80 protein-coding genes are annotated in these 92,870 nt (G+C 63.1%); 20 read left to right on the forward strand and 60 right to left on the reverse strand.

Going from position 1 to position 92,870, the window contains the following annotated elements:
• Nucleotides 1-76: 76 nt before the first annotated feature.
• The 6 genes from AS93_RS0103840 to AS93_RS0103865 form a co-directional block, all read right to left on the reverse strand.
• The gene (locus AS93_RS0103840; protein WP_027589369.1) at nt 77-913 is read right to left on the reverse strand and encodes a CsgG/HfaB family protein; all 837 of its coding nucleotides are present in this window, start codon (nt 911-913) and stop codon (nt 77-79) included.
• A gap of 21 nt (nt 914-934) precedes the next feature.
• Nucleotides 935-1,363 (reverse strand): curli assembly protein CsgF, encoded by a 429-nt coding sequence (locus AS93_RS0103845; RefSeq protein ID WP_027589370.1) that lies wholly within the window; start codon nt 1,361-1,363, stop codon nt 935-937.
• Nucleotides 1,360-1,794 carry a curli production assembly/transport protein CsgE gene (gene csgE / locus AS93_RS0103850; protein ID WP_256214682.1) on the reverse strand — a complete coding sequence of 145 codons (435 nt, stop codon included), beginning with the start codon at nt 1,792-1,794 and terminating at the stop codon, nt 1,360-1,362. The genes AS93_RS0103845 and csgE overlap by 4 nt, the downstream gene beginning before the upstream one ends.
• 181 nt (nt 1,795-1,975) lie before the next feature.
• Entirely contained in the window at nt 1,976-3,112 is a 1,137-nt protein-coding gene (locus AS93_RS0103855; protein ID WP_027589372.1) for a sodium ion-translocating decarboxylase subunit beta, read from the reverse strand.
• Between the two features lie 10 nt (nt 3,113-3,122).
• A complete protein-coding gene (oadA, locus tag AS93_RS0103860; RefSeq protein ID WP_027589373.1) occupies nt 3,123-4,904 on the reverse strand; it encodes a sodium-extruding oxaloacetate decarboxylase subunit alpha in 1,782 nt (593 codons plus the stop codon).
• Between the two features lie 20 nt (nt 4,905-4,924).
• Nucleotides 4,925-5,167 (reverse strand): OadG family transporter subunit, encoded by a 243-nt coding sequence (locus tag AS93_RS0103865; protein ID WP_027589374.1) that lies wholly within the window; start codon nt 5,165-5,167, stop codon nt 4,925-4,927.
• A gap of 345 nt (nt 5,168-5,512) precedes the next feature.
• Between AS93_RS0103865 and AS93_RS0103870 the strand changes: the two genes are divergently transcribed.
• Nucleotides 5,513-6,313 carry a class I SAM-dependent methyltransferase gene (locus tag AS93_RS0103870; RefSeq protein ID WP_027589375.1) on the forward strand — a complete coding sequence of 267 codons (801 nt, stop codon included), beginning with the start codon at nt 5,513-5,515 and terminating at the stop codon, nt 6,311-6,313.
• 383 nt (nt 6,314-6,696) lie between these two features.
• Here the strand turns inward: AS93_RS0103870 and hrpA are convergent, their stop codons facing one another.
• Complete coding sequence (gene hrpA / locus AS93_RS0103875; protein ID WP_027589376.1) at nt 6,697-10,728, reverse strand: ATP-dependent RNA helicase HrpA; 4,032 nt, start codon at nt 10,726-10,728, stop codon at nt 6,697-6,699.
• A 120-nt stretch (nt 10,729-10,848) separates the two neighbouring features.
• On the opposite strand from hrpA, the gene AS93_RS0103880 reads away from it, so the two are divergent.
• Nucleotides 10,849-11,694: an ion transporter gene (locus AS93_RS0103880; RefSeq protein ID WP_027589377.1), complete on the forward strand. Its 846-nt coding sequence runs from the start codon at nt 10,849-10,851 to the stop codon at nt 11,692-11,694.
• A 123-nt stretch (nt 11,695-11,817) separates the two neighbouring features.
• Here the strand turns inward: AS93_RS0103880 and recQ are convergent, their stop codons facing one another.
• On the reverse strand, nt 11,818-13,953 hold the full coding sequence (gene recQ / locus AS93_RS0103885; RefSeq protein ID WP_027589378.1) for a DNA helicase RecQ: 2,136 nt from the start codon (nt 13,951-13,953) through the stop codon (nt 11,818-11,820).
• A gap of 155 nt (nt 13,954-14,108) precedes the next feature.
• On the opposite strand from recQ, the gene AS93_RS0103890 reads away from it, so the two are divergent.
• Nucleotides 14,109-14,693: a YecA family protein gene (locus AS93_RS0103890; RefSeq protein ID WP_027589379.1), complete on the forward strand. Its 585-nt coding sequence runs from the start codon at nt 14,109-14,111 to the stop codon at nt 14,691-14,693.
• Nucleotides 14,694-14,697: 4 nt separating this feature from the next.
• The gene (locus AS93_RS0103895; protein ID WP_051587326.1) at nt 14,698-15,105 is read left to right on the forward strand and encodes a YbaN family protein; all 408 of its coding nucleotides are present in this window, start codon (nt 14,698-14,700) and stop codon (nt 15,103-15,105) included.
• A 362-nt stretch (nt 15,106-15,467) separates the two neighbouring features.
• On the opposite strand, the gene AS93_RS0103900 is transcribed toward AS93_RS0103895, so the two are convergent.
• Nucleotides 15,468-17,519, reverse strand: a complete 2,052-nt coding sequence (locus AS93_RS0103900) for a TonB-dependent copper receptor (RefSeq protein WP_256214688.1) — start codon at nt 17,517-17,519, stop codon at nt 15,468-15,470.
• Nucleotides 17,520-17,645: 126 nt separating this feature from the next.
• Nucleotides 17,646-18,098 carry a DUF2946 domain-containing protein gene (locus AS93_RS0103905; RefSeq protein ID WP_027589382.1) on the reverse strand — a complete coding sequence of 151 codons (453 nt, stop codon included), beginning with the start codon at nt 18,096-18,098 and terminating at the stop codon, nt 17,646-17,648.
• Between the two features lie 263 nt (nt 18,099-18,361).
• On the opposite strand from AS93_RS0103905, the gene leuA reads away from it, so the two are divergent.
• Nucleotides 18,362-20,029, forward strand: a complete 1,668-nt coding sequence (gene leuA, locus AS93_RS0103910) for a 2-isopropylmalate synthase (RefSeq protein ID WP_027589383.1) — start codon at nt 18,362-18,364, stop codon at nt 20,027-20,029.
• Nucleotides 20,030-20,087: 58 nt separating this feature from the next.
• Here the strand turns inward: leuA and uvrB are convergent, their stop codons facing one another.
• Entirely contained in the window at nt 20,088-22,106 is a 2,019-nt protein-coding gene (gene uvrB, locus AS93_RS0103915; RefSeq protein WP_027589384.1) for an excinuclease ABC subunit UvrB, read from the reverse strand.
• A 185-nt stretch (nt 22,107-22,291) separates the two neighbouring features.
• Between uvrB and AS93_RS0103920 the strand changes: the two genes are divergently transcribed.
• Nucleotides 22,292-23,482, forward strand: coding sequence for an amino acid aminotransferase (locus AS93_RS0103920; protein ID WP_027589385.1), 1,191 nt, complete (start codon nt 22,292-22,294; stop codon nt 23,480-23,482).
• Nucleotides 23,483-23,784: 302 nt separating this feature from the next.
• Complete coding sequence (locus tag AS93_RS0103925; protein WP_027589386.1) at nt 23,785-24,156, forward strand: DUF6746 family protein; 372 nt, start codon at nt 23,785-23,787, stop codon at nt 24,154-24,156.
• On the opposite strand, the gene AS93_RS0103930 is transcribed toward AS93_RS0103925, so the two are convergent.
• Nucleotides 24,123-24,881 carry a Mut7-C RNAse domain-containing protein gene (locus AS93_RS0103930; RefSeq protein WP_027589447.1) on the reverse strand — a complete coding sequence of 253 codons (759 nt, stop codon included), beginning with the start codon at nt 24,879-24,881 and terminating at the stop codon, nt 24,123-24,125. The genes AS93_RS0103925 and AS93_RS0103930 overlap by 34 nt on opposite strands.
• 78 nt (nt 24,882-24,959) lie before the next feature.
• Here AS93_RS0103930 and AS93_RS18650 point away from each other — a divergent pair, with 78 nt between their 5' ends.
• On the forward strand, nt 24,960-25,790 hold the full coding sequence (locus AS93_RS18650; RefSeq protein WP_037008473.1) for an AraC family transcriptional regulator: 831 nt from the start codon (nt 24,960-24,962) through the stop codon (nt 25,788-25,790).
• Here AS93_RS18650 and AS93_RS0103945 read toward each other — a convergent pair.
• Nucleotides 25,772-26,359, reverse strand: a complete 588-nt coding sequence (locus tag AS93_RS0103945; protein WP_027589388.1) for a LysE family translocator — start codon at nt 26,357-26,359, stop codon at nt 25,772-25,774. The two genes, AS93_RS18650 and AS93_RS0103945, sit on opposite strands and share 19 nt — an antisense overlap.
• A 140-nt stretch (nt 26,360-26,499) precedes the next feature.
• On the opposite strand from AS93_RS0103945, the gene AS93_RS0103950 reads away from it, so the two are divergent.
• Together AS93_RS0103950 and AS93_RS0103955 are read left to right on the forward strand one after the other, a co-directional pair.
• Nucleotides 26,500-27,135: an FMN-binding negative transcriptional regulator gene (locus AS93_RS0103950; RefSeq protein WP_027589389.1), complete on the forward strand. Its 636-nt coding sequence runs from the start codon at nt 26,500-26,502 to the stop codon at nt 27,133-27,135.
• A 111-nt stretch (nt 27,136-27,246) separates the two neighbouring features.
• Nucleotides 27,247-28,686: a SulP family inorganic anion transporter gene (locus AS93_RS0103955; protein WP_027589390.1), complete on the forward strand. Its 1,440-nt coding sequence runs from the start codon at nt 27,247-27,249 to the stop codon at nt 28,684-28,686.
• A 159-nt stretch (nt 28,687-28,845) separates the two neighbouring features.
• On the opposite strand, the gene AS93_RS0103960 is transcribed toward AS93_RS0103955, so the two are convergent.
• Nucleotides 28,846-29,283 carry an HIT family protein gene (locus AS93_RS0103960; RefSeq protein WP_027589391.1) on the reverse strand — a complete coding sequence of 146 codons (438 nt, stop codon included), beginning with the start codon at nt 29,281-29,283 and terminating at the stop codon, nt 28,846-28,848.
• Between the two features lie 130 nt (nt 29,284-29,413).
• On the opposite strand from AS93_RS0103960, the gene AS93_RS0103965 reads away from it, so the two are divergent.
• Both AS93_RS0103965 and AS93_RS0103970 read left to right on the forward strand, forming a co-directional pair.
• A complete protein-coding gene (locus AS93_RS0103965) occupies nt 29,414-29,998 on the forward strand; it encodes a nitroreductase family protein (protein WP_027589392.1) in 585 nt (194 codons plus the stop codon).
• 3 nt (nt 29,999-30,001) lie between these two features.
• Nucleotides 30,002-30,964: a ribonuclease Z gene (locus AS93_RS0103970; protein ID WP_027589393.1), complete on the forward strand. Its 963-nt coding sequence runs from the start codon at nt 30,002-30,004 to the stop codon at nt 30,962-30,964.
• A 14-nt stretch (nt 30,965-30,978) separates the two neighbouring features.
• On the opposite strand, the gene AS93_RS0103975 is transcribed toward AS93_RS0103970, so the two are convergent.
• The 8 genes from AS93_RS0103975 to dinG form a co-directional block, all read right to left on the reverse strand.
• Nucleotides 30,979-31,539 carry a lipid-binding SYLF domain-containing protein gene (locus AS93_RS0103975; RefSeq protein ID WP_027589394.1) on the reverse strand — a complete coding sequence of 187 codons (561 nt, stop codon included), beginning with the start codon at nt 31,537-31,539 and terminating at the stop codon, nt 30,979-30,981.
• Between the two features lie 142 nt (nt 31,540-31,681).
• Nucleotides 31,682-32,206 carry a DUF3087 domain-containing protein gene (locus tag AS93_RS0103980; protein WP_027589395.1) on the reverse strand — a complete coding sequence of 175 codons (525 nt, stop codon included), beginning with the start codon at nt 32,204-32,206 and terminating at the stop codon, nt 31,682-31,684.
• 75 nt (nt 32,207-32,281) lie between these two features.
• A complete protein-coding gene (gltX, locus tag AS93_RS0103985; RefSeq protein WP_027589396.1) occupies nt 32,282-33,763 on the reverse strand; it encodes a glutamate--tRNA ligase in 1,482 nt (493 codons plus the stop codon).
• Between the two features lie 213 nt (nt 33,764-33,976).
• The gene (locus AS93_RS18655; protein ID WP_256214683.1) at nt 33,977-35,287 is read right to left on the reverse strand and encodes a Wzz/FepE/Etk N-terminal domain-containing protein; all 1,311 of its coding nucleotides are present in this window, start codon (nt 35,285-35,287) and stop codon (nt 33,977-33,979) included.
• Between the two features lie 261 nt (nt 35,288-35,548).
• A complete protein-coding gene (locus AS93_RS0103995; RefSeq protein ID WP_027589397.1) occupies nt 35,549-36,811 on the reverse strand; it encodes a Wzz/FepE/Etk N-terminal domain-containing protein in 1,263 nt (420 codons plus the stop codon).
• Nucleotides 36,812-37,090: 279 nt separating this feature from the next.
• On the reverse strand, nt 37,091-37,354 hold the full coding sequence (locus AS93_RS0104000) for a LapA family protein (RefSeq protein WP_027589398.1): 264 nt from the start codon (nt 37,352-37,354) through the stop codon (nt 37,091-37,093).
• A complete protein-coding gene (gene ihfB, locus AS93_RS0104005; RefSeq protein ID WP_027589399.1) occupies nt 37,351-37,656 on the reverse strand; it encodes an integration host factor subunit beta in 306 nt (101 codons plus the stop codon). The genes AS93_RS0104000 and ihfB overlap by 4 nt, the downstream gene beginning before the upstream one ends.
• A 120-nt stretch (nt 37,657-37,776) precedes the next feature.
• Complete coding sequence (gene dinG / locus AS93_RS0104010; protein ID WP_027589400.1) at nt 37,777-39,912, reverse strand: ATP-dependent DNA helicase DinG; 2,136 nt, start codon at nt 39,910-39,912, stop codon at nt 37,777-37,779.
• Nucleotides 39,913-40,003: 91 nt separating this feature from the next.
• On the opposite strand from dinG, the gene AS93_RS0104015 reads away from it, so the two are divergent.
• Nucleotides 40,004-40,465 carry a DUF2269 family protein gene (locus tag AS93_RS0104015; protein WP_027589401.1) on the forward strand — a complete coding sequence of 154 codons (462 nt, stop codon included), beginning with the start codon at nt 40,004-40,006 and terminating at the stop codon, nt 40,463-40,465.
• 134 nt (nt 40,466-40,599) lie between these two features.
• On the opposite strand, the gene AS93_RS0104020 is transcribed toward AS93_RS0104015, so the two are convergent.
• Nucleotides 40,600-41,232 carry an OmpA family protein gene (locus tag AS93_RS0104020; protein ID WP_081798200.1) on the reverse strand — a complete coding sequence of 211 codons (633 nt, stop codon included), beginning with the start codon at nt 41,230-41,232 and terminating at the stop codon, nt 40,600-40,602.
• Between the two features lie 220 nt (nt 41,233-41,452).
• Here AS93_RS0104020 and AS93_RS0104025 point away from each other — a divergent pair, with 220 nt between their 5' ends.
• The 5 genes from AS93_RS0104025 to AS93_RS0104045 all read left to right on the forward strand — a co-directional run bounded on the left by AS93_RS0104025 (nt 41,453) and on the right by AS93_RS0104045 (nt 45,743).
• On the forward strand, nt 41,453-41,920 hold the full coding sequence (locus tag AS93_RS0104025; protein WP_027589403.1) for a YchJ family protein: 468 nt from the start codon (nt 41,453-41,455) through the stop codon (nt 41,918-41,920).
• A 71-nt stretch (nt 41,921-41,991) separates the two neighbouring features.
• A complete protein-coding gene (locus AS93_RS0104030; protein WP_051587329.1) occupies nt 41,992-42,483 on the forward strand; it encodes an LEA type 2 family protein in 492 nt (163 codons plus the stop codon).
• A 4-nt stretch (nt 42,484-42,487) separates the two neighbouring features.
• A complete protein-coding gene (locus tag AS93_RS0104035; protein WP_027589405.1) occupies nt 42,488-42,703 on the forward strand; it encodes an SEC-C metal-binding domain-containing protein in 216 nt (71 codons plus the stop codon).
• The gene (locus tag AS93_RS0104040) at nt 42,696-43,142 is read left to right on the forward strand and encodes a DUF2489 domain-containing protein (RefSeq protein WP_177324718.1); all 447 of its coding nucleotides are present in this window, start codon (nt 42,696-42,698) and stop codon (nt 43,140-43,142) included. Before AS93_RS0104035 ends, AS93_RS0104040 begins: the two co-directional genes overlap by 8 nt.
• Nucleotides 43,143-43,229: 87 nt before the next feature.
• Nucleotides 43,230-45,743, forward strand: coding sequence for a penicillin acylase family protein (locus AS93_RS0104045; protein WP_256214684.1), 2,514 nt, complete (start codon nt 43,230-43,232; stop codon nt 45,741-45,743).
• A gap of 22 nt (nt 45,744-45,765) precedes the next feature.
• Here the strand turns inward: AS93_RS0104045 and AS93_RS0104050 are convergent, their stop codons facing one another.
• On the reverse strand, nt 45,766-46,320 hold the full coding sequence (locus AS93_RS0104050; protein ID WP_027589408.1) for a hypoxanthine-guanine phosphoribosyltransferase: 555 nt from the start codon (nt 46,318-46,320) through the stop codon (nt 45,766-45,768).
• A 235-nt stretch (nt 46,321-46,555) separates the two neighbouring features.
• Here AS93_RS0104050 and upp point away from each other — a divergent pair, with 235 nt between their 5' ends.
• Nucleotides 46,556-47,194, forward strand: coding sequence for a uracil phosphoribosyltransferase (gene upp / locus AS93_RS0104055; protein WP_027589409.1), 639 nt, complete (start codon nt 46,556-46,558; stop codon nt 47,192-47,194).
• Nucleotides 47,195-47,196: 2 nt separating this feature from the next.
• A complete protein-coding gene (locus AS93_RS0104060; RefSeq protein ID WP_027589410.1) occupies nt 47,197-48,453 on the forward strand; it encodes a uracil-xanthine permease family protein in 1,257 nt (418 codons plus the stop codon).
• 150 nt (nt 48,454-48,603) lie between these two features.
• Here the strand turns inward: AS93_RS0104060 and AS93_RS0104065 are convergent, their stop codons facing one another.
• The 36 genes from AS93_RS0104065 to AS93_RS0104240 all read right to left on the reverse strand — a co-directional run bounded on the left by AS93_RS0104065 (nt 48,604) and on the right by AS93_RS0104240 (nt 92,557).
• The gene (locus tag AS93_RS0104065) at nt 48,604-50,073 is read right to left on the reverse strand and encodes a sigma-54 dependent transcriptional regulator (protein WP_027589411.1); all 1,470 of its coding nucleotides are present in this window, start codon (nt 50,071-50,073) and stop codon (nt 48,604-48,606) included.
• 263 nt (nt 50,074-50,336) lie between these two features.
• On the reverse strand, nt 50,337-50,729 hold the full coding sequence (gene fliS, locus AS93_RS0104070) for a flagellar export chaperone FliS (RefSeq protein WP_027589412.1): 393 nt from the start codon (nt 50,727-50,729) through the stop codon (nt 50,337-50,339).
• 164 nt (nt 50,730-50,893) lie between these two features.
• Nucleotides 50,894-51,190: a flagellar protein FliT gene (gene fliT, locus AS93_RS0104075; protein WP_027589413.1), complete on the reverse strand. Its 297-nt coding sequence runs from the start codon at nt 51,188-51,190 to the stop codon at nt 50,894-50,896.
• Nucleotides 51,191-51,238: 48 nt separating this feature from the next.
• On the reverse strand, nt 51,239-52,636 hold the full coding sequence (gene fliD, locus AS93_RS0104080; RefSeq protein WP_027589414.1) for a flagellar filament capping protein FliD: 1,398 nt from the start codon (nt 52,634-52,636) through the stop codon (nt 51,239-51,241).
• Nucleotides 52,637-52,744: 108 nt separating this feature from the next.
• The gene (locus AS93_RS0104085; protein ID WP_027589415.1) at nt 52,745-53,086 is read right to left on the reverse strand and encodes a flagellar protein FlaG; all 342 of its coding nucleotides are present in this window, start codon (nt 53,084-53,086) and stop codon (nt 52,745-52,747) included.
• Between the two features lie 62 nt (nt 53,087-53,148).
• The gene (locus tag AS93_RS0104090) at nt 53,149-54,576 is read right to left on the reverse strand and encodes a flagellin (protein WP_027589416.1); all 1,428 of its coding nucleotides are present in this window, start codon (nt 54,574-54,576) and stop codon (nt 53,149-53,151) included.
• Nucleotides 54,577-54,944: 368 nt separating this feature from the next.
• Nucleotides 54,945-59,960, reverse strand: coding sequence for a glycosyltransferase (locus AS93_RS0104095; RefSeq protein ID WP_081798201.1), 5,016 nt, complete (start codon nt 59,958-59,960; stop codon nt 54,945-54,947).
• A gap of 172 nt (nt 59,961-60,132) precedes the next feature.
• A complete protein-coding gene (locus AS93_RS20105) occupies nt 60,133-61,194 on the reverse strand; it encodes an NAD(P)-dependent oxidoreductase (protein ID WP_081798202.1) in 1,062 nt (353 codons plus the stop codon).
• Nucleotides 61,195-61,241: 47 nt separating this feature from the next.
• On the reverse strand, nt 61,242-62,564 hold the full coding sequence (locus AS93_RS0104105; protein ID WP_027589419.1) for an FkbM family methyltransferase: 1,323 nt from the start codon (nt 62,562-62,564) through the stop codon (nt 61,242-61,244).
• A 72-nt stretch (nt 62,565-62,636) separates the two neighbouring features.
• The gene (locus AS93_RS0104110; RefSeq protein ID WP_256214685.1) at nt 62,637-63,551 is read right to left on the reverse strand and encodes a nucleotidyltransferase domain-containing protein; all 915 of its coding nucleotides are present in this window, start codon (nt 63,549-63,551) and stop codon (nt 62,637-62,639) included.
• A complete protein-coding gene (locus tag AS93_RS0104115; RefSeq protein WP_027589421.1) occupies nt 63,548-64,828 on the reverse strand; it encodes a hypothetical protein in 1,281 nt (426 codons plus the stop codon). The genes AS93_RS0104110 and AS93_RS0104115 overlap by 4 nt, the downstream gene beginning before the upstream one ends.
• The gene (locus AS93_RS0104120) at nt 64,825-65,814 is read right to left on the reverse strand and encodes a hypothetical protein (protein WP_177324719.1); all 990 of its coding nucleotides are present in this window, start codon (nt 65,812-65,814) and stop codon (nt 64,825-64,827) included. The genes AS93_RS0104115 and AS93_RS0104120 overlap by 4 nt, the downstream gene beginning before the upstream one ends.
• 83 nt (nt 65,815-65,897) lie before the next feature.
• Nucleotides 65,898-66,947: an FkbM family methyltransferase gene (locus tag AS93_RS0104125; RefSeq protein ID WP_027589423.1), complete on the reverse strand. Its 1,050-nt coding sequence runs from the start codon at nt 66,945-66,947 to the stop codon at nt 65,898-65,900.
• Nucleotides 66,937-67,581, reverse strand: a complete 645-nt coding sequence (locus tag AS93_RS0104130; RefSeq protein ID WP_177324720.1) for a TylF/MycF/NovP-related O-methyltransferase — start codon at nt 67,579-67,581, stop codon at nt 66,937-66,939. The genes AS93_RS0104125 and AS93_RS0104130 overlap by 11 nt, the downstream gene beginning before the upstream one ends.
• 110 nt (nt 67,582-67,691) lie before the next feature.
• Nucleotides 67,692-69,497: a thiamine pyrophosphate-binding protein gene (locus AS93_RS0104135; protein ID WP_256214686.1), complete on the reverse strand. Its 1,806-nt coding sequence runs from the start codon at nt 69,495-69,497 to the stop codon at nt 67,692-67,694.
• Nucleotides 69,498-69,522: 25 nt separating this feature from the next.
• Entirely contained in the window at nt 69,523-71,427 is a 1,905-nt protein-coding gene (locus AS93_RS0104140; protein ID WP_027589426.1) for an N-acetylneuraminate synthase family protein, read from the reverse strand.
• Nucleotides 71,424-72,791: a CBS domain-containing protein gene (locus AS93_RS0104145; protein WP_027589427.1), complete on the reverse strand. Its 1,368-nt coding sequence runs from the start codon at nt 72,789-72,791 to the stop codon at nt 71,424-71,426. Before AS93_RS0104145 ends, AS93_RS0104140 begins: the two co-directional genes overlap by 4 nt.
• A gap of 2 nt (nt 72,792-72,793) precedes the next feature.
• Complete coding sequence (locus AS93_RS0104150) at nt 72,794-73,483, reverse strand: sugar phosphate nucleotidyltransferase (RefSeq protein WP_027589428.1); 690 nt, start codon at nt 73,481-73,483, stop codon at nt 72,794-72,796.
• Nucleotides 73,483-74,802, reverse strand: coding sequence for a lipopolysaccharide biosynthesis protein RfbH (rfbH, locus tag AS93_RS0104155; RefSeq protein WP_027589429.1), 1,320 nt, complete (start codon nt 74,800-74,802; stop codon nt 73,483-73,485). Before rfbH ends, AS93_RS0104150 begins: the two co-directional genes overlap by 1 nt.
• On the reverse strand, nt 74,795-75,862 hold the full coding sequence (rfbG, locus tag AS93_RS0104160) for a CDP-glucose 4,6-dehydratase (protein WP_027589430.1): 1,068 nt from the start codon (nt 75,860-75,862) through the stop codon (nt 74,795-74,797). The genes rfbH and rfbG overlap by 8 nt, the downstream gene beginning before the upstream one ends.
• Nucleotides 75,853-76,623: a glucose-1-phosphate cytidylyltransferase gene (gene rfbF, locus AS93_RS0104165; RefSeq protein WP_027589431.1), complete on the reverse strand. Its 771-nt coding sequence runs from the start codon at nt 76,621-76,623 to the stop codon at nt 75,853-75,855. The genes rfbG and rfbF overlap by 10 nt, the downstream gene beginning before the upstream one ends.
• Before the next feature lie 148 nt (nt 76,624-76,771).
• A complete protein-coding gene (locus tag AS93_RS0104170; protein ID WP_027589432.1) occupies nt 76,772-78,337 on the reverse strand; it encodes a flagellar hook-associated protein 3 in 1,566 nt (521 codons plus the stop codon).
• A 16-nt stretch (nt 78,338-78,353) separates the two neighbouring features.
• Nucleotides 78,354-80,381, reverse strand: a complete 2,028-nt coding sequence (gene flgK / locus AS93_RS0104175; protein ID WP_027589433.1) for a flagellar hook-associated protein FlgK — start codon at nt 80,379-80,381, stop codon at nt 78,354-78,356.
• Between the two features lie 11 nt (nt 80,382-80,392).
• A complete protein-coding gene (flgJ, locus tag AS93_RS0104180) occupies nt 80,393-81,490 on the reverse strand; it encodes a flagellar assembly peptidoglycan hydrolase FlgJ (protein ID WP_027589434.1) in 1,098 nt (365 codons plus the stop codon).
• 10 nt (nt 81,491-81,500) lie between these two features.
• Nucleotides 81,501-82,601, reverse strand: coding sequence for a flagellar basal body P-ring protein FlgI (locus tag AS93_RS0104185; RefSeq protein WP_027589435.1), 1,101 nt, complete (start codon nt 82,599-82,601; stop codon nt 81,501-81,503).
• Between the two features lie 197 nt (nt 82,602-82,798).
• Nucleotides 82,799-83,488, reverse strand: coding sequence for a flagellar basal body L-ring protein FlgH (flgH, locus tag AS93_RS0104190; RefSeq protein WP_027589436.1), 690 nt, complete (start codon nt 83,486-83,488; stop codon nt 82,799-82,801).
• Between the two features lie 37 nt (nt 83,489-83,525).
• Entirely contained in the window at nt 83,526-84,311 is a 786-nt protein-coding gene (gene flgG / locus AS93_RS0104195; RefSeq protein ID WP_027589437.1) for a flagellar basal-body rod protein FlgG, read from the reverse strand.
• Nucleotides 84,312-84,353: 42 nt separating this feature from the next.
• A complete protein-coding gene (locus AS93_RS0104200) occupies nt 84,354-85,091 on the reverse strand; it encodes a flagellar basal body rod protein FlgF (protein WP_027589438.1) in 738 nt (245 codons plus the stop codon).
• 279 nt (nt 85,092-85,370) lie between these two features.
• On the reverse strand, nt 85,371-86,666 hold the full coding sequence (gene flgE / locus AS93_RS0104205; protein WP_027589439.1) for a flagellar hook protein FlgE: 1,296 nt from the start codon (nt 86,664-86,666) through the stop codon (nt 85,371-85,373).
• A gap of 24 nt (nt 86,667-86,690) precedes the next feature.
• The gene (locus tag AS93_RS0104210; RefSeq protein WP_027589440.1) at nt 86,691-87,368 is read right to left on the reverse strand and encodes a flagellar hook assembly protein FlgD; all 678 of its coding nucleotides are present in this window, start codon (nt 87,366-87,368) and stop codon (nt 86,691-86,693) included.
• Between the two features lie 11 nt (nt 87,369-87,379).
• Nucleotides 87,380-87,823 (reverse strand): flagellar basal body rod protein FlgC, encoded by a 444-nt coding sequence (gene flgC, locus AS93_RS0104215; RefSeq protein ID WP_027589441.1) that lies wholly within the window; start codon nt 87,821-87,823, stop codon nt 87,380-87,382.
• A gap of 3 nt (nt 87,824-87,826) precedes the next feature.
• Nucleotides 87,827-88,228 (reverse strand): flagellar basal body rod protein FlgB, encoded by a 402-nt coding sequence (gene flgB / locus AS93_RS0104220; protein WP_027589442.1) that lies wholly within the window; start codon nt 88,226-88,228, stop codon nt 87,827-87,829.
• A 295-nt stretch (nt 88,229-88,523) separates the two neighbouring features.
• On the reverse strand, nt 88,524-90,188 hold the full coding sequence (locus AS93_RS0104225; protein WP_027589443.1) for a sulfatase-like hydrolase/transferase: 1,665 nt from the start codon (nt 90,186-90,188) through the stop codon (nt 88,524-88,526).
• 179 nt (nt 90,189-90,367) lie between these two features.
• A complete protein-coding gene (locus AS93_RS0104230; protein WP_027589444.1) occupies nt 90,368-91,339 on the reverse strand; it encodes a tRNA-dihydrouridine synthase in 972 nt (323 codons plus the stop codon).
• A 130-nt stretch (nt 91,340-91,469) separates the two neighbouring features.
• On the reverse strand, nt 91,470-91,910 hold the full coding sequence (locus tag AS93_RS0104235) for a thioesterase family protein (protein ID WP_027589445.1): 441 nt from the start codon (nt 91,908-91,910) through the stop codon (nt 91,470-91,472).
• Complete coding sequence (locus tag AS93_RS0104240; protein ID WP_027589446.1) at nt 91,907-92,557, reverse strand: bifunctional 4-hydroxy-2-oxoglutarate aldolase/2-dehydro-3-deoxy-phosphogluconate aldolase; 651 nt, start codon at nt 92,555-92,557, stop codon at nt 91,907-91,909. Before AS93_RS0104240 ends, AS93_RS0104235 begins: the two co-directional genes overlap by 4 nt.
• Nucleotides 92,558-92,870 lie beyond the last annotated feature (313 nt).

The following is a 92,870-nucleotide window of genomic DNA, read 5'->3' on the forward strand; positions in this document are numbered from 1 at the left end:
TCCCGCGCCTTCGCAACACGCAGAACAAAGGGGGGGACGGATTTCCGTCCCCCCCTTTGTTTTGTCCTTGATCACCTCAACGGGCGTTGGCCAGGTACTTGCCCAGCGTCGAATCGGCCAGTGCGGCCGGATTGGCGGCCTGCCACAGCTTGCGCTCGATGCCTTGAGCGATCAGGTGGGCGACCGCCGCTTCGATGGCCGACAGCACACAGAGCTGCGCAGGCTCGTTGATGGTGTAACCGGCCTCTGCTTCGAGCAGCTCCTTCAGTTCGATGAACTTGAACACGCCAGCGCTGCGCGCCACCGAGTAGATCGTCTTGCTGGTCATGACATTGGCCAACACTTGTCCGCTGCGCACATCCACCGCCCGCAGGCTCACAGATACCTGGTCCACCCGGTACTCGTTCGACACGCCGATGCCCAGGTAACGGGCGCCCTCGCCGCCCGTGCGCACATTGCTGTCGAAGGCGACGATGCCGCCCTCCAGCACGATGTTGGCTGCCTGCAGCGGCGGCAACTCGGCGAGGATGTTGGCCGGCGTGCCATCCTTCTGCTGCGAGGCGCGGATGATCTTGCGCTCGGTCAGCAGGTTCTGCAGACCCTCGCGCTCCAGCACCATGAACCAGCCGCTGGCCTGCAAAGCATCCATCAGCATGCTGGCCGCGCCCTGGGTGACGCTGGTGGAAAAGGAACTGGCCGGAGACGGCTTGTATTGCCCGGTCTGGTCACGGAACCCGTAGACCGCCGTGACGACCAATCCCCTCGGCTTGGGCATGTTGACCAGGTCATGGTAGGTCGATGCTCGGGGGGTCAGTGTGGGTATTTCCGCATCGTGCTCGGCCGGCATCGGCTCACGCAACGAACAGCCCTGCAACAGCGCGCCGGCCAATGCCACCGCTAGTAAGGTTCTCATGCCACATCCCTGTTTCATGGATCAGTTCGGCGTCCAGCCGCTGAGTACGATCTCCGACACCTCGCCGGTGACGCGGTCGGTCACCAGAATGCTGAGGATTCCGGAGTTCGCGTTGTCCTGGATCTCGATGATGAAGGCACTGGTGGTCAGGGTGCCGGTCTGGCCGCTCTCGATGTTGGTCATCAGCTGCGACAGCAGCCGCGATTCCAGCTGGCTGGTGAAACGTTCCAGCGCAGTGGTACCGGTATAGCCCGCGCCCAGCCCGGACCCCGGGGCGGAGTGGTCGTTCTGTGCCTGGGCATTGCCCAGCAGCCAGCCGCCATTCAGCGGGTTGCCCCCGAACGACGGGTTGATCGGCGTATAGACCAGCTCACTGGCCTGAACGCTTGCGAGCAGGCCGCTACAGGCCAGCCCCAGCGCGGCGAACCGCGCGCTCCACTGCCCTCTCATAACTCGTCTCGCTCCATGTCCGTGGTGTCCTGCAGGAGGATTTCCAGTCGTCTTCGGATGACCGTTTCCTTGACCTGATCGGCTGCCGCGTAGGCCACCGTTTGCAGCTGCGCGGTGTTGGGCGCCAGGAAGCTACGGTAGACGGTGCGCTGCTCGTACTCCACCCAGATCAGGCTGCCCCAGCGCGCCGAAGGTCGTTCGCGCACCACCAGATTGAAGTCCAGGCGGCTGGTATCTCGCAGCCGCTCGGTGAAATACCGGTAGAACTGGTGGCCGATGTGGCTGATCGTGTGGTCGACGATGAAACCATTGAGCTCGTCGTCCAGGTTGCCGGGCCGGACCGGGCTCGCGGGCAGCAGCAGCAACAGGCACAGAAGGGTTCGGGCAAATAAGGGCGATACGCGGGCGAAGTCCATGTCGGCGATCAGCATCCTGCTGCGCGGCGGCGGCCGTGGGGAAGGCAGTGCGAACTTTAGTCGATGCCGTTGCGGCCTGCGCCTCCGCACAGAAAAGCGTGACGCGCGTCACGCCCCGCTCTGTGGACCGATTCTGGCGGCCGCAAAAAAGAACCCCGCCGGCGGCGGGGTTCTTATCTCGGAGCTCGAAGGCGGGTCAGCCAACGAAGCTGAGCAGCACCCCTGCGGCCACGGCGGAGCCGATGACACCGGCCACGTTGGGCCCCATGGCGTGCATGAGCAGGAAGTTCTGCGAGTTGGCCTCAAGCCCGACCTTGTTCGACACCCGGGCCGCCATTGGCACCGCCGAGACACCCGCCGAACCGATCAGCGGGTTGATCTGGTTGGTGCTGAAGCGGTTCATGATCTTGGCCATGATGATCCCCGCGGCGGTACCGGCCGAGAACGCCACCATGCCCAGCGCCAGGATGCCCAGGGTCTTCATCTGCAGGAAGGCCTCGGCGGACAGCTTGGAGCCGACGGTCAAGCCCAGCGCGATGGTGATGATGTTGATCAGCGCGTTACGCGAGGTATCGGCCAGGCGATCCACCACACCGCATTCGCGCAGCAGGTTGCCGAAGGCAAACATGCCGATCAGCGGCGCGGCATCCGGCAGCAGCATGCCGACCAGCAGGCACAGCAGCAGCGGGAAGACGATCTTCTCCACCTGGCTGACATGCCGCAGCTGGGTCATGACGATGGCGCGCTCTTCCGGTGTGGTCAGCGCACGCATGATCGGCGGCTGGATCAGCGGCACCAGGGCCATGTAGGAGTATGCAGCCACGGCGATCGGACCGAGCAGGTCCGGCGCCAGCTTGGAGGTGACGAAGATCGAGGTCGGACCATCGGCGCCACCAATGATGGCGATCGACGCGGCTTCCTTGAGGGTGAACTCCAGGCCGGGGATGCCGCTGGCGGTCAGCGCCAGGGCGCCCAGCAGCGTGCCGAAGATGCCGAACTGCGCGGCGGCGCCGAGCAGCAGCGTCTTGGGGTTGGCCAGCATCGGACCGAAATCGGTCATGGCGCCGACGCCCATGAAGATCAGCAGCGGGAACACGCTGGTCGGCAGACCCACCTCGTAGAACAGGTGCAGGATGCCGGCGCCCTCGGCCATGTTGGCCACCGGGATGTTGGCCAGGATGCCGCCGAAGCCGATGGGAATCAGCAGCAAGGGTTCGAAACCCTTGCGGATCGCCAGGTAGATCAGACCGATGCAGACCAGCATCATCAGCGCCTGACCGGCCTCCAGATGATACAGGCCGGTGCTCTGCCAGAGCGTGAGCAACTTTTCCATGGAACGCTCCTTAGGCGATGCTCAGCAGGGGATGGCCAACCGCGACCGCGTCGCCGACCTTCACCTCGACGGTGGAGACGGTGCCGGCCTTGAAGGCGCGGATCTCGGTTTCCATCTTCATGGCCTCGAGGATCACCACCAGGTCGCCTTCCTGTACCAATTGGCCGGGCTGTACCAGGACCTTGAAGATGTTGCCGGCCAGCGGCGCGGGCTGCGGCTCGCCGGACGCCGGCACGGCGGCGGACGCGGCGGCCGTCGGCGAAGCGGCGCCATTGAGCGGCTTGATACCCTCGATGTCACCGCCATCGCTGACCTGCACCACGAACGACTTGCCATTGACGTCCACGGTGTAGACCTCCGGCTTGCCCGCCTCGCGGGGCGCCGCTTCCCGGCCGTTCGGCGCCGGCTCGAAGGCCGCCGGGTTGCCACGGTTCTCCAGGAACTTCAGGCCGATCTGCGGGAACAGCGCATAGGTCAGCACGTCATCGATCTCGTCGGCGGCCAGGCGAATGCCCTTCTCGCGGGCGATGCCCTTGAGCTCGGCGGTCAGCTTGTCCATCTCGGCCTCGAGCAGGTCGGCCGGGCGGCAGGTGATCGCTTCACCACCATCCAGCACCCGGGCCTGCAGTTCGGCGTTGAACGGCGCCGGCGCCGCGCCGTACTCGCCCTTGAGCACGCCGGCGGTTTCCTTGGTGATCGACTTGTAGCGCTCGCCGGTGAGCACGTTGATCACCGCCTGGGTACCGACGATCTGCGAGGTGGGGGTGACCAGCGGGATGAAGCCCAGGTCCTCGCGCACGCGCGGGATCTCGTCCAGCACCTGGTCGAACTTGTCCAGCGCGCCCTGCTCCTTGAGCTGGCTTTCCATGTTGGTCAGCATGCCGCCGGGCACCTGGGCGACCAGGATGCGCGAGTCGACGCCGCGCAGGGTGCCTTCGAACTTCGCGTACTTCTTGCGCACCTCGCGGAAGTAGGCGGCCACTTCTTCGAGCAGTTCCAGGTTCAGGCCGGTGTCGCGCTCGGTGCCCTGGAAGATCGCCACCACCGACTCGGTCGGCGAATGGCCGTAGGTCATGGACAGCGAGGAGATGGCGGTGTCGACGTTGTCGATGCCGGCTTCCACGGCCTTGAGGATGGCGGCGGTGGACAGCCCGGCGGTGGCGTGGCACTGCATGTGCACCGGAATGGCCAGGCTGGCCTTCAGACGCGAGACCAGCTCGTAGGCCTGGTACGGGGTGAGGATGCCGGCCATGTCCTTGATGGCCACCGAGTCGGCGCCCATGTCTTCGATCTGCTTGGCCAGGTCGACCCACATGTCCAGGGTGTGCACCGGGCTGGTGGTGTAGGAAATGGTGCCCTGGGCGTGCTTGCCCTGGCGCTTCACAGCGCGCAGCGCGGTGTCCAGGTTGCGCGGGTCGTTCATCGCGTCGAACACGCGGAACACGTCCACGCCGTTGATCGCGGCGCGCTCGACGAACTTCTCCACCACGTCATCGGCGTAGTGGCGGTAGCCGAGGAGGTTCTGGCCACGCAGCAGCATCTGCTGGCGGGTGTTGGGCATCGCCTTCTTCAGCTCGCGGATGCGCTCCCAGGGGTCCTCGCCCAGGTAGCGGATGCAGGCGTCGAAGGTCGCGCCACCCCAGCTTTCCACCGACCAGAAACCTACCTGGTCGAGTTTGGGCGCGATGGGCAGCATGTCTTCCAGGCGCACGCGGGTGGCGAGGATGGACTGGTGGGCGTCACGCAGCACCACATCGGTAATGCCGAGCGGCTTCTTGTTCGAAACGGTCATGGGGATTTCCCTTTCCTGGGTCAGGCGCGGCGCGCGCGGTGAAGGTGAATCGCGGCCCGGATGGCGGCCAGGGTGTCTGCATCGGCCGGCGCAGGCGTGGCAACCTGCTGGGTCGGCGTGGCCGGCGGCTCGCTGACGAAGCGGCCGGTCAGGAAGGTCATCAGGCGAATGCAGAAGATCAGCAGAATCAGGAAGACGAAGACCGAACCCATGCCGAATAGCATGAGTTCAACACCTTCGAGCAGAAGTTGGCTGGTTTGCATGCAACTCTCCGAAGGACGCCCTTGTGGAGCGCCAGCATTATTGTTGTCTATGGCTCTTGGCTTTATTCAGCGCGCCTACGGCGGGCGGCCGGCTGCGCACGCTACCGACCCCGCAGGAAGCGAGTCAATGATTATCGCCGGGGAAAATGCACCGAACGCAGTCTTTTGGTCTACCGAACGGAAGGCGTGTGCAGCCCCCGCAAAGGACGAAAGGCCCCGGATGACGTCGTCTGGCCAGCATCCGCTCCGCCAGGCGCCCCATCCGCCGCGACGACGGGTCGCAGGGGATTGTCGCGGCTGCGCCGCCAGACTGGGTCCACCGGCCGCAAACGATCGACCCCGCCCATGACCCTCGACGATATCGACTTCGCCGCCCTCTACCGCGAGCACCTGCGCCAGGCCGGCCGCACGCCCAAGCCGGCCAGCGACTGGGATCGCCGCGCCGGCGAACTGAACCGCAGCAGCCAGGCCTCGCGCTACGCCAGCGACTTCATCGGCCGCATGAACCTGGACGGCGCCCGCACGCTGCTGGACATCGGCTGCGGGCCGGGCACCCTGGCGCTGCCGCTGGCCGCGCGGCTGGAGCGGGTGTACGGCCTGGACTTCAGCGCCGGCATGCTCGCCTGCCTGGCCCAGAACGCCCAAGAGCAGGGCCTGGGCAATGTGCAGGGCATCCAGCGCGCCTGGGAAGAGGACTGGAGCGACGTGCCAGTGTGCGACATCGTGGTGGCGTCGCGCTCGGGGCTGGTCGAAGACCTGGCCGACGCCCTGGACAAGATGAACCGCCACGGCCGGCTGCGCGCCTACATGACCCAACTGGTCGGTGGCGCCTTCAGCGAGCCGGAAATCGCCGCCCTGCTCGGCCGCCAGCCCCGGCGCCTGCCGGATTACCTGTACACCGTCAGCCTGCTGCACCAGCGCGACATCCACCCGCGCCTGGACTACCTGGAAACCCGCAACCGCCTGGGCGGCACCCGCAACTTCGAGGAATTCGCCCAGCGCGTGGCCTGGGCCTTCGGGCCGATCGACGCCGACCAGCGCGCCGAATTGCATCGCTGGTACCAGGTCGACCCGGAGCGCGCCCGCAGCGGCGGTACGCCGATGCGCTGGGCGTTTATCAGTTGGGATATTCCATCGAGGCGCTGAGCCGGAGCGCCGCCAGGTAACGGTAGGGCGAACGGCGTTTTTCCCGGTCGCCGCATCGGTGCGCACCGATGCCTCGTCTCGGCGGACAAGGCATTGCCTTGCCCGCCCTACGAGTCACCAGCCCTGTAGGGCGGACAGCGCTTTCCTGTCCGCCGACTGGCCCCAGCCCGTAGCCGCGCACGGCGGACAAGAACGACGTTGTCCGCCCTACGAATCTGGCCGGGATAAACCCGGCCCCACACAGGTTCCGCCGTCCGCCGAGCCGCACGGACCGGTAGCCCTGTAGGGCGGACAGCGCTTTCCTGTCCGCCGACTGGCCCCGGCCGTAGCCGCGCACGGCGGACAAGAACGACGTTGTCCGCCCTACGGGTTCCGCACGCAACTCACGCTTCCACCAGCGCCCACTGCTTGCTCAGGCGCTTGTCCGACACCGGCATCTTCGTGCCCAGTTGCTGGGCCCACAGTGAGACGCGGTATTCCTCCAGCATCCAGCGGTAAGCCACTAATTCAGGGTCGCGCTTGCCTTCCTGCAGGTGCTTCTTCAGGCGCGCCTGGTACTGCTCCCAGTAGCCGGCCAGCTCGCCGCTCCACACCCGGTCGCGCTGCAGCTGCGCGCCAATCTTGTCGAAGCGCTGCTCGATGGCCTTGAGGTAACGGGGATATTCGCGCAGCCATTCGCCCGGCGTCTCGCGCACGAAGCCGGGGTAGATGAGGTTGCCCAGCTGCGCCTTGATGTCGTTGAGCGCCACCGCCTGGGCCAGGTCGATGCGACCCTTGAAGCGTTTCTGCAGGGCGTGCCAGTGCTTGAGGATCTCCAGCACCAGCCGCGACAGACGCTCGGCGTGCTCGGTCCAGGCGCCGCGCTTGTGCTCAGCCAGCGAGGCCAGCGCGGCACCGTCACGCGGCAAGGGCTCGACGCCGTCGAGGATGCAGCTGTCCAGGCTGGCCAGCAGGATGTCCTCGGTCAGCGCCTCGACGCGGCCCAGGTCGCGATACAGCAGGCCCATGTCGGTCAGGCCCGGCAGCTTGCCGCGCAGGAATTTCGCCTGTTCGCTGAGCTGCTGAAGCAGCAGGCGCTGTAGCGCGCGGCGATGCTGGAACTCGGCCTCGGCCTGGGTCGGGAAGCGCCCCTCCTTGACCACCCCGCCCTCTTCCACCAGCGCCGGGTAGACGGTCATGGCCAGGCCGGCGACCTTCTGCTGGGTCTTCTCGGCCACCGGGGCGAAACCCTTGGCTTCCACCGGCTTCTGCTGTTCGGCGTTCTGCGCCGGCAGCGCCAGCGCCGCCTGGCTGGCTTCGCTGAAACGCGCGGTGATTTCCGCCAGGTCGCGGCCTTCGCCGAGAAACTTGCCGCGCGCGTCCACCACTTCGATGTTCATGCGCAGGTGGCTTTCCACCTTCTCGCCGGCCTCGGCCCAGGCTTCCTCCGGCACCCGGGCGCCGGTCATGCGCTGCAGCTCGCGGCCCAGCGCCTCGGGCAGCGAGCCTTCGGCGAAGGGCAGCTTGGCCAGCGCGGCGCGCACGAAATCCGGCACCGGCACGAAGTTCTTGCGCATCGCCTTGGGCAGGTTGCGCACCAGCTCGATGGCGCGGGCTTCCAGGAGGCCCGGCACCAGCCATTCCAGGCGCTCGGCCGGCAACTGCGGCAACAGCGGCGCCGGCACGCGCAGGGTCACGCCGTCGCGCGGGTGACCGGGCTCGAAGTGGTAGGTCAGCGGCAATTGCAGCTCGCCCAGGCGCAGGTGATCCGGATACTGGGCGGCGGTGATCTCGCTGGCATCGCGCGCCAGCACGTCCTCCTCGCGCATCAGCAGCAGCTGCGGGTTTTTCTGGCTCTCGCGCTTGTACCAGCTCTCGAAGCTGGCGGCCTGGTAGATGTCCTGCGGCAGGCGCGCGTCGTAGTAGGCGAACAGCGTGTCCTCGTTGGCGAGGATGTCGCGGCGCCGCGCCTTGGCCTCCAGCTCGTCGAGCAGCTCCAGCAGGTCGCGATTTTCGCTCAGGCACTTGGCGCGGCTGTTGATCTCGCCGCGCACCAGCCCCTCGCGGATGAACAGCTCGCGGGCCGCCGGCGGGTCGATGGGACCGTAGTGCACCGGGCGCTTGCCGACCACGATCAGGCCGAACAGGGTGATCTGCTCGAAGGCCACCACCTGGCCGCGCTTCTTCTCCCAGTGCGGCTCGAAGTGGTTCTTCTTGATCAGGTGCCCGGCCAGCGGCTCGATCCAGTCCGGCTCGATCTTCGCCACCATGCGCGCGAACAGCTTGGTGGTCTCCACCAGCTCGGCGGCCATCACCCACTGCGGCTTCTTGCGGCCGATGACGCTGGAGGGGTGAATCCAGAAGCGCCGCTGGCGGGCGCCGAGGAAATCGCCGTCCTCGGTCTTGCTGCCGATGTGGCTGAGCAGGCCGGACAGAATCGCCTGGTGCACGGCGGCGTAGCCCTTGGCGCGCTGCGCGGCGGCCTGGGCTTCGGCCTGCTCCTTGAGCTTGGCGTTGAGCTTGGTATCGGTGGTGGGGGTGATGCGCGGTGCGGGCGTGTCGGCGGCCAGGACCACGCTGTCCGCCCTACGGGGCTGGCTCAGCTGCAGGTCACGGCAGATCAGTACCAGCTGCCGATGCGCATCGCGCCACTCGCGCAGGCGCAGGTAGTTGAGGAAGTTCTTGCGGCACCAGCTGCGCAGCGCGTTGGCGCCCAGCTCCTGGCGCTTTTCCTCGAAGCCGCGCCACAGGTTGATCAGCGCGGCGAAGTCGGAATCCGGGTCCTTCCACTGGGCATGGGCCTGGTCGGCGGCCTGCTGGCGGTCGGCCGGGCGTTCGCGCACATCCTGCACGGACAGCGCGCTGGCCACGATCAGCACCTCGTCGAGGCTGCCCAGGCGCGCGGCTTCCAGCAGCATGCGGCCCAGGCGCGGGTCGATGGGGATGCGCGCCAGTTGGCGACCCAGGGCGCTGATGCGGCCTTCGCGGTCCACCGCCGACAGTTCCTGCAGCAGGTTGAAACCGTCGCTGATCGCCTTGCCGTCCGGCGGTTCGATGAAGGGGAAATCCGCGATGTCGCCCAGGCGCAGGTGCAGCATCTGCAGGATCACCGCCGCCAGGTTGGTGCGCAAGATCTCCGGATCGGTGAATTCCGGCCGACCGAGGAAATCCTCTTCGCTGTACAGGCGGATGCAGATGCCCGGCTCGACGCGTCCGCAGCGGCCCTTGCGCTGGTTGGCGCTGGCCTGCGACACCGCCTCGATGGGCAGGCGCTGCACCTTGGAGCGATAGCTGTAGCGGCTGATCCGCGCGGTGCCGGAGTCGATCACGTAGCGGATGCCCGGCACGGTCAACGAGGTTTCCGCCACGTTGGTGGCCAGCACGATCTTGCGCCCGGCGGCGGGCTTGAAGATCTTCTGCTGCTCGGCCGGGGTCAACCGCGCATACAGCGGCAGCACCTCGGTCAGACGCAGATTGGCCTTGCGCAGCACCTCGGCGGCGTCGCGAATCTCGCGCTCGCCGGGCAGGAACACCAGTACGTCGCCGGGGCGCTTGCCGACGCTCTTCTCGTGGACCTCGATCTCGGCCAGTGCGGCGAGGATGCCCTGATCAACTGTCAGGTCGTCCTCGACCCGGTTGCCATCCTCGTCGGTCTCGGCGGCCAGCGGGCGGTACCAGGTTTCCACCGGGTAGGTGCGCCCGGAGACTTCGATGATCGGCGCGTTATCGAAATGCTTGCTGAAGCGCTCCAGGTCGATGGTCGCCGAGGTGATGATGACCTTCAGGTCCGGGCGGCGCGGCAGCAGCTTCTTCAGGTAGCCGAGCAGGAAATCGATGTTCAGCGAGCGCTCGTGGGCCTCGTCGACGATCAGCGTGTCGTACTTTTCCAGGAAGCGATCGTGCTGGGTTTCCGCCAGCAGGATGCCGTCGGTCATCAGCTTGATCAGGGTGCGCTCGGTGCTCTGGTCCTCGAAGCGCACCTGGTAGCCGACCAGCTCACCCAGCGGCGCGGCCAGCTCCTCGGCGACCCGGGTGGCCACGCTGCGCGCCGCCAGCCGGCGCGGCTGGGTATGGCCGATCAGGCCGTTCACGCCCCGGCCGATCTCCAGGCAGATCTTCGGCAACTGGGTGGTCTTGCCCGAACCGGTCTCGCCGGCGATCACCAGCACCTGATGCTTCTCCAGCGCGGCCTTGATCTCGTCGCGCTTGGCGGCAATCGGCAGCGCATCGTCGTAACGAATGGCCGGCACGCTCGCGCGGCGCGCCTGCACCTTGGCGCAACTGGCCTGGAAGCGCTCCAGCCACTGGGCCAGGCGGGCGTCGTCGGGCTTCTTCTGCAGGTCCTGCAGTTGGCGGCGCAGGCGATGGCGATCGGCGGAAAACGCCTGATCGAGATTGTTCAGCAGGGTGGCAATGGCAGGCAGGGCGTCGGTCATCGAGCAGTCGCGGGCAAATCGGAAAGGGCGCGATTGTGGCAGATTTTCCGCCCCCGGGCGCGGCACAGGCGGCGTGCAGCGGTTACCCTAGCCGGCAGTCGACGATCTGGGCGAGCAGCGATGGACAATCCCCTGAGTGAACTGAGCTGGCGCGAGCGCCTGTACGTGGTGATCTTCTTCACCAACACCCCGGAAGGTCGGCGTTTCGATGCCTGGCTGCTGGTGACTATCCTGGCCAGCCTGCTGGTGGTGATGCTCGACAGCATCCCCTCGGTCAATGCCGAAGCGGGCCTGCCGCTGCTGGCGCTGGAATGGCTGTTCACCCTGCTATTCATGGTCGAGTACGGAGTGCGCGTCTACTGCCATCCGGAACCGCGCAAGTACATCTTCAGCTTCTATGGGGTGGTCGACCTGCTGTCGTTCCTGCCCAGTTTCCTGGCCCTGCTGGTGCCCGGCAGCCAATACCTGATCGTGGTGCGCGTGCTGCGCCTGCTGCGGGTGTTCCGGATTCTCAAACTGACCCCTTACCTGAGCCAGGCCAACTTCCTGCTGGTGGCGCTGCGCGGCAGCCGGCAGAAGATCATCGTGTTCCTGCTCACGGTGAGCACCCTGGTGGTGATCTTCGGCACGCTGATGTACGTGATCGAGGGCCCGGAAAACGGCTTCACCAGCATACCCACCAGCGTGTACTGGGCGGTGGTGACGCTGACCACTGTCGGCTACGGCGACATGGTGCCGCACACCGGACTGGGCAAGACGCTGGCCACCCTGATCATGGTCACCGGCTACTCGATCATCGCCGTGCCCACCGGCATCTTCACCGCCGAACTGGCCAACGCCATGCGCCAGGACAGCCTGCTCCACGACTGCCCGACCTGCCACAAGGACCACCACGAACCCCAGGCAGCGTTCTGCAGCCGCTGCGGGGAGAAGCTGTTCACGAAGACGACCGAGGAGCCAGCGTAGGAGGGACAACGCTGGCGCCGTCGCGCGCAGCGGCGGCCGGAACAACGCCGACCGCCCTACCGGAGAGCCGCAGCATGTAGGGTGGTCAACGCAACGCGTTGGCCACCGTGGGCGGCCAACCGTTCAAAGCTCGAACTCGCTCTGCAGCGCCGCGCGCACGCAGTGCAGCACGCCGACCGGCACGCGCCCCTTGAACTGTTCGGCGATCTCGGCCACCGGCGGCAGTTCGCCCTCGCCGTCGAGGAAGGCGTCCTGCACTTCCATCATCAGTTCCTCAGGCAGGTCCAGGGCCTGATCCAGCGACAGCTGCTGGTTGCCGATGGCTTCGGCGAGCAGGCTGTAGACGTTCTTTTCGGTGCAGTTGAGCTGGCTGGCGATCTGCGCCGGGGTCATGCCGGCGCGGGCCAGGCTGACCAGTTCGTGGCGCAGGTCGGTGACGATGCGTGGCGCCTCGCCCTGGGCGCCGCCGCCGAGCACCTCGAGGAACGCCTCGCCATAGCGCTCCAGCTTGCGCGCGCCGACGCCGCTGACCCGGCCCATGTCGCTGAGCGTGCGCGGCTGGCTGCGCAGCATTTCCAGCAGCGTGGCGTCGGGGAAGATCACGTAGGGCGGCACGCCGTGTTCCTCGGCCAGCTTGCGGCGCAGACTGCGCAGGGCTTCCCAGGTGTCGCGTTCCTCGGCGCGCACCAGCTGGCTGGCCGGGCTCGGCCCGCCGCTCTGCTTGGGTTGCTTGCCGATCAGCTCACGACGCAGCTCCAGGGTGACCTCGCCGCGCAGCAGCGGGCGACATTTGTCGGTCAGGCGCAGGCCGCCGAAGGCATCCAGGTCCACATCGGCCAGGCCGCGGGCGACCAGTTGGCGGAACAGCGTGCGCCAGTCGCCTTCCGACAGCGCCTTGCCGACGCCGTACACCGACAGGTGCTGATGGCCGAACTGACGAATCTTGTCGTTGTCCCGACCGAGCAGGATGTCTACCAGATGGCCGACGCCATAGCGCTGGCCGCTGCGGTAGATGGTCGACAGCGCCTGGCGCGCCGGCTCGGTCACGTCCCAGGTCTGCACGCCGTCGACGCAGTTGTCGCAATGCCCGCAGGGCTGCGGCAGCTCCTCGTCGAAATAGGCCAGCAGCGCCTGGCGCCGACAGCGGGTTTCCTCGCACAGCGCCAGCATGGCTTCCAGCTTGTGCTGTTCGACGCGCTTGTGCTGCTCGTCGCCCTCGGAATTGCTGAGCATCTGCTTGAGGAAGATCACGTCCTGCAGGCCGTAGGCCATCCAGGCATCCGCCGGCAGGCCGTCGCGGCCGGCGCGGCCGGTTTCCTGGTAGTAGGCTTCCAGGCTCTTGGGCAGGTCCAGGTGCGCCACGAAGCGCACGTTGGGCTTGTCGATGCCCATGCCGAAGGCGATGGTCGCCACCATGATCAGCCCTTCCTCGTTGAGGAAGCGCTTCTGGTGATAGGCGCGCAGATCGCTGGGCAGGCCGGCATGGTAGGGCAGCGCCGGAAAGCCCTGCTCGGTGAGGAAGGCCGCCAGTTCATCGACCTTCTTGCGCGACATGCAGTAGACGATGCCGGCATCGCCCTTGCGCTCGGCCAGGAAGGCCAGCAGCTGCTTGCGCGGCTGATCCTTGGGCACGATGCGGTAGAAGATGTTCGGCCGGTCGAAGCTGGACAGGAAGCGCTCGGCGTTCTCCAGCTTGAGGCGCTGGACGATCTCCTCGCGGGTGCGCTTGTCCGCCGTGGCGGTCAGGGCGATGCGCGGCACGCCGGGGAACAGCTCGGCCAGTTGGCCCAGCTGCAGGTACTCCGGGCGGAAGTCGTGGCCCCACTGGGACACGCAATGCGCCTCGTCGATGGCGAACAGCGCGATCGGCAGGCGCTGCAGGAACGCCAGCATGCGCGGCTGCACCAGGCGTTCGGGGGCCAGGTACAGCGCCTTGATCTCCTGGCGGCGCAGGCGTTCGGCGATCTCGCGCTGCTCGTCGGCACTCAGCGTGGAGTTGAGCGCCACGGCCGACACGCCCAGTTCGTCGAGGGTCGCGACCTGGTCGTCCATCAGTGCGATCAGCGGCGACACCACCACCGCCAGGCCGTCGCGCAGCAGCGCCGGCACCTGATAGCAGAGCGATTTGCCGCCACCGGTGGGCATCAGCACCAGGGCATCGCCGCCGCCGGCCACCCGCTCGATGATGGCGGCCTGATTGCCACGAAAGGCGTCGTAGCCGAATACGTCTTTGAGGATGCGCTGGGCTTGGTCGAGCATGCCGGTCTCCGAAACAGGCGGCGAAGTATACGCGAGCCTCGCGTCGGCGGCGTCCCGCCGCGCGACGGATCGGCGCGCCGCTGCGCATGCCGGTAGCCCTGCCCTCCCCACTCGACTAGAATTCGTCGCTATCCATCCGCCAAGGTAGTGCCCGTATGTCGTTTGCCGAACAATTGACCCGTCTGCAGGAGTTCCTCGATTCCGATGACCTGCACGAGGAAGCGCTGGACTACGTGGCCGCCCATGGCTATCTGACTGCCCTGTGCGTCTCGCCTGAACCGGTCGAGGAGCGCGAGTGGATCGACGCGCTGTTCGCCGAGCCGCCGCACTACCAGGACGAGGCTCAGCGCCAGGACATCGAACAGGCCCTGGTGCAGCTCAAGGCGCGCATCGCCCAGCAGCTGGCCAGCGACGAGGACATGGAACTGCCCTGCGATCTGGACCTGGGCGACGAGCCGGACCTGTCCGACCTGCGCGGCTGGTGCATCGGCTTCATGGAAGGCGTGTTCCTGCGCGAGGCCGCCTGGTTCGAGAACGCCGAGGATGAAGTCAGCGAGCTGCTGCTGCCGATCATGGTCGGTTCCGGCCTGTTCGAGGAGCAGCCGGAGTTCGACGAGATCGCCGCCGACCGCGACCTGGTCGACAGCATGATCGAGCAGATCCCGGAGGTGCTCACCGCCCTCTACCTGCTGTTCCAGGCCCCGGAAGAGAAGCCCTCGCTGCTCAAGCCGCGCCACTGAGACCATGCGCGAGCCCCACCGCCTGCCGCGTGCGCTGCCGCTCTGGCTGCGCTACACGCTGCTGTCGGTGGGCTGGCTGAGCGTCGTTCTCGGCGTGATCGGCATCTTCCTGCCGGTGCTGCCTACCACCCCCTTCCTCCTGCTGGCCGCCGCCTGTTTCGCGCGCAGTTCGCCGCGCTTCTACACCTGGCTGGTCGGCCACCCGCACCTCGGCCCGTGGATTCGTGACTACCTGGAAGGCCAGGGCATCCCGCTCAAGGGCAAGGTCTACACCCTGCTGCTGATGTGGACGAGCATCGGCTTCGCTTGCTGGCTGGTGCCGCTGTTCTGGGCGCGCGTCGGCATGCTGACCAGCGCCACGCTGGTGAGCATCTACATCCTGCGGCAGAAGACGCTGGTGGTGAGGCGGTAGCGAAGGGGGCTGGCAGGCGCTTCGGCTGGACCATGCTCAAGAGCTCGCGAATGAATTCGCTCCCACAGGGGAGGGTGCGTGCGGCGCCGCTTTTCGGTGGGAGCGGACTGGTCCGCGAGCTTTGCTTGTCGTGCAGGACTCACCCGGGAGTTCGCGACTGAAGTTGCTCCTACAGGCTGGTGCGGGCCTTGGCTTTGGTGATGGCTTCACAAGAGCGCGGGTTGGCGCTGCGCACGAGGCGCGAGCGCCGACGGTCGGACTGCCCATTGCCTCGTCCCTGAGGCCAGCCCTCGAGCCGGCGCCCGAGCTCCATGCCCAGCGCCAACCCGCGATCGGGGAGCGTTGCGCTCCCCTCCCTCGATTTAGAAACTCACATCCATGCGGGCCCAGAGGCTGCGGCCCGGCTCGTTGATGCGTTCACTGGCGGACATGCCGACACCGGCATTGCCAGCCTGGTTGAGGTGCTCGCTGTAGGCCTTGTCCAGCAGGTTGTCGACGCCGGCGCTGAGCTTGAAGTTCTTGCTCACGCGGTAGGCCGCGTTGAGCGACAGAACGCCGAAGCCGCTGCTTTCGTCGAAGTCCTTGCTGGTCACGTTGCCCTGCATCTCGGCCACCCGGGTCTGCGCCGCCACCACGCGCCACAGGCCGGCAGCGCTCCAGTTGCCGCGCTCGTAGCCGAGGCCGAAGCGGGCTTCCAGCGGCGGAATTTGCGGCATGGCGCGCTCGTCGGTGGTGTTTTCACCCCAGGCGTAGGCCAGGCTGGCGTCGGCCTTCCAGTTGTCGGTCAGCTTGTAGCTGCCGCCGAGTTCGGCGCCGGCGATGCGGGCGTCGATGTTGTTTACCCAGGAAATGGTGTGCAGCGGGTTCGCTCCCGGACCGTAAGAGAACAGGATGTAGTCCCGCACTTCGCCGGCATAGGCGGAAACCCAGGCTTCGACCGGGCCACTGCGATACTGCAGACCCACGTCCAGCTGGGTGGTCTTCTCCGGCTCCACCGTCTCGTAGGCGGTCGGCTTGCCAACCTGGTTGGCGGCGGAGAACAGCTCCCAATAGTCAGGGAAGCGCTGGCTGTGACCGAGACCCACATAGGCGGTGGCCGGCAGACTGGCCAGCGCATGTTCGTAGCGCAGGAAGCCGCTGCCCAGCGTGTCGCTGCGCTTGTCTTCTGCCGTGGGGTTCACGCGGCAGGCCATGCCCATCATGTTGCAGAGCTGCGCACGCTCATCCGTGACCGAAACCCGGTCGGCCCTCAGGCCGCTGATGATCCGGCTTTCGCCTTCCAGCCGACGCGTCAGCTCGCCAAACACCCCGTACTGGCTGAACTCGGCATCCTTGACCCAGGACGCATCCCGGTAGGTGTCGATGCCCATGCCGCTGCGCTTGCGGTGCTCGTTGGTCTGGGCGTCGACCCCAGTGACCAGTTCGTAAGCACCCCATTGCCAGGTGGATGCCAGACGTCCGCCCAGGGTACGGCGATCCACGTTGGTAGCCATGGGGTTGCGCATGGGCATCATCACGTCGTTGGGGTTGGGCTGGCGCAACGTGTAGTTGTCCATCACATGGTCGGCGTAGTTGTAATAAACCCGCGCCTCGACCTTCTGCAGCACCTCGCCGATGTTCTCCTGCGCCACGCGCAGCGCCAGGCTCTGCCGCTCGAACTGGGTGCCGTCCATGCCGCGCCCGGCGTAGGCGGCTTCGCCGTCGCCGGTGCCGACGGTCAGTTCGACCAGGGTATCAGTGGTGGGTGTCCAGCCGAGCACCAGGTCGCTGCTCCACTTTTCCCACTGGGAGTGCACGTCGTCGCCGTTGCCGTCCTGGTAGTCGTTGGAGGTGGAGTGGTTGGCCAGCAGGCGCAGGTAGCCCTGACTGCTGCCGGTGGCGGCATCGATGGCGCTGTCGAAGCGCCCGTCGGAGCCAGCCAGCAGGCTGGCGTCGACACGCCCACCCAGTTCGGTGAAGTTCTCCGGCTCCCGCTCGAAGAGGATGGTCGCCGCCGAGGCGCCCGGTCCCCAGAGCACGGTCTGCGGGCCCTTGATCACCGTGAGGCTGTCGAAGTTCTGCGGGGTGATGTAGGAGCTCGGCGAGTCCATGCGGCTCGGGCAGGCGCCAAGCATCACGCCGCCGTTGCTCAGCAGGTTCAGGCGCGAGCCGAACATGCCGCGGAACACCGGGTCGGCGTTGGAGCCGCCGCCACGTACGGCGGAGAAGCCGGGAATGGTCTGCAGGTAGTCGCCGGCATCGCTGGCCGGCACCGGCTGGCGCGGGATCTTCGGATCGGTGACCACGGTCACGCTGGCGGCCGGTGCCACGCCGGTGATGACGGTGGGCGCCAGCTCGTGCTGGGAATGGTCGGCGGCCAGGGCGCCGCCGCTCAGTCCGGCCAGCAAAGCGGCGTGGGCCAGCTTCCAGCGCATGCGGTGCACATTGAAGGTAAACGCGGTGCGCACGCGCGCAGAGGCCGCGTAACGGATGTTACGAGTCATAAAAGGGGTCTCTCACAGAGGATTCGGACAAGCCGCCGGTGCGGCTCGACTGCTCGATCAGCTGTGCAAGACGGGAGGTGCTCGCGGGTGGCCGCTGCTGCGGCGCGGCGCCGCCGGCTGGGGGGCATCCGGCAGCGGCAGCGCGAAGGTGGGCCGGTGCTCGGGCAGCACCAGTTGCAGGGACAGGCTAAGCGGCGGATTGAGGGTCAGCAGCTCGCAATAGCCGCACATTTCCAGCGCGGCCAGCCAGGCCGGTTCGCCGGGCGTCGAACGGTGATGCATGCCATGGCCGCCAGCCTGCTCGGAAGCGGCGTGGCTGGCGTGCTGGGCGTGCTGGGCGTGCGAGTCGACCCCATGGCCGGCATGCATGGCAACCGCAAGGGTCGGCGGCTGCGGAGCGGCGCTCTGCAGGGCCTGCAGGGCCGAGAACAACGGGCCGACATGAATCATCAGCATGGCGAACAGGCCAAGCCAGATTCCGACGTTCGTTGTGTGCTGCCTGCTTCTCACGGATAGGCCTGTACTCGGGGCTTTGCGAGGATGGTTACAACGCGTGGCAAGGTTGACCAGTGCGACACAGCGCCGCAAGCGGCTCGCTGGACTGGCGGTTTTGCGCAATTAAATTGCGCTTTGTAATTTTTTTTTGGATGAAAACATCAATTTTCAAACAATGCTTGCACCGACTACTACGCAAGCACTAGCTTTGCGCACATTCCGCTTCCGATGATTCCCGTCCGCGCCGCGCAGGCCGGCCGCCGATGCAGAGAAAAGCCATGACCATGCTCAAAGATCCATCGCAGAAATACCGCCCGTTCCCGCAGATCAACCTCCCCGACCGTACCTGGCCGAGCAAGGTGATCGACCGTGCACCGATCTGGCTGAGCTCCGACCTGCGCGACGGCAACCAGTCGCTGATCGAGCCGATGGACGCCAAGAAGAAGATGCGCTTCTTCAAGACCCTGGTCGCCGTGGGCCTGAAGGAGATCGAAGTGGGCTTCCCGTCCGCCTCGCAGACCGATTTCGACTTCGTGCGTGAGCTGATCGAAGGCGGCCACATTCCGGACGACGTGACCATCCAGGTACTCACCCAGGCCCGTCAGGACCTGATCGAGCGCACCTTCGAATCGCTCAAGGGCTCCAAGCAGGCCATCGTCCACTACTACAACGCCACCGCACCCAGCTTCCGCAAGATCGTCTTCAAGCAGGACAAGGCCGGCGTCAAGCAGATCGCCATCGAAGCGGGCCGAATCATCAAGGGCCTGGCCGACGCCAACCCGGAGACCGACTGGCGCTTCGAGTACTCGCCGGAAGTGTTCAGCTCCACCGAGACCGAGTTCGCGGTGGAGGTGTGCAACGCGGTGATTGAGGTGTTCCAGCCGACCCCGACCAAGAAGCTGATCCTCAACCTGCCGGCTACCATCGAGGCGGCGACCCCGAACATCTACGCCGACCAGATCGAATTCTTCTGCCGCCATATCGACAAGCGCGACAGCGTGCTGGTCAGCCTGCATACCCACAACGACCGCGGCACCGGCGTGGCCGCCACCGAGCTGGGCCTGATGGCCGGCGCCGACCGCGTGGAAGGCTGCCTGTTCGGCAACGGCGAGCGCACCGGCAACGTCGACCTGGTGACCGTGGCGCTGAACATGTACACCCAGGGCGTCGATCCGCAACTGGACTTCTCCGACATCGACGCCGTGCGCAAGGTGGTCGAGGAATGCAACCAGCTGCCGGTGCATCCGCGCCATCCCTATGTGGGCGACCTGGTGCACACCGCCTTCTCCGGCTCCCACCAGGACGCCATTCGCAAGGGCTTCGCCCAGCAGAAGGCCGATGCGGTATGGGAAGTGCCGTACCTGCCGATCGACCCGGCCGACATCGGCCGTGACTACGAGGCGGTGATCCGCGTGAACAGCCAGTCCGGCAAGGGTGGCATCACCTATCTCCTGGAACAGGAGTACGGCATCAGCCTGCCCCGCCGCATGCAGATCGAGTTCAGCCAGGTGGTGCAAAAGGAAATGGATCGCCTGGGCCTGGAAATGACCGCCCAGCAGATCCACGAGCTGCTGGAACAGGAATACCTCAAGGCCGCTGCACCCTACAGCCTGAAGAACCATCGCCTGCAGGAGGAGAACGGCATCAGCCAGGTGGAAGTGGAAGTCGGCGAAGCCAGTGGCGCCACCCACCGCTGGATCGGTACCGGCAACGGCCCGCTGGAAGCGCTGGTCGCCGCCCTGCCGGTGCGCCTGGAGGTGATGGACTACAGCGAGCACGCCATCGGCGCCGGCAGCCAGGCCAAGGCCGCCGCCTACATCGAGGTGCGCCTGCCGGGCGGCCGTCCGCTGCACGGCATGGGTGTCGACGGCAACCTGACCACCGCCAGCCTGCGCGCCCTGTTCAGCGCCCTGAACCGTGCACTGGCGCAGGCGGAAGGCAAGTAACCCTCCACCAAAGGTAGTCAACGCGATGCGTTGACTACCCTACGCCGCACGGTGCCCCCTACACCTGCAACAACCGCTGCCTTAGCGCCTGGATCTCGTCACGTACCTGTGCCGCCGCTTCGAACTCCAGGTCGCGGGCCAGTTGCATCATCTTCTCCTCCAGCTGGCGGATGCGCTTGTTGATCTCGCTCGGCGAGCGCAGGCCGGCGTCGTAGCGGGCCTCTTCCTCGGCAGCCTTGAGCGCCTTGCGCTTGCCGCTGCGCGCGCCGGGGACCACGGCGCCTTCGAGGATGTCGCGGATGTCCTTCTTGATGCCCTGCGGGACGATGCCGTGCGCCTCGTTGAAGGCCAGCTGCTTGTTGCGCCGCCGCTCGGTTTCGTCGATGGCGCGCTGCATGGAGCCGGTGATGTTGTCGGCATAGAGGATCGCCTTGCCGTGCAGGTTGCGCGCGGCGCGACCGATGGTCTGGATCAGCGAGCGCTCGGAACGCAGGAAGCCTTCCTTGTCGGCGTCGAGGATCGCTACCAGCGACACCTCGGGCATGTCCAGGCCCTCGCGCAGCAGGTTGATGCCCACCAGCACGTCGAAGGCGCCGGTACGCAGGTCGCGGATGATCTCCACCCGCTCGACGGTGTCGATGTCCGAGTGCAGGTAGCGCACCCGCACGTTGTGGTCGGCCAGGTAGTCGGTGAGGTCCTCGGCCATGCGCTTGGTCAGCGTGGTGACCAGCACGCGTTGGTCGACCGCCACGCGCTTGTTGATCTCCGACAGCAGGTCGTCCACCTGGGTGCTGGCCGGGCGCACTTCCACCTCCGGGTCGACCAGGCCGGTGGGACGCACCACCTGCTCGATGACCCGGCCGGCATGCTCGGCCTCGTAGGGCCCGGGCGTGGCGGAGACGAAAATGGTCTGCGGGCAGATGGCTTCCCACTCGTCGAAGCGCAGCGGGCGGTTGTCCAGCGCCGACGGCAGGCGGAAGCCGTATTCCACCAGGGTTTCCTTGCGCGAGCGGTCGCCCTTGTACATGGCGCCGACCTGCGGCACCGAGACGTGGGATTCGTCGATCACCAGCAGCGCATCGGCCGGCAGGTAGTCGAACAGCGTCGGCGGCGGCTCGCCCGGGCCGCGCCCGGACAGGTAGCGCGAGTAGTTCTCGATGCCGTTGCAGTAGCCCAGCTCCATGATCATTTCCAGGTCGAAGCGGGTGCGCTGCTCCAGGCGCTGCGCTTCCACCAGCTTGCCCTTGCCCTGCAGGTAGTCGAGACGATCCCTGAGCTCCACCTTGATGTGCTCGACGGCCTCCAGCAGGGTTTCCCGCGGCGTGGCGTAGTGGGTCTTGGGGAAGAAGGTGAAGCGCGGCAGCTTGCGGATCACCTCGCCGGTCAGCGGGTCGAAGGCGGCGATGCTCTCCACCTCGTCGTCGAACAGCTCGATGCGCACCGCCTCCAGCTCGGATTCCGCCGGGAAGATGTCCACCACGTCGCCGCGCACCCGGAAGGTGGCGCGGGCGAAGTCCATCTCGTTGCGCGTGTACTGCAGCTCGGTGAGTCGGCGCAGCAGCTCGCGCTGGTCCAGGCGGTCGCCGCGGTCCACGTGCAGCACCATCTTCAGGTAGGTTTCCGGGCTGCCCAGGCCGTAGATGCAGGACACGGTGGTGACGATGATGGCATCGCGCCGCTGGATCAGCGCCTTGGTGGCCGACAGGCGCATCTGCTCGATGTGGTCGTTGATCGAGGCGTCCTTCTCGATGTAGGTGTCGGAGGACGGCACATAGGCTTCCGGCTGGTAGTAGTCGTAATAGGAAACGAAGTACTCCACCGCGTTATGCGGGAAGAACGCCTTGAACTCGCCGTACAGCTGCGCGGCCAGGGTCTTGTTCGGCGCCAGCACCATGGTCGGTCGCTGCACCTGGGCGATGACGTTGGCGATGCTGAAGGTCTTGCCCGAACCGGTCACGCCGAGCAGGGTCTGATGGGACAACCCGGCTTCCAGGCCCTCGACCATCCGGCGGATGGCCTCCGGCTGGTCGCCGGCGGGCGTGTAGCGGGTTTCCAGGGTGAACAGGGACTCGGACATGGGCACCTCGAATGACGCGCCAGCCGGCAGGCCGTCGGTCTTCGACGATGCGGCAAAAGCGCCTGCGGGATATCGCGGCTGGGAAAAATTGTGGCCATAATACCGCCCCGTTTGCGCAGCACCCTAGCGCCTCCGGCCCAGGGCGATTGCATGGCCCCCACCCTCCTTCTTCGAGCTCCGTCACCATGAGTTTGTTCTCCGCAGTAGAAATGGCACCGCGCGACCCCATCCTGGGCCTCAACGAAGCGTTCAATGCCGATACCCGCACCACCAAGATCAACCTGGGCGTGGGGGTGTACTACAACGAAGAAGGCCGAATTCCGCTGCTCAAGGCCGTTGCCGAAGCCGAGAAAGCCCGCCTGGCCGCCAGCGCGCCGCGTGGCTACCTGCCGATCGAAGGCCTGGCCAGCTATGACAGCGCCGTGCAGAAGCTGCTGTTCGGCGCCGACTCCGCCCTGCTGGCCGACGGCCGCGTGGTGACCACCCAGTCGCTGGGCGGCACCGGCGCGCTGAAGACCGGCGCCGACTTCCTCAAGCGCCTGCTGCCCGACGCCACCGTGGCGATCAGCAACCCGAGCTGGGAAAACCACCGCGCGCTGTTCGAATCCGCCGGCTTCCCGGTGCAGAACTACCGCTACTACGACGCCGCCACCCAGGGCGTGGACCGCGCCGGCATGCTGGCCGACCTGAAGGCCCTGCCGGCCCGCTCGATCATCGTGCTGCACGCCTGCTGCCACAACCCGACCGGCGTGGACCTGACTCTGGCCGACTGGAAGGCCGTGCTGGAGGTACTGCGCGAGCGCGAGCACGTGCCCTTCCTGGACATCGCCTATCAGGGCTTCGGCGACGGCATCGACCAGGACGCCGAAGCGGTGCGCCTGTTCGCCGACTCCGGCCTGCAGTTCTTCGTCTCCAGCTCCTTCTCCAAGTCGTTCTCCCTGTACGGTGAGCGTGTCGGCGCGCTGTCCATCGTCACCGGCTCGAAGGAAGAAGCCACGCGCGTGCTGTCGCAGGTCAAGCGCGTGATCCGCACCAACTACTCCAACCCGCCGACCCACGGCGCCACCGTGGTCGGCAACGTGCTGAACAGCCCCGAGCTGCGCGCCCTCTGGGAAGCCGAGCTGACCGAGATGCGCGAGCGCATCCGCGCCATGCGCCAGGCCATGGTGCAGGGCCTGGCCGACAGCGGCCGCGACTTCGGCTTCGTCGCCCAGCAGCGCGGCATGTTCTCCTATTCGGGCCTCTCGCCCGAGCAGGTGGAGCGCCTGAAGACCGAGTTCGGCATCTACGCCGTCGGCACCGGCCGCATCTGCGTGGCCGCCCTCAACCAGGGCAACATCGGCCGCGTCGTACAAGCCATCAAGGCCGTGATCTAACGGTGCATTGCGGCTAAAGCCCCTCCCACCACAACGAGGCATTGCCCTCGCCCCTGTAGGAGGGGCTTCAGCCGCGAGCTTCTGGCTGCGGCCGGCGCCAGAACCCTTGTAGGGTGGAAAACATTGTTCTTGTCCACCAAGGCGACCCAAGGTCGCCCGGACGAGCTTTGGCGTCGCCTCCTGGCGGATAGAAAAACGCTGACCGCCCTACGGGTGGATTTTCACTTTTCTTGATTTAATGCAGTGCGTTCGCATTTGCATCGGATTAGCGTATACGCACACTTCCCATCCGAGGCTCCACCATGAACGCAATCGCCCGCACCCTCGTCTTCACCCTCGCCACCTGCCTGTCCGCCGGCGCGCTGGCCAGCGAACGCATGGCCCATGCCAAGGGCCTGCCCGCCGATACGCTGGCCGAGGCGGTGAACAATCTGGTCAGCCACAACCAGAAGCTGGAAGCGCTGATCGCCCAGCCAATGACGTCGCAACAACTGGACGAAGTTCACCTGCTCAGCTACACGCTGGAGAATGCCCTGCGCCGGATCGACCAGGACCTCAAGCAGATCGCCGAGAACCTGGAAGCCGTGCACATCGCCTCGGAACGCAACGACCCCGCCACCGTGCAGCGCCAGGGCCGCGCCTATCTGGACGGCGTGCGCCCGCTGGCGCGCTGAGCGCGCCGCAGCAGCGGTTCCAGCAACCGGCACATGTTGCGCCAGTGCGAGCCCTTCCAGTACACCCGCTGGCAGTGCACGCAGTACCAGAACGCCGTGTAGCGGCGCCGCACCCCGGGTGGCAGGCGGTCCTCCACCGCCTGCCTGTCCACCGGTCGCAGTGGCAGGTTGCAGGTCAGGCAGCGGCTGAAGGGCCGCAGTCTGCCGGCCAGGTCCAGTCGCTCAAAGACCTCCTCCAGTTGCGCCGGCGGCTTGAGCGCCCGCACGTAGCAACCGTGGCGGATGGCGCGCCGCTTGAGCAGCTCACGATCACGGGTGAGCACGATCCGCTCCTGCTCCGCCGCCAGCTGGGCGATTTCGTCGTCCGTCAAGGCGTTGTGATACAGGGTGTCGAAGCCGGCCATGCGCAGCAGATGCGCCAGCCCGCCCAGGTGCACGTCAGCGATGAAGCGCGGCGCGCGCACCCGCAGCAAGGGTGCGACGTCCAGGGACAGGAACGGCGGATACACCGCCAGCCGGTCGCCATCGTGGATCAGCCGCTGGAAGCCCGCTGGCTGGCCGTTCACCAGGATGAGCCCCACTTCCGTATGCGGCACCCCCAGTGCCTCGATCATGTGCTTGGCGGTGGCCGCCCGCGCGCAGCGGCAGTTGAACGCCCGCCCGCGCCGCGCCGCCGGCAGGAAGTCGTTGAGCTGCGCGTAGAAGCGGAAGGTGGCGCTGACCATGGCACGCCCGCTTGCTAGGGTATCTCCCAATGACCGCAGCCAGCGCTGCTGCACCGCCGCCTCAGGACGAATGACACCATGCTCCATGACGAAACCCGCCCGCGTTTCTGGCGCGATGACCGACTGCCCTTCATCGAGGCGCGCTCGGTAGGCGATGGCCGCCAGGTCTGCTATGCCGCCCATGCCCATGCGTGCTTCTCGATTGGCGCCATCACCGCCGGGGGTTGTCATTACCGCAATGGCGACGTCCGGATGCGGATCGGCGCCGGCAGCCTGGTGCTGATGAACCCCCAGGTGGTGCATGCCTGCAATCCCATCGCCGGGCAACCCTGGGCCTATCTGATGCTGTACGTGGAGGCCGCCTGGCTGGGCGAACGGCAACGCGCGCTGGGGCTGTGCGAAGACGGCACCTTCCAGCCGCTGGCGGCCATCCACCTGGACGATCCGGCGCTCTATGACGCACTCCTCCAGCTCCACGCCCGCCTGCTGGATGGCCAGGTTTCCGCGCAGGCCAAGGCGGCGGCTACCGAGGCATTCTTCACGCGCCTGCTATTGACGCAGGCTACCTGTCCGGCGATCGAGCGGTCGGGGCAATGCGAGCAAGCCGCTGCGCTCATCGCGACGCAGGGCACTTCGGCATTGAGCCTGGACACCCTCTGCACGGCTGCCGGCCTGTCCCCCTCCCAGCTGATCCGGGATTTCCGCCGGCACTACGGCCTGACTCCGCATGCCTACCTGATCAACCGGCGCGTCCAGCACGGCCAGCACTTGCTACGCCAAGGCCTGAGCCTGGCCGATGCGGCACTGAGCGCCGGCTTTGCCGATCAGGCGCATTTTCAGCGGGCCTTCAAGAAACATCTGGCGGCAACCCCCGGTCAGTACCGCGCCGCTCAATCCATCAACAAGTAGCCGGCGCTGACCACCAGCAAAAGCGCCAACAGTCGATTGAAGCGCCGCATGCGCTCCGGCTGCCGCAGGTGACGTCCCAGGCGACTGCCGGCCCAGGCCCAACTGGCAACGGACAGGTAACAGATCAGGAAGTACAACAGCGTGAAGGCCCAGATCCGGCCCACGCCCCCCTCCGTTGCGAACAGCCCCATGCTGGCCAGCGAGGCTAGCCAGGCCTTGGGATTGAGCCACTGCATCACTGCTCCCGCCCAGAAGCCCGGCCGCCGGCCCTCCGCCTCCGGGGACAGCACGCCATCATCCGCCGCCAGCTGCCAGGCCATGTACAGGAAGAAGGCCACCCCGGCGAAGCGGATGAACACCAGCAACACCGGCAGGCGCTCCAGCATTGTGTGCAGCCCCAGGCCGATCAGCAGCAACAGCACGGCAAATCCGACGCTTGCGCCGCTGACGTGCCACAAACTGGGCCGCCACCCGAAGCGCGCGCCACTGCCCAGCGCGACCAGATTAACCGGTCCCGGAGTGATCGACGCCGCCAGGGCAAAGGCGGCCATGGACAAGTACAGTTCCACCACGTGCGTCCTCTTGGTTGCGATAGACGGCGCAGGTTAAGGACCGCACCGTGGTGGGTCTTGAACAAAATTGTCAGGCGGGGCTTGTTCTTGGCCCGGCTGATCTGCCAGTTTCAGCCGTCGCCGCCCAGGAGCCCGCCATGTACGTCCCCGCACATTTTGCCGAGCAGCGGCTCGATGAACTCCATGACCTGATCCGCCAGTACCCGCTGGGCATCCTTGTGACACATGGCGCGGCCGGGCTGGATGCCAATCACCTGCCCTTCGAGTTGCTGGTCGAAGCCGACCGGCCCGACCGTCTGCTGGCCCACGTGGCGCGCGCCAATCCCATTTGGCAGGAGGTTGCCGATGGCGCCGAGGTGTTGGTGATCTTCCGGGCGGAGGACGCCTATATCTCGCCCAACTGGTATCCGAGCAAACAGGAAACCCACCGGCTGGTGCCGACCTGGAATTACCGCGTGGTGCATGCCCACGGCCGTCTGCGCATCCGCGACGACGCCCGTTTCGTGCGCGGCGTGGTGGCCCGCCTGACTCGCACCCATGAGGCGCGCCTGGAGCAGGAAAAGCCCTGGAAGATGACCGATTCCAGCCCGGCCTACATCGACCAGATGCTGGCCGCCATCGTCGGACTGGAAATCGAGATCGTCCGGCTGGAAGGCAAGGCCAAGCTCAGCCAGAACCGTGAGTCCCGTGATCTCAAGGGGGCCGCCGAGCAGCTCCGTCAGCACGGCCAGGAGGCGTTGGCCACCCGGATGCTGAACACCTTGGGCGAGTGACCGTTACCCCTCACGCGAACTAGGCACCCTGCTCCGCTTCCTTTACCATCCGCGCCGTTCCCGCTCTGCCTGCGGCCGTCTCTGGCTGCGCCAACTGCTTTCAGGTACCTCATGAAACTCACCCGGCTCCGCGCCGATGTACTGGCCGGACTGACCACCTCGTTCGCCCTGGTGCCCGAGTGCATCGCCTTCGCCCTGGTGGCCCAGCTCAATCCGCTGATGGGCCTGTATGGCGCCTTCATCATATGCACGATCACCGCACTGTTCGGCGGTCGGCCGGGCATGGTGTCCGGGGCGGCCGGCTCGATGGCGGTGGTGATCATCGCCCTTGTGGTCGAGCATGGCGCCCAGTATCTGCTGGCCACGGTATTGCTGAGCGGACTGCTGATGGTGCTGTTCGGCGTGCTGCGGCTCGGCAAGCTGATCCGCATGGTGCCGCACCCGGTGATGCTCGGCTTCGTGAACGGCCTGGCGATCGTCATTGCGCTGGCGCAGCTCGAACACCTGAAGGTGGATGGCCAGTGGATGAGCGGCCCGAGCCTGTACTGGATGCTGGGGCTGATCGCGGCCACCATGCTGATCGTCTATCTGCTGCCGCGCCTGACCCGCGCCATTCCCTCGGCCCTGGCGGCGATCCTCGGCCTGGGCGCGGCGACCTGGTTCTTCGCCTTGCCGACCCATACCCTCGGCGACATGGCGCCGATGGCCGGGGGCCTGCCGAGCATTGCCCTGCCCGACGTCCCATGGACCCTGGACACGCTGCGCATCATCGCGCCGTATGCCGTGCTGATGGGACTGGTCGGCCTGCTGGAAACCCTGCTGACCCTCAACCTCACCGACGAGATCACCCAGAGTCGCGGGCATACCAACCGCGAATGCGTGGCGCTGGGCGCGGCGAACCTCACCTCAGGGCTGTGCGGCGGCATGGGCGGTTGCGCAATGATCGGCCAGACCATGATCAACCTGGGCTCCGGCGGGCGCGGGCGCCTGTCGGGCGTGGTGGCCGGGGTGATGATCCTGCTGTATGTGCTGTTCCTGTCGCCGCTGATCGAGCAGATCCCGCTGGCGGCGCTGGTGGGCGTGATGTTCGTGGTGGCGCAGCAGACCTTCGCCTGGGCCTCGCTGCGGGTGATGAACCGCGTGCCGCGCAACGATGCGCTGGTGATCGTCGCGGTGACCCTCATCACGGTGTTCACCGACCTGGCGATGGCGGTGCTGTGCGGCATCATCATCGCCGCGCTGAACTTCGCCTGGCAGCAGGGGCGCGAGCTGTACGCGGACAGCCACGACCAGGCCGACGGCAGCCGACTCTACCTGCCCCACGGCACGCTGTTCTTCGCTTCGACGACCCGCTTCCTGGAGCTGTTCGACCCGACCAATGATCCGCAGCAGGTCACCCTGGACTGCAAGCACCTGTCGTTCGTCGACTATTCGGCGATCGAGGCGCTCAAGGTGCTGCGCGACCGCTATGCACGGACCGGCAAGCAGCTGCGGGTGGTGCACCTGTCGGAGCGCTGCAAGCAGCTGCTGCGCCGCGCCGGACAGGCCTGAGGGCCATCACGGGCCACCTGGCGGCGGCCGGAAAAACGCTGGCCGCCCTTCGTTCGTGCCGGCCTCGTAGGGTGGACAACGTTTTCCTTGTCCACCATGGGGCCCCCGCCGGACTAACGGCGGCCAGGAAAGCGCTGACCGCCCTAGGTGGCGTTAACCTCAGCCCGCCAGGCGCTTGGCCAGGCGTTCCTGCAGAACCTTCAGATCGGCTTCGTCACCCTTCTGCGCCGCATGCACGCCCAGGCCCTGACCTTCGTAGCGGGGCACGATGTGGAAGTGGATGTGGAACACCGTCTGCCCGGCCGGGGCGCCGTTGAACTGAGCAATCTGGATGCCGGCCGGCTCCAGCTCCTCGGCCACCGCGCGCGCCACCTTCTGGGTGGCCAGGGTCACCTTGCACAGGTTGTCCGCATCGATCTCCAGCAGGTTGCGTGCTGCCGCCTGCTTCGGAATGACCAAGGTGTGGCCACGGGACTGCGGGAACAGATCGAGGAACGCCAGCACATACTCGTCCTCGTACAGCTTGTAGCAGGGGGCTTCGCCGCGAATGATCTTGGCGAAGATGTTCTGGGCGTCGTAGTCGCCGTGCAGGCTCATCGGGCTCTCCTTGAGCGGTTGTCAGTGGCGGAAAGATACCGGCTTGCGCGCGCTCAGGCACGCACCACAACGTTGGCACCGCCCGGCCTTTTTGCGTTAATCGTCCCTTTCCCATTGCCAGGAGTACGGCATGAGCAATACCCGACAGCCACAGCATCCCGTCGATGCCAGCTTCCCCGGCCGGTGGTCGCCCCGCGCCTTCACCGGCCAGGCGCTTTGCCGGGAGCAGCTGAGCGCGCTGTTCGAAGCGGTACGCTGGGCACCGTCGGCGATGAACGTGCAGCCGTGGCGCTTCTGCTATGCGCTCAAGGGCACGCCGCTGTTCGAGCGTTTCGTGGATCTGCTGGCCGAAGGCAACCAGGTCTGGGCGAAACACGCCGGCGCGCTGGTGGCACTGCTGTCCACCACCACCTACGTGGGCAGCGACGGTAGCGAAAAACCGTTCGCCAGCCATGCCTTCGACGCCGGCGCCGCCTGGATGAGCCTGGCGCTGCAGGCCCGGTCCATGGGGCTGGTCACCCATGCCATGGGCGGCTTCGACAACGTGCGCGCGCGGGATTACCTGCGGGTGCCGGACAACCTGGCGATCAACGCCTTCATTGCCATCGGCTACCAGGGTGACGCGGAGCAGCTGCCGGAAGCGCTGCAGGCCCGCGAGAAGGCCAGCGATCGCCATCCCCAGGAGCAGTGGACCTTCGAAGGTCCGCTGGGCTGAACCATGGACCTGCTGTTTCTCGGCACCTCCTCCGGCACGCCGACCCGGGCGCGCAATGTCAGCGGGCTCGGGCTGCTGGAGGAGAATGGCAAAGGCTGGTACCTGATCGATTGCGGCGAGGCCACGCAGCACCAGGTGCTGCGCACGCCGCTGTCGCTGTCGGCGCTGCGCGCCATCTTCATCACCCACGTGCACGGCGATCACTGCTTCGGCCTGCCCGGGCTGCTGGCCAGCGCGGCACTGCAGGGCCGCCAGGCGCCGCTGGAGATCATCGCGCCGCTGGGCGTCGAGGCCTGGCTGCACGCCACGTTCGCCATGAGCCAGACGCATCTGCCCTACCCGCTGATCTTCCATGCGGTCGAAACCTTGCAGGAATGGCGCACGCCGCAAATGCGCGTGCGCCGCACTGCACTGTCCCATCGCAGCCCCAGCTTCGCTTATCGCTTCGAAGAGGCGCGGCCGGATACGACGCTGGATATCGCGCGCCTGGAGCGCGACGCGATTCCCCGGGGTCCGTTGTGGGGCCAGCTGGCGCGGGGCTTCGACGCCGAGCACGAGGGACGCCGATTGCGCAGCGAGGACTACCTGCTGCCCGGCCGGCCGCCACGTGTCATCGTGGTCGGCGGCGACAACGACACTCCCGCGCTACTGGCGGACGCCTGCCGAGGCGCCCAGGTGCTGGTGCACGAGGCAACCTTCACCGAGACTGCCGTCAATGACGCGCGCGGCAGCTTCGGTCACAGCACAGCCGCCTCGGTTGCCGAATTCGCTCAGGAGGCCGGATTGCCGAACCTGGTGCTCACCCACTTCAGTGCCCGCTATCAGCAGGCGCCTGGGCGCGGCGCCTGCATCGACGAGCTGCACGATGAAGCCAAGGCGCGCTATCCGGGAACCCTGTTCCTGGCTGACGACTTCATGCGCCTGCACCTGAGCAAGGAGGGTGCGCTGCGGCGCGTCGAGCGCTAGCGCGGGCAGGCCGCTCAGGGCTTGATGGGCGTGATCTTGGTGCCCTCGATACTGAGACCCGCCATCAGCCCCTGCTGGTCGAAGATGAAGGCATAGGCATCATCCTTCAGGGTCGAGGTCGACAGGTTCCTGGCCACGCCCTCATCGACCACGACCACGGTCGGCCCCACGCCGATTTCCCAGCCCTTGGTCTGACGCAGGTAATCCACGGCCTTGTCGGTCATCAGGAACAGTGCATAGCCGTATGACTGCGCACCGACCTGCAATCCCCAGGAGCCACCCACGGAGTTGTAGTAGCCAGCGGCTTTCGAGTCTCGGAACAGCACGCCTTCGCCGTAACTGCCGCCGAACACCAGGCCGGCCTTGACGATCTTCGGGAAGACCAGAACAGCCGCGGCATTGCGCGAAATGGTTTCGGCAAAGGGCTGGGTCCGATAAAGCGCCTTCAGCGCCAGCTGAGCTTCGGCGGTCAACTCCTCGGCAGTAGCGGCGCTTGCGGGATTGAACAGGCTCGCAAAGACCAACAAGGCGGTCGCGAGCATCAGCGAGGGAAAGCTTTTCAAGAGTCTGGCCATGTCATGCGCCTCCAGCATCGACAGCAACGAGAGGGTCAGTCCCCGGGTCACCGTAGCCTGAGCCTAGCCAAACCCTTGAAGCCATTCCGTTGCCCCGCTGGCCGCCTGACCAGTGGGCACGAGACGCATGGCGGCTCAATATCTATTTGAAGCGCTTCACCGCTTCCAACCAACTCGGATCGAGACGACTCTGCTCGATATCCAGCCCCTGCGCTTCCATGGCCTCGCGGTGCTGGTCGATCTCGCGCACCATCTGGCTGAGCTCGGTGAGGTTGCCGTCGAGCTGGAACATCTGGGTCGCACCCAGGTGGTAGAAGCGCAGCAGCTTCATCGCCGCCGGATCTCCGGTCTCCACACCGGCCTTGACCTGGTGCATCTGGTTGGTGACGCGCATCAGGCTGCGCTTGAGCCGCCAGCCATACACCGCCGGCGCCATCCAGGGCGTCGACCAGAGCTTGAGGCGCACAATGGCCACGGTCGCTGCCAGGCCGGTCAGCACACCCAGCAGGTTCCAGCGGAAGTTGTCGCCGCCCGGCTCGCCGAACAGTTTCACAGCGACGGTGGCCGAGGTCAGTCCCAGCAACACGAAGATGGCCAGGATGGCCAGGGTGATGGTGCGGGTTTCCTTGCGGTAACGCTCCGGGCTCATGGGCTGGATTTCAAACATGCGAGACGACTCCCGTACTGCAGTAATGAAAAGGGCCAGCGATGCCGGCCCCCATGAATCACAGGAAACACTGAATCAGGCGATGGCCGCCAGCAGCTTCTCCCACTCCTTGTTTTCCTTCTTCGACACGCCACCGAGCAGTTCGATGGCCTGGCGCAGGCGAAAACGAGTCAGGTCCGGACCGAGGATTTCCATGGCGTCGAGCACCGATACCGAGCTGGCCTGGCCGGTGATGGCCGGGAACATCAGCGGCATCAGGTCGCGCAGCTTGAGGCCCATGGACTCGGCCACCGCCTGGATCACCGCGGTGATGCCGTCCTTGCTCCACTGGCGCAGGGCTTCGAGCTTCCACAGCACCAGCTGCATGGCCTGGCGCACCTGCTCGGGCGACAGTTTCTTGTGCTCGAACAGCGACGCGTCCAGGTTCAGCCCGCCGGAGAAGAAGAACGCGGCCAGCGGCGCGATCTGGCTGAAGGTTTCCACCCGGCCCTGCACATGCGGGGCGATCTTCATCAGGTAGTCGGGGTTGAACGCCCACTTCTGTACTTCCTCGGCGAAGCGCTCCACCGGCAGCTCGCGCAGCCATTGACCGTTCAGCCAGGAGAGCTTCTCCAGGTCGAAGATCGGCCCGCCCAGCGACACGCGGGTGATGTCGAAGTGGGCGATCATCTCGTCGAGGGTGAACTTCTCGCGCTCGTCCGGCATCGACCAGCCCATGCGGCCCAGGTAGTTGAGCATCGCCTGGGGCAGGAAGCCCATGCGCTGGTAGAAGGTGATCGAGGTGGGGTTCTTGCGCTTGGAAAGCTTGCTCTTGTCCGGGTTGCGCAGCAGCGGCATATAGCAGTTCACCGGTGCTTCCCAGCCGAAGTACTCGTACAGCTTGAGCAGCTTGGGCGCGGACGGCAGCCATTCCTCGCCGCGCAGCACGTGGGTGATGCCCATCAGGTGGTCGTCCACCACGTTGGCCAGGAAGTAGGTGGGCAGGCCGTCGGCCTTCATCAGCACCTGCATGTCGATGCGGTCCCAGCCGATCTCCACCTCGCCGCGCAGCATGTCCTTGACCACGCAGACGCCTTCGCTCGGCACCTTCATGCGCACCACGTGCGATTCGCCGGCGGCGACGCGACGCTGCGCCTCCTCGGGGGCGATATGCATGCAGTGACCGTCGTAGCGCGGGGTTTCCTTGTTGGCCATCTGCTCGGCGCGCACCGCATCCAGGCGCTCGGCGGAGCAGAAGCACGGGAAGGCGTGGCCCTTGGCGACCAGCTCGTCCGAGTATTTCTTGTAGATCGCGCCCCGCTCGCTCTGCCGATACGGACCGTGCGGACCGCCGACATCCGGGCCCTCGTCCCACTCGATACCCAGCCAGCGCAGCGCGTCATAGATCTGCTGCTCGGATTCGCGGGTCGAACGCACCTGATCGGTGTCCTCGATGCGCAGAATGAACTGACCGCCGTGCTGACGGGCGAAGCAGAGGTTGAACAGGGCGATGTAGGCAGTGCCGACGTGCGGATCGCCGGTGGGCGACGGCGCAATGCGGGTACGAACGGTGGTCATGGCGACTCTCGAAAGGAGGGAAAAACAGAGGCGCGATGTTATCAGGCCCGGCGGCGCGGGCTCCAGCGCAGCGGCGCGCTGCATGGCCTCGAACCGGATCCGTCAAAGGCTCGCGAATGAGTTCGCTCCCAAAGGGCCGCCGTGGCGGCCGCTATTTGTAAGCGGGAGCGGACTTGTCCGCGAGCGGGTACGGGCCTGGCGAACCCGTACGAATCAGACCGCAGCCGGCAGTCGTGGCTGCGCAGACCGCGCGCCGCGAACCATGCCGCGCACCAGGGCGATGAACACGCCGAGCATGCCACCCAAGACCAGGCCCAGTGCCAGGATCAGCGCCTTCTTCGGCTTGATCGGCTTGCTCGGCTCCACGGCGCGCTGGTCGACGGTGACAAGTTGCAGGGTATCGAAATCCACCTTGAGGTTACGCAGGCGGGCTTCCTCCTCGCGCAACTTGGCCAGGTCGGTCAGGAAGAGGTCTTCGTTCTCACGCAGCTTGAGCACCTCGATCTGCCGGTTGTTTTCCAGCAACTGCAGCTCCTTGAGGATCTCGCCGATGCGCGGCTCGGTGAAGTCATCCGACTTGCGCTGCTGCAGGGTCTTGCGCTCAGCCTCCAGCGCCTCGGTGCCCATGAAGTACAGCGGGATCTGCTGGTTGTTCACCTCGGTGCGCACGGTATTGCCCTGCGCCGAGCGCTGGTCCTGACCTAGCGCCGAGGGTGTAGTCGGCTTGCGGATGCCCAAGGCGTCAGCGATGCGAATCGCCTCGCCCAGTTGCGCGATACGGTTTTCCCGGCGGGTCTTCAGTTGGGTCCGCAAAGCACGCAGCTCGTCTTGCAACAGCGCACGCTTGAGCCGGTCTGCCTCATCAAGCTGGACGATACGGGATTCCTTGCTGGCCTCGTAATTGGCCCGCGACGTGGTGATACTCAGCGCCAGATTCTTCAGGCGGTTCTCGATGATGATCCGCACGTCTTGCTCGAGTTTTTCACGCTCATGCTGGATGGCGAAGTCGACCAGCTGGTTGAGGATGGTCACGCCATCGAGCGTGGCGGGATAGTCGAGCTGCAAGCCGACGTAGGCCGTCAGGTTCGCGTCGGATTTCTTGGGATCGGGGACGAGCAGCTTGAGGGCTTGATCGTTGAACGCCTCGAACGTCTGCTCGGGCGTGATGCCGTCCTGGGCCAGCTCCGCGAACAGTGCTGGGTAGGCCCGGAAGAACGCCAGGCGTACCTCATAAGAGTCCAGCGCCGAACCCACCCGTTTCAGGGCATCGCCAGTAGACAGCTTGTAGACCTCTGTACGATTCAGCTCGTCGAGGTCCTTGATCAGCGGCGGGCGCAGAACACTTTGGATCTGGTACACCGGGGTGGCGAGAAAAGCGTACAGGGCGGCCAGGCAAACGCCGGCTGCCGTAACAAGGGCGATCAGCAGACGCTGTTCCCATAGCCTGCGAAAGAGTTCGAGCAGGTCGATTTCGTCGGAGGACTTGGAGGAGGCGGCGTGCGGATGCAGATCAATTGCGGTCACTGGCAAGTTCCATTTCATTGCCTAAAACAAGCGGCATGCCGAACGTGAAATTCGTCACACCGCCAAGACGGCGCGAATTCTGCCAGAAGCCGAGAAGAAAGGACAACGCAAGGGACTAGGCCCCCCACTCGCCTCGCGAAGGTCAGGGTGGGCCCAAACTCAGACTGTACCGGCCATTCGAACATTCCTCGCCTGACCGGCAACAGCGAAACAGGTGACAATTTGCCGCAGTCATCGGCTGCAAGCACCGCACCAGAGAGGCTAGTGAGCGGGACGCGCGCGTCGCGGCTGCAGCAAGTTGCGCATCAGTGCCACGAATACACCCAACATGCCACCCAGCACCACACCCAGTGCCAGGACGAGGGCGCGCTTGGGCTTGAGCCGCTTCAAGGGCTGCTGCGCCGGCTGGTCGATCCGCGCCAGCTGTAGGGTCGAGGCATCGAACTCGATCCCATCCAGGCGCGCCGCCTCTTCGCGCAGCTTGGCCAGTTCCTTGAGGTACAGATCCTCATCCTGGCGTTGCTGCAACACCTCCACCTGACGGTTGTGGCGCAGCATGTCCAATTCCTTCTGGATCTCACCGATGCGCGGCTCCACGAAGTCATCGCTGGTTCGTGCCCGCAGCACATCACGCTCCGCCTCCAGGGCATCGACACCCAGGAAGTACAGAGGAATCTCCCGGCTGGTGATTTCCGTGCGCACACCCTGCCCCGCATCGGCCATGGCGGTCGGAGTGGTGGGTTTGCGGATACCCAGCGAGCGGGCGATACGGATGGCCTCCTCAAGAACGTTCAAGCGATTTTCGCGGCGGATCTTCAACTCGGCACGCAGGGCGCGCAGCTCATCCTCCAGCTTGGCCCGCTTGAGCGCCGCCTCTTCGAGCAGCGTGGCAATCTCGGCTTCCTTGTTGGCCTGATAGCTGGCGCGCGCAGCTTCGATACGCTGCTCGATGTTGGCCTTGCGGTTGGCAATCACCACCGCCAGGTCACTGGCCACACGCTCACGCTCCTGCTGTAGCACAAAGGCGACGAACTCATTGACGACCGAGACGCCATCCATCGAAGCCGGGTAGGTCAGCGCCATCCCGACAAATTCCCCCTGGTTCTTCTTGGGGTCGGGATAGAGCATGGCGAAGGCTTCGCTGTTGAAATCCTCGAACGCCTGTTCGGCGGTCAGCCCCTCGCGGGCAAGATCCGCGAAGAGTTCCTCGTGAGTCTGGAAGAACTCCAGGCGATTGCCATAGGACGACAATCCCCCGCTCACGCGCGACAGGGCCTCCAACGGCTTGAGCTCGTAGACTTCCGTGGCGTTCAGGGAATCCAGCACCCCTACTTCGACGGGGCGCAGAATGCTCTGCACGCGATAATAGGGCGTAGCCAAGAAGGCATAGAGGGCAGCAATCAACGTGATGAAGGCAGTAATGCCGACAATCACCCAGCGCTGATCCCAGAGGGATCGGATCAATTCCCGCAGATCGATCTCGTCGTTGTTGTCATTGACCATGCGGTAAGGCTGATCTTGCATGTTTCAGCTCCAAAGGGGCTCAGGCTCGGTACAACCTGGTCAGGTCTCTCCTTGTCGCAAACCAGAAACCATGTTGACGCTCAGAGCTGACCTAACCAGGCGGAGCGCTCCGACACGCAACGTTCAAAAAAAGTTCATTCCTGCCACGCCTGCAACGTGGGTTGCCCAAGTTAGGGACACCATCACAGCGTGGACACCTAGAACCTGGCGTCAAAATGCCATGCACATGAATAATGCAAATCAAATGCCAGAAGCATTCAACCAATAGCGCCGATCCGGCTACTCACGGGAATCCCGCAGCGCCCGCCGGGCATTGCGCAACCGCAGGCTCAACCGACCAATGACCAACCCGGCCAACAGCGGTCCGACAATCACGCCGGCCAGGAAGGCCACAATCAGCAGTGTGGCGATGGGTAACGCAGGGCTTTGCCAGCCGAGTAACAGCACGGACACCGGCTGCAGGTTGTCGAGTACGAACAACACAACCAAAAGGGCAACGAGGATCAGTAACGCCGCAAGCAGCGCTCGCTTGGCGAGCCTCATGCTCCGTCTTCCAGCGTTTCGGCGTCCTCGTTGACGCGGTCGCGAAGTTCCTTGCCGGGCTTGAAATGCGGCACAAACTTGCCGTCGAGGTTGACCGACTGACCGGTCTTGGGGTTGCGGCCTACGCGGGGCTCGCGGTAGTGCAATGAGAAGCTGCCGAAGCCGCGGATCTCGATCCGCTCGCCGGTCGCCAGGGCTTCCGACATCTGTTCCAGCATGCTCTTGATGGCCAGCTCGACGTCTTTCGACGACAGCTGCCCCTGGTGCGTGACAATCCGTTCGATCAACTCCGACTTGGTCATGGTTTTCCCTTCTTTTTCAAGCGGCTAGACCAACATTGCCGTTGGGTTTTAGCACGCTGCGCAGAATTTGAACAGCCCGCGCGCCGAGAAGGGGGTAGCCGGTAAGAAAAGCGTGAAAAATCAGTCGATTTGCCGCCGGAAAGGTGGCAACGCATTGAGGATCGCCTTGCCGTAGCGCTGGGTCACCACGCGGCGGTCCAGCAGGCTGATCACGCCGCGGTCCTGCTCGGTGCGCAGCAGCCGGCCGCAGGCCTGCACGAGCTTGAGCGCGGCATCGGGCACGGCAATCTCCATGAACGGATTGCCGCCGCGTGCTTCGATCCATTCGGCCAGCGCCGCCTCAACCGGGTCGTCCGGCACTGCGAAGGGGATCTTGGCAATCACCACGTGTTCGCAATAGGCGCCCGGCAGATCGACGCCCTCTGAGAAGCTGGCCAGGCCGAACAGCACGCTAGGCTCGCCATCATCGACCCGCGCCTTGTGTTTGTTGAGGGTTTCCTGCTTGGACAGGTTGCCCTGGATCAGCACACGCCTGCGCCAGTCGCGCTCGACGCCGTCGAACACCTCCTGCATCTGCTTGCGCGAGGAAAACAGCACCAGCGCGCCGCGCGCGCCCTCCAGCAGGCCCGGCAGCTCGCGCACGATGGCCGCCGTATGAGCGGCGCTGTCACGCGGATCGGCCTTCAGGTCGGGAACACGCAGCACGCCCGCCTCGGCATGTTTGAACGGGCTGGGCACCACCGCCGTGACCGCTGCGCACGGCAGGCCGGCGCGCATGCGGAACCGGTCGAAACTGTTCAGCGCGGTCAGGGTCGCCGAGGTTACCAGCGCACCATGGGCGACGTTCCACAGGTTGCGCCGCAGGGTATCGGCGGCCAGGATCGGGCTGGCATTCACCTCGATGTCATGGTTCTCGGCCAGGGTCAGCCAGCGCGCCATCGGCGGGCTGTCCTCGGGATCCTCGCCGGTGAAGGCGGTCCACAGTTCCCAGTTGGACTGGGCGCGGCTGAGCAGGCTGCCGAACAGCGGATACCACTCCTCGGCCTGGTGACTGGCCAGACCGGCGCCGGCATCGCCGTCCATGGCCTCCTTGAGCAGTTCGCTCAGGCGCGTGAAGACATCGGTCAGCCGTGAGAAGCCTTTCTTCAGTTCGATGCCCAGCTCATGCAGGTGCTCGGGCACCACGCCGCCCGGGAAACGATGCCGGGGACGCTCACGCCCCTCCACGTCCTCGCCGGTCTGAAATTCCGCCACCTGCTCGCAGGCGGCGAACATGAACTGCTGCTGGCTGCGCAGCTCGCGCGCCAGCTCCGGCACGCCTTCGATCAGGCGACCCAACTCGCCGGGCAACGGATGCTGGGCCAGCAGCTTGGTGAGGTTCTTCTCCACCTGGCCGAGCCAGTCGGCGGTGGAGCGCAGGCGGCTGAAATGGGCGAAGTGGCCGATAGCCTTGTCCGGCAGGTGGTGGCCCTCGTCGAACACATAAAGGGTTTCACGCGGATCGGGCAACACCGCGCCGCCGCCGAGGGCCAGGTCGGCGAGCACCATGTCGTGGTTGGTGACGATCACGTCCACCTTGGTCATGCCTTCGCGGGCGCGGTAGAAGCTGCACTGCTGGAAGTTCGGGCAGTGCCGCCCGGTGCACTGGCTGTGATCGGTGGTCAATTGCGACCAGACGGCATCCTCCAGCTCCTGGGGCCAGCTGTCGCGGTCGCCGTCCCAGCGGTTGCCGGCCAGCTTCTCGATCATCTGCGTGTAGAGCTTCTGGCTGGCCTCGTCGATGTCGAGGCGGAAACCCTCCTCCTCGAACAACTGGGCCGTGGCGCTCTGCGCCTGACCTTCCTGCATGAGCAGGTCCAGCCGTGACAGGCACAGGTAGCGGCCGCGCCCCTTGGCCAGGGCGAAGCTGAAATTCAGGCCGCTGTTGCGGATCAGATCCGGCAGGTCCTTGTGGACGATCTGCTCCTGCAACGCCACCGTGGCCGTGGCGATCACCAGCCGCTTGCCGGCGGCACGGGCGGCAGGGATGGCGGCCAGGCTGTAGGCCACCGTTTTGCCGGTGCCGGTGCCGGCCTCGATGGCTACCACCGCCGGCTCGCCGTCGCGGCGACCCTCGTCATCCGTCTTGATGGCGCCCAGCACCTTGGCCACCTCGGCGATCATCAGCCGTTGGCCGTAGCGGGCCTTGAGGCCCTTGCTGTCGAGAAAGCGGGAGTAGGCGCCCTGGATCTGGGACTTGAGTTCGCTGCTGAGCATCGCGCTGTATATATTTTCAGTACTTTTCGGGGTGGCTATGATACCCGCCCCCGGCCAAAGTCCCTACGCCCTGACAGCGGAGAATCACCCGATGCCCACCTTTACCCTGCTCTACGTGTTGCACCTGCTGGCCGCGCTGGCCTGGGTCGGCGGCATGTTCTTCGCCTGGATGATCCTGCGCCCGGCGGCCGTCGCCGTGCTGCAGCCGCCGGAGCGCCTGCGCCTGTGGCTCGACGTGTTCTTGCGCTTCTTCGCCTGGGTATGGGCGGCCGTGCTGGTGCTACCGATCAGCGGCCTGGCCATGATGCACCTGCGCTTTTCCGGTTTCGATGCGGCACCCGGCTACGTGCATGCGATGCTCGGGTTGTACCTGGCAATGCTGGCCCTCTTCCTGCGCGTCAGCCTGTTGCAGCTGCCGCAGCTGCGCAAGGCGGTGGAAGCGCAGGACTGGCCGACCGGCGGCGCGGTGCTCGGCCGCATCCGCCGCCTGGTGGGCATCAACCTGTCGATCGGACTGGTAGTGATGGCGATTGCCGGGGCGCGGTTGTTCTAAGAGGAGTGCACCGAGCCTGTGGGAGCGAATTCATTCGCGAGCTTTGGGGCGCCCGGCCAGGGGCGCCCGGCCAGAGGCGCCCTGAGGAACAAAGCTCGCGGACAAGTCCGCGCCCACATGCCCCCGGCAGCGTCCTATTCCACTCGCGCCTCGACCACCGCTTCCACGCGGCGGTTGATGGCCCGACCTTCTTCGCTGTCGTTGTCCGCCACCGGGCGGGCCTCGCCGAAGCCAATGGCATCGACCCGGCCGGACTGGATGCCGAACTCGCTCACCAGCACTTCACGCACGGCCATGGCCCGACGCTCGGAAAGACTCTGGTTGTAGGCCTCGGTGCCCACCGAATCGGTGTGTCCTTCCACCACCGTGGTGGTCTGCGGGAACTGCTTCATGAACTCCGCTACGTCGCGGATATCCGCGTAGCTTTCCGGCTTGACGACCTGACGGTCGAAATCGAATTTCACATCCAGCTCGACCCGCAGGGTCTCCGCGGGTGCTGGCTCGATGATTTCCTCTTCGACCTCCACCAGCGTCACGACCTCCTGTTCCTGGCCCTGGCCTTGCGCCCAGCAATAGCCGCCCGCCGTGGCAGCGGCGATCAACGCGCCCCAACCCGCGTAGCTGCTGCTCTCGAAGGCGCCGAGCGCCGCTCCCGTAACGCCGCCGACCGCCGCGCAGGTCGGCCAGTCGCTCTTCTGCATGCCGGCGCAGCCACTCAGCACGCCGGTCAGCACCACCAACGGTATCGCGTTTCTAACGATGCTCATCACGTTCTCCTGGATAATCGGTGTTGCCGATAGCCAGTGAGTTAAGCAGCACATTGAATGCGCGCTAGCGCACAGCGCCCGAGACAACTTCATCACACAGGGACTCGCAGACGCAGGCGGCAGGCACTTACGACCAATGGCACGCGCCGACACTTGCGCGTCCCGCTCGGCGCGCGCCTTCACCTATGATTGGCACCCGAGTCGAACGCGAGTGAGCACCATGTCCCCCGCCTGTCCCTGCACCAGCGACAAGCCGCTGTCCACCTGTTGCGGCCGCTATCACGCCGGCCTGCCGGCCCCCAGCGCCGAGCAGCTGATGCGCTCGCGCTACAGCGCCTACGTTCTGGGTCTGATCGATTACCTGGTCACCACCACCCTGCCGGCACAGCAGGCGGGCCTGGACCGTGAGGCCATGGCAGCCTGGAGCGCGCAGAGCGTATGGCTCGGCCTGGAGGTGGAGCAGGCCGAGGTGCTGGGCGGTACCCCCGAACACGCGCGTGTGACCTTTACTGCCCGCTGGCACGATGCAAACGGCGATCACAGCCACCGAGAATGCTCGGCTTTCGTGCAGCGTGACGGCCGCTGGTACTTCATCGATCCCACCGTGCCGCTGCAGGCCGGCCGTAACGACCCCTGTCCCTGTGGAAGTGGGCTGAAGTTCAAGAAATGTTGTGCTTCTTACCTGTGATCCTCTGACCATTACGGTAGGAATACTGGCGGCCGGCCGCTACAATCGAGCGCACTTCACAGCCGTGTCCCATGCCCATGCCCCTGGCCAAGAACGCACTCGTCGCCAGCCTGCTGCTCGGTCTCGCCCTGCTAGGCGGCTGCTCCACCTGGATGAGCGGCTCCTTCCAGGATCCGGAAATCCGCCTGCTGCGGGTGGAAACCATCGAAGCGCGTCTCGACGAACAACTGTTTCGTCTGCATTTCGAGATCAGCAATCCGAACTCCCGCAGCCTGCCGGTGCGCAACCTGAGCTACAGCCTGTTTCTCAATGACATTCCCCTGGCGCGGAATCAGGATGAACGCTCCCTGATCGTTCCGGGCAACGACGTGCGTCGCTTCGGCGCCAACCTGCACACCAACCTGTGGCGGCATATTCGCGAGATCACCCGGCTCCTGGAGAAACCCGACCAGCCCGTGCAGTACCGGCTGGAGGGCACTCTGAAGGCCGGGCTGCTGTTCGGGCGGGACGTGCGGTTTTCCCGCAGCGGCGAGATAATCCCCCGCGACCACATACCGGAGTAGCTCCATGACGCAACAACCCCATGTCCACGGTCCGCACTGCGACCACGACCATGAGCATGAGCATGAGCATGAGCATGAGCATGATCACGGCCATGTGCACGGCCCGCACTGCAACCATGCCCCGCAGGAGCCGACACGCAACCCGCTGAAGGCCATCGGCCGCAACGACCCTTGCCCGTGCGGCAGCCAGAAGAAATACAAGAAGTGCCACGGTGCCTGAGTTCCCGCTGCCACTGCTGATCGCCGCGCTGGCGATCATTGGCCTGCTGGCAGGCTATGCCCTGTGGTTGTGGCGGCAGGTCTGGCAGCGCCAGCGCCAGCAACAGGCACAGGACCGCCAACAGCGCGAGCGGCTCGGCGAGGATTTGCGCATCCTCGCCAGCAGCCTGCTTGACGGCCAGTTACCGATGATCGAAGGCGCGATCCGCATCAAGGTGCTGATCGACAATTACGACACCACGCTCAGCCAGAGCGCTCACAGCGCCGTGTTCCACAGCCTCTACGCGGCCACCGCCGACGTGCCCACCCATGCCGCCTGGCAGGCACTGAGCGCCGAGGAACGCACCCAATACCGCAGCCGTTTCGCCGCCCTGGAGCGCGAACATGGCGAGGCGCTGCGGACGGCTGCGAAATGGCTGCTGGAGCAGCGACTGGGCTAATCTGGGTACGCCTGACGCTGAGCGGTCAGGTTGTTTTGACAGGGTGGCCATGGAAATGGTGTCCGCCCTCCCCGCATGGATGCTTTTATGACCCCGCCTCTGCTTCGCGCCCTTGCCCTGACACTCCTGCTGGCGGTGGGCGGCTGTCATGCGCTGCTCGACGGCCACTATCGCGATACCCTGCCGCCAGAACAAGGCAGCATCACCCTCGAAGGACTGCATAAGCCAGTGTCGGTGCGCCGCAACGCGCTGGGCATGCCCTTCATCGAAGCCGACAGCCTGGCCGATGCCTCATTCGCCCTCGGCTACGTGCATGCCACCGACCGCCTGGCGCAGATGGAGGGCATGCGGCTGATGGCCGCCGGGCGGCTCGCCGAGATGCTGGGCGCCGGCGTGCTGGACATCGACCGCTTCATGCGCACCGTGGATCTGGAGCGGGCCGCCAAGGCGCTGCAACGTGGCGTGTCCCCCGAGGTCATGCACCTGCTGGAACGCTATGCGCAGGGCGTGAACCGTTACCTGGCCCTCCACCAGGGGCGCCTGCCCCTGGATCTGGACGCCGCCGGACACCACCCCGAGCCCTGGACCCCGAGGGACTCGCTCCTGGTGTTCTGCCTGCTCAACTTCGGGCTGGCCGCCAACCTGCAGGAAGAAATCGCCGCGCTGGCGCTGGCCCAGCGGGTAGGCACAGAACGGCTGGCCTGGCTGCTGCCTGTCTATCCCGACGAACCCCTGCCCTTCGATGAAACGGCCAAGCTGGCCGAGTTGACGCTGCAAGCACACATTCCCGGCCTCGGGGAGCTGGCTGCAACCGGCCAGAAGATCGCCGCAACCCGTCTGCTGGGGGCCGCCGCGTCCAACAACTGGGCCGTTGCCCCCGCCCGAAGCACGGCCGGAAAGAGCCTGCTGGCCAACGACACCCATCTGCCGCTGGCCATGCCGTCCTACTGGAACTATGTGCACCTGCGCACGCCGGAGCTGCAGGGCGCCGGCGTCGCCATCGCCGGCCTCCCGGCCGTGGTCGCAGGCTTCAACGGCTCGCTGGCCTGGGGCATGACCATGGTCATGGGCGACAACCAGGATCTGTTCCTGGAGCAACTGGTCGAGGGGCGTGACGGACAATGGCTCTACCTGGCCGAAGGCGAGTGGCAACCCACCCGGCAGCGCCGGGAAACCTTCATCATCAAAGGGCAGCAACCGGTCAGCGAGATCATCCACGAAACACGCAACGGTCCGCTGCTCAATGCCGTGCTGACCGAACCCCGCCATATGCTGCAACCCCGAGCCCTGCAGAGCGGCTACGGGCTGGCCTACCGCAGCATTCAGAACGAGACTGACCAGAGCGTGGATGCGTTCTTCGCCCTGTCGCGCGCCAAATCGGTGACCGACGCCTTCGAGGCCAGCCGTGGCGTGCGCGCCATGGCGCTGAACATCCTGTTCGCCGATGCCGACGGCATCGGCTGGCAGGTCACCGGACGCTATCCGCAACGCGCCCGCGGGCAGGGACTGCTGCCCTCGCCGGGCTGGGACGACCGCTACGGCTGGAAGGGCTATGTCGACCCGGCTCGTCACCCCAGCGCCCGGAATCCGAAGAGCGGCTGGCTGGGGACGGCGAACCATCGCAGCGTGCCGGCGGACTTTCCGGTGCGCCTGAGCAGCTCCTGGTATTACCCGGAGCGCGCCGAGCGCCTGGCCCAGGTGCTGGCCGCTGGCCCCCATGATCGCGACAGCATGATTGCCCTGCAGTACGACCAGACCAGCCCATTCGTCCTCAAGCTGCAGGCCATGCTGCGCGCGCCCGCCATGGCCGAAGCGCTGGAAAGCGCGCTGCTGGCCCTGGCGCCCCCCGAACAATCCCGTGCCCGTGAGGCCCTGGAACGCCTGCTGGCCTTCGACGGCGCGCTGACGGCCGATTCGGCGGATGCCGCACTCTACGCCGCCTTCCTGCATGAAAGCGCGCGGCAGATCTTCCTCGACGAACTGGGACCGGAAGATGATCCGGCTTGGCAAGCGCTGGTGCAGGCCGCCAACACGTCCTACTCGGCTCAGGCCGACCACCTGCTGGGACGCGACGACAGCCCGTTCTGGGATGACACGAGCACTCCGGAAGCCGAGGACAAGCCCGCCATCCTGGCCCGCAGCCTGGCGGCCGCCACGGCGTTGCTGGAGCAGCGATTGGGCAACGATCGCGAAGCCTGGCGCTGGGATGCGCTGCACCGCTACCACTGGGTCACCGACGGCAGCAAGCTGGCCCCCTACCTGGGCTTCACCCAGCGCCATGGCCTGAAGGCACTTGCCGGTTACGTGGATCGCGGTCCATATCCGGCCGGCGGCGATCACAGCACCCTGAACGTGGCAGCCTATCGCTGGGGCGAATCCTTCGACACCTGGCTGATCCCGGCCATGCGCATCGTCGTGGATTTCGCGGCGGAGGAGCCTATGCAAGGCCTCAACAGTAGCGGCCAGTCCGGCAATCCTGCCAGCCCGCATTACGCAGACGGCATTCAGGCGTGGCTGGACGCCGACTATCAGGTGTTTCCCTTCCGCGCAGAAAACCAGACCCACGTGTACGGGGAGCGGCGGTTGTGGTTGCTGCCGTAGGGGCAGCTGCCCAATAAGCCGGTTACAGGCCCTTGACGGCGAAAATGCCCGCGGCGTTGCGCCAGTAACCCTTGTAGTCCATGCCGTAGCCGAAGATGTAGCGATCCTCGCAGGGCAGACCGACATAATCGGCCTTCAGGTCCGGACGGGCCTTGCGGTCATGAACCTTGTCGATCAGTACGGCGGTGTGCACCTCGCGGGCACCGGCATGCCGGCAGAAGTCGACGATCGCCGCCAGGGTGTGCCCTTCGTCGAGAATGTCGTCGATGATCAGCACGTCGCGGTCCATGAACGACACTTCCGGCTTGGCTTTCCAGAACAGTTCGCCGCCGCTGGTTTCGTTGCGGTAGCGCGTAGCGTGCAGATAGGAAAGCTCGAGCGGGAAATCCAGTTGGGTCAGCAGCTTGCCGGCAAAAATCAGCCCACCGTTCATCACGCAGAACACCACCGGATTGCGTTCGGCCAGGTTGGTGTTGATGTCCTCGGCCACCCGACTGATGGCGGCCTCGATTTGCGCATTGCTGTACAGACAGTCGGCTTCGGCCATCACCTGGCGAATGTGGGCGAGATCGGGCATGAAAAAAATCCTCTTGCTGCTGGGATTCGGCAAAAACGAAGCGCGAAAGGTATGCCCCGAGCAGCCATCAGGCAAGTTTCGGTGCTCACCGGTTGCGTACAGTCTTCGTGAAGCGCCCCCCCCTTGACGAGAATCTGCCGCAGCCACCGACAAAGACCGTTTTTTTGCTGATACCTGCATGCTATTTGCTTTACCCTAGCGCGATTTTTTGCCCGCCCCCTGCCGGAGAACCTCCATGCCTATCCGAGAGATCCGCCACCCGCTGATCCGCCACAAGCTCGGCCTGATGCGCCGGGCCGATATCAGCACCAAGAATTTCCGCGAACTTGCTCAGGAAGTGGGCGCACTGCTCACCTACGAAGCGACCAATGACCTGCCACTGGAGAACTACGAGATCCAGGGCTGGAACGGCACGGTCACCGTCGAGAAGATCGCCGGCAAGAAAATTACCGTGGTACCGATCCTGCGTGCCGGCATCGGCATGCTGGATGGCGTGCTCCAGCTGATTCCCAGCGCCAAGGTGAGCGCAGTGGGCATCGCCCGCAACGAGGAAACCCTGCAGGCACACACCTACCTGGAAAAGCTGGCGCCGGAAATCGACGAGCGCCTGGCGCTGATCATCGATCCCATGCTGGCCACCGGCGGCTCGATGGTCGCCACCATCGACCTACTGAAGAAGGCCGGCTGCAAGGAAATCCGCGCCATGGTGCTGGTGGCTGCGCCGGAAGGCATCGCGGTGGTGGAAAAGGCCCACCCGGACGTGCAGATCTTCACCGCCTCCATCGACCAAGGGCTTAACGAACACGGCTACATCATTCCCGGCCTGGGCGATGCCGGCGACAAGATCTTCGGCACCAAGCAAAAGGACAGCTGAGCATGAGCGACACTTTCAAGGACCCGATTTTGCGCCAGGGGATTGCCGGCGCGCAGATGCTGTTCGTGGCCTTCGGCGCCCTGGTGCTCATGCCGCTGCTGACCGGCATGGACCCCAACGTGGCGCTGTTCACCGCGGGCATCGGTACCCTGCTGTTCCAGCTGGTGACCCGCCGCGAGGTGCCGGTGTTCCTGGCCTCCAGCTTCGCCTTCATCGCACCGATCATGGCGATCAAGGGTGAAGTGGGTCTGCCGGCCGTATTGGGCGGCATCATCGCCGCCGGCGTTGTGTATGTCTTGCTCAGTTTCGCGGTGAAACTGCGCGGCGCCGGCTTCATCGACCGACTGCTGCCGCCGGTGGTCATCGCTCCGGTGATCATCTCCATCGGCCTGGCCCTGTCGCCGGTCGCGGTGGGCATGGCCATGGGTGGAAGCGGCGAGAACGCCATCCCCTACGCGACCGCCATCACCATTTCGATGGCCTCGCTGCTTGCCACGCTGCTGGTCGCCACGCTGGGACGCGGGCTATTCCGCCTGGTGCCGATTCTGGCCGGCATCGTGGTGGGCTGCGCCCTGTCCGCCGCCTTCGGCATCATCGACACCTCCGGCATCGCCGCCGCGCCCTGGCTGGCCCTGCCGAACTTCGTCGCGCCGGAATTCCACTTGGGGGCCATTCTTTACATGCTGCCGGTGGCGCTCGCCCCGGCCATCGAACACATCGGCGGTGTGGTGGCCATCGGCTCGGTGACCGGCAAGAACTTCATCCAGAAGCCTGGCCTGCACCGCACCCTGCTCGGCGACGGCCTGGCGACCTCGGCAGCCGGCCTGTTCGGTGGCCCGCCGAACACGACTTATGCGGAAGTGACCGGCGCCGTGATGCTGACCAAGAACTACAACCCGAAGGTCATGACCTGGGCAGCCGTGTTCGCCATCCTGATGGCCTTCGTGGGCAAGTTCGGCGCAGCGCTGCAGAGCATCCCGGTTCCGGTGATGGGCGGCATCCTCTGCCTGCTGTTCGGCTCCATTGCCGTGGTCGGCCTGAACACCCTGATCCGCAACCAGGTGGACCTGTCCCAGCCGCGCAACCTGATCATCGTCTCGGTGACGCTGGTGTTCGGCATTGGCGGCATGAAGCTGGGCACCCCGGAGTTCGCCCTGTCCGGCATCTCGCTGGCGGCGCTGACCGCCCTGCTGCTCAACCTGCTGCTGCCAGGCGGCCAGGGCTGGAAGAGCAAGCCGCTGGATCAGGAACAGACATAGGATTCGGGTAGGAGCGGGTTCAGCCGCGATGCTCCAGAAGCTCGCGACTGAAGTCGCTCCTACGGATGTGTGCAGGCTTTCGCTTTCGGGGGAGGGGCTTTAGCCGCGACGGTGCCCTCTCCCCGTGCGGGAGAGGGCGAAGAAAAACCTTCAGGCCTCGTCTTCGCGGCGACTCATGCCATACTTGCGCATCTTCTCCACCAGCGTGGTGCGGCGGATGCGCAGGCGCTCGGCGGCCCGTGCGACAACGCCGCCGGCCTCGTCCAGGGCCTGCTGGATCAAGCCCTGCTCCAGGTTGCCCAGATACTCCTTGAGATCCAGCCCCTCGGGCGGCAGTGTGGCAGTGGCCGACAGGGCTGGCTGCATGGCACCACCGATGGCCGCCCGCTCCTCCAACTCCTCGCGGATCGAGGCCGTGAAGTGCTCTTCCTCGTCGTCCACGTGCCGAAACTTCTTTGGCAGCTCGGACACACCGATCACCCCATACGGGTACATGATCGCCATGCGTTCGACCAGGTTGGCCAGCTCACGCACGTTGCCCGGCCAGTCGTGGCGGCACAGCGACATGATCGCGGCCGAGTTGAAGCGGATGGAGCCGCGTTTCTCGTGCTCCATGCGCAGGATCAGCTCGTTGATCAGCACCGGGATGTCTTCCACCCGCTCGCGCAGGGGAGCCATGTCGATGGGGAAGACATTGAGGCGGTAGTACAGATCCTCGCGGAAGGCGCCTTCGGCGATCATCTGCTCCAGATTCTTGTGGGTCGCGGCGATGATGCGCACATCGGCCTGCTGCGTCTTGTTGCTGCCCACGCGCTCGAAGGTTCGCTCCTGCAGCACGCGCAGCAGCTTGACCTGCATGGCCAGCGGCATGTCGCCGATCTCGTCGAGGAACAGGGTGCCGCCCTGGGCCAGCTCGAAACGCCCGATGCGATTGGAGATGGCGCCGGTGAACGCGCCCTTCTCGTGGCCGAACAGCTCGCTCTCCAGCAATTCGGCCGGAATGGCCCCGCAATTGACTGGCACGAACGGCGCGCCGCGGCGCTTGGAGTGATAGTGCAGGTTGCGGGCCACCACCTCCTTGCCGGTTCCGGATTCGCCGAGAATCAACACGCTGGCTTCGGTGTCGGCGACCTGATGCATCATCTGCCGCACGTTCTGAATCGCGCGACTGGTGCCGACCAGGCTGCGGAACAGGTTCGGCTCGCGCTGCCGGCCCCGATCGCGGGCCTCGTCGTACATTTCGCGATAGACCTGCGCCCGGTGCAGCGTGTCATTGAGACGGTTGTAGCTGACCGGATCGTCCAGCACGCTCAGTACGCGGCGGCGTTGCTCTTCAGGCCACTGCGCCATGTCGGCGGGCTCTTCCAGCAACACCAGTGGCAGCAGTTCGTCCAGAGCGTGCAGCTGCTTGATCTGCTCCAGGACGCCGCCACGGGCGTCCACCTGTCCCAGCAGAACGCAGAGAATTTCCTTGGCAGCGATCGCTGCGCCCATGTGCTCCCGACAATCCGCCGAGCCGCACGCCAGAAGATCTTCACCCAGGAAGCCCAGAATGACCGCCAGGTCTCGGCGACGCTCGGCACGGTCATCGATCAACAGGATTTTGGTTTCACGCCACATGTCTGACTTCTGGCCTGGATTCTTTTTTTACACGTTCCGACCCATAGGGGCCGATGGCAGGATGGCGGCCATTTAAAGTCAAAAGACTGTCTCAAGTCAATTTCCTGACTAGCAAAAATGACTTTTGTCTAACGGCCCTGTCACAGATCAAAAAATGCCAGAAATATGACTGATGGAAATGTGATGGCATTAACACTTCTAATGTTAATTGGCGCCAGGAATACCTGCCAAAAAGAAAACCCCGCCGTAGCGGGGTTTGCAAATCACTTGGTCAGTTGCGAAGCGATGCCATCCCAGCCCGCCTTCAGTTCACGCATCAGCCCCGCCACTTCTTCGAGGATACGGACATCGTTCTTGCGGTTGGCTTCGATCAACCGCCGCGCCATATAGTCGTACAAGCGGTCATAGTTGGCCGCCAGCTCGCCGCCGGCTTCCAGGTTCAGCCCCTCGCGCAGACCGCCAATGATGTCGATGGCCTTGCCGATCAGCATGCCTTTCATCTCGGTCTGCCCCCGCGACATGGCGCCCTGGGCCTGGGCGATGCGGTCCAGCGCGCCGGCCTGCAGCATCTGGATCAAGCGGTGCGGGCTGGCCTCGGACACCTGCGCATGGGCGTTGACCTGCTGGTACTGCTGAAGGGCGGAACGGGAATACATGCGCAACTCCTGAACGGTCGGACTACGCCTAGGGTATCGGCCCACTATCGGCAAGCTTTAGAGGAAGAGGATGAAAGGCGCATGGGACCCAATGGCAAAGCGCCCATAAGACCGGCGGCATCCAAACGCTCGCCGCTGAAGGGCCTCCTACCGGTGCCAGGCAGTCACTCTGCGTCCTGATACGCCCGGGCGCCGGCGCTGGCCTGACGCAGCTGGCGCAGCTCTGAGCCCACCTGCTGCTTTTCGGCCTCGCACGCCTCCAGCACCTCACGGTACAGCGCCAGCAGCTCGCCGAGACGCTCAAGCACCTCAGGGTCACCCTTGCCGCCCTGCGCCATCACGTCATCAACGACCTGACGGCACAGCGAATCGAGCTCGCCGATCGCCTCCCAATCCTGGCGCTCCAGCGCTTCGCGCAGGGCACGCTGGGTGGATTCCAGTTTCTCGATGGCTTCTTGCATGAACTCGTTTCCTTGATACGCCCCTGGGGCGGATGGCGCTGCCGCCGGTCAGTCGTCGCTGCCTTTCTTGTTCAGCGCGTTCAGGGTGGCCAGCACGCTCTGACTGGTGGCATTCAGTCGCGCGACCAGGCTGTCCATGGCGTTGAACTTCTTGAACAGGGAGGTCGTCAGGGTTTCAATGCGCAGGTCCAGCTTGGTCTGGTCAGTAGCCAGGGCATCCTTGGCATCGGTCAGGCTTTTCTCGCGCGAGGCCAGCAAGCCGTCCTTGCCGGCGTACACCGAGGTAATGTCGCCGATGCGATTGAACAACCCTTTCTCCCCGGTGAAGAATGCCTTGATACCTTCCGGATTGGAGGCCACGGTTTTCTTCAACTGGTCTTTGTCGAGCGCGAGGGTACCGTCGCGGTTTGTCTTGACGCCCAACTGAGCAAGTACCTTCAGCTCGCCCGCACCCTCTACCGGATTGGAAAGCGCGCTGCGCAACTGCGACATCATCGAGCGCAGCGTCGAGTCCGCCACCAGCGCACCCGCCTGGGTCGTGGCGTTGCCATTGGCGTCAGTGGTCTGAGTGACCTTGGTCAGACCATTGGTGACAGTCAGCAGCGTGTTGTAGGCCATCACGAAGGATTCGACCGACCCTGCGATGCCATCAGCATTGGCTGCCACCGACAGGGTCGTGGTGCCCGCCTCTTCCAGCTTGATGCTCAGACCACTGAGGTTGGTGACCGTGTTGGTCTTGCTGGACATCTCAAGACCATCGATCTTGAACGTGGCATCAGCAGCCGGAGTGATGTAGCCAGCGCTCCCGGGAACAGCACCATCAAGCGCGTCCGTTCCGACAATGTTCAACGCAGACAGATCGTTCTCGCCCACCACGGAGATGTCGGTACCTGCGCCGGTCGTTTCGGAGGCCAGCACCAGACGCGATCCGCCATTGCCATCGCTGATAATGTTCGCCGAGATACCCGCCCCGCTCAGCTGATCGTTAATGGCGTTGCGGACATCCGTCAGGCTGGCGCCGTCGTCAATGCTGACACTGTAATCGTTGCTGCCCACGCTGACGGTCAGCTTGCCACCAATGGCGTAAGTGGTGGAAGCCTGGGTTGCCGAGGCGACTTTCGACGCGGTCGCCAACTGGGTCACTTCCAACTTGTACGAACCGGCCACCGCTCCGGCACCCATGGTGACCTTGGCCACATCGGTCTTCGAGGAGCTTGCCTTGTAGCCATCGAAGGCCGCGGCACTCGACTTGAGCCCCGCCAGCGCAGCCTCGAACGTCTCCACCGCGCTCTTCAACATTCCAACTGCCGAAAGCTGCGTATCGGTGCGCGCTTTCTGAAGGTCGATCTGGGTCTGCTTCGGCGCCTTTTCCGCATTGGCCAGCGCCTTCACCAGATCATTGATATTCAGACCTGAACCCAGACCGGTAATCGTGCTGACCGCCATGCTGTCACCCTCTTTGTTTTCCTAGCGCCCGGCCTGCCACAAGGCATTCTCGAACCAGACTGCCGCTATTCATGGGGGCGGATTCGTCCCCACGCACCTGTATAAGAATCAAACCTGGCGGCTGAAGAGAATGCCGCTAGCGTCTCGCAACCGCTTGGCGAGCTCCAGCGCTTCCTCTGAAGGCAACTGGCGGATCACTTCGCCACTGTGCCGAGCGATCACCTTGACTACGGTGCGCCCGGTGTCTTCGTCGATGGAGAACTGCAGGCCACGCTGCGTTTCATCAACGAACTCCTGAATTCGTTTGATCGCCTCCACTACGCGCTCGCGTTCGGGCTCGATCGGATATTGTCGTTTTTCTTCCCGGACGCTCTTGCCGGCCTGTTCGGCCTCACTCGCCTGGGATATGTGCGCCGTATAGAAGGCGTTGATATTCAGTCCAACGTCCATCAGCCTATTTCTCCGTCAAAAGAGAGGGCGCACAAGGCGCCCCCTCTCCTAGCGCAGGGGGATTAGCCCAGCAGCTTCAGCACGGCGGACGGCAGCTGGTTAGCCTGAGCCAGGATCGCGGTGGATGCCTGTTGCAGGGTCTGCTGCTTGGTCAGCTCGGCAGTTTCGTTGGCGAAGTCAACGTCCTGGATGCGGCCGCGAGAAGCAGTGGAGTTCTCGGCGATCGCAGTCAGGTTGTTGATGGTGCTGTCCAGACGGTTCTGCACGGCACCCAGGTCAGCGCGCTGGGAGTCGATGCGGGCGATGGCCTTGTCCAGGACGAACAGGGCTTTCTGCGCGGAGTCGGAGCTCAGGATGCTGGAGTCCTTCACGGTCGACAGCGTAGACGAAACCGGAGTGGCTCCGAACAGAGTGGCGGCAGAGCCGGTGCCGCTGATGGAGAACGCCTTGGAGGAGTCGACGTTGACTTCGCCGCGGATGATCTGGTTGGTTACCAGAGCAGTAGCAGCGGTCTTGGTGCCGTCGCCAGCCTGTACGGAAACCTCGATACCGCCTGCGCCGAAGGCAACGCCCGAAGCCGCACCGATTTCGAAGTTCTCGCCGGCCTCGTTGATGACGGTGATTTCCTTGCCGTCGTAGGCCACGGTCACGTTCAGCTTGCTGGCGTTGTCGCGCAGTTGTTCGAACAGCTGCTGCTCGCTGGTGGCGCCGAGGATTTCAATGGACTCTTCGCCCACGGTCAGCTTGAAGTTACCCACGGAGCCGGAGCTCAGGGCATCGCCGTCCAGGGTAACGACGGTACGGGCGGAGACGCTCAGGCCGCCGATGGCGCCATCCATTGCCTGGGCGATGCTCTTGGCCGAGCCGCTGGCGTCATAGGACACGGTCACAGCCTGGCCGCCGCCAACGATGGTGGCAGTACCAGCTGCCAGGGCAGTGGTGCCCACGGCGCCGCCGCTGGCCGAACCGACCTGGTTGGAACCGATCTTGTTGGCAGCAACGCTGTCCATGCTGATGTTGATGGTTTCGTAAGCGTTGGCGCCGACCTGGAAGGCGGTGGTGCCGAAGGAGCCGTCCAGCAGGTTGCGGCTACCGAAGGTGGTGGTTTCGGCGATACGGTTCAGTTCAGCGGTCAGGGCGCTGTACTCGGACTGCATCGAAGCACGGTCTTCGTCGCCGTAGGAACCGTTGGCCGACTGCAGGGCCAGCTCGCGCATGCGCTGCAGGATGCTGGTGGATTCGCCCATGGCCGCTTCAGCGGTCTGCGCGATGGAGATACCGTCGTTGGCGTTCTTCACGGCAACGTTCAGACCGTTGATCTGGCTGGTCAGACGGTTGGCGATCTGCAGGCCAGCGGCATCGTCCTTAGCGCTGTTGATGCGCAGGCCGCTGGACAGGCGCTGCATGGAAGTGGACAGGTTGTCCGAGGCACGGTTCAGGTTCTTCTGAGTGCTCAGAGAGGCGATGTTGGTATTAACAGAGAGAGCCATTTATGGAGTCCTCATGGGTTGGGCTTAGAGGTTCCCACGCCCCGGGCTTGCGCCTGTTGTGGCCTGGAGAACTGTCACAAGGGTTATCGTCGGTTCTCTCGGATGCTTTAGGGCTGGCTGTGTTTTTTTAGCCATCACGGAGCTATTACTTGCTTTGGCGCACATTTTTCGACAGCCAAACGGGTGATATCAGCCGAATCGCTCCAGGCGCGGCACACTTCCCTTGGGACGAGTCCACTACGAGCGCCTGGGCGTGATCTGCATGAAAGCCAAGCGCTCGCGGCCAAAAGCCCCTCCCACAAAGCCAGCGCCCGCGCTGAACCGGTAGGAGCGACTTCAGCCGCGAGCTTTTAAACGCCTGGCAGGACTCAGGGCAACCAGGCGTTGCGCCACTGCTCCAGGTTTTTCCCTTCCAGCATCCAGTCCCTGTGGACAGCAGCCCGAAGTTCATCTCCCATCTTCGCTGTGGCATCCAGGTCGGCCAGATGCATGCGGATGGCATCCACCCAATCCTTGAAGCGGTTGCGCACGCGGGTGACCGGTAGATCGCCCTGGTAGCAGATCAGATCGGAACACACCACCGGGAAGCCGCAGGCACCGTACTCCAGCAAGCGCAGATTGCTCTTGCACTCGTTGAACAGGTTCTGCTCCACGGGGGCCAAGGCGAGATCCAGATTCATCCGCGCCAGGGCCGCCGGATACTGCTCGATGGCAATCCCCGGATGAAATTCATGCACGTAGGGACGCAACTTGTCCGGGCACATGCCGAAGAACACCCACTCAACCTCACTGGCCAACTCCTTGACCACGTCTGCAATCATTTCCAAATCGCCTGTGTGGCTGGAACCGCCTGCCCAACCCACACGCGGCCTGCTCGACACTCGCCGCTCGCTGCTCAAGCCTTTCCACCAGCGCGGATCCAGGCTGTTCTTCACCACCTGAATTTCCCCATGCATTTTGGCGAATGCTTCAGCCAGCGGCTCGGTGGAAACCACGAAGCGATCCACGCAAGTCAGCGCTCGACGCAGGGATTTCACGATGTCCTTGGGCATAGCCGCACGATGCACGCTCTTGACCGGCAGATTGGGGATGTAGTCGTCGAGTTCGAACACCTTGAGTGCACGCGAGAACCTCTTCATCCGCCGCATCAACTCGTAGTGCGTCTCGCCAATCTGGCGCTGAAGGATGATCGAATCCGGGTTGTAGCGCTCCAGCTCCGTGACGGTGAGATAGCTGCTCGCCAATTGCCCGTCGATCAGCCCCGCCTCCTTCAGGGCATTGTGCGGCTGTATCACCCGATACTGCCCGCAACCCGTAGCGTCTGCGTTGTGGGCAAGCACAACGGGAGTCCCCAGCGCCTGCATCGGCTTCCAGGTGAATCGTGCTGGCGCGAGTTTGAAGCCCTGCTGATCATTCAGGGCAAAGTTAGGGTTATAGGCCGGATCTCGCGCCAGTACGGGCAGCCAACGCTCATACATTGCATCCTCTTCCTCAGCGCTGGCATTCGAGAGCGGCGGTTCATCCATAAGCACCTGCGCACGCGGCGTCCAGACATTCAGGTAACCCGCTTGCTGCAGACGAAGGCAGAGGTCCGCATCCGCCCAACGGCAAAGCTTGGGCTCCTCGGCGAACCCACCCAGCTCAATGAACAGCTCTCGGCGCACCATCATGCAGAGGCCACTGAGCGCTGAGGAATTCTGATCAACCTGGAGACGCTGCAAATACCCCCCAGCATCAGCCTTGTACCCCAAGAACGCCCGACCCACCGGCCCGCCCAACCCGAGAATACCGCCCGCATGACGAATCAGACCATCGCCGGAAATCAGCTTGCCCCCGACAGCCCCGACTTCAGGCCGCTGCGCGTGGTTAAGCAACTGTTTCAGCCAATCAGACGACAAAATTCCGGCACCATCGCCAAGCCACAGCAGGTATTCACCGGAGGCACGCAGCGCCGCCTGATTCTGGATCTGCTCGCGGCTAGACTCCGCATCGAAACGCAGGACACGCAAACCACTCACACCCATTTGTTCAACACCGGATAACCAGTGCTGAATTTCGGGCTGGGTATTGCCATGGTCGAGCAGCAGGACTTCAAAGTTCTTATACGCCGTTTTTGCGAGCAACGAGTCCATGCAGCGTTGAACCCAGGCAAAACGATCCTTCACCACGATCAGAATACTGACCTTCGGCTGCACTGGATGGCCGTAATCGATCTCATAGCGTCCCGGCAGGCGAGACGTCACCGCAGGCTGGGGATAGCCGCGCGCAACCAGATGCCGAGTTATGACCTCGCGCTCTTGCGGATTGTCCTGAAGGGCTGGAGCATCGGCGGTCAACAGCGGCTCGCTGATATGACCCAATCCATCGAAGCCGCCAGTCTCGATCAGGCGAAGGATGTACTCCAGCTCAAAGGCCGTGCTGAACTCCTCGGAGAACCCACCCATCTCCATCCAGATGTCCCGACAGAAAAGCCAATGCCGAGCCATGCTAGCCGGCAAGCTCAGTAGAAGATCCAAGTTCAAGTCAGGGCGCAGGAGCGCCCCAGGCTCCCCACTGTCCTGACGCATCATCTCATCGGCATAAACGGCACGACAGTTCGGCGCACTGACAAGATCAAGGGCAGAAACCAGCAATCCATTGGCGGTGAACTCCTCGCCGGCGCTAACCACCACGAACCAGTCAGGCGCGGCCTGGCTTAGCAATCCGTTTAGGTGTGAAAGCCAGTTATCCGCTGTTACCCGGACGATCTGTGCACCATCCTCAGCAGCCGTTTCATTAGTCGTCAGTACAAAGTGCTGCACTCGGCTATAGGCCTGATATGGTTGACTCAGCGAATCAAGACTGACTTTGAGCTTATCCGGCTCACCCTTGAGATCCAACAGCACAACGCCGAAGAGCGGCCCTCCTCCGTGCTGGCTCAGCGCCTCCATAAGGTGCTCTTTCTGAGTCAATGTGAGAGAGCGAGCTTGAAGCCAGTTCTCCATACTGGCCTTCTCGGCCTCCACTTGAATCCCGAAACGCTTGAGCATTTCGCGCCGGCCGGAACGCACAATCTCACTACCAAAATCCGCATGGCGTGAGTAAAGCTCTTGGTACAGGCTCGGATAATCTTTAAGCGCCTGCTCGGAACGTCGTGCGGCTCCAGCATCAGGCTGCCGCATACGGACCTCCACCGTTTCTTGCTGTACATGGTGGAAGGGCACCCTAGCCGCCAAGCGCAAGAGGAAATCCCAATCCTCCAGGCCACTTAGTTTTTCATCAAAGCCCCCCACACCAAGCGCAAGCGAACGCGGGCATGCGAAGGTATTTACCGGAATGTAGTTATCAACGAACAATCGCTCCCTTGAATACTCATCGTGCCTATATCGATACCCCCGAGTCAGCTCCAATCTTTCTTCACCGTCAATTTTCTCAACAATGAAAACCGCATCCGAATAGACCACTTTATCCGGATGAATATCGACCGCTTTCCCCAAGACCCTCAAATGATCCGGAAGATAAACATCATCATCATCTAAATATGTAACGTAACGTCCACGTGCCAACCTAAGAGCAGCATTTCGCGCTGCGGCAGGCCCGCCGTTCTTACCTAATCGCAGATAAGTAACCGGGAAACCGAGATCTTCAAGTAGCGCCTCGACAGGCTCACCGTTGTCGTTGGTAACAATTACCTCAAAATCGCGAAAACACTGCCGCTTCAAGCTGGCCAACGCATCCTTGAGCATGGCTGGGCGGTTGTAGGTGGTGAGAATAACTGAAAAAAGGAACTCCTCTCCTTGGCGTGCCAATTCTTCCAAGCGTTCGCAAAGTCGCTGCGCCCGCATACCCAACTCCGTGCTCCTCTCCTGCGGATACCGCCTCAGGCGCCGTTCAAGATGCGCTGCCACCTCGCGTTCGCGACCTTTGAGCCAGCCCTCACTGCGGCGTTCAAAGACACCCTCCAAAATGCAAATGTGTCCTTCGAGCGGGGCACTTGACGCGTAGAACTCATTGGAGTGTTGAGCAGCATGCGCTCGATAACTGACCCCAGGTGTGGCTGTAAAAACAAAGTCTGGGAAGCGCTCGGCAAGCTGAACCATGAGCATCCAATCCCCAGAACCTCGAATTCTAGTATCGCGCTGCCATGCTTCAAAAAATGCTTCCCGACGTATGATCGCCGCGGAAGGAGTAATGTAACTATCGTACACCAGCAGATCCGCAACCTCGTTGCGTCCACCGATATAGCCCACCTTACGGTGACCGGGATGGTTTGGCCCGACGATAGGATTGCCCTGCTCATTGACCCAATTGATCGGACTGTAGCCCACAGCAATTCTAGAATCTTTCTCCATTGCCGGGAGAATTCGGGACACATGCCCAGGATTCATGAAATCGTCGGCCATGAACAAAATCAGGTACCTACCTTTGGCAACCCAAAAACCGTTGTGGCTGTTGTTGCCGGCACCGAAATTCCGCCGATTGCGCATATAGCGCACCCGGGGATCTCCGGCAAAAGTCGCCATTACAGATTGCGTATCATCTGTCGAGGCATTATCCAGAACGAGAACCTCGATAGAATCCACTTCCTGATTCAGCAAGGAGTGAACCGCCTGCTTCAGATAGCGTCCATAGTTGAAAGCAGGGATCACTACACTGAGAGACGGCACGCCACCACGGATTTGCGATGCATCGAGCGCAATAGCGGATGTCAGCGCGTTGATCCAGTAATCAACAGTGTAGGGGTAGATACGTTCGTCCGGCCGCGCGCTGCCTTGCATGAGAAACGACCGCAGGCGGGCCGCCACAGCTTGGTAATCGGTCCAAGTCATACCATCAAGAAAGGCACGCAGTTCGGCCTCGCTGGCGAATCTGGTACCATCCACATAGCAATCAACCGGGAACCAGTCGGGTATTGGAGCAATTGCGGTGCTCACCGGTACCACTCCACTAAGCAGACACTTCTGCCATTGGGTCGACAACCAACCAGTCAATTCGGCATCTGCATCGCATAAGGCAAAATGAGCTTGCTCTAATTCGATGCAATCACGCCCAAACAGAAGGGCCCTGTCGCGGAAAAACGGGCGCGGCTGCAGATCGGTGAGCGGTAGCTCGAGTGGTTGATTGAGCCGAATGAGGCGCTGCCCCCGGAAAGCCTCGGGGACAGGCAGGAATACCCGATCGAAATCACTGTAATCGCTCTCTGCCTTGACCGAATGCTCTAATAACATCAGGTAGCGGCGCGTGTAGGCTGAGATACTAAATACATCCTGCCCCGGAAGATCCTGCTCGATCAAAAGAACAGCGTCATACTCGGCTTGCTTTTCCGGTGCGATCAATCGCTCGAAACGAAGACCATTGGCGTTACCATAGATCTGTAGAGGCCCCAGCGGAAGCAAGGCCTGCATTCTTGCCCACTGCTTGTCACTTAAAAGGAAAGCCTCACTTGCCGAGCGTTGGAGAGCTCCGGCGATTCCAACTCGCCAAGGCTCCCCCTGACAGCGACCACCTGCAATCAAGGCCCAATCCATCACTTTACCCCCTGTCACGGCCTCGCTTGCACGCTGCCTCGTTAAATTTTTAATCACCGTAACCCTGGAGTCTGGCCCAGGTAGCCATGCTATCGATCGATTGATCCAATCCTGTCCATACATCCAGTCCCAATCTGCGCGCCCTCGATATGTCAGGCACATAGAAGGATCGACTGGAATCGTCAGGCCGCCCCAGTATTCGTAAGGGCTTATCAGGAGCAATACGCTCCATCACTCGTTGCGCCAGCGCGGCTACACTGATTGCATCATCAGAGCCAACGTTGTAGGTCAAACCGGGCTGCCCCTTGACGAGCAAAGTCAGCAGCCATCCCGCGAGATCGGCACCATGTAGGTAGCTGCGCACGGCTTGCCCGCTTGAATGGAGAACTATCTCATCGGCCCACAAGGCATCACGCACGAAATTGCCGATAGCAAAATGCCCATCGAGTGGCAATCCGGGTCCTGCAAAAGCGAAACAGCGCGTCATAACGATAGGCAGACCGTAATGTTGCGCATAGATGGCTGCCAGTGTTTCCTGTGCTCGCTTTGCTTCTCCATAGGCGCTGTTTGCGTTGTCGCTAACACACGCGCCCGCGAAGGTTTCGACGATGCCCTTATCCTGATCAGAATCGCCTGGAAAGATACCATACTGCGCCCCAGAGCCGGTCAACAGCACTCGCGCATCATGCTGCGCAGCCAAGTCAAGCACTCGACGAGCCCCTACGACAATGGTGTCGAAGAGATCAAGCGGTCTGCCATGAGCGGCGGCGGAAGTATCAGCAGCAGCATGAACGATTAGATTCACCGGGCGCTCCCGTATTACCAGAGCGTCACGAACGTCGCCACTCAACCATTGCAACCAAGAGCAATCATGATATCGAGGCTGGGCTTCGAGAAAGCGGGCTGGGTTGCGTGACAGCACGGTGACATTCACCCCTACCCCTTGCATGTTCAGCTGATACAGCAGCGCTAGGAGCCAACGTCCAAAAAAACCCGTACCGCCAGTTAGCAACAGGTGTTGCCCGGCCAGTTTTTCATGAAGGCCCAACGTAGCGGGGATTTTTTGCAGCGCTCTCTGGATAGTTGACGAATATGGAGAGAAATCAGGCATTACTTTTATACACTCTCAACGCATCAGTGAAGAGACATATCTAATAATCAATAAAAATATAAAGTAATGTCTTCCAGAATATCAGCATATAAACGCACACCGACCCGATAGTCGGAGCGGACAGTCCATACTTCGTCCATCAAACGCCAGAAATCGTCCGAGCGATGATAAGCAGAAATAGCCAAGGTAGGCTTGTCTCGATTGATTACAGCGCGCGCTCCGCGCAAGGCAGCGGCCTCCATGCCCTCGATGTCCAGCTTGAACAGACCGACCTCGCCCTGCACCATCGCGTCCAAGGGCACCCCTTGAATATAAGAGGTGATTCCTGCGGGGACAGAGCTACTCAACTCGCCAGCGATGTCATAGGACAGTTCGGGCTGATAAATGGCCCGACTGGGCGCTTCGTCCAGCCCCATATTGAACACCCAGACGTTAGACCGATCGGAGACACTCTTGAGGGCCTCGTAATATGCCGGTAGTTCAGGTTCAAACAGCCACGCTTGCTCGACCGGGCCAAAATTCGCCTCGAGACGATGCAGGGTATCGCCAGATGCCGCACCAGCATCAACAAAACGTGCGGCCTTCTCCGGCTGCACGAAGGTCTTGTCGAAATACTCTTCGCCCCAAGGCGACTTAGCCTGCTCCGCAAAGTCGATGGACAGGCGCGTTCTCATACCGATCAGCGCATCGTAAATCTTGCGCGATGGCTCGTCGTCCAGGCGCAGAAACGCTGAGATAAAACGGCAGGGTTCAAGTAGCGGAGCCTGCACGAAAGCTGAAAACCTCTCATTCCCCAATCCCGGTCCCGGGCCATCTAGCGCGTACAAAAACTCGTGCATGTTGACCAGGCGAATGCCTGCTATCTGCTTCAACTGCCTGGAGATCGCATTGCCATGTCTTCCGCTGGCGATGACAACGACCGAGTTCTCCAGAGTTGCACGGGAAGGATGATGGATCGTAAGTCCCTCCAAGGATTGGCTCTGCTTGGCAGGATCGTTATCCAGAAAGCCTTTGACCTCCAGCCCCAGCACCTGCGCCTGGCGAGCCAAACGCAAACCGACCTTGAAGGCGCCAAAAATATAGAATCCTTCGCCAAGCCACTCGGAGGTTTTCCGTCTGCGATTAGATAGCTCCGTCAGGCCGGCACCGGCGTTCAGCAGAGCTCTCACGTTAGGGTAATCCCCTAGGCGAAACAGAACCGCTAGCTTGGATGGATCCGTCACCTGGATGTGATCCCGGACGTCACGCAACAGTGAAGCGGATCTGCAAACTGGCACGTCCTTGCCATCTGCAAGGGCAAACGAATAGATGCGGCCCGACTGCATCTCTGCAGCATCAAAATCAAGCGAGGGCAAACCGATAGTTGTCATGTAAAGCGCCTAACCAAGAGGGGCCCCACTAAAATGCAGCGCCCGGCAGTAAAATATTCGTCGAACTTGAAATCAGTTCAAAACCACATCGAATAATAAACCCCTTTCTTTTGTATACAGACCTTGCAGGCGCCCCTTGATATTCTCCAGTCGGGTCGATATCCAGTGGTTCAAGGCCCTATTCGGATCGATTAGCAGTTTTTCCTTCTCATGCGTAGTGCTACGGTTAATCTCGACATAGTGCCGCGCGATTTCTAAAACCTCTATTTCATCAAGGTGGCTTAGCATAACTGACACATTGGCCGGCGGAATCTCACGATGAGCCAACGCATATTCGATAGCCAAAATATCATTAATGCTTTGCAGATATGTACGCAGCCGGACGTTACCCTTTTCAATCAAGTAATGCTGAAGTCGGCCATGATTGGTCACAAACCGTCGCTTACAGAAATCATAAATGCGGAGCAACCCCTGCATCTCTGAAAAACGAGCGCGGAGAGTTCCAAAGCGATCAGTAACCACCCCTTCACCATAATAAAACATATCAGATAAAAGCGAGGCCACCTTGGGTGAGTTATCACCAGGTATTACACCGATATCAAATAAGCAGTCATGTACGGTCAGGCTATTAAGGTGCTGGGGGCAGGAGCGGAGAAACTCGGCCTCAGGCATGTCTGCGAATCTCGGCGAGCATAGTTCAAAATCGGCGAGCAGCAGGTTTACCTCTCCAGCAATGTGCAGGGCTCCCAATGGCGCTTTGTTGTTGAGGATATCGTACTGCCCGCTAGAGAGTTCCCCCTGCGGCTCATACAGAGCCAGCAAGTCATGATCGGACGAAGCATTTCCCATGCCGAGCGGAATGGAGCCCATGAGCGAGTATCCCAAAATGCGTACCGAACATCTTTTTTCCATCTGCTCGATGATGGAGTCGATCTGCTCCTGCAGATCAGGATTTGCACACTTATCGATCAATTGAACAAGCATCATTGGCTCACCCACTCATCCAGAGCGAAATCACACTTGTCCAGCACATGGTCCTTTCGGGTAAAACGATCGGATATTCGATAAAGGTTTCTCACGTTACGATCGAATTCGCTTTCTTTATATTCATAGTGAACCGCACAACCCAGGATGGCGAACGCCTGTGCCAGCGGCTCGAGCTCAGCGCACTTAACCCCAAGAATGACGCCCTTGAGGGTAACCCTCCCGGTATTTCTGAAGTTTGCCAGCACGAACGCACGGCACAACTTCAGCAATGTTTCATAGTAAGAACTTTCTGCCCGGTAAGAGACTTTCAGAAAGTAAGAGTGCATCACCGGATAGGGCAGCTCGATTACATTTTCCTGCGTCATGTGCTCGATCAGCGATTGCAGAACAGGCCGATTCAGGTATGCCTCATAATCAGCGACGGACAACCGCAGCGGGACTAAAGAGCGTTTGCGATGGATTAAGAAGGCCGCGCGGTGCTTACCACTATCCATATTAAAGTGAGATTCATCCTCATTCCAGTCAGCCCTAACCGCATGGCTCACAAAAAACAAAGGATCGATGGATTCCGTTTGCCGCATGCGCTCGTACACCTGCCTGCGGCTTTTCAGGACGTTATCAACCCATGCGGCTGTCTGTGCAATCCCGAATTGTTCCGCAGCGTTACGACAATAAAGATTCATATAGTGATCCGATGTCGCATCGACCTCACCGTCAAACCACTTAAAAAGTTCTAGGTAAGGGAAAAAAGTCAGCATCGGGCTGTCTTGGAACACACCGTTGCCGTTGCGGCGTGAACAAGCGAGTAGTGCCGGTATCCATGCCAGAACCTCTTCTGCCGCAACCTCAATAAGCGCATCGTCCTTATATGCAGGACGAAACAGGCCGTCGAATGCAGGAACCTCAACAGGCAGATTCAGCCGCTCGCCGATGATATCGTTATAAACCCTTGTCATGGTTGCCCGATCCTCAGCAGATCGCCATGACATATTGGAGCCGTCCACGGGGCAGAAAACAATCCGCCCGAACCCCACGGCAGCCAGGGTCAATGCTATGCTCTCGTGCTCAAAGATATTATTCACGCAAACGATCACAATGGCACGCTTGTCCGCTACTGCCAAGCTCATGACGGGCATACCCTCATGAGTGCCTATCTCTGCAGCGCGTTTATCAATAAATCCGATGAGGTTGCACTTAGTGCGCAAATAACGCGAAACCATTGTGCCACGATGAGCTGCACCGTAGAGAATGACTGGAGCGGTCGCGGTCCACATCATAACGGACACACTTCCCTGACCAGACGCACAAACTCGGCATCCGGCTCATGTTCACGCACTGGAAACGATACGAATGCAGGATGTTTTACGGCGAAAGGTAGTGCTTCAAGGCTCCGACAATAATCCATCAGCGCCTGCGCCTGCCTTTCACGAAAGTACGCTTCCCACTCGCACTTCTTCATTTTAAGTGGAATGCCATCGAAGCCCTGGCGTTCCAGATAGAAGGCACGATGGGAACCATCGAGAATATTGAAACGGTGCAACACCTCGTCGAAAACGGCTACAGAGGCGGCCTCGCGGTAATATTCGCCCAGATCGAAGAACGTCTTGGTTCGGTAGAAGTCCGCCTGTTCTTGGGTAAACAGCGCGCTTGCCGGAAGAAGTGCCTTTACAACCGGGTCATCCAGACGAACGTTCGTAGCCCTTTCAATCACTTCCTGTGACTGGCCTTTCCACTGAAAGTAGTCGGCGTAATCATGATCAATTCCATCATAGGAGCGCCGAACGGTATAAACGTAGTCCTTATGCACGATTGAGGTCACATAATTTGACAAAGTACTTAGAATGTAATCTCCGGCTTGCACGGCATGCAGCTCTTCAAAACTCGCGCATGGCACAGTGTAATCTCCGGAATAGAAAGCGTTCCATGCGCGTGTCATGGCAGCTGCCTTCTTTCCACGAAGAAAAACTGGTAGGTGCAGAATGTTCGTATAGCCAATAGTGTGTAATACGCGCGCGATCTCGGGGTGAGCAAGGCCATTCCCTATCGCCACGAAGACCTGGACATTTCCGTGTCGTTGCAGACATGCCTCGACACTCATTACCGGTACGGGCGAATTTGTCACGCCTTCAGGCTCCCGGTCGATAATGGCCCGCACATCCACGCCGTGATGCAGCAAGCGCCGACAAAGCCCGATGCCTATCTGGCCGCCACCGTAAACAACGACGGGCTCGTCTATCGATGAACGTTCATTAATTGATTGCACGTGCAATCTCCTTGTAAGCGACCGTAGTGCGTGTCAACTGCCGGAGCCTTATAAGCTCCTTAAAACCTTGCCGATCAACAATTTCAAGGGACAGCGTAAAGCACTACATCAAAGGTGCTGGGAGAATGACAGCGCAGATAGAAGCGGTAATTTAGGTCGTACCCCTGCAACTGCTCGGCTATCTCCCAAAGATGCTCGGCGCGGTGATAGATGCTGATGGCCAGACGGGGGCGATGTACGCGCAACAGATTCTCCGCGCCACGCAGAGCGGCAGGTTCTTCACCCTCAATGTCCATCTTGATGAAGTTGGGCGCGAAACCGGGCAAAGCATCATCAAGGCGAACACAACACACAGGATTTCCACCGGACTCGACGAGGTGTCCCCCCGCCCCTAGCGTAGGGTCATACCAACCCAATCGATTTCGGTCAGATACGCCGCAAGGAAAATGAATAGCTCCCGGAACCGCGTGCAGTTGTGTCGTAAGGTGGCGATAGTTATCCAGGTCCGGCTCAAATGTCGCTAGGCTGGCGAAACGAATCCCTGCATCGAGAAGCTCTTGGACCGTATCTCCAATATAGGCACCGCAATCGATGAAACGCAGCGGCTCAGGTAGGCATGGCAGATCGGTGGGAAAGTACTGGTTGTCGGCAACCGGAGGTAAACAGCGAGGGTCGCCCAAGGTGCGGTACCTGACTATAGAGTCCAGCAGAACCTTACTGGCTTCATCGACCAGAATCTCACGCAGAGAGGTGATGCGGGAGGCATGTTGCTCGTAGAACCTAGGATCGACCAGCCAATAACGAAAAGGCTGATCTTGGGGGTAGCGACGAACGAACTCCACCATGCTCACGATACGAGCGTATCCACAGGCCTCTAGGTCGTCAAAAATGACTTGGGTGTCCACATGGGCGTTGAACACCCCTACCAATACGCAGGTTTTGCTCGGATCGTGATTGGCAGCCCAGCGCTGTGCACTGTAGACAGGCAGGCCGTCGACTTCGCCCAGACTTTCATCCCGATCCAGGAATGCATCCACACGCTCACCGCGAGTGCTCAGATAATCATACACTCGCCGTCCTGCGAGCCCTGCCCCGTAGATCAATAAATGATCCAAGCCGAACTCACTCGCCATCATCAGCCACCTTGATCATTATGGCGTGCCCATTTAGGTTGTGCACGAAGCGATATCCCTGGTTCTGCGTGACGAACTCATTGACCATGCGCGTTACGCCTTCACAGCCATAAAAACCGTAATCGTCAAAAACGACCACACCTCCTCTCACTAGTCGAGGGGTAGCCCAGAGCAGTACATCAAGGGCGGATTTGAAGACATCCACGTCGATATGCACCAAGGCCAGCTTGTCGCTGACCCGGTCAGCGTTGCTTTCCGGAAACATGCCGGCCAGCACACGAACCTTGTCCGCCACCTGGCAACGCTCAGCCAACCCGACAACCAGATCGACGCCGGTGTCTGCGTGCTCCCCTCCGCTGTAGCTGGTGTCATGCGTGCCGGCCTTAACCACGCCGCTGAAGGTGTCAGCTAGGAACACGCTACGCCCTTTGCGCTGGTCAGCCATCGCCATGAGGCATCCTGAGCCGCCGCGCCACACACCTACCTCAAGGAAATCGCCCTCCACATCGCCTAGCTGGCGTACCAAAGTCCACAATTCGTACAGCCGCATCATGTCGACCAAGGTGTGATTACGCACAGCCTCGTAAACATGACGAAACGCCGAGTCATTGACCCAGGGTGCATGGCTGGCCATGGGTAGCACACGAGCGTGGCGCACTTCTGGCGATCTCTCGTGAGCCCAATCAGCCTGGCCACGAAGGTAGCTATAACAAAGCCCGGTCACGCGACGCTTGAACCACGCCCTCATGCCCGCAGCTCCTGCGATACAGCCATCTGCTGCGCCAGTTCTTCGCGACTAAGGAAGGGATACAAGTCCTCCAGAGCGCCGGTGATCGGCTTGCCGCTTTCATCAATGCGAGTCATCACGCGAGGCACACGCGGCTCCTCGACCTGCACCAGCACCTCGCAGATCACCGGGCCGTTGCGATCCAGCACCGCCTGCAGGTTGGCCTCCAGATTGGCATGCGACTCGATGCGCGCATAACCTACGCCATAGGCATTAGCCAGTAGGGCCAGGTCCGGTAGTTGCAAGCCGCTCGAGGCATCGGCACCGACCAACAGCTTGAAGTGGGTATTCTGCGAAGCCCGAATGGACGCGTAACCCTGGTTGTTGATGACGAAGCATTTGACCGGCAGCTTCTGCGCGGCGAGGGTCGCCAGCTCCTGGATATTCAACTGCACGCCGCCATCACCCTCAACGCAGATAGTCTGCTTGCGCCCTGCAGCGAGACACGCACCGATCGCCGAGGGGATCCCGAAGCCCATTGAACCGGTACCACGATTGTGGAAGCAACGCTGGCCCTTTTTCAGACGCAGGTTGAGCAGGAATAGCTCCGAGGCGAAGCCCGAGCTGCCCGGCGCGATCACGTCGCCCTCATTGAGCAAGGAGGACAGTTGTTCGGTGAAGTAATACATACTTACGCCCTGACTGTCGTCGGCATGCTCAGCTTGCAGCAGCGGGTATTGCTTGCGCCATTCGGCGATGCGCGCAAGCCAATCAACGTAAGAGGGCAGCGGCTCGCGAGAGATTTGCGCCTTCAGCGCTTCGATGAAGGGTTTGACATCGGAGACCACCGGTACTTCGACCGGCATCTGCAGCTTCGCGATCTCCGCCGCGTCAATGTCCACCACCACCTTCTTCGCGTGCGGAGCGAAGTGCGCGTGGTTGTATGCGGTCAGCGCCATGTCCAGGCGCGAGCCGAGGACGATTAGCAGATCGCAATTCTGCAATGCGAAATTGGCCCAACGCGGCGCGATCGAGCCGGGGCGGCCACCATAAAGACGGTGTTCATCTTCGATGAGGTCCATGGCCAGCCAGGTCGGCATGATCGGCACGCCTGCTGTTTCGATCAGTTGGGTAAATGCCTCAACCGCCCCCGCCATGCGAATACCCGCACCGGCGATGATGCCCGGACGCTTGGCCTGACGCAGTAGTGCCACCGTTTGAGCCACAGCCAAGCTGATGTCCGGCTGAACTGTCTCCACAGGGGGTTCTGCCCGGCGCAAGGTGGCAGGATTGACCTGGGCCGCCTGCACGTCCAGCGGTACGTCCAGCCAAACCGGGCCACGACGTCCACTGAGGGCAGCATACTCGAGGTTGTCGAACACCTCAGCCACCGCTGAGGGGTCGGTCAACGTGACAGCTGCCTTGGTGATCGGCTCAACAATCGAGACAATATCGGCCTCCTGCACACCTAGCATGCGCAGTCCTGTGCCGTTTTTGAGATCCGCGCTCTTGACCTGACCGGAGATGAAGAACACTGGTGTGGAGTCCAGCCATGCACCGAGCACCGCAGTTACGGTGTTGGTCGCCCCCGGGCCGCATGTGGTCATGCAGGCAGCTGGCCCACCGGTGAGCTTGCCCGCGGCCTCGGCGGCAATGGCCGCCGCCTGCTCATGCAGGCACAGGATAGGCTCAAGCTCGGGATGGCGCCCCAACGCGTCGTTGAGGTGCATGGCACCGCCGCCCGGCAGGAAATAGACCTGCCCCACCTGCAAGCACGCAAGGCGCTCCATAATGTAATCCGCTACACGGATAGTCTGTGTCACGTTGAATACCCCTCGAAACCGGCGCTTAAGCGAGCCGAGTAAGAAATTGCAGCGCCGACCAAAAGCCCGCGCCATGATCTTTATGGCCCTGCCAGATTTCCGGGATGAAACTGACGTGCGGGTGATTTTTGATGCGCGCCCAGGTCTGCGGCCAGTCGATATCACCGCTCCCCATCAACACTCCTTCACCATTGGTGCCTTTGGCATCCGCCACGTGCAGGTGAGCCGAGTACGGCAGCAACTGTTCGAGGGCGGCGTGGAAGTCCAGACCGAAATGGAAGCAGGTCATCTGCAGGTGCGAAAGATCCAGGCACAGGCGCAGATTGTGCTCGCGCGCCTGGGCCTCCAGCTCGTCGGGCATCATGAAGATGTTCTGATGGCGCTGTCCGCCAAAGTGCCAAGGGAACGGCGCCATGTTCTGCGGAGTCAGCTCGGTACCGGTGAAGTTGACACGTTCACAGGCTTCGTAGAAACGCTCATAGAGCTTCGGGCGCAGGGCCAGCGGGAAAGGCTCGTCGGCCGAGAAGCCGCCGATGTTAGCCACGATGAGTCGGTCATCCGCGTTGGGGAAGAACTCGCCGATCTGCAGGGTCGCGTCCACGACCCGCTGCAGGTTGTCGATTGAGCGCTGGCGATAGGCCGGATCATCGGACACCAGATCGAGCAGCTCGCTGTTCTCGAACAGTTCGGGGGCGTGCACCACCAGACGCGAGCATTCCACCGGCGCGAGGAACGGCTGCGGCGCGAGGCTCAGGTCGCGGTAGGACAGGTGGAACTCGAACAGGTCCGGGGCAATGCGGCGGCGGTAGTTCAGGAAGTCGTGGTAGCGCACCGGCACGCCCCAGCGAATCGGCATCTGGAATGCCAGCCGCTCTTCTGCCTGCTGTTGGGTCAAATCGCTCTCGAAGAGGAAGTCACCCTGGCTGATGTCGCGCTGGGCCGACTTGCCCAGCAACTCAGGCAGACGGTAGGGCGGCAGACCCTGCCCCGGGCTGGCGATGCGCAGCATGTCCTGCTGCAAGACGGCCCCCCGAGGAATATCGCAAACGGCAATCACACTTTTGCCGAGGTTCTCGCGGTTGAGCAGCTCGCCCTGGCTGGCATGGCGGCCGGGGCCTTGCCAAGGCAGCGCCAACTCCAGTTGGCGGATGCCGTCGACCAGTTGGCGGAACTCCAGCGGTTCCAGGCTGGCGAGGTGGTCCGGACCTTCCATGTTCCGATCCAGAGTGATGTGTCGCTCAACCAGCTTGGCGCCCAGGGCCACAGCCCCAAGCGTGACGGCAATACCGCGCTCATGCCCGGAATAACCGATCAGACCGTGCAATTCCTGCAGGCGACGCAGATAGCCGAGCTGAATGTCGGACTCCGGCGCCGGATAGGCGCTGTTGCAATGCAGCAGCGCGAAGGGAACGCCAAGGCCCTTGAGGTGCTCGATCGCCCGGATGATTTCGTGCTCGAACGACATGCCCGTGGAGAGGATCAGTGGCTTGCCCAACGAGGCCGCCTTGGCGATCAGGTAGGGATTGCTCAGGTCGGCCGAGGCGATTTTCAGCGCCGCCACATCAAACTCCGCCAGCACATCGACGCTGGGCTCATCCCAGGGCGTGCACAGGTAGGTAATTCCTTTCTGCGCGCAGTACGCGCGAACCTGCCGATGCTCGTCGAGGGTCAGCTCCACCTTATCCAGCAGATCCTGGATGTATTCCACACCCAGGTCTTCGGCGCGGGAGCCATCGGCCTTGCGCCGGTACAGCGCCTCGCGGTTGCGAATCTGGAACTTGACGCAGTCGGCACCCGACTCGATGGCTGCATCGACCAGCTTCTTCGCGAGTTCGAGCGAGCCATTATGATTGTTGCCCACTTCGGCAATGATGAAAGTGCGTTCCGCACCGAGGGTGAAACCCTCGATGCTGAGTTGATAGCTGCTCATTGGATCTTGGTCCGCCAGGAGGTGACGCCGTTGGATTCGAATCGGAAGTTTCGAGTGGTGCAACCCAGGGCCTGGACACTGCGGGTCAGTGCCTGACGGTATTGGGGCTGCACAAAGAACAGGAAAAACCCGCCGCCGCCGGCTCCCAGTAACTTTCCGCCCAGGGCCCCCGCCTCAATGGCGGCTTCGTAGATGCGGTCCAGCGTGCTGTCGCTCACGCCACGGGAGAAGCGCTTCTTTAGCATCCACACGTCGTGGAGTCTTCGGCCGAATTCGGAAAGCTCCCCGCGAGTAAGGTGGTGGTGCATCTGTCGGCACAGCGCCACGCCATCGGTGAGCAAGTCGGCTTTGCTTTGCTCCGACGTCATTTCCTCGCGCTGCTGGACATGCAGCTTGCCAGAGTCATGGGAAATACCGGTGTTGCACAGCACCAGGCATTCTTCGAGTTCGCTGCGAATGGCGTCTTCCAGGCGAATCGGGTGTACCAGGTTCCGACCCTGCTCGAACTCGATGAGGTTGAAGCCGCCGAATGCCGAGGCGTACTGGTCCTGCCAGCCACCGGCGATACCAAAGCACAGGCGCTCGGCCTGGAAGGCCAGTTCGGCCACTTCATAAGTGTTCCAGCGATCCTGCCGCAGCTCGTTGAAGGCGGCAATCACCGCCGTGGTCACCGCCGAAGATCCGCCCAAACCGGAACCCACCGGGAAATCCGAACGCATGTAGAGGTCTACGCCGAATCCGGGCTTGATCACCGAAACGATGGTCGCCAACAGCCCCTTGTGCTCGCCGGCCAGCAATTCATCCAGGCTTTCGTAGTGCTCTTCCGTGCCTAGGTCCTCAGAAAAGATACGGATCTGGGCGTCGGCGCGCGGAATCAGCGTGGCATGGGCATACAGGCCCACCGTACAACTCAGCACTGCTGCGGGGTTGTCCACGAAGTAATAGGTAAGATCGGAACCACCACCACCAAAGCTCATGCGCACCGGAGCGCGCGCACGCGCCAGAACCGGCGCCTCTTCACTAGCGGCCAGAGAATGGACGGTGACGACCTCAAGCAGGCGCCCCTCACTATCCAAGACGGGAATGGCGTTGTAGTGAAGATCGAAGATTTTCAGCAGCTCTTCTCGGCTCGCCCCGACTCGAACCGAGTGGAACTGGGTGTTCATGCAGGCAGTCACCGCCACATGGGTGGCCCCTCCCTGTAGAAGGTAACGGCGCAAATCGCCGTTGGTCACCACGCCCACCAGACGCTGCTGATCGTCAATCACAAAAACAATCTGCAGCACGCCCGACTCGATGCAGTTGACTGCATCCAGAACGGTCTGGGTGTCACGGATACTCTGTTTCTCTGCAAGCAGATTCATTCTTAGTCGAATCCCTGAAACTGCGCCCTGAAGGCATTCAACGACTCGGGTGTACCTATATCGACAAAGGGGCCCGAATATTCGCAAGCAATTAATTGCCCACCTTGGATGAGGGCAGGCAAAAGTTCTTTTTCCATGGAGCAGGGCTTTACCGGGAAGCGCGCGAGTGCTTGCTCGGGGAACGCGTAGACACCCGCATTCACGTAGCCAGGACCGCTCTGGTTCTTTTCGTCGAGGGCCTGCAGCAGAAACTCAGCGTCGTAACGCACGCTGCCATAGCGCGTACGATCCGCCACCTGCACCGCCACCAGCGCAGCCGGGCCCACGGCCAGCGCCAGGCGATAGGCGCGCTGATCCAGATAGGTGTCGGCATTGAGGACGAGAAAGCGCCCAATGGGCGGCACCTCCCGCAGGGCATTGAGCACCGCGCCTCCCGTGCCCATCGGCTGTTCTTCGACGACCAGATCCAGCGCGAGGCCGGAATCCCCCGCCAGCGTCGGTAGCAGTTGTGCCAGTTGGTCGGCCCGGTAGTGGGCACACAGCACCGCCTGGGTCACACCCGCGGCCTGTAACTGGTGAAGCAGCAAGGACAGGAACGGCCGCCCGTCGATATCCGCCGCTGCCTTCTGTCCGCCCTGAAGTACGCTTTGCAGTCGGGTGCCGAACCCTCCACAAAGGATGTAGGCCTGCATCAGTCGCGAATCCTGAGGAAATCTTCCAGGCAGCGCACTGCATGCTCCATATGAGCCTCACTCAACCCCGGCCACAGACCAATCCAGAACGTGTCATGCATGATCTTGTCGGTCACAGTCAGGTCGCCTGACACGCGGTAGATCTGGTCACGCATGTACGGCTGACGGGTCAGGTTGCCGGCAAACAGGAGGCGGGTGCCAACCTTGTTGGCATCCAGATGGCGAAGCAGATCGACACGCGTGATGCCGCAACCGTCCTTCAACGTGATCGGGTAGCCAAACCAGGACGGATCACTACCCTCGGTAGCTTCCGGCAGGATCAAGAAGTCCTGGCAGCCCGCCAGCCGCTCGCTCAGCCAACGGAAATTACGCTTGCGCGCTTCAATGAAGTCGTCGAGCCGATCCATCTGCGCCAGCGCGCAGGCGGCCTGCATATCGGTGATCTTGAGGTTGTACCCCAGGTGCGAGTAGGTGTACTTGTGGTCGTAACCCTCGGGCAACTCGCCCAAGCACTGACAGAAACGCTGCTTGCAGGTGTTGTCTTCGCCGGGCGCGCAATAGCAATCACGCCCCCAGTCGCGGAAGGATTCCACGATGCGCTTGAGCAGGGGGCTATTGGTGAACACCGCCCCACCCTCGCCCATGGTGATGTGGTGGGCCGGATAGAAGCTCAGCGTGCCGATATCCCCAAAGGTGCCGACCATCTGACCGTTATAGGTAGTCCCCAGGGCGTCGCAGCAATCTTCGATCAGCCACAGTCCGTACTTGTCGCACAGCGATCGCACGACACTCAGATCGAAGGGGTTGCCCAAGGTATGGGCCAACATGATCGCCTTGGTTTTCGGCGTTATCGCCGCTTCGATCAGGGCGGGATTGATGTTGTAGGTGGGCAGTTCGATATCCACGAATACCGGAACGGCACCGAACTGCAGGATCGGGTTGACCGTGGTCGGGAAACCGGCGGCGACGCCGATCACCTCATCGCCCGGCTTGATCGCGCGCTCGCCTAGCCGCGGCGAGGTCAGGGCCGAGAAGGCTAGCAGGTTGGCGGACGAGCCGGAGTTGGTTGTCAGTACGCAGCGCCGGCCCAGATACTTGGCTAGGCGTTTTTCAAAGGCTTCGTTGAAACGGCCCGTGGTCAGCCAGCCGTCCAGCACAGCGTCAGTCATTGTTTGCAGCTCGTTGGCGCCGATGACCTTTCCCGACGGGGGCACCACGCTCTGACCAGCCACAAAAGGCGCCGGCTGCATGTTCAGCTCGGCGTACTGCCCAACCAGTTCAATAATTTTCTGGCGCAGCTGCGCCTTCCTGTCAGTCATTCCGTTCGCCTTGATAAATCGCAATCTGCTCGCGAGTGAAGCGGTACATGTCTTGCCCGCTTTGCCAAGCCAGATGCCAGTCCAGTGTCCACTCAAGTGCCTCGCGCAATGTCCAGCGCGGGCTCCAGCCAAGCACCTGCCTCGCCTTGCTGGAATCAAGGGCTAGCAGGGAGGCTTCATGAGGCTGGTCGACGGCATCGACACGCCATTTCACAGGAGAAGGCCAGCATTCGGCCAACTGGCGCACCACGCTCTCCACCGTGGCCACTCCACTGGAATCGGGGCCAAAGTTCCAGGCCCCCACATGGCGTTCGCCATCCAGCACAAGTCCCTGAGCCAGACGCAGGTACCCCGCCAGCGGTTCCAGAACGTGCTGCCAGGGACGCGTGGCCTGGGGATAGCGGAGTACGAGCTCTTCGCCTCGTTGCCAGGCACGGAAAATATCCGGAAGCAAGCGATCCGCAGACCAGTCCCCGCCCCCGATCACATTGCCGGCACGTGCGGTCGCTAGTGCGACACCGGCATCGCGCAGGAAGGAGTCACGGTAGGCAGCACACACCAGCTCGGCGCACGCCTTACTGTTGCTATAAGGGTCGAATCCGCCCAGTGCATCCTGCTCGCGGTAGGGCCATAGCCATTCACGGTTCTCGTAGCACTTGTCGGTAGTAATCACCAGAACGGCCCGTACACTGGGGCAATGCCGCACAGCCTCCAGTAGGTTGACCGTGCCCATGACATTAGTCGCGTAGGTATCGACCGGAGTGCGGTAGGACTCGCGCACCAACGGCTGGGCTGCCAGGTGCAGCACCAGCTCGGGCTGAAAGTCCCGCACAGCGAGAGCAATGGCCTGGGCATCGCGAATGTCGGCCAGATCGCCGGACAGACGCTCGACCAGCCCGGTCTCGTTCCATAGCGAAGGTTGCGTTGCGGCCGGCAGTGCAAACCCGCGCACCGTCGCGCCCAGGGTCTGCAGCCACAACGCCAGCCAGCCACCCTTGAAGCCCGTGTGCCCGGTGAGCAATACCTTGCGGCTGCTCCAGAACTCGGCGTTCAGCGCCATACTTGCCATTCAGCCCGACCGCTCTTCCAGCGTTCTTCCAGAAAGACCCGCTCCCGCAGAGTATCCATCGGCTGCCAGAAACCATGGTGCTGAAAGCTCATCAACTGACCTTCCTGTGCCAGGGTGCGCATCGGATATTGCTCCCACGTGGTGTCGTCACTTTCGATGAAGTCGATGACCCGTGGCTCGAGCACGAAGAAGCCGCCATTGATCCAGCCGCCATCACCCAGCGGTTTTTCCTGGAAGCCCCGCACGCAAGTGCCGTCCAGCTCCATGGCGCCGAAGCGTCCGGGCGGCTGTACCGCCGTCACGGTGGCAAGCCGCCCATGCTGGCGATGGAAGGCGAGCAGTTCACGGATATTAAGATCGGATACACCGTCACCGTAGGTGAAGCAGAACGTCTCGTCGCCCAGGTATTCACGAACCCTGCGCAGCCGTCCACCAGTCGCGGTGTGCTCGCCGGTGTCCACCAGCGTCACCCGCCAGGGCTCGGCGTGGCGCTGATGAATGTGCATCTGGTTTTCGACCATGTCGAAGGTGACGTCCGACATGTGCAGGAAATAGTTGGCGAAGTATTCCTTGATGATGTAGCCCTTGTAGCCAAGGCAAATTACAAAGTCATTGATGCCGTGATGGGCATAGATCTTCATGATGTGCCAGATTATTGGCTTGCCACCAATCTCTATCATCGGCTTGGGCTTGAGGTGGGATTCCTCGCTGATACGTGTTCCCAGACCACCCGCCAGAATTACTGCTTTCATCGTGCTAAATGCTCAGCTCTAGATTGATCCGCCAGAGGACTGACACCGGCTTGTACGTGAGGCATATAGCAAGAGCCTTGCCAACGGACGCACAAAAAAACAGCGCGCCCTGTACACCAGCGGCGCGCCGTCTCTTTGCGTCCTGCCGTTACATCCGCTCAAACAAACTCAACTGACTCACCCGAACAAATGCCGCCTGCGCCGCTTCAAGCTTTGTCTGTTGCAGAACCAGCCGGGAAGTCGCCTCGGCGATATCGGTGTCACGGATCAGCGACTGGGTTTCGGCGTTGTAGACTTCCAGGCTTTCGTTTTCGAGCTTCAGGGTGTCGATGCTATTGAGGCGGGCGCCGATGTGGGCCTGGGTGCTTTCGATCTGCTTCATGCCGCTGTCGATGTTGCCCAGGGCGGTGGCGATGGCTTCGCGGATGCGCAGGTTTCCGTCCGGCAAACCATCAGCCGGCTTTTCAAGTGCCTGGCGCAGTTGGGCCACGGTGTTGAGGATGTTCTGGGTTTCCTGGGAGCTGGCGTTGACTTTGAGCTGAAAATCACCAACAGGCGCTCCTGCGAGGGTGAATGTAACGCCAAGGTCGGGAATCTCGATTTCGCCGGTGCCGGGAGTGTAATTCACACCACCAGGGTAGGGCGTTCCGTCCGGAGACTTTGCGATAAATACACCGCTGGCGTCATCGAACTCCAGGGTAAGACCTGCTGTGGGAAAGGCCTGGGCATATTTATCGGCATCATCCACTGCCGAGCCGCTGATATAAGCCGTGCCATTACCACCCACCACCGCAAAACGATCCGGCGCCATACCAATTTCGAAGGTCTGCCCGGCCAGCAGAGTCGCATAGTCGCTGGCCGACTCACCGTCTTTGAGCATGGGGTCCAGAGTGAACTCCACACCGCGGAAGTTGATCTTTGGGTTCTCCAGCGTCGGGTCGTAGCTGCCGGAATCGACCACGCTGGCGGGCGTGCCGCTGCTGACGGTGTAACCCAGGCTGCCATCGGCGTTGGCGATGATGTCCAGCGTGTAGGGCGCACCCGCCCGGAAGTCGTTGTCGAAATCGCGTTGGTTGGCCACAGTGCCCTGGGAAAGGTGCAGACGCTGATCACCCGGCGCGCCGGTGTAGTTCGTACTTGTACGACTGACGTTCTTCGCACTCTCGAACGCATCAAAGCCGTTGTCGCTAATACTGATCTGTGTGCCGGTAGCCACCTGCAGATACTGCTGGCTGTGATCACCCTGATAGCTGTAGGTGCCGTCTGCGTTGCGTACGTAGGGCTGGATACCGCTCTGACTGCCGCTGAACCAGTACTCGCCGCTGGCGTTCTTGCTGTTCATCAGGCCGAACAGTTCATTTTCGATCTGCTTCAGCTCAGCCGCTATCGCTTCGCGTTCATGGTCGCCATAGGAGCCGTTACCCGCATGCCCAGCCAGATCACGGGCGCGCTGCGCCACGTTGATCATCGATTTGAGAATGCTTTCTTCCTGGGTCAAGGAATTGGTGGCATCGGTCATGTTGGCCTTGTACTGGCCCAACAGGTTGGCCTGCTGTTCCAGCTGCAACAGACGTGCCGAACCTACCGGGTCGTCAGCCGGGGTCTGGATGCGCACGCCGGTGGTGAGTTGCTGGTGAGTCTTGGCCAGCTCCGCGTAGCCCTTGTTGTAGCTGGAGACGTGGGAGTTGAAGACCTGATTCGTCGACAGTCGCATAGTCGTCTACCTGACCTTAGAGAGCGCTGAGCAGCGTGTTGAAGGTTTCCTGGGCCGCCTTGATGATCTGCGAGGAGGCGGTGTAGTACTGCTGGAACTTGATCAGGTTGGCCGCCTCTTCGTCCAGGTTCACGCCGGACAGCGACTCGCGCGTGGCGCTGGCCTGGGTCAGGATCGCCTCGGTGGCGCCGTTGTCAGCCTTGGCTTGGGCGGTCTTGGCGCCCACTTGCTGAACCAGCGATCCGTATGCAGTGGTGAAGCTGGCGCCCTTGCCGCCGGTAACGCCGACGGTCTGGGCGTTTTGCAGGTCCTGCAGCTTCAGCGCGTTGCGGTTGTCCGACTGGCCGTCGCGGTTGAAGGCGATGGTGAAGCTGTCACCTTTGGCCGGCGAACCGCTGGCCGTGGTGGTGAATTCGACGGTGTTCGGGGCGGTGCCCAGGGTGAACGACAGCTCCTTGGACTGGCCGGGAATGAAGGTGCCCGGCGCTCCGATCGCGGTGCCTGTTGCGCTGTACAGGGTGTAAGACTGAGTCTTCACCCCGGTCGCCGGGTCCGTGGTCACCTCACCAAACACCAGCTTGACCGGCATCGCGCCTTTCACCGCGTCCTGCTGGGCAGCCAGGTCTGCGGGCGTGGCATAGATATCCAGATGGGTGTTCAGCTCCGGCTGAGTGATCGCGCCAGTGCCGTAGTTACCAGTGGAAGCGGTGCCGTTCAGCGGCGCGGCAAAGCCCAGGCGCTTGTGCTCGGTGAGCGCCACATTCACGTCACCGGCGGCGTTGCGGGTGGGGATCAGCGTGAAGCGATCGCCTTCAGCCATGGCGGTACCGCCTGCGGCGAAGTCCATGGTGAAGCCGTCAATTTCAGGGGCATCAGTGGTAAGGAAGGTGCCCATCGACTCACCGTCCGAACGCACGACACTAAATTCCGTGGGACTGGTGAAACGCACTTCGTAGTCGTAAATGCTCAGCTGGCTACTGTCGGTAATGGTGACGTTAAAGTTGCCGTTACCCTCATTCCCCGCCTGGGCAATACTCCGCTGCCCCAGCAGTGCCGGATCGTTGATATTGCCAAACAGCGTGGCGCCGAAATTGCCATTCAGGTCCAGGCCCTGAGCCAGCTGCTGGTTGACGCGGTCGGCCACCACCAGAGACAGGCGGCCCAGCTCGTTCATGGCCGGGTCCAGGACTTCGCTGCGGTAGCGCAGCAAACCACCGATGGAACCGCCCGTGAGCACGTTGCTGACGTCCATGCGCGAGGTGGGTGTCTGGAAGATCAGTGCAGTGCGCGACGGGTCATCCTGGCTGGGCTCGGCCACCAGCCGGTTGGCGGTATTGCCGATCACCAGGGGCTGGCCATTACCGAGGAACAGGGCGTACTGGCCGTCCTGGTCGACGGTCTTCACGCCCACCAGCTCGTTGAGTTCACGCACCGCCTGCTCCCGGGCATCGAGCAGGTCATTCGGGCTGCCACCGTTGGCGCCGGCGGTGCGAATCGCCAGGTTCAACTCGGCGACGGTCTTGGCCAGGTCGTTGACCTTGTTGGCCATGGTGCCCAGTTGCTGATTGAGGTAGCCGGACTGATCCTTGAGCTGGGTCTGTACCGAGTTGAAACGGTCGCTCAGCGATTGCGCCGAGCTCAGGAACAGCTTGCGCGAGGCCTCGTCGGACGGCTTGCTGGCCACGTTCTGCAGCGCGTCGAAGAAGCCGGTTAGCACGGTATTCACGCCCGTGCCGCTGTCGGCCAGCAGCGAGTTGACCTGATTGATGCTCTCCAGGTACGCCTTGGTGTCACCGTTCAGGGAAGTGGCGCTCTGCAGCTGCGTATCAATGAAGCCACTGTAGATGCGACGCACGTCCTGCAGGGTGGTGCCGCTGCCAATGAAGCCGGCCGGGCCGATGTACTGGCCACCCGCGGATTTCTGCATGACTTGCTGACGGGAATATCCAGCGGTATCCGCGTTGGTGATGTTGTGGCCAACAGTGTTCAGCTGGGCCTGGCTGGCCTGCAGCCCGGATACACCAATGGAAAGCAAACCTGCCATGTTTCAGTTCCCTAACTGTTCTTGTTCGACCCGGCGGCGGCGACCATCTGATAGGTCTGCAACTGGCGGGCGATCTGGTTGACCTTGCTGGCGTACTGCGGGTCAGTGGCGTAACCGGCCTTCTGCAGTTCGCTCATGAACCTGTCCGGGTTATCGGCGGACTTGAGGGCTTCTTGATAGCGGCCATTGCCCTGCAGGAAGTCCACGTAGTCCTCGAAGCTCTGGGCGAAGGAGTCGTAGGCGCGGAAACGCGCGCTCTCTTTCACCGGCTGGCCGTTGTAGTACTCGGTGGTCAGCGTTTCGGCGCTGGCACCCTGCCAGCCGCCGTGGGCCTTGATGCCGAACAGGTTATGACTGCTGCCGTTGTCGCCCTGGATGATCGAGGCGCCCCAGCCGGTTTCCAGCGCGGCCTGGGCGACCAGGTAGCGCGGATCGACGCCCAGGCGGCGGGCGGCGTTCTCGGCCATCGGCAGCAGGGCCGCGGCAAACTGTTCAGGGCTCTCGAAGCGCCCCGGCAATACATTGCCGCTCGACGGGTGCCAGCCCAGATCCACCAGCGGCTTGCCATCCTGCGCGGCGTCGATGGGCGCGGCGGACACGTTTGGCGGGTTTTCGCGGCGGGCACTGACCGTCACCGGCAGATGGGTCAGGCGTCGGGCACGCAGGGCGGCGCGGTCGTCGCGCACGGCTTCGACCTCTGTCGCAGCAGCCGCATCCAGTGGGGTCGCAACCTGGCCCAGCACCGCCTGATCCGGCGTGGCGAACGGATTGGGCCGATGGCTACCCTTGCGCTCGGTCATCTGGCGCACCAATACATCGGCCAGGCCGATGCCGCCGCCCTCGCGGGACAGGGTCACTGCCAGCTGCTGATCGTGCATCTGCTGGTAGTGCTTGGTGGTTTCGGTGTTCAGGAAGCTGTCGCCAGTCAGCGCCTGGTTGGCGCTGCGCATGGCCTTGAACATCTCGTTGACGAACAGCGACTCGAACTCCTGCGCGACCTTGCGCACGTTGGCTTCGCTGTCGCGATCCTTGCCGGTCTTCAGCTGGTTGAGGCGGTTGAGGTCGGTGTAGGCACCGCTGTCCCCAACCCCGGGCACTCGGGACTTCATGGCGCCTCCGTCAGATCACGATCAGCTCGGCCTGCAGCGCGCCGGCCTGCTTGAGGGCTTCGAGAATGGCCATCAGGTCGCTGGGCGCCGCGCCCACCTGGTTCACGGCACGAACGATCTCATCCAGCGTGGTGCCCGGAGCGAACTTGAACATGGGGTTGCGCTCCTGCTCGGCCTTGATGCGCGAGTTGGGCACCACCACGGTTTCGCCTTCGGAGAACGGCGCCGGCTGACTGATGATCGGGTCCTCGCTGATGCTGACCATCAGACTGCCGTGGGTCACCGCCGCCGGCGCCACGCGCACGTTCTGGCCGATGACGATGGTGCCGGTGCGCGAGTTGATGATGACCTTGGCGGCGGCCTGGCCCAGATCGATCTCCAGGTTTTCCAGGATGGCGATGTAGTCGACGCGCTGGTTGGGATCCAGCGGTGCGCTGATGCGCACCGACGCGGCGTCGATGGCGTTGGCCACGCCCGGGCCGAGCAGATCGTTGACGCGATCGACGATGTTCTTGGCGGTGGTGAAGTCCGGACGGTTGAGGTTCAGGGTCAGGCTGTTGCCTTGGCTGAACGCGGTCGGCACCGCACGCTCCACCGTAGCCCCCGAGGGGATGCGGCCGCTGGACGGCACGTTGACGGTGATCCGCGAGCCGTCGTTGCCGCTGGCATCGAAGCCGCCAACCACCAGGTTGCCCTGGGCGATGGCGTAGATGTTGCCGTCAATCCCTTTGAGCGGCGTGAGCAGCAGGCTGCCGCCACGCAGGCTCTTGGCGTTGCCGATGGACGACACGGTGATGTCGATGGTCTGGCCCGGCTTGGCGAACGGCGGCAGGTCGGCATGGATGGACACGGCGGCGACGTTCTTCAGCTGCACGCTGCCGATGTTGGCCGGAACCTTGATACCGAACTGGGTCAGCATGTTGTTGAAGGTCTGCAGGGTGAACGGCGTCTGGGTGGTCTGGTCACCCGTGCCGTTCAGGCCCACCACCAGGCCGTAGCCGATCAGCTGGTTGCTGCGCACACCCTGGATGCTGGCGATGTCCTTGAGGCGCTCGGCCTGGGCCGTCAGGCTGGCCACCAGGCCAAGGGCGAGAAGCAGGTATTTGATCATTGAGCCGACTCCCGTCGGCGGCCAGGAAAACGCTGACCGCCCTACGTCCTGTTGCGTACCTTGTGACCACCCCCACGCCATAGAAAGGCATAGGGTGGACAACGTTTTTCTTGTCCACCAATCCCGGTGAACTCCGCGCGTACCGTTGGCGGCCAGGGAAAGCGCTGACAGCCCTACGCCGCGCCTACCCGCACTCATCAGAACGGCCACAGCGGGCTCATGAAGAAGCGGTCCAGCCAGCCGGGCTGGCTGGTGTTGGCAAAGGCGCCGGTACCGGAATAGGTGATGCGCGCATCCGCCACGCGGGTCGAGGGCACGGTGTTGTCGGTGCCGATGTCCTCGGAACGCACCAGGCCGGCAATACGCACCAGCTCCTCGCCAGTATTCAGGGTCATCCACTTCTCGCCACGCACCGCCAGGATGCCGTTAGGCAGCACCTCAGCCACGGTGACAGTGATCGAGCCCGTGAGACTGTTGCTCTGCCCGGCCTTGCTGCTGCCGCTGGTGTCGCGCTCGGCGTCGTACTCGGCGCCAAGCGTCATGCGACCTCCGGTGAACGGGTTGGTGGTGCTGACCGCACCACCGAACAACGAGGTCAGGCCGATGCTCGCGCTGCTGTCCTTCTGCAACTGGGAGTTGGCGCTCTTGCTGGCCTGGGTCTTCTCATTGAGGGTGATGGTGATGATATCGCCGACCCGGTACGCCTTGCGGTCATCGAACAGGTTCATGCCGAAGCCCGGCTGGTAGATGGCCCCGTTGTTCTGCTCCACCGGGAGCGGCGTACGTGGCAGCACAGGCGCGTAGTACGGCTCATCGGGCTTGGGCGGCGGCGACATGCAACCACTCAGCAGGACCAGGAACATCAGGGACAGTAGCAGCCGGAACATGGATACGACCTCTGGAACTCGCTAACCGCGAGAAGCCTTACAGCTGCTGGGTCACGAAGCCCAGCATGGAGTCGGCGGTGGAAATCACCTTCGAGTTCATCTCGTAGGCGCGCTGGGTGGTAATCATGTTCACCAGCTCTTCCACGGTGCTGACGTTGGAGTTCTCCAGGGTTTCCTGCAGCACGCTGCCCAGGCCGTTCACGCCCGGCTGACCGACCTGCGGCGCGCCGCTGGCGGCGGTCTCCAGGAACAGGTTGCCACCCACCGCCTGCAGGCCGGCCGGGTTGATGAAGTCGGCGGTCTGGATATTGCCGATCACCTGCACGGCAGCGTCACCCGCAACGGTGATGGACACGGTGCCGTCCTCGCCAACGGTGAACGTCTGGGTTTCCGGCGGCACGACAATCGCCGGTTCCAGCGCATAGCCGCTGGCGGTCACCACCTGGCCTTCGGAGTTCAGGTGGAAGGTACCGTCGCGGGTGTAGGCCACGGTGCCGTCCGGGGTAAGGATCTGGAAGAAACCCCGACCGTTGATGGCCATGTCCAGGGGCTGGTCGGTGGTCTGCAGGCTGCCTGGGTTGAAGTTCTTCTGGGTGCCGACAATGCGCACACCGGTGCCCAGTTGCAGGCCGGAGGGCAGCTCGGTGTCCTGGGTGGTATTGGCGCCCGGCTGACGGCGAACCTGGTAGAGCAGGTCCTGGAACTCGGCACGGTCCTTCTTGAAACCGGTGGTCGAGACGTTGGCCAGGTTGTTGGAAATGGTGGTCAGGTTCATGTCCTGGGCGGACAGACCGGTCTTACTTACCCACAGGGCCGGAAGCATTGGAAATCTCCTTCATTCGGCGCCGCCTGGCGCCGTCTCGAATCAACTGATCTGCATGACCTTGGTCATCGCCGTGGCATCTTCCTCGGCGGTGCGCATCAACTTCACTTGCAGCTCGAACTGGCGGGACAGGGCCAGGATGGAGGTCATCTCGGCCACGGCATTCACGTTGCTGGTCTCCACGAAACCGGAAACCAGCTGGACATTGGCGTCGGCCTCAACGGGGCCGCCGGCGTGGTGGATCAGGCCGTCGAGGCCCTTTTCCAGGTTCGCGGGGTCCGGATTGACTAGCTTGATGCGGTCCACCACGGCCATCACATTGGGGTTCTCGCCCAGCGCGCGGACGCTGATGGTGCCGTCGCGGCCGATCTCGACCTTCTGCTCCGGCGGAATCACCACCGGGCCGGCATTGCCCATCACCGGCAAATCGTTGCCGGCGCGCAGGATGCCCACGGAGTCGATCTTCAGGCTGGCCGTGCGCACATAGGCTTCCTCGCCAAGCGGGGTCTGCACGGCGATCCAGCCGTCACCCTCGATGGCGATATCCAGCTCGCGACCGGTTTCCTGCAACGCTCCGGGAGTGAAATCGGTGGCGGGGCGCTCGGTCATGGCATAGGCGCGCGCCGGCAGGCTGTCGCCGAACACCGGCATGGAACGCGCCTGCTCGAAGTCGCGGCGAAAGCCGCTGGTGGAGATGTTGGCCAGATTGTTGGCGTGCAGGCGCTGAGCCAGAGTGTTCTGGCTGGCACCGGTCATCGCCACGTAAAGCATCTTGTCCACTTCAATCCTCCGGCAGGTTCTTGCCGCCCTTGCGGGCTTTGCCAGAGAAGGAGCAAGCATCGTGCCAGATGCGAAGTACCGCACATGACCTGTAGGAGGGGCTTTAGCCGCGACGCTTCTTTTTGGGGGCTGCAGCATCGTAGGGTGGATCGCGCTTCACCGATCCACCGAGCGCGCCATGCCGGCGCGATGGTGGACAGGAATAGCGCTGTCCACCCTACATCGGGCCAAACAAAAAACGGGAGCCCGCAGGCTCCCGTTTCCTTATTCGCGCAACCATCAGGTCATGTTGATGGTGGTCTGCATGACGGTGGTCTGGGTGGTGACCGTCTTGGCGTTGGCCTGGTAGTTGCTCTGCGCCTTGATCAGCTGTACCAGCTGTGCGGTCAGGTCGACGTTGGATTCCTCCAGCGCGCCGGCCTGGATGGCACCGAAGGTGCCGGTCTTGGCCATGCCCTCGATCGGTACGCCCGAGGCATAGGTTTCCACCCAGGCGGTACCGCCGACCGGCTTCAGACCCTGCGGGTTGGAGAAGTTCACCAGCATCACCTGACCGATCAGCTTGGACTGGCCATTGGTAAAGGCGGCGAACATGTTGCCGGTTTCGTCGATGTTCAGGCCGGAGAGCTGGCCTGTAGCGTAACCATCCTGGTTCTGGCTGGTGACGGCGGAGACGGCGTTGTATTGAGTCATGTTGCTAAAGTCGACATGCACCCCGGTGGCACTGGCGACCGAGCCGTTGGACTGCCAGGCACCTGTGGCCGGATTCAGCTCAGCCGGCTCCCAGGCGGTAAGATCAATACTGGTCGGGCTCGGCAGTGCCGTATCCAAGGTGCCGGCCGAGTTGAAGGTCAGAGTGGTGCTCATGGCACTAAAGTCGTTCGGAACTACCGGCACCGTAGGGTTCAGGCCATCGATCTGGGTCAACATTTCCCATTCATTACCGCTGCGCTTAGCAAAGTACTGGGTCAGGGTATGGACGTTACCCAGCGAGTCATACACAGGCACCGAAGTAGACCAGTTGAAGGTATTCGGGTCCGCAGGATCGAAGGGATGCACCGCAGGATCGATCACCGAGGCGGTCGAGTCCAGATTGATGGTTTCGTTGATGATGCTGGTAGCCTTGGGCGAAACGTTGGACGTATCCACCCGCAGATCGGTCTTCTTGCCCTGCAGAATCTGCCCACCGACACCCACTTCGTAGCCTTGCAGGCGGAAGCCGGAGCTGTTCTGGATATAGCCATCCTTGTCGGTACCGAACTCACCGGCACGGGTGTACATCATCTGCCCCTGGGCGCTCAACGCGAAGAAGCCATTGCCGTTGATGGCCAGGTCCAGGCTGTTGCCGGTGTGGTTGATATTGCCCTGGGTGAACTGCTGGGAGATGGCAGCGGTGCGCACACCGGAACCGGCGACCTTGCCGCCGGTGCCGAGGATGGAGGCCGAGTAGACGTCGGCGAATTCGGCGCGCGAACCCTTGAAGCCGGTGGTGGCGACGTTGGCGATGTTGTTGCCGGTAACCGCGAGATCCTTGTTGGCCGCGGCCAGACCGCTCAGGGCGACGTTGAACGACATGGTGAAACTCCTTTCAGAATCCGGTTATTGGCCAATGGTCAGGACGCTGGAGAGCGGCAAGCGCCCCATGCCTGCAAGGTTCAGGTACATTTCGCCGCCCGCCAGGGTAACGCTGTTGACGGTGGCCGGCAGGAAGGTGGACAGCGCGGTGGGCGTGCCGTCGATTTCGGCTTCCGCCACGAACTTGTAATTGCCGGAGGGCACTTTCTCACCCTGCTCGTTGACGCCATCCCAGATGAAATCGACGGTACCGGCGCTCCAGTCGCCCATGGGCAGGGTTTTCACCAGGTTACCCTTGTCGTCATAGACCTTGACCGTCAGGTTGCTGCCATTGGCCGGCATCATCACGTTGCCGGTCAGGCTGCTGCTGGTGTCGACCAGCGACTTGTCGGTCTCGACAATCACCGAGCGACCGACCAGGGAGGACGCCTGCAGCGCCTGGGACGACTGGTAGCTGCCCATGAAGGACTCCACCGTCGAGTTCAGGTTGTTCATGCTCTCCAGGCTGGAGAACTGCGCCAGCTGGGCGACGAACTGGGTGTTGTCCTGCGGATCCAGCGGGTTCTGGTTTTCCATCTGCGCGACCAGCAACTGCAGGAAGGAATCCTTGCCCAGGGCGCTGTCGCCGGTGGTGCTCGGCTTCTGCTTCAGCTGGTACTGGTCGAGAATGGATTGCGAGGTATTGGTATTAACGGTGCTCATGATCCTTCACCTTACTGACCGAGGGTCAGCACCTTCTGCAGCATGGTCTTGGCGGTATTCATCATTTCGGTGTTGGTCTGGAAGGCGCGGCTGGCGGAGATCATGTCAGCCATTTCCTCGACCACATTGACGTTCGGGTAGTAGACGTAGCCGTCCTTGTCCGCCGCCGGGTGGGTCGGCTCGTAGCGGGCCTGCAGTTCGGCCTGATCCTCGACGATGCCGGCGACGCGCACGCCGTAACCGGCGGCGTCCTGCTCGGCAAACAGCGACTGGCCGGCCGGATTGACCTGCTCCTGCAGCACGGTGGCAAACACCGGCTTGCGAGCGCGGTAGGTCTCTTCCAGGCTGGAGGACACGGTCTCGGCGTTGGCGATGTTGCTCGCCACGGTGTTCAGGCGGGTGCTCTGAGCGCTCATGCCGCTACCGGCGATGTTGAATACGTTGGTCAGCGACATGGCTTATTCCCCCTTGATGGCCGACATCAGGCCTTTGAACTTGCTGTTGAGGAAGGTGAAGCTGGCCTGGAAATCCACCGCGTTCTTGGTGTAGGCGGCCTGCTCGACCTGCGCGTCCACGGTGTTGCCATCGATGGACGGGTGATGCGGGGTGCGGTACTGCAGCGACTCGGCGCTGAACGACACGCCCTCGCCCTCGATATGCCGGGCGCTGGTGCGGTTCAGGTTGAAGGTGCCGTTCTTGCTGGTCTGGCTGGCCAGCACGCTGGAGAATTCCAGATCACGCGCCTTGTAGTGCGGCGTATCGGCGTTGGCGATGTTGTTCGCCAGCACCTCGGCCCGCTGCGCGCGGAAGTTCAGGGCCTTCTCGTGAATCCCCAGCGCCTTGTCGAAACTGATAGCCATGTGCCCTTCCTCGAATCGTTTGCCGGGCGCCGTTGCCGGTCGCCTTGCCTGCCCAAAGGAAAGCAAGCACTGTGCCAGCCGAACAAACCCTTTGATTTCAGGCACTTAGAGCAATGACCCCTGGGCGAGAAACGCGGCAGGCGGCACCCGCTTGCCGCTCGACGGCAAAGGCGACTGCCAGGGCGAAGGCCAGCGCACCCGTGGGAGCGAATTCATTCGCGAGCTCTTGGGGATTGCACGAAAGAACTCGCGGCCCAAGTCCGCTCCTACAAAAAAAGCCAAAAGCGGGGTCAGGTCACAGGTCCGGGGACACCACCTCGTCGAGCTCGATGCGCTTCCAGGCGGGCTCCGCACCCAGGCGCGCATTGAAGCGGGTATTGAAGGTGAACTCGTCGTCGCTGTGCAGACTCAGCGGGGTGCCGTAGGTGACCCGTATCGCCTCCAGCTCGTAGCCGAGTAGCTGCAACAGCGTCGGGAACAGGTTGTAGTGGCTGGAATTGTTGCGATTGGCTTCCAGCGCCGCCGCCCAGTCCAGGGTCTGCAGATTGCTGCCCTGCAGGACAACCAGCGGCACCAGCCCCTCCTCCACCACCGGGTCGCCACCACAATGGGTATTCAGGCCCGGGTTACCGCGCTCGTGCAGGTCCTGGCCATGGTCCGAGGTATACAACACCACGGCGCGACTCAGGTCGGCCCGTGCCAGCAGCCGCGAGAAGAATTCCCCGACATTCCACAGCAAGGTGTTGCGGTAGGAGTTGCGGTAGCGCAGCCAGTCCTCGGCCCGACCATCGAAACCGTCCCGCTCGCCGGTATCGCCGATGTCCAGGTAGCGGCCGCGCGGCAACGCCGGCTGGTAGCGCAGGAATTCGTCAGGGAACTTGTCGTGCACCGGGAAATGCGCGCCCATCTTGTTGACCAGGATCAGCTCGGGCCGGTCGTTGCCGAGCAGCTCGACCAGGCTGTCGGCCACCGCCATGTCGCGATCGCGCACCCGCACGTCGTCGTACTGGATGAAGGCGTCCAGCTCCAGCACTTCGTCCTTGGTCATCAGGTTCTGCAGGGCGCCGCGGGTACGCTGGGCGTCGATGTAGACCGTGCGCAGCCCCGCCTGTCGGGCGTACTGCCAGATGGACGGCATGGTGGAATTGATGCGCAGGTAGTCGTCACGGGTGCCACCGTAGCGCAGGGTCACATTGGTGTCGGCGCTGCAGTTGGCGATCGAGGCGGCATAGCCGTAGTTGAACAGGCTCACCCCGGGTGGCAGCGATTTCAGACCGCTGGCCACTCCCTGCGGGTGGTTGATATCCAGGTAATGGCCGGACACGCTCTCGTCGATGATCAGCACGATGTCGTGATCGACGACCCGGCCGCTGCGTGGCAGCGAGACCGGCTGACGCTCGCCCACGGTGTCGCCCAGTGCCTCATAGCTGTACAGCCCCAGATAGGCCAGCGGCGTATACATCATCGGCAGGCCACGGGCGCCTGCACCGGCACGCACGAACAGCACACTGGCCAGCAGCAGCAGACCCACCCAGGGCGCGACACCCGCCACCCACCCAGGTACCGGCGCGGAAGCCGGCCTCAGGCCGATGCCGAGCAGCAGCAGCACACCGGTGGCTCCGGCATGCAGGATGCTGTCGCGAAACTGGTGGTACGCCTCGTCGATGAAGGCATGTGAATGCAGCAGTGAAACGAACTGCGGGTAGGTCAGGTAATCGACGGTCACGCGGTGGTAGGCGTCGAAGAACACCGCGGCGCCGAACAGCGCCAGCGCGTATCCCCAGCGCAGCACCGCCTGCCGGCAGTAGGCAGCCAGGAACAGGCAAGCGACCAGGAAGCCGAACATTCCCAGAAACAGGACGGTGGCGCCCACCCCCTCGAGCTCGGCCAGGCGCCCCCGGTAATAGTCATGGCCGGAAAGAAGATAGGCGAGCAGCAGCAGAGGCTTCAGGAATGACATGGGGGCTTCCAGGCGACGCGGGCAATCCGCAGGCAACGAATCCCGGTGCGGCACCCACGCTTCCGGCTTGCCGGCACGACCTCCCCTCCCGCAGCGTACTACCCGAGTGCATCCATGCGACCAGCGAACCTGCGTCGTAACCGTTTTGTCACGATAGTCGTGTATAGCGCAGCGGCAAGTCAGCCCGCCCGAAGGAGGACGTCTTTCTCTTCGGCACGCAACAGGTCCTCGATACGGTCACAGTCCTCCTCGCGGCGAATCCGCTCGAACAGACCCACGGCCTCCGGGTAACCGCGCGTCAGCATACCCAGCCACTGCTTGAGCCGCCCCGGCGCGTAGCGCGGCGCGAGCCGGTTGCGCGAGCGCTGCCAGAACTCGTGCAGCAGCGGCAGCAGCTCGCCCCACCCCATGGGCTCGACGACACGGCCGGCGCGGGCAGCAGCAATTTGCCGCGCCAGATCGGGCCGCGCCACCAGGCCCCGACCGAGCATCACATCCTCAACGCCGCTGACGGCCCGGCAGCGCTGCCAGTCTTCCAATGTCCAGACTTCGCCGTTGGCGTATACGGGCACGCGCACCGCCTCCTGGACGCGAGCCACCCACTCCCAGTGGGCGGGCGGACGGTAGCCCTGCACCTTGGTGCGGGCATGCACCACCAGTTGCCCGGCCCCACCATCCACCAGCGCACGCGCGCAATCCAGCGCGCCGTCGGGACTATCGAAGCCCAGGCGCATCTTGGCCGTCACTGGAATCGACGCCGGCACCGCACGCCGCACCTCCTCGAGGATGCGATAGAGCAGCTCCGGCTCCTTGAGCAGTACCGCCCCCCCGCGTGACTTGTTGACCGTCCTGGCCGGACAGCCGAAGTTCAGGTCGATGACCGGCGCGCCCATTTCACAGGCGAGGGCGGCGTTGTCGGCGAGACAGGCGGGATCGGAACCCAACAGCTGCACACGCATGGGCGTGCCGGCCGCGGTGCACGAACCACGCGCCAGCTCCGGCGCCAGCTTGAGGAACTGACTCTCCGGCAGCAGCCGGTCGCAGACGCGGATGAATTCGGTGACGCACCAGTCGACGCCGCCCACCCGGGTGAGCAGGTCACGCATCAGTTCGTCGACCAACCCTTCCATGGGGGCCAGGGCGATTTGCATGGGTATGACTCGTGGAGCGCAAGGGGCGCGTAGTGTACGGGGATGATTGCGCAGGCGGGAGCTGGCGCGGGTCCAGCACCGCGACCGGCTCTCTGGGAGCGGACTCGTCCGCGAGCTCGTCGGCGGCTGCCTATGGCTGTGTCATCACCAACGCCCGACCATAACCCTCAACGAACTCGGCCGGCATGCGTCGCGGGCGACCAGTGGACAGCTCGATGCAGGCAAAGGTGGTCTGCGCGCGCAGCAGGGTCACGCCATCGGCCGGGCGCACCAGCTGAAAGCGCCGCAGCATGCGCAGCCGGTGGTCGGATTCGACGATCCAGGTACCCATGCACAGCCACTCACCCTGATAGGCGCTGGCCAGGTAGTCCACCTCGTGGCGCACCACGGCCATGGCCCGATCCAGCCGCCGGTAAGCGGCCAGGTCCAGGCCGAGATGCTGCGAATGGCCCCAGGCGCAACGCTCCATCCACCTGACGTAGGTGGCATTGTTGGCATGGCCCAGCTCATCGATATCCTCAGCGACCACCTCCAGCTCACGCACGAAGGGATCGGGAAGATCCCACTTCATCGCGGCGCGTCCAGACTGGCGGCCAGCGAGCAGGCTTCGCTGGCCAGCTGGGTGATCTGGTCCCAGGCACGCGCCTTGACCAGATCAGCCGGGGCGATCCAGGTGCCGCCGACGCAAGCCACGTTGGGCAGACGCAGGAAGGTCAGCAGGTTGTCGACGTTGATACCACCGGTGGGACAGAAACGGATGCCGGTGAACGGCCCCTTGAGGCTCTTGAGCATCTTCACGCTACCGGTGCCATTGGCCGGAAACAGCTTCAGCGAGCGGTACCCGTACTCCAGCGCCAGCAGCACTTCGGAGGGTGTCAGCACCCCCGGCAGGTAGGGCATCTGTACATTTTCCGCCGCCAGCGCCAGGCGCTCGGTGCAACCGGGGCTGACAGCGAACTGGGCGCCAGCGTCGCGCGCCTCGAGAAACTGCTCGGCATGGATCAGGGTGCCGGCGCCGACGATCAGGTCCGGCAGCTCGCGGCGGATGATCGACACGGCCTCCAGCGCGCGTGGCGTGCGCAGCGTGACTTCGAGCACCCGGATGCCACCGGCATGCAGCGCCTGCGCCAGGGCCAGCGCACTGCCCACGTCCTCGATCACCAGCACCGGCAGAACCGGACGGGCCTGCTGCAAAATCGCTTCCATCGTCAGGCTCATGACACGCACCCCGCAATACGGAAAGAAAGGTCGCCCGGGCATCTACCCGTGCGACCCGCGCATGATCGCAAATACTTCGCGAACAAGGCCAGCGGATCGCGGCGCAGCCCCCTGTGGGTGCAAATTCATTCGCGAGCCTTCAGACGCGTTCCGTCCCCACAGCGCTGAGGCAACCGTGACCATGGTTTTTTTCGCGGTAAAAACAAAAGGGCCGCCACATGGGCGACCCTGGATTCCCGCAAAAAGCACGGGCAAGAAAATGGCGTCCCCTAGGGGACTCGAACCCCTGTTACCGCCGTGAAAGGGCGGTGTC

The sequence above is a fragment of the Pseudomonas sp. RL genome, assembly GCF_000647775.1.
Taxonomy (GTDB): domain Bacteria; phylum Pseudomonadota; class Gammaproteobacteria; order Pseudomonadales; family Pseudomonadaceae; genus Serpens; species Serpens flexibilis.

Excerpts from the sequence above, each read along its gene's own strand:
- AS93_RS0103865 (WP_027589374.1), bottom strand. The coding sequence starts at position 5,167 with ATGCAAACCAGCCAACTTCTGCTCGAAGGTGTTGAACTCATGCTATTC.
- dinG (WP_027589400.1), bottom strand. The coding sequence starts at position 39,912 with ATGCTCAGCAGCGAACTCAAGTCCCAGATCCAGGGCGCCTACTCCCGC.
- AS93_RS0103855 (WP_027589372.1), bottom strand. The coding sequence starts at position 3,112 with ATGGAAAAGTTGCTCACGCTCTGGCAGAGCACCGGCCTGTATCATCTG.
- AS93_RS0103950 (WP_027589389.1), top strand. The coding sequence starts at position 26,500 with ATGTACGTCCCCGCACATTTTGCCGAGCAGCGGCTCGATGAACTCCAT.
- AS93_RS0104085 (WP_027589415.1), bottom strand. The coding sequence starts at position 53,086 with ATGGACGTTGGACTGAATATCAACGCCTTCTATACGGCGCACATATCC.
- rfbF (WP_027589431.1), bottom strand. The coding sequence starts at position 76,623 with ATGAAAGCAGTAATTCTGGCGGGTGGTCTGGGAACACGTATCAGCGAG.
- flgC (WP_027589441.1), bottom strand. The coding sequence starts at position 87,823 with ATGTCGCTGACCAACGTATTCAACATCGCCGGTAGCGGCATGAGCGCT.
- flgJ (WP_027589434.1), bottom strand. The coding sequence starts at position 81,490 with ATGAAGTCCCGAGTGCCCGGGGTTGGGGACAGCGGTGCCTACACCGAC.
- ihfB (WP_027589399.1), bottom strand. The coding sequence starts at position 37,656 with ATGACCAAGTCGGAGTTGATCGAACGGATTGTCACGCACCAGGGGCAG.
- AS93_RS0104045 (WP_256214684.1), top strand. The coding sequence starts at position 43,230 with ATGACCCCGCCTCTGCTTCGCGCCCTTGCCCTGACACTCCTGCTGGCG.
- AS93_RS0103920 (WP_027589385.1), top strand. The coding sequence starts at position 22,292 with ATGAGTTTGTTCTCCGCAGTAGAAATGGCACCGCGCGACCCCATCCTG.
- AS93_RS0103970 (WP_027589393.1), top strand. The coding sequence starts at position 30,002 with ATGGACCTGCTGTTTCTCGGCACCTCCTCCGGCACGCCGACCCGGGCG.
- AS93_RS0104035 (WP_027589405.1), top strand. The coding sequence starts at position 42,488 with ATGACGCAACAACCCCATGTCCACGGTCCGCACTGCGACCACGACCAT.
- AS93_RS0104110 (WP_256214685.1), bottom strand. The coding sequence starts at position 63,551 with ATGATGCTTGTTCAATTGATCGATAAGTGTGCAAATCCTGATCTGCAG.
- AS93_RS0103840 (WP_027589369.1), bottom strand. The coding sequence starts at position 913 with ATGAGAACCTTACTAGCGGTGGCATTGGCCGGCGCGCTGTTGCAGGGC.
- AS93_RS0103965 (WP_027589392.1), top strand. The coding sequence starts at position 29,414 with ATGAGCAATACCCGACAGCCACAGCATCCCGTCGATGCCAGCTTCCCC.
- AS93_RS0103955 (WP_027589390.1), top strand. The coding sequence starts at position 27,247 with ATGAAACTCACCCGGCTCCGCGCCGATGTACTGGCCGGACTGACCACC.
- AS93_RS0104105 (WP_027589419.1), bottom strand. The coding sequence starts at position 62,564 with ATGACAACTATCGGTTTGCCCTCGCTTGATTTTGATGCTGCAGAGATG.
- AS93_RS0104210 (WP_027589440.1), bottom strand. The coding sequence starts at position 87,368 with ATGAGCACCGTTAATACCAATACCTCGCAATCCATTCTCGACCAGTAC.
- AS93_RS0104030 (WP_051587329.1), top strand. The coding sequence starts at position 41,992 with ATGCCCATGCCCCTGGCCAAGAACGCACTCGTCGCCAGCCTGCTGCTC.
- AS93_RS0103960 (WP_027589391.1), bottom strand. The coding sequence starts at position 29,283 with ATGAGCCTGCACGGCGACTACGACGCCCAGAACATCTTCGCCAAGATC.
- gltX (WP_027589396.1), bottom strand. The coding sequence starts at position 33,763 with ATGACCACCGTTCGTACCCGCATTGCGCCGTCGCCCACCGGCGATCCG.
- AS93_RS0104235 (WP_027589445.1), bottom strand. The coding sequence starts at position 91,910 with ATGAAGTGGGATCTTCCCGATCCCTTCGTGCGTGAGCTGGAGGTGGTC.
- AS93_RS0104020 (WP_081798200.1), bottom strand. The coding sequence starts at position 41,232 with ATGAGCATCGTTAGAAACGCGATACCGTTGGTGGTGCTGACCGGCGTG.
- AS93_RS0103845 (WP_027589370.1), bottom strand. The coding sequence starts at position 1,363 with ATGAGAGGGCAGTGGAGCGCGCGGTTCGCCGCGCTGGGGCTGGCCTGT.
- AS93_RS0104060 (WP_027589410.1), top strand. The coding sequence starts at position 47,197 with ATGAGCGACACTTTCAAGGACCCGATTTTGCGCCAGGGGATTGCCGGC.
- AS93_RS0104230 (WP_027589444.1), bottom strand. The coding sequence starts at position 91,339 with ATGCAAATCGCCCTGGCCCCCATGGAAGGGTTGGTCGACGAACTGATG.
- AS93_RS0104025 (WP_027589403.1), top strand. The coding sequence starts at position 41,453 with ATGTCCCCCGCCTGTCCCTGCACCAGCGACAAGCCGCTGTCCACCTGT.
- leuA (WP_027589383.1), top strand. The coding sequence starts at position 18,362 with ATGACCATGCTCAAAGATCCATCGCAGAAATACCGCCCGTTCCCGCAG.
- AS93_RS0104170 (WP_027589432.1), bottom strand. The coding sequence starts at position 78,337 with ATGCGACTGTCGACGAATCAGGTCTTCAACTCCCACGTCTCCAGCTAC.
- AS93_RS0104140 (WP_027589426.1), bottom strand. The coding sequence starts at position 71,427 with ATGAGCAGCTATCAACTCAGCATCGAGGGTTTCACCCTCGGTGCGGAA.
- csgE (WP_256214682.1), bottom strand. The coding sequence starts at position 1,794 with ATGCTGATCGCCGACATGGACTTCGCCCGCGTATCGCCCTTATTTGCC.
- AS93_RS0103900 (WP_256214688.1), bottom strand. The coding sequence starts at position 17,519 with ATGCGCTGGAAGCTGGCCCACGCCGCTTTGCTGGCCGGACTGAGCGGC.
- fliS (WP_027589412.1), bottom strand. The coding sequence starts at position 50,729 with ATGTATTCCCGTTCCGCCCTTCAGCAGTACCAGCAGGTCAACGCCCAT.
- AS93_RS0103975 (WP_027589394.1), bottom strand. The coding sequence starts at position 31,539 with ATGGCCAGACTCTTGAAAAGCTTTCCCTCGCTGATGCTCGCGACCGCC.
- AS93_RS0104115 (WP_027589421.1), bottom strand. The coding sequence starts at position 64,828 with ATGATGTGGACCGCGACCGCTCCAGTCATTCTCTACGGTGCAGCTCAT.
- AS93_RS0104050 (WP_027589408.1), bottom strand. The coding sequence starts at position 46,320 with ATGCCCGATCTCGCCCACATTCGCCAGGTGATGGCCGAAGCCGACTGT.
- AS93_RS0103995 (WP_027589397.1), bottom strand. The coding sequence starts at position 36,811 with ATGCAAGATCAGCCTTACCGCATGGTCAATGACAACAACGACGAGATC.
- flgB (WP_027589442.1), bottom strand. The coding sequence starts at position 88,228 with ATGGCTATCAGTTTCGACAAGGCGCTGGGGATTCACGAGAAGGCCCTG.
- AS93_RS0104095 (WP_081798201.1), bottom strand. The coding sequence starts at position 59,960 with ATGCAGGCCTTGCTTCCGCTGGGGCCTCTACAGATCTATGGTAACGCC.
- AS93_RS18650 (WP_037008473.1), top strand. The coding sequence starts at position 24,960 with ATGCTCCATGACGAAACCCGCCCGCGTTTCTGGCGCGATGACCGACTG.
- AS93_RS0104150 (WP_027589428.1), bottom strand. The coding sequence starts at position 73,483 with ATGCAGGCCTACATCCTTTGTGGAGGGTTCGGCACCCGACTGCAAAGC.
- AS93_RS0104145 (WP_027589427.1), bottom strand. The coding sequence starts at position 72,791 with ATGAATCTGCTTGCAGAGAAACAGAGTATCCGTGACACCCAGACCGTT.
- AS93_RS0103870 (WP_027589375.1), top strand. The coding sequence starts at position 5,513 with ATGACCCTCGACGATATCGACTTCGCCGCCCTCTACCGCGAGCACCTG.
- AS93_RS0104090 (WP_027589416.1), bottom strand. The coding sequence starts at position 54,576 with ATGGCTCTCTCTGTTAATACCAACATCGCCTCTCTGAGCACTCAGAAG.
- AS93_RS0103895 (WP_051587326.1), top strand. The coding sequence starts at position 14,698 with ATGCGCGAGCCCCACCGCCTGCCGCGTGCGCTGCCGCTCTGGCTGCGC.
- AS93_RS0104185 (WP_027589435.1), bottom strand. The coding sequence starts at position 82,601 with ATGATCAAATACCTGCTTCTCGCCCTTGGCCTGGTGGCCAGCCTGACG.
- fliD (WP_027589414.1), bottom strand. The coding sequence starts at position 52,636 with ATGGCGGTCAGCACGATTACCGGTCTGGGTTCAGGTCTGAATATCAAT.
- AS93_RS20105 (WP_081798202.1), bottom strand. The coding sequence starts at position 61,194 with ATGCCTGATTTCTCTCCATATTCGTCAACTATCCAGAGAGCGCTGCAA.
- rfbH (WP_027589429.1), bottom strand. The coding sequence starts at position 74,802 with ATGACTGACAGGAAGGCGCAGCTGCGCCAGAAAATTATTGAACTGGTT.
- flgK (WP_027589433.1), bottom strand. The coding sequence starts at position 80,381 with ATGGCAGGTTTGCTTTCCATTGGTGTATCCGGGCTGCAGGCCAGCCAG.
- uvrB (WP_027589384.1), bottom strand. The coding sequence starts at position 22,106 with ATGTCCGAGTCCCTGTTCACCCTGGAAACCCGCTACACGCCCGCCGGC.
- flgE (WP_027589439.1), bottom strand. The coding sequence starts at position 86,666 with ATGTCGTTCAACGTCGCCCTGAGCGGTCTGGCCGCGGCCAACAAGGAT.
- AS93_RS0103930 (WP_027589447.1), bottom strand. The coding sequence starts at position 24,881 with ATGGTCAGCGCCACCTTCCGCTTCTACGCGCAGCTCAACGACTTCCTG.
- fliT (WP_027589413.1), bottom strand. The coding sequence starts at position 51,190 with ATGCAAGAAGCCATCGAGAAACTGGAATCCACCCAGCGTGCCCTGCGC.
- flgH (WP_027589436.1), bottom strand. The coding sequence starts at position 83,488 with ATGTTCCGGCTGCTACTGTCCCTGATGTTCCTGGTCCTGCTGAGTGGT.
- recQ (WP_027589378.1), bottom strand. The coding sequence starts at position 13,953 with ATGCTCGACCAAGCCCAGCGCATCCTCAAAGACGTATTCGGCTACGAC.
- flgG (WP_027589437.1), bottom strand. The coding sequence starts at position 84,311 with ATGCTTCCGGCCCTGTGGGTAAGTAAGACCGGTCTGTCCGCCCAGGAC.
- AS93_RS0104225 (WP_027589443.1), bottom strand. The coding sequence starts at position 90,188 with ATGTCATTCCTGAAGCCTCTGCTGCTGCTCGCCTATCTTCTTTCCGGC.
- AS93_RS0104065 (WP_027589411.1), bottom strand. The coding sequence starts at position 50,073 with ATGTGGCGTGAAACCAAAATCCTGTTGATCGATGACCGTGCCGAGCGT.
- hrpA (WP_027589376.1), bottom strand. The coding sequence starts at position 10,728 with ATGACCGACGCCCTGCCTGCCATTGCCACCCTGCTGAACAATCTCGAT.
- upp (WP_027589409.1), top strand. The coding sequence starts at position 46,556 with ATGCCTATCCGAGAGATCCGCCACCCGCTGATCCGCCACAAGCTCGGC.
- oadA (WP_027589373.1), bottom strand. The coding sequence starts at position 4,904 with ATGACCGTTTCGAACAAGAAGCCGCTCGGCATTACCGATGTGGTGCTG.
- AS93_RS0104130 (WP_177324720.1), bottom strand. The coding sequence starts at position 67,581 with ATGGCCAGCCATGCACCCTGGGTCAATGACTCGGCGTTTCGTCATGTT.
- AS93_RS0104240 (WP_027589446.1), bottom strand. The coding sequence starts at position 92,557 with ATGAGCCTGACGATGGAAGCGATTTTGCAGCAGGCCCGTCCGGTTCTG.
- AS93_RS0104125 (WP_027589423.1), bottom strand. The coding sequence starts at position 66,947 with ATGGCGAGTGAGTTCGGCTTGGATCATTTATTGATCTACGGGGCAGGG.
- AS93_RS0103980 (WP_027589395.1), bottom strand. The coding sequence starts at position 32,206 with ATGTTTGAAATCCAGCCCATGAGCCCGGAGCGTTACCGCAAGGAAACC.
- AS93_RS0103925 (WP_027589386.1), top strand. The coding sequence starts at position 23,785 with ATGAACGCAATCGCCCGCACCCTCGTCTTCACCCTCGCCACCTGCCTG.
- rfbG (WP_027589430.1), bottom strand. The coding sequence starts at position 75,862 with ATGGCGCTGAACGCCGAGTTCTGGAGCAGCCGCAAGGTATTGCTCACC.
- AS93_RS0104000 (WP_027589398.1), bottom strand. The coding sequence starts at position 37,354 with ATGAGGCTCGCCAAGCGAGCGCTGCTTGCGGCGTTACTGATCCTCGTT.
- AS93_RS0103890 (WP_027589379.1), top strand. The coding sequence starts at position 14,109 with ATGTCGTTTGCCGAACAATTGACCCGTCTGCAGGAGTTCCTCGATTCC.
- AS93_RS0103880 (WP_027589377.1), top strand. The coding sequence starts at position 10,849 with ATGGACAATCCCCTGAGTGAACTGAGCTGGCGCGAGCGCCTGTACGTG.
- AS93_RS0104015 (WP_027589401.1), top strand. The coding sequence starts at position 40,004 with ATGCCCACCTTTACCCTGCTCTACGTGTTGCACCTGCTGGCCGCGCTG.